Here is a 112208-nt window from a genome sequence, read left to right on the forward strand (position 1 = left end):
TGATTCGCTCTCCTCGTTCTCGCGCTACGCAACCCGCGCCGCGGCTTCCACCGCCGCGCAGATCCTCGCCACGTCCTCGTCGGCCGTGACGAACGGCGGCATGGTGTAGATCAGGTTCCGGAACGGCCGCAGCCACACCCCGGAACCGACCACCGCACGGGTGGCCGCCGCCATGTCCACTTCGTGGTCGAGCTCGACGACGCCGATGGCGCCGAGCACCCGTACGTCCCGTACGCCCGGCAGGTCCGCGACGCCGGCCAGGCCGTCCCGCAGCCCCGCCTCGATCCGCTTGACCGCCGTCCGCCAGTCCCCGGAGAGCAGCAGCTCGATCGAGGCGTTGGCGATCGCGCAGGCCAGCGGGTTGCCCATGAACGTCGGGCCGTGCGCGAGCACCGGGACCTCGCCGGAGCTGATGCCCCGCGCCACCCGGGAGGTGCACAGCGCCGCCGCGAGGGTGACATAGCCGCCGGTCAGCGCCTTGCCGACGCACATCGCGTCCGGGGTGACCCCCGCGTGGTCCGCCGCGAAGAGCGCGCCCGTGCGGCCGAAGCCGGTGGCGATCTCGTCGAACACCAGCAGCACGTCGTGCTCGTCGCACAGCTCCCGCAACGCCCGCAGATACACGGGTGAGTGGAAGCGCATCCCGCCGGCGCCCTGCACCACCGGCTCCACGATCACGGCGGCCAGCTCATGGGCGTGCCGCGCCACCGCCTCGCGCAGGTGCGCGAGGTAGGCGGGGTCGGCTTCGTCCGTGAAGCCGCCGGGCGGGGCGTCCGCGAAGACGTGCTTCGGCAGCGCCCCGGACCACAGCTCGTGCATCCCGCCGTCGGGATCGCAGACGGCCATCGGCTGCCAGGTGTCCCCGTGGTAGCCGCCGCGCCAGGTCATCAGGCGCCGCTTCTCCGGCCGTCCCAGCGAACGCCAGTACTGGAGGCACATCTTGATCGCGACCTCGACCGACACCGAGCCGGAGTCGGCGAGGAAGACGTGCTCCAGTCCTTCGGGGGTGATGTCCACCAGGGTGGCGGCCAGCCGGACGGCGGGCTCGTGGGTGAGCCCGCCGAACATCACATGGCTCATCCGCCCCAGCTGCGCCTGGGCGGCCGCGTTGAGGACGGGGTGGTTGTAGCCGTGGACGGCCGACCACCACGACGACATCCCGTCGATCAACTCGACTGAACCGTGGGCCGGTTCGGCCAGCCGCAGCCGCACCCCGGCGGCGGACTCGACGACCAGCGGCTCCTGGCGGCCCGGCATCGGGCCGTAGGGGTGCCAGACGTGCTGCCGGTCGAGGTCGAGCAGCCGGCCGGGGTCGAGCGGCTCAGGCATTGGGGGGCAGGTCCGTCCCCGTGCCCCGGCGGCGCACGGCCACCAGGTCGCTGCGGACCTCGCCGGGCGCGGCCTGCCCCGCCGCACCGGTCTCCGCGGAACCGACACCCGCCGGCACCGGCGCCTCGGTCGCGGCCGTACCGCAGACGCCCGCCGAGCCACAGCCGCCCGCCGCCGGAGCAGCGGCCTCCGCACCGCCGTCCCCGCACGGGCCGCAACCGCCGCCGCCCGCGTGCCCGCCACAACCACCGGTCGAGGCGGTCGAGGCGGCGGCCACGTCGGCCCGGTGCGCGGGCAGCGTCGACTCGCCCGCGCCCTCGACCTCGAAGCCCGCGTCCGCGATCATCGCCAGGTCGGCCTTGCCCTCCTGGCCCTCACTGGTCAGATAGTCGCCCAGGAAGATCGAGTTGGCGATCTCCAGGGCCAGCGGCTGCAGCGTCCGCAGGTGCACCTCGCGGCCGCCCGCCAGCCGGACCTCGACGTCCGGGCAGACGAACCGCGTCATCGCCAGGATCCGCAGGCAGCGCTGCGGGGTGAGGTGCCACTCCTTGGCCAGCGGCGTCCCCTCGAAGGGGATCAGGAAGTTGACCGGCACCGAGTCCGGGTCCAGCTCCCGCAGCGAGAAGACCACGTCCACCAGGTCGGCGTCGTTCTCGCCCATGCCCGCGATCAGGCCGGAGCAGGCGGACATGCCCGCCGCGTGGGCCTGCCGCACCGTCTCGACGCGGTCGGCGTAGGTGTGGGTGGTGGTGATGGCGCCGTAGGTGGCCTCGGAGGTGTTGAGGTTGTGGTTGTAGGCGTCGGCGCCCGCCTCGCGCAGTCGCTCGGCCTGGCCGTCGGAGAGCAGACCGAGGCAGGCGCACACCTCGATGCCCTCGTTCTGCTCCTTGATCGCCTCGATGGTCTTCGACACCCGGTCGACGTCCCGGTCCGTCGGACCGCGTCCGCTGGCGACCAGGCAGACCCGCTTCGCGCCCCCGGCGACACCCGCCGCGGCGGCCTTCGAGGCCTCGTCCGGCTTCAGCCAGGTGTACTTGAGGATCTCGGCCTTGGAGCCGAGCCGCTGCGAGCAGTACGAGCAGTCCTCCGGGCAGAGGCCCGACTTGAGGTTGACGAGGTAGTTGAGCTTCACCCGTCGCCCGAACCACTTACGGCGTACCTTTCCGGCCGCCGCCACCACGTCGAGCAGTTCGTCGTCGGAGGTCGCCAGCACGGCGAGCGCCTCTTCGCGGGTCGGCAGCTCCCGCCGCAACCCCTTCTCCACCAGCGTGTTCAGCAGGTCCATGGCGCAGATCCTCGCGTACTCCACCGCTCCCGGCCAAGGAGAGATCGCACAACAGGCGGCATTCGAGGTGTGTGTATCGCCACATCCTGCCCCGGCCCCCGGACGGCTAGGTTTTATGCAAACCCACCAAACGCGAGGGACGGCCATGCACCGCGACCCGTTCGACTGGATCGACGAGCGGCAGGCGCGGCTGCGCACCGCCGGCCTCGTCCGCACCCTGCGGCCGCGCGCGGCCGACAGCGATCTCGTGGACCTGGCGGGAAACGACTACCTGGGGCTGACCCGCCATCCCGAGGTCACCGAGGCCGCCGCGGAAGCGGCCCGGCGCTGGGGCGCGGGGGCCACCGGATCCCGGCTGGTCACCGGCACCACCGAGCTGCACGCCCGGCTGGAGGAGGAACTGGCCGCGTTCTGCGGTTTCGAGGCCGCGCTGGTGTTCTCCTCCGGCTACACCGCGAACCTCGCCGCCGTCACCGCCCTGTCCGGCCCCGTCGGCGACGACACCCTCCTGGTCTGCGACGAGGGCAACCACGCCTCGCTGATCGACGGCTGCCGGCTCGCCCGCGCGGAGAAGGCCGTCGTCCGGCACGCCGAGCCCGAGGCCTTCGGCAAGGCCCTCGCCACGCACGACGGCCGGGCGATCGCCGTCACCGACTCCGTCTTCTCCGTCGACGGCGACGCCGCCCCGCTGGCCGCCCTCGCCGGGGTCTGCCGGGAGAACGGCGCGGCGCTGCTCGTGGACGACGCCCACGGCCTCGGCGTCCTCGGCGACGGCGGCCGGGGCGCCCTCCACGCGGACGGGCTCGCGGGCGACGCGGACGTCGTCGCCACCGTCACCCTCTCCAAGTCGCTGGGCGCCCAGGGCGGCGCGGTCCTCGGCCCGGCCCGGGTGATCGAGCACCTCGTCAGCACGGCCCGCACCTTCATCTTCGACACCGGTCTCGCCCCGGCGGCGGCCGGCGCCGCCCTGGCGAGCCTCGCGCTGCTGCGCCGCGAACCGGGCCGAGCCGCGCGGGTCCGGGCCGTGGCCGGCGAGCTCCACCGCAGGGTCACCGGGGCGGGGCTCGTGGCCGTGCGCCCCGACGCGGCGGTGGTCTCCGTGCGGGCCCCCTCGCCCGAGGCCGCCGTGCGCTGGGCGGCGGACTGCCGGGCGGCCGGGCTCGCCGTCGGCTGCTTCCGGCCCCCGTCCGTGCCGGACGGCGTCTCGCGGTTGCGGCTGACCGCCCGGGCGGATCTGACAGACCTGGAGGTCGCGGCGGCGGCCGACACGATCGTACGGACCGCGCCGGCCGCCGCCTGACGGTTCCGGCTCGCGCCGTGTCAGGCCCCGTCGGCGCCCCGGCCCGGGGCACGGCCGAGGGCATGGCCCGGGCCGACGCCGTCCAGGTCCGTGACGAACGCGGACCAGGTGGTGCGGGGGAAGAGCAGGACCGGGCCGGCGCCGCGCCGTGAGTCACGCACGGCGAGCAGCCCCGTACCCAGGAGCGCCGTCTCGACGCAGTTGTTCATCCCCGTGCTGTAGCTGCTGCGGTGCCATACCGCGTCGCACCGAGCGGGCTGGGCCGATGGAGAGGGTACGTACCGAGGCATTGCGGACATGTCGCCTCCCTACGCGCCGTCACTGATCCCGGCGATGTATTCCAACGTTTTCTCGTGCGACAGGGCGTGCGCCCGGAGCGTCGTGAATGCGGAGGCGTACGCCCGGAGGTCTTCTTTCCGCTCCAGATAGAGGCTACTCGTCAAGTGGTCGAGAACAACCACGTCCAGATCGGCGATGCGCGGAAATGAGAAGATAACGAAAGGGCCGGTGATGCCGATATGGTTGCCGCTGGTGAACGGCAGTACGTGCAGCCGCACATGCGGAAGCGAGCCCCTTTCCAACAAATGCCGCAGCTGTCCCGCCATTACCTCGGGGCTGCCCACCTCGTGCCGCAGCACCGCCTCGTCCAGCACCGCGCACAGCTGCAGCGGACGGCTTCCCCCGAGCACCGCCTGCCGGGCCATCCGCACCCGCACCAGCTCCTCGACCTGCCGGGCCGGCGGGTCGCCGAGCGCCGCGCGGGTCACCGCCCGGGCGTAGTCGGGCGTCTGCAGCAGCCCGGGCACCACCGTGGTCTCCAGCGTGCGGGCGTGGGAGGCCTCCGACTCCAGGCTGATGAAGTCGAGATACGCCGAAGGCAGCAGGTCGCGGTAGGCGTACCACCAGCCGCGCCGTGATCCCTCCGCGTCCTTCGACCCCGCCCCGCACAGGGCCCCCAGCAGGGCCCGCAGCTCCGGGTCCGACACCCGGTAGACATCCAGCAGCCGCGTCACATCGGCGGGTTTCACCCCGCTGCTGCCCGTCTCGATCCGGCTCACCTTCGACTGGTGCCAGCCGACCGCGCAGGCCGCCTCCCGGCTGGTCATCCCGGTCAGCTCGCGCTGGCGGCGCAGTTCCGCGCCGAGTTTGCGGCGGCGCACCGCGGGTCCGTACCGCATCAGCTCTCCCTCCCCGCCGCTCACATGGAAGCGTCGTGACAACCCGCGACGCGTTGTTCACACGCCCCGCGTCAGAGTCAATAAACCAGGGTCACGGCCAAATCCGGTCGCTCGTCGTAGAGTTCACCGCTTTGAGCGACAGATATATCCACAATCCGGTGGATCACACCCATCGTGGCCGTTATCAGTGGGACGCTGGCGCGAAGAGCCGGGCCGAGCCTCGGTGGGAAAGGGACAGCGCCATGGCAGATCACCAGGAAGCAACCGTCACCCTGCCGAGCGTTCCCGCCTCGGTCTGTGCCGCCCGTCGCCATGTCATGGACGTGCTGGTCACCTGGGGCCTGCCGGCCGGGACGGACCTGGCCGATGCGGTCCGGCTGATCCTCTCCGAGCTGGCCACCAACGCCGTGCAGCACACCCGGGGCCAGTCGCCCACCTTCACCGTGGAACTCCGGCTGGACCGCGAGGAGCTCCTGCGCGTCGGGGTCACCGACAGCCATCCCCGCCACCCCAGGCGGCTGCCCGCCGACGGTCGGCAGGACAACGGCCGCGGCATGGTGATCGTCCGCGCGCTGACCGTCGAGTACGGCGGCAGGCTCGTCGTCACCCCGACCGCCGACGGCGGCAAGACGGTGTGGATCACGCTGCCCTGGACGGTGTCCGTCCGCTGACGGCAGCGCGGAGGGGCCGGGCGGAAGATCCGCCCGGCCCGGCGCTCTTGTGGAGCCGCACACAGGAACCGGTGGGTTCCGGATGTCGCTGGTGCCGGTGGGGCACCGCACGGCAGTCGGGTCCGCTGCCACGGGAAGCGCGGCCGGCGCGCGGGGAGTCCGGCGCGACGGGTACGCCGAATGGGATTCTGCGGGACGACGGGGGCGGGAAGCGGTAGCCGCGCCGGTCGTCACCCGCTCCGGTGGTTCAGTCGTTCACTCGGCCGTACGAGACGCTTCTGGTCCAGATGCGCTCGAGGCGGACGACCGAACCGGTCTTCGGGGCGTGCCAGATCAGATTGTTCCCGGCGTATATCCCCACGTGGTAGACGCCACCCCGGCCGTGGAAGAACACCAGGTCACCCTGTTCCCGGGAGAGGGTGGGGATGTGTTCGGTGCGGTTGTACTGCTCCTGAGCGGTGCGGGGCAGCTGCTTGCCGGCCCGTTTGAAGGAGTACTGCGTCAGCCCCGAGCAGTCGAAGCTGTACGGGCCCGTGCCACCCCACACATAGGGGGAGCCCGCCTTCGAGGCCGCGATCCAGAGGGCTTTGGTGGAGATGGTTGCGGCTTCGGCGTCGTTGACGGCGCCGGGGCCCAGTACCGTTGCGCTGACGGCCGCCAGAGTCAGGGCGGATTTCACGGACAGGGGTACCACCCCGGCCCTGGACAGCCGTGAGGGACGTTTGTGCGCGCCCATGCCAAACCCTTCGTCAGCCGCCTGTGAAGGATGACCTGTCGGGTTCGGGCAGGCGAAGAATGCCCGGCCGCCGAGGCGGCTTCACCCCAAGGGCCGGTCCGGCCCCTCCCTCGTCGCGAGGGCTGGTCCGGCCGTCCCGTCGTGCCTGGGTCCTCCATCCCCGCCGATGCATTCGTGTCGACCAGCGCCCGGGCGGCGGCGGGGTTCGGCGTCCGCCCGGACCGCCCCGCCGTGGTGGCGGGGTCTTGTCGTCGGAGGGATCTTGGCGCAGCCGCGGCGGACACGCCGAGGGGATCCAGGCATATGTGAGCCTCGTCACCGTTGGGCAATTCCGGTGGACGCGGGGGGATTTGACTCTCGCGGATCACCCCTGGTGAGCCGGTCACCTGCGGCGCCGACGATCACCGCGAGCGCAAACCGCGCGTACGGCCCGACATGATCACCACGGCTCGTCTACGGTCGCATCCGCCGTCTGAAGGAGATCGAGGGAAGAATGTTTCCGCTCCTCAGTTCGCAGCCGGAGGCGGCAAGGTCACCCGCAGCGCCCGGCGTTCGCCGTCCAGGACCCGCATCGCCCGCGCCAGCGTTCCCGCGAACACCTGTCGTTCGCCGCGTTCGTGCATCGTCGCCAGCGCGTCGCGCAGCCCCGCGGCCGCGACCACGAGCCTCTGCGCGGCTCGTAGCCCGCCGTACGTGTCCTGCGCACGCGCCGGGTTGATCCGGCCGAGTTGATCCAGTACTTCCAGATAGCGGTCGACCAGCTCGCCCTCGGCCCGGGTCAGCGCGGGCAGCGGCGGCAGCTCCGGAGGGAACCGGTGGGACGGCTGCGGCACCCCGCTCACCTCCCCGTGGCCGGCGCGAGCCGCGCCCGGCGGTCGGTGACCACCGCGTCGGCCAGGCCGTGGGCCACGGCCCCCGCCGCGTCGAGGACGGTGTCGCGCTCGATGTCCCGCCGGACGCGCTCCGGGCTCCGCCCGGTGTGCAGCGCCAGCATCCCCACCAGGGTCTCGCGGGCGCGCAGCAGCTCCGCGGCCTGGATCTCCAGGTCCGAGGGCTGCCCCCGGACGGGCTCGGGCAGGGCCGGCTCATGGACGAGGACCCGGGAGTGCGGCAGCACCATCCGCTTGCCGGGGGTGCCGGCCGCCAGCAGCACGGCGGCGGCCGAGGCGGCCTGGCCCAGGCAGTAGGTCTGGATCTCGCAGTCGACGTAGCGCATGGAGTCGTAGATGGCGCACATCGCGGAGAAGGAGCCGCCGGGAGAGTTGATGTAGAGCGCGATGTCCTGTCCGGGCGCCGCGTGTTCGAGGTGCATCAGCTGGGCGATCACATCGCTCGCCGCCGCGTCGTCGAGGGCCGTGCCGAGGAAGATCACGCGCTCGGAGAACAGCTTCGAGTAGGGGTCCAGGGTGCGGGTCCCGCTGCTGGTGCGCTCGGTGAACTCCGGCAGGACGTGCCGGGCGAGGGGTCGGTGCATGGCTGTGCGCCTTTCGATCGGGCCGATCGGTGTCTGTAAAAAATGTACAGGACGTACAGGAGACTAGAATGGGGGTATGGCCTACGAGATTCCTGTGACGCAAGCCCGAGCCGAGCTGGCGGACCTCATCAACCGTGTCGTCTACGGCGGCGAGCGGGTCGTCGTCACCCGTCACGGGAAGCCGCTGGTGGCCCTGGTCTCCGCGGACGACCTGCGGCGACTCGAGGAGGACGCGGCGGCCGCGGCGGCCGCGCCCGAGGAGCCGGTGATCAGCACGGTCGCCACGGTGCGCCCGGTGTCGTCGTCCGCTCCGGGCGAACGCGGCCGCTTCGGCATCGCGGCCGAGCACCGGGGTCCCGGGAGCCTGGCCGCCGAGCACCGCGACCCCGGAGGCGGCGCCCACCGCTGACGCCCCGTCGCGCGCCCGGCGCGCACGGCGTCCGCGCGGGCGGGCGGTGGTCATGGACGCACCAAAAGACGGTCATCCCGGTTAACGCGTTGGAAAAGCTTGCGCCCTAATCTGCGGTCAGGGGCCGCGGGGAGAAGAACCCCAGGTCAACACTGTGTTGAGGTGGGATACATGCAACTTTCCCCGCACGAGCAGGAACGACTGCTCATCCATGTGGCCGCCGACGTCGCGGAGCGGCGCAGGGCCCGCGGGCTGCGCCTCAACCACCCCGAAGCGGTGGCCCTGATCACCTCGCACATCCTCGAGGGCGCCCGCGACGGCCGTACCGTCGCCGAGCTGATGTCCTCGGGGCGCAAGGTGCTCACCCGCGACGAGGTCATGGACGGCATCCCCGAGATGATCCACGACGTCCAGGTCGAGGCCACCTTCCCGGACGGGACGAAGCTCGTCACCGTCCACGAACCCATCGCGTGACGGGGGGCACCGTGATTCCCGGAGAGATCCTCCACGCCGACGCGCCCGTGCGGCTCAACGAAGGGCCGCGACGCACCCGGCTGACCGTTCTCAACGCCGCCGACCGGCCCGTCCAGGTCGGCTCCCACTACCACTTCGCCGAGGCCAACCCGGGCCTGGCCTTCGACCGCGCGGCCGCCCACGGCATGCGCCTCGACATCGCCGCCGGCACCGCCGTGCGCTTCGAGCCGGGCATCCCGGTCGAGATCGCTCTCGTGCCCATCGGCGGCAAGCGCGTCGTCGAGGGGCTGCGCGGGGAGTGCGGGGGCCCGCTCGATGCCTGAGCTGACCCGCGCCGAGTACGCCGCGCTCTACGGGCCGACGGCCGGCGACCGGATCCGGCTCGCCGACACGAGCCTGCTCATCGAGATCGAGGAGGACCGCTGCGGCGGCCCCGGCCACGCCGGGGACGAGGCGGTCTTCGGCGGCGGCAAGGTCATCCGCGAGTCGATGGGCCAGTCGCGCGTCACCCGCGCCGAGGGCGCCCCTGACACCGTGATCACCGGCGCCGTCGTCCTCGACCACTGGGGGATCGTCAAGGCCGACGTCGGCATCCGCGACGGACGGATCACCGGCATCGGCAAGGCCGGAAACCCCGACACCATGGACGGCGTCCACCCCGATCTCGTCATCGGACCCGAGACGGAGATCATCTCCGGCAACGGCAGGATCCTCACCGCCGGCGCCGTCGACGCCCACGTCCACTTCATCTGCCCCCAGCTCGCCGACGAGGCGCTGGCCTCCGGCGTCACCACGCTCGTGGGCGGCGGCACCGGCCCCGCCGAGGGCAGCAAGGCCACCACCATCACCCCCGGCTCCTGGCACCTCGCCCGGATGTTCGAGGCGATGGAGGGCCACCCCGTCAACATCGGCTTCCTCGGCAAGGGCAACACCGTCTCCTACGACGCGATGCGCGCCCAACTGCGCGCCGGGGCCGTCGGATTCAAGATCCATGAGGACTGGGGCGCCACCCCCGCCGCCATCGACGCCTGCCTGAGCGTGTGCGAGGAGAGCGGCGCCCAGCTCGCCATCCACACGGACACCCTCAACGAGGCGGGCTTCGTCGGCGACACCCTCGCCGCCATCGCCGGACGCTCCATCCACGCGTACCACACCGAGGGCGCGGGCGGCGGGCACGCGCCCGACATCATCACGGTGGTCTCCGAGGCCAACGTCCTGCCCAGCTCCACCAACCCCACCCGGCCCCACACCGTCAACACCGTCGAGGAACACCTCGACATGCTGATGGTCTGTCACCACCTCAACCCCGCCGTCCCCGAGGACCTCGCCTTCGCCGAGTCCCGGATCCGGCCCGGCACGATCGCCGCCGAGGACGTCCTCCACGACCTCGGCGCCATATCGATCATCTCCTCCGACTCCCAGGCCATGGGCCGGATCGGCGAGGTGGTCCTGCGCACCTGGCAGACCGCGCACGTGATGAAGGAACGGCGCGGCGCCCTGCCCGGCGACGGCCGGGCCGACAACCGGCGGGCCCGCCGCTACGTCGCCAAGTACACGATCAACCCCGCCGTCGCCCAGGGCCTCGACCACGAGATCGGCTCCGTCGAGACCGGCAAGCTCGCCGACCTGGTGCTGTGGGAGCCCGCGTTCTTCGGCGTCCGGCCACTGCTCGTCCTCAAGGGCGGACAGATCGCCTACGCGCAGATGGGCGACGCCAACGCCTCCATCCCCACCCCCCAGCCCGTCCTGCCGCGCCCCATGTTCGGCGCCCGGGGCAGGGCGCCCGCCGCCAACTCGCTGAACTTCGTCACCCAGTGGGCGCTGGACGACGGGCTGCCCGAACGGCTGGGCCTGGGCAAGCGCTTCGTCCCCATCCTCGACACCCGACGCCTCACCAAGGCGGACATGCGCGAGAACGACGCCCGCCCCCGGGTGGAGGTGGACCCGGACACCTTCACCGTGACGATCGAGGGCGAGCCGGTCGAGCCGCGCCCGGCGGTGGAGCTGCCCATGGCCCAGCGGTACTTCCTCTTCTGACGGGCGTCACCGATGAGCACCATGTCCGAGCGGGCGCCGATGAGCACCATGTCCGCCGCGCTCCTCGTCCTGGCCGACGGCCGCTTCCCCGCCGGGGGCCACGCCCACTCCGGCGGTGCCGAGGCGGCCGTCAAGGCCGGCCGGGTCACGGACGGCGCGTCCCTGGAGGCGTTCTGCCGGGGGCGGCTGCACACCGCCGGGCTGACGGCGGCGGGGCTCGCCGCCGCCACGGCCGCCGGTATCGACCCGCTCGCCGTCGACGCGGCCGCCGACGCCCGCACCCCCTCGCCGGCCCTGCGGGCCGCCGCGCGCCGGCTCGGGCGCCAGCTGATGCGCGCCGCGCGCGCCGCCTGGCCGTCGCCCGAACTCGACGCCCTCGCCGCGGCCCTGCCGCGCGGCGCCCACCAGCCCGTCGTCCTCGGGCTGGTCGCCCGCGCCGCCGGGCTCGGCCCGCTCGCCGTCGCCCACGCCGCCGCGTACGAGGCGGTGAGCGGACCGGCGACGGCGGTGGTGCGGCTGCTGAGCCTCGATCCGTTCGAGGCTACGGCGGTGCTGGCGCGGCTGGCGCCGGAGCTGGACGCGGTGGCATCGGCGGCCGCCGACGCGGCGGGGGCGGCGCTGGTCGAGGGACTGGACGCCCTGCCCGCGCCCGCCGCCCCGCTTCTCGACATCACGGCGGAGCAGCACGCCGCTTGGCCGGTGCGGCTGTTCGCCACGTAGTCGCTGTCTCCCGGGGGCTCCGCCCCCGGACCCCCGCTCCTCAAACGCCGGAGGGGCTGTTTTCACACCCCGGAGGAACCACATGCACCTCGACCACCCCGACACCTACCCCCACCGCCACACCTACACCGCTGCCACCCCCACCCGCCCCGACGGCACCCGCCGGGCCCTGCGCATCGGACTCGGCGGTCCCGTCGGCTCCGGGAAGACGGCGACGGTCGCCGCCCTGTGCCGCGCGCTGCGCGACCAGTTGTCCATCGCCGTCGTCACCAACGACATCTACACCCGCGAGGACGCCGAGTTCCTGCTGCGCAACGCCGTGCTGGCGCCCGAGCGCATCACCGCCGTGGAGACGGGCGCCTGCCCGCACACCGCCATCCGCGACGACATCTCCGCGAACCTCGAAGCCGTCGAGGACCTGGAGGACTCGGTCGGCCCGCTCGACCTCGTCCTCGTGGAGTCCGGCGGCGACAACCTCACCGCCACCTTCTCCAAGGGCCTCGTCGACGCGCAGATCTTCGTCATCGACGTGGCCGGCGGCGACGACATCCCCCGCAAGGGCGGCCCCGGCCTGACCACCGCCGATCTGCTGGTCGTCAACAAGACCGATCTCGCCCCGTACGTCGGCGTCGATCTGGAGGGCATGGCGCGCGACGCCAAGGCCCAGCGGGGGGAGCTCCCGGTGGCCTTCACCTCGCTCGCCACGGAGGGCGGCGTCGCGCCCGTACGGGACTGGGTGCTCGAGCGGCTCGCTGCCTGGGCGGCGGCGTGACGCCACCGGTCGCCCTGGTCACGGCGCTCGCCCCCGACCCCGCCGGCGTGGTCGCGGCGGCCCGGATCGTCGCCGCCCCCGACGGCAGGGGCGGCACCGCCCTGCCCGTCCTGGAAGGCGGGGGGCCGTTCGCCCTACGCCGGGTCGGCGGGCGCGGGGCCGAGGCCCGGGTGGCGCTCGTGGGCGCCATGAGCGCCCCGCTCGGCGGCGACCGGCTGACGCTCGACGCCCGCGTCGAAGCCGGCGCCGCGCTGGCCTTCTCCACCACGGCCGCCACGATCGCCCTGCCGGGCCGCACGGGCGCGCCCGCCACCTACGACACCCGTATCGACGTGGCCGACGGCGCCGCCCTGCGCTGGCTGCCCGAGCCGCTGATCTCCGCGCACGGCAGCGACGTCCGGACGACGACCCGCGTGGCGCTCGGCGCCGGGGCCCGGCTGCTGCTCCGCGAGGAGCAGGTCCTGGGCCGGGCGGGCGAGCCCCCGGGGCGGCTGCGCTCGCGGCTGACGATCCATCACGCCGGACGCCCGCTGTTCGACCAGGAGCTGAACTACGGGCCGGGGGCGCCCGGCTGGGACGGTGGCGCGGTGCTCGGTGGGCATCGCGCGGTCGGCCAGCTCGTCGTCGTCCACCCGGCCTTCGAGGAACGGCCGATGGCGGCCCGGCCGCTCGGCGCGACCGCCGCCGTCACCCCGCTCGCCGGCCCGGCCGTCGTGGTGAGCGCGGTCGCGCGGGACGCACTTGAGCTGCGCAAGGTACTGGATTCCTGGGCAAGCGAGCTGAACGACGTAATCCGGGCGTTTTAGCGTCAGTTGGGGTGAAGGCCACCAGTCGTGCCGCGCCTCGTTACGTCATCTTTACGGATTAGTAAAGAACGCCCTCACACCCTGTCCTTTGTGGCAGGGGAGGCGAAAGGATTCCCACCTGCAGACCGCGTGATCATCGCTGCCTTCCGGGCGGCGCACGAAGCAGGGGGAATTACTGTCTTGAGACCCAACGCGATAGCCGGCGCGGCCGGCACCGTGCTGGCCGGCACGCTCGTCGCCGGCTTCCTGGCCGCACCGACGGCGGGCGCGGCGCAGGCCGTGCCGGGAGGCGCCGCCGAGGCCAAGGGCGTGAAGATCGCCGCCGAGCGGGCCGCGAAGTCGGGCGTGACGTGGCAGGACTGTCCTGCCGACTGGGGGCAGCTGCCGAAGCCCATCCAGTGCGGCTTCGTCACGGTCCCCGTCGACTACGCCAAGCCCAACGGCCGCACCATCAAGATCGCCGTGGACCGGGCCAAGTCCACCGGCACCGCCGACGAGCGCCAGGGCGCGCTCGTCTACAACCCGGGCGGCCCGGGCGGTTCCGGCCTGCGCTTCCCCACGCGGGTCACGACCAAGAACCCGCTCTACGCCAACATCGCCAAGGCGTACGACTTCGTGGGCTTCGACCCGCGCGGCGTCGGCCGCTCGGCCCCGATCTCCTGCGTCGACCCCCAGGAGTTCGCCAAGGCCCCCAAGGCCGACCCGGTCCCCTCCGGCGAGGCCGACAAGCGCGCCCAGCGCAAGCTGGCCAAGGAGTACGCGGACGGCTGCTTCGAGCGCAGCGGCGACCTCCTGCCGTACCTGACGACGATGAACACCGCCCGTGACGTGGACGTCGTCCGCGCCGCCCTCGGCGAGAAGAAGCTGAACTACCTCGGCGTCTCCTACGGCACCTACCTCGGCGCCGTCTACGGCACGCTCTTCCCGACGCACGTCCGTCGCATGATCGTCGACAGCGTCGTCAACCCGGCCCAGGACAACATCTGGTACAAGGCCAACCTCGAGCAGGACATCGCCTTCGAGGGCCGGTTCAAGGACTGGGAGAAGTGGGTCGCCCAGCACGACGACGCCTTCCACCTCGGCACCACCCAGGCCGCGGTCCACCAGAACTGGCTGAAGCTCCGCGCCTCCGCCAAGGCCAAGCCCATCGGCGGGGTCGTCGGCCCGGCCGAGCTGATCGGCTGGTTCCAGAAGGCCGCGTACTACGACTCCTCGTGGGTGCCGGTCGCCCAGACCTGGAGCAAGTACGTCGCCGGTGACGAGAAGCCGCTGATCGAGGCGGCCGGCCCGAACATGGCCGACAAGGCCGGCAACATCGCCGCGGAGAACGGCAACGCCGTCTACACCGCCGTCGAGTGCGCCGACGCCAAGTGGCCCACCAGCTGGAACAAGTGGGACCGGGACAACACCCGCGTGGACCGTCAGGCCCCGTTCATGACGTGGTCCAACGCCTGGATGAACCTGCCCTGCGCCACCTGGAAGGGCCCGCAGTACAACCCGATCGAGGTCACCACGCACAAGGGCCTGCCGCAGACCCTCATCGTGCAGTCCGACCGTGACGCCGCCACCCCCTACGAGGGCGCGGTCGAGCTGCACAAGCGCTTCCGCGGCTCGCAGCTGATCACGGAGAAGGGCGCCGGTTCCCACGGTGTCACCGGCCTCGTCAACCCCTGCATCAACACCAAGGTTGACGCGTACCTCCTGACCGGCAAGCTCACCGGCGGCTCCGACGTGACGTGCACCCCGCACGCCACCCCCCAGCCCCCGAAGGCCACCGCCGCCAAGTAATCGCTGGTAGCGGTACCTGTCACGTCCGTGCCCCGGCCCGATATGGGCCGGGGCACGGTCTTTTTGGGGTGGTGCGGCTGGCGGGAACGCCATAAGCGGCGGTTCTGGGTCGCATCAGAACTGACAACAGCCGCATCAAGCAGTGGGCCGCCACCACGCCGCCACCCGACCACGCGAAGATCCTCAGCCGCTGGGAACTCTTCAACGACGCCCGTACCTGCACCGCCATAGCCGCCTTCGCCATCCTGATCCTTGTCGCTCTTCGGCCCGGTCACGCCCGGGACAGCAGGTCCGGGAAACGGCAAGAGGGGCGTTCGCGTCAATCCGTGGAAGCTTGTTGCGCCGGTGATCGACCCTCGCTGGAATAGGGCCGGAACCGGCGCCCACGGCTGCCGGGACCGAAGAATCGGGTCTGGAATCGGAAGGGGCAATCATGCGCGCTCGCGCCGTGGCCGGAATCGGCCTCGCCGCTGTTCTGGCCACCACCGGTGTCGTCGCCACCGCCGGCACCGCTCTCGCCGGCACCAACGGCCAGCAGGTGTCCGTGCGGGACACCAAGGCCAACCTGAACTCCGTTCGCCTCACCGGAAAGAATCAGCACGGCGAGCCCGTCACCACATGCGTGGACTTCAACGGCCCGATAGCCAAGAAAGCGGGCTGGTGGTGGAAGGGCGGCATCAGCCTGAAGGGCTACAGCGGATTCGGCTGCAGCGGGCGTGTCCTTCGGAGCGCCAACAAGTCGGTTCCCGAGACCTGGGACAGCGACTGGTTCGAGATCAGGCTGTAGGGCTCACCGGGCCCGCGGAGCGGCTCGCGCACGGCCGACGTCGAGGGCCCGGTGACCGGCCTCAGGCCGGCTTGCGCCACACGGAGACGTGCTTCGTGGAGTCCTGGGTGAACGGGGATCCGTCCCAGTCCGCGACGCGACGCTCCAGCTCGAGCCCGGCGATCCGCGCCATCAGGTCGAGCTCCGCCGGCCAGGCGTACCGGTGCCGGGAGTTTTCGCGGCGGTATTGGCCGTCCTCGCCGTCGCGGGTGAAGTGGTGCGAGACGAGCATCTGCTCGCCCAGGTCGAAGGTGTCGAAGCCGAGATGTCGCTGGGAGACGTCGAACGGCACCGCGACCTGGCCGGGCGGCAGGAGCCGCAGCGGCGGCACACCCAGCTCGATGACGAACCGACCGCCGGGCTCCAGATGCCGTGCGGCGTTGCGGAAGCACTCCACCTGCTCGTCCTGCGTGAGCAGGTTCGTGATGGTGTTGTAGACGAGGTAGACCAGGGTGAACCCGCCGGGAACGACGGTGGTGGCCATGTCCCCGATGACTACCGGGAGGGTGTCCTCGTCGATCTTGCGCCGCAGCACCGCTGCCATGTGCTCGGACAGTTCGATGCCGAGCACCGGCACGCCGCGTTCCCGGAGGGGGACTCCCACCCGTCCGGTTCCGATGGCGAACTCCAGCGCCCGGCCGTCTCCGGCGAGCTCGGCGAGGAAGGCGAGGGTCGGTCCGAGAACGGCGGCCGAGGACGCCTCGGCCTCCTCGGAGTCGTAGCGGTCGGCGGTCGCGCGGGTCCACAGTTCACTGCTCGTCACGGGTGGCCACTGTGCCGGGTGCCGAGGGGCGCTGTCGACGCATTTAAGTCCCCCGCGGCTCAGCGCGCGCAGCCCGCAACTCGTCGTCGCCTTGCCAGGGCTTCGGCCCGACCGCCCCGCACCTCGTATCACTAAGAGGTTGTCTCACGTGGGCAGATTCCTGAGTTCCTTGCAGCAGGTCGGGGCGATGGCCATAGCTGACCACAGCTCCGCCAGTCGTTGCGGACCGCGTACGGGATCTTGAGACCATGAGCAGCCCATGGCAGGCTCGTGCCGCATGATCGATGAGTTCGCGAAAGACAACCTGCACAAGAGACTGCGGCGGGACCGTGAGGCGCTGCTCTGGAAGCTCGATGGCTTGTCCGAATACGACGCGCGCCGGCCTCTGACAGTGACCGGGACCAACCTCCTCGGCCTGGTCAAACACGTGGCCACGGTCGAGGCCAGGTACTTCGGTGAGGTCTTCGACCGCCCTTCTCCGGAACCGCTGTGCCGGTGGCAGGACTCCGACGGCAGCGATCAATGGGCGGCCGAGAACGAGACGCGCGATCAGATCATCGGGTTCTACCGGCGCACGTGGGAACACTCGGACGCGACGATCAACGAGCTTGCCCTCAATGCCCGCGGCCACGTGCCCTGGTGGTCGGAGCCTTATCCGAACACGAACCTGTTCGCCATCATGGTTCATGTCCTCGGCGAGACCATCCGGCATGCCGGGCACGCAGATATCTTGCGCGAGGGCGTCGACGGCCGGACCGGGGTGCGCGCCGAAAACGAGCAGCCGATCGACGAGGAAGCCCGTGCAGCCTACTTCGCGAAGATCGAGCGGGCCGCCAGGACGGCCGCACCAACCAAATCTTAGAAGGCTGTCCCACGATGTGACGTGATGTTCGAGCGGCATGATGCCGGTCATGAGTGCTGATCCGCCGAAGTGTCTGGTTCCTGATGCCCGATGGGAGCTGGTCGCCCCGTTATTGCCGTCGTTCGCGGCTCGACCGCAAGGCGGTGGGACCGCTCCGTGTGACGAGCAGGCCGTGTTCACGGCAGTGGTGTACGTCCTGATCAGCGGCCGTGCCTGGCGGCATCTGCCGCCGACGTTCGGCACGTCGCCCGCCACCGCGCATCGCCGCTTCACGGTATGGACCGAGGCCGGCCTGTGGCGTCGGTTCCACCGCACGTGGCGACTTCGGTTCATGAGCTGAACCGCCGCCGGGTACCCGTCTTGCGGTTCGATCCGGGGCGGGATCTCCCCGGAATGGCCGTGCTCGCCCGCGCCGAGTACAAGCCCGCTCAGCTCGCCACAGCCTTGCGGCTAGGGCTGCTGGTTCCCGAAGTGGCCGACGTGCGCGCGGTCGTCGTGGGCAACCAGACATTCTGTGCGCGCATCATGGCTCCGCCTGGCGTGCTCGACTGGCGGGTCGAGTACCGCAACTTGCGCTACGAGCCGGTCGACTGCCCGACCGACGTACGCAGCGCCGTGGCGGCGTTCGTCCAGGATTTCGGCCTGAAGTTCGGGGCGTTTGACTTCGCCGTAACCGCCGCTGGTGCCTGGTGGCTCCTGGAGTGCAACCCGAACGGTCAATGGGCGTGGCTGGAAGAAGCGGCCGGCCTGCCGATCACTGCCGCGATGTCCCCCGTGAGGCGTTCCTGTCGCGGGGCTGGTTCGAGCATGACGGGAGCGGCTGGTATCGCCCCGCGCGGCTCGACTCCGCAACCGCTCTGTCCCGGGCGTACGAGGACGACACCCTTGTGACCCAGGTGGCCGGTGCTGTCTTGCTCGCCCGGCCGCAGCTCCCGCCCCCGCTGGGACTGCTGCCGAACCTCGGCCTGGGCGGCGCGGAGCCGGCGGAGCTGGGGGCCGATGCGCTGGACGACTGGGCAGCACGGTTCATCGCGCAGTTCGCCGCACCGACAGCCCTGCGTCTCACCCTGGAACGCGACGGGCGCACAGAACACTTCGTGATCGACGTAGAGGCTGAAACATGGGCGTCCACGCATGAGGAAAACGGGCAACGACTCACCTGGACGTGAGGACAGAGCACAGCAGCGCGTCCGGCGTTCGAGGACAAGGAGGTGCCGGCCGTCCGCCCCGGGGAACAATCGCGGTAGCCGCCGTATCCCCGGGAAGGGGTGTGCCATGCCGCTCCGCAGTACCAGAAACCCGCACGACGCCGTGCACCATCCGGTCTTCGCCCAGGTCTGGGCGAAGGTGAGCCCCGTGCTGGACGAGCGGGCCGGGATGGGTGAATACCGGCGGGAGTTGCTGGCCGGGCTTTCGGGCCGGGTCATCGAGATCGGTGCGGGGAACGGGCTGAACTTCGCCCACTATCCCGGCACCGTGTCGGAGGTCGTGGCGATCGAGCCGGAGCGCCGGCTGCGCCGGATGGCGGTGGAGGCCGCCGTGCGGGCCGGGGTGCCCGTGGACGTGGTGCCGGGCGCGGCGGAGGCGCTGCCGGTCAAGAGCGAGGCGTTCGACGCGGCCGTGGTCTCCCTCGTGCTGTGCTCCGTGCGGGATGTGCGGCGCTCGCTGGGCGAGTTGCGGCGCGTGCTGAAGCCGGGTGGTGAGCTGCGGTTCTTCGAGCACGGCAGCGCTCCGGGCCGGGCGCTCGCGCAGGTGCAGCGGGGGCTGGACAAGACGGTGTGGCCGCTGCTCTTCGGCGGCTGCCACACGGCTCGCGATCCGCTCGCCGCCCTGGCCGGGGCGGGGTTCGAGCTCGGCGAGTACCGGCGGCTGCTGATGCCCCGCACCCGGGTGCCGATGCCCTCCGCGACCTGTGTGCTGGGAGTGGCGCGCCGGCCCGCCGAACCCACGCGTAGCTGAACGGAGGCACCCTCCGGTAAGTTGGTGGTCCACGACAACCGAGGGGGTTCCATGTCACGACCGTTCCGTTTCGCCGTCAACATGCTGAACGCGGGCACGTCCGCCGAGTGGCGGGAGAAGTGCCGCCGGGCGGAGGCGCTCGGCTATGACGTCATCCTCGTGCCGGACCACCTCGGCATGCCCGCGCCCTTCCCCTCCCTGGTGGCGGCCGCGGAGGTCACGGAGCGGCCCAGGGTCGGCACGTTCGTGCTCAACGCCGGGTTCTGGAACCCCACGCTGCTGGCCCGCGAGGTGGCCTCCACCGATCAGCTCACGGGCGGCCGTCTGGAGCTGGGGCTGGGCACCGGCTACGTACGCGCCGAGCACGAGCGGGCCGGGCTGCCGTTCGGCTCGCCGCGCGAGCGGGTGGACCACCTGGAGCGCACGATCACCGAGCTCACCCGGCTGCTCGCCGACCCGGAGCACTGCCCGGCGGCCGCCCAGTCGCCCCGGGTCCCGCTGCTGCTGGGTGGCAACGGGAACCGCGTGCTGCGGCTGGCCGCCCGGCACGCGGACATCGCGGCCTTCACCGGCGCGGCCGCGGACGCCAACGGGGAGAGCCGGCTGATCACCCCCGACGCGCTCGCCGAGCGCGTCGCCGCCTATCAGGGCTTCGCGGCCGGCCGGACCGGGCCCGCCGAGCTCAACTATCTGGTGCACCTCGTGATGCCGGGCGCCGACCGGCGCGCCAAGGTCCGCGAGCACCTCGCCAACGCCCCCGGTCTCACCGAGGACGACCTGCTGGCCCACCCCGCCCTCCTGACCGGCACGGTCAAGGACATGGCCGAGCAGCTGCGGGGCCACCGCGAACGGTACGGCTTCACGTACTTCACCGTCCTGGAGCCCGCGCTGGAGGCCTTCGCCCCGGTGATGGAGGAACTGCGAGGCTGATCACACCCGATCGGCTTTGCTGGTCCTTTACCATTGATGGTCACCGTCGTGATTGATGGTGACCATCCTGTTTCCCAGGAATCCGACCCCGTCATGGGCCCTGTCATGGACCCTGTCATGAGTGAAAGGTGTGAGCGTCCGCCCATGGGCGAGCCCCCCAGTAGTCCCCGGAGCCGACATCGCGCGGTCCTTCCGCCCCTGCCCGATCATGGGACGGAGGTGAACCGATGACCGAAGTCCTCCTCCTGGTGGTGGCACTGCTGCTGACGCTCGCGTGCGCCGTCTTCGTCGCCGCGGAGTTCTCCCTCACGACCGTCGAGCGCGCCGAGCTGGAGCGGGCGGCGGAGAGCGGGGAGCGCGGCGCCGAGGGCGCCCTCAAGGCCGTCCGGAGCCTCACCTTCCAGCTGTCCGGAGCACAGCTGGGCATCACCGTCACCGGCCTGATCATCGGCATGATCTCCAAGCCGTCCATCGCCGCCCTGCTCACCGGCCCGGTGGAGGCGCTCGGCCTGTCCGCCTCGGTGGCGTCCCAGACGGCCCTGATCCTCGGCACGGTGATCTCCACCGTCGTCCTGATGGTCGTCGGCGAGCTGGTGCCCAAGAACTGGGCGATCTCCCGGCCGCTGCCGATGGCCAAGCGGGTCGCGGGCCCGCAGCGCGCGTTCAGCGCCGCCTTCCGCCCACTGATCCGCCACCTCAACAACACCGCCAACCATGTGGTGCGCCGGATGGGCCTGGAGCCCGCCGAGGAGCTCGCCACCGCCCGGGGGCCGCAGGAGCTGATCGCGCTGGCCCGTCACTCCGCCAAGGAGGGCGCGCTGGAGGCGGACACCGCCGAGCTGTTCGTCCGCACCCTGAACCTCGCGGACCTGACGGCGGAGAACGTGATGACCCCGCGCGTGCAGGTCATCGCGCTCGACGTCCGGGCCACCGTCGAGGACGTCGCCAACGCGACGCTCGCCACCGGCCTGTCCCGCTTCCCCGTCTACCAGGGCGGCCTCGACACGGTCGTGGGCACCGCCCACATCAAGGACGTGCTGGCCATACCGGCCGACGAGCGCCCGCGCCGTCCCGTCTCCGCGATCCTGCGCGAGCCCGTGCTCGTCCCGGAGTCGCTGACCGTGGACCGGCTGCTGGACCGGCTCGCCGGCAAGCGCAGCATGGCCGTCGTCATCGACGAGTACGGCGGCACCGCCGGCGTCGTCACGCTGGAGGACATCATCGAGGAGGTCGTCGGCGAGGTGCGCGACGAGCACGACCCGCACGAGCTGCCCGACCTGGCCCCCGCCGGCCGGGACGCCGACGGCCGCAAGCTCTACGACGCCGACGGCGCGGCCCGCACCGACCAGCTGGAGCACATCGGGCTGCGCGTGCCGGAGGGACCGTACGAGACCGTGGCCGGACTGATCGCCACCGAGCTCGGCCGGATCCCGGACGAGGGCGACACGCTCGAGGTCGCGGGCTGGCGGATCCGGGTCACCGACGCCTCCGGGCGCCGGGCGGCCCGGGTGCTGCTGACGGCTCCCCTGCCGGAGGCGGACGGCGGCGCGGCCGCCGAGGGGGGTGCGGACCGATGACGCTCGTCCAGCTGCTGATCGGGCTGGCGACGCTGGTCGCCAACGCCTTCTTCGTGGGCGCGGAGTTCGCCATGATCTCCGTGCGCCGCGGCCAGATCGAGCCCTACGCGGAGGACGGCGACCGCCGGGCCCGCGGCGTCCTGTGGGGCCTGAAGCACATCTCGGCGCTGATGGCCGCGGCCCAGCTCGGCATCACGCTGTGCACGCTGGTCCTCGGCGTGGTGGCCGAGCCCGCCATCGCGCATCTGACGACGCCGCTGTTCGAGGCGGTGGGGATGCCGGACGGGATGATCCACCCGCTGTCCTTCGTGATCGCGCTGGCCCTGGCCACCTACCTCCACATGCTCTTCGGCGAGATGGTGCCGAAGAACATCGCGCTCGCCGAGCCGGTGCGCACCGCGCTGGTGCTCGGCCCGCCGCTGGTGGCGCTGGCGCGGGCCCTGCGGCCGTTCGTCTTCGCCATCAACCGGCTGGCGAACGGGCTGCTGAAGCTGCTGCGCGTCGAGCCGAAGGACGAGGTGACGGCCGTCTTCTCGGACGAGCAGCTCGCCCGGATGGTCGCCGACTCCAGCGCGGCGGACCTGCTGGACCGGCGGGCCACCGCGCGGCTGCGGAGCGCCCTGGAGCTGGGCAAGCGCCCGGTCCAGGACGTGGTGATGCCCCTGGAGCGCGTGGTCAGCGCCCACTTCGGGGTGACCCCGGAGGAGCTGGAGCGGCTCTCCGCCAGCTCCGGCTACTCCCGCTTCCCCGTGGTCGACGACGGCAGCCGCATCCTGGGCTACCTCCACGTCAAGGACGCGCTGGACGCCAAGCCGCGGGACATGCCCTTCCCGTTGCGGCGGATGCGCCCGATCGCCCGCGTCCGGGCGGACACCCCGATGGACGACGTGATCACGGCCATGAGCGGCACCGGCGCCCACCTCGCCGCGGTCATCGGCGAGGACAACCGGCTGGCCGGGCTGGTCACCTTCGAGGACGTGCTGCGGGAGCTGGTCGGCTCCCGGCCGTGACGGGAGCCCGGCACCGGCGTTCCCCGGCGGCGGGGCGATAGGATCGCCCCGCCATGTCGATGAATGCCACGTACACGCACCCCGAGCCGTACTCGAGCTTCGTCGCCGTCGGCGACTCCTTCACCGAGGGCATGTCCGACGGTCTGCCGGACGGTTCCTACCGGGGCTGGGCGGATCTCCTCGCCGCCCGGCTCGCGGCCCGGACCACCGGCTTCCGCTACGCGAACCTGGCGGTGCGGGGCAAGCTGATCGCCCAGATCGCCGACGAGCAGGCCGGCCCGGCGGCCGCCATGGGCGCGGACCTGGTGACGCTGGTGGGCGGACTCAACGACGTCCTGCGCCCCAAGTGCGACGTGGACCTCGTCTGCGCCCGCCTCGCCGAGGCGGCGGACAGGCTGGCCCCGAGCTGCCGGCAGCTGGTGCTGATGCGCAGCCCGGGTCGCCGGGGGCCGGTGCTGGAGCGGTTCCGGCCGCGCATGGAGCACCTCTTCGGCTTCGTCGACGAGCTGGCCGAGCGGCACGGCGCGCTGGTCGTCGACCTCTTCGGCGCGGACGTCCTGGGCGATCCCCGGCTGTGGGCCGAGGACCGGCTGCACCTCGACGCCGAGGGGCACCGGCGGGTGGCCGAGGCGGTCTGGCAGGCGCTGGGCCACCCGGCGGAGTCCGACTGGCGGGCGCCCCTGCCCCCGGCCGCGCGCCCCGGCTGGACCGCCCGCCGCGCGGCCGACGCCCGCTTCGCCCGGGAACACCTGGGCCCGTGGATCGGCCGCCGGCTGACCGGCCGCTCCTCGGGCGACGGCCGCCCACCCAAACGCGCCGAGCTGCTGCCGTACGAGGCCCTGTCGTAGCCGGTCTCGCGACCGGCCCCCGTGGCAGGCCCAGCGGCAGCGCTCTCGTAGCAAGCCACAAACCGGGGCGGGGCGTCCGTCTGCGCGAACCGCCAGTAGACTTCGGTCACGTGACTGCAAAGCCCCGCATCCCCAACGTCCTCGCCGGCCGCTATGCCTCCCCCGAGCTCGCCGTGCTGTGGTCCCCCGAACAGAAGGTGAAGCTGGAGCGCCGGCTGTGGCTGGCCGTGCTCCGCGCGCAGAAGGACCTGGGGATCGAGGTGCCGGACGCCGCCCTCGCCGACTACGAGCGCGTCCTCGACCAGGTCGACCTGGTCTCGATCGCCGAGCGCGAGAAGGTCACGCGGCACGACGTGAAGGCCCGCATCGAGGAGTTCAACGCCCTCGCCGGCCACGAGCACGTCCACAAGGGCATGACCTCCCGCGACCTCACGGAGAACGTCGAGCAGCTGCAGATCCGGCTCTCCCTGGAGCTGGTCCGCGACCGCGTCGTGGCCGTCCTGGCCCGGCTCGGCAAGCTGGCCGCCGACCACGCGGAGCTGGTCGTCGCGGGCCGCTCGCACAACGTCGCCGCGCAGGCCACCACGCTGGGCAAGCGCTTCGCGACCACCGCCGACGAGCTGCTGGTGGCCTTCGCCCGCACCGAGGAGCTCCTCGCGCGCTACCCGCTGCGCGGCGTCAAGGGCCCGGTCGGCACCGCCCAGGACATGCTCGACCTGCTCGGCGGCGACACCGCCAAGCTCGCGGAGCTGGAGCGCCGGACCGCCGAGCACCTCGGCTTCGCCCACGCCTTCACCTCCGTCGGCCAGGTCTACCCGCGCTCCCTGGACTACGAGGTCGTCACCGCGCTGGTCCAGCTGGCCGCCGCGCCGTCCTCGCTCGCCAAGACGATCCGCCTGATGGCCGGCCACGAGCTGGTCACCGAGGGCTTCAAGCCCGGCCAGGTCGGCTCGTCCGCGATGCCGCACAAGATGAACACCCGCTCCTGCGAGCGCGTCAACGGCCTGATGGTGATCCTGCGCGGCTACGCGTCGATGACCGGCGAGCTGGCGGGCGACCAGTGGAACGAGGGCGACGTCTCCTGCTCCGTGGTGCGCCGCGTGGCGCTGCCGGACGCGTTCTTCGCGCTCGACGGCCTGCTGGAGACGTTCCTGACCGTCCTCGACGAGTTCGGCGCCTTCCCGGCCGTCGTCGCCCGTGAGCTGGACCGCTACCTGCCCTTCCTCGCCACCACCAAGGTGCTGATGGGCGCGGTGCGGGCCGGGGTCGGCCGCGAGGTCGCCCACGAGGTCATCAAGGAGCACGCGGTGGCCTCCGCGCTGGCGATGCGCGAGCAGGGCGCCGAGCGCAACGAGCTGCTGGACAAGCTGGCCGCCGACGAGCGCATCCCGCTGGACCGCGCCGGGCTCGACGCGCTGATGGCCGACAAGCTGTCCTTCACGGGCGCGGCGGGCGACCAGGTCGCCACCGTGGTCTCCCGGATCGAGGAGATCGGCAAGCGGTACCCGGAGGCCGCCGCCTACGCTCCGGGGTCCATCCTCTGAGGATGACGACTCGCGAAGAGCTGGAGGCCGCCCGCGACCGCCTCGTCCCCGACGTGGTCGCGGCCGGCCTCGACGTCCTGTTCTGCGGCATCAACCCCGGGCTGGTGAGCGCCGCCACGGGCCATCACTTCGCCCGGCCCGGCAATCGTTTCTGGCCGGTCCTCCACGCCTCCGGCTTCACGCCGCGCCGGCTGGCCCCGGGGGAGCAGGACGAGCTGCTCGCGTACGGGCTCGGGATCACCAATGTGGTGGCCCGGGCCTCGGCGCGGGCCGACGAGCTGACCGAGGCGGAATACCGCGAGGGCGGGCAGCTCCTCGAGGAGAAGGTCCTCCTGCTGCGGCCGAAGTGGCTGGCGATAGCCGGTGTGACCGCCTACCGCGTCGCCTTCGGCGACAAGCGGGCGAAGATCGGGCCGCAGGAGCGGACGATCGGTGACACGCGGATCTGGGCGCTGCCGAACCCCAGCGGGCTGAACGCGCACTGGACGCTGCCGCGGATGGCGGAGGAGTACGGAAGGCTGCGGTCCGCCGTGACCGGGGGCTGACGCTCGCCCCTCGCCCTCCCACCGGCTACGATCCGTCCGGCAAAGGGCGCGCAAAGCTAGGAGGCGGCACGTGGGGCGGCTCACCGGCGGGGATCCGTCGCTGCTGCGGCGGATCAATTCGGCCGTGGTGCTGCACGCGCTGCGCGCCGCCGAGGCCCCCACGCTCACGGACCTGGTCAAGGTGACGGGCCTGTCCCGGCCGACCGTCGAAGGCGTGGTCGAAGGGCTGATCGACACCGGTCTGGTGGTGGAGGCGGCCGTCGACGAGGGCGCGACGCGCCGTCAGGGCCGCCCCGCCCGGCGGTTCCGCTTCCGGGTGGAGGCCGGGCATCTGCTGGGCGTGGAGATCGGCCCGCACCGCGTCGCCGCGCTGATGGCGGACCTGGGCGGGCGGGTGATGGGCTCGGCCCATGTGGAGGTCTCCGCGACGGCGTCGGCTGACGAGCGCCTGGAGCGGGTGCGGGTGGCCGTCACCGATCTGCTCAAGCGCGCGGGCGTGCCCGGCGATTCGCTGCGGGCGGTGGGCGTGGCCACCCCCGGCATCGTGGAGGCGGACGGCACCGTACGGCTGGGCACGGCGCTGCCCGGGTGGACGGGGCTGCCGCTCGGGGAGCGGCTGCGCCGCTCGTTCCGCTGCCCGGTGCTGGTGGAGAACGACGCCAACGCGGCCGCCGTGGCCGAGCACTGGAAGGGCGCGGCCCGGCAGTCCGACGACGTCGTGTTCGTGCTGGCCGGGCTGAGCCCGGGGGCGGGCGCGCTGATCGGCGGGCGGCTGCACCGGGGCTTCGGGGGCGCGGCCGGGGAGATCGGCGCGCTGCATCTGCTGGGGCGCGAGGCCACCCCCGAGGAGGTCCTCTCCCCCACCGGGGAACCGCTGCACCCGCTGGACGAGGCCCAGGTGGCCGAGGTGTTCGCGCTCGCGGAGCGCGGGGACGAGCGGGCGCGGGCCGCCGTGGAGCGGTATCTGCGCCGGCTCGTCCACGACGTGGCGGCGCTGGTGCTGGCGCTGGACCCGGAGTTGGTCGTGGTCGGCGGCTGGGCCGCCGGCCTGGACGGGATCCTGGAGCCGCTGCGCACCCGGCTGGCCCGCTACTGCCTGCGGCCGCCGCTGGTGGCCCAGTCGCTGCTGGGCGAGGCGGCGGTGGCCACGGGGGCACTGCGCCTGGCCCTCGACCACGTCGAGAAGCAGCTCTTCGCGGTCGAGAGCACGGTCACCGCCCGGCGGTGACCGGCGGCCCGGCGAGCCGTGGTTGACGGTGCGTCAGCCCGCCAGGAGCTGGACGGCGGGGGACGTGGCGTCCCCGAAGGTCAGCCGGCAGGTGTCGGCGCGGTAGGTGGCCACGGCGACGGCGGCGGTGCGCCCGCCCGAGAAGTAGCGCGTGGTGACGACGAGGACGGGTGAACCGGGCAGCCTGTCGAGCTGCTTGGCGTCGTCGGCGCGGGCCGAGCCGAGCTCCACGGCCTGGTCCTGGCCCTCCAGCCGCAGCCGCTGGAGCTCGCGCAGCACGGCGTGGGCGCGGGCCGGCCCGGCAGGCGGCGCGTCGGCGGCGAGGCCGGGCACGCCGGCGGCGGGCACGTACAGCACCTCGGTGGCGACCGGCTGGCCGCGCGTCTTGCGGGTGCGGCGGACGGTGTGCAGCGCTGTGGCCGGATCCATGTCGAGGAGCCGTGCCACGGCGCTCGGCGGGGTCTGTTCGCCGGCGTCGACGGGCTGCCAGGCGTCGCCCGGGGCGCCGGGCCAGGAGTGCTCGGTGTCGGTGACCGCGACTCCCATCCGGGGCGGGGCGACGGTGGTGCCCACGCCGCGCCGGCGCTGCAGCCGGCCTTCGAGCTCCAGTTGCTCCAGCGCCTGCCGGAGCGTGGCCCGGGCGACGCCGAAACGGGCAGCGAGCTCACGCTCGTTGGGCAGGATCTCCCCCACCGCGAACTCCGAGTCCAGTGCGTCGCTGAGGACGGTTTTCAGGTGCCAGTACTTCGGCTCGGGCACCGGTTCCAGCTGCGTACTCCCCACCCTGACCCTCCGCAAAGGCTTTTCGCGCGCTTATTTATTAAAGGTTGTTGCAGTATGCCTGCGACCATAGGGCGGTGGGCGTACTTGGTCAAGACCAATGGCGTCGCGAACCGGCCACTGTCAGTGCCTTCCGATACCGTCGGATACGGTTGTTGATCACCAGTACGAGTCGGCCGAAATCGACGGAACGGCAAGCGACGGAACGGCAGGGGGCGGACGATGCGACAGGTCCCGGACCAGGTCACGGTGGTCACCGGAGCGAGCAGGGGCATCGGCGCCGCGGTCGCGCTGCGGCTGGCGCGCGCGGGGCACGCGGTGGCCATCGGCTACGAACGCTCGGCGGAGGCCGCGGAGAAGACGGCGGAGGCGGTGCGCGCGGAGGGCGTGGCGGCTCTCGCCCTCCAGGTGGACACCAGCGTCGAGAGCGAGGTCGACGCGTTCTTCGAGACGGTGAAGGAACGGCTCGGCGCGGTCACCGGCCTCGTCAACAACGCCGGGATCACCGGGCTGTTGGGCCGGTTCACGGAGACCCCCGTGGAGCAGATGCGCCGCGTGGTCGACGTCAACGTCACCGGCGCGCTGATCTGCGCGCGGCGGGCGGCGCTGGAGATGTCGACGAGCCGCGGCGGGCACGGCGGCGCCATCGTGAACATCTCCTCGGCCGCCGCCACCCTCGGCAGCCCCGGCGAGTACGTCCACTACGCGGCGAGCAAGGCCGCCGTGGACGCCATGACGGTGGGCCTGTCCAAGGAGCTGGCCGCCGAGGGCATACGGGTCAACTCCGTCCAGCCCGGCATGATCGTCACGGACATCCACGCCTCGATGGGCGACCCCGATCGCCCCTGGCGCAAGGCCGACGGGATACCGATGGGCCGCCCCGGCGAGCCGGAGGAGGTCGCCGGGGCCGTGGCGTGGCTGCTGTCGCCGGAGGCGTCGTACACCACGGGCGCGGTGCTGCGCGTGGCCGGCGGGCTCTAGCCGCTCCCCGGCCCGCCCCGGCGCCCCGGCCGGGGCGTCAGGGCAGCACCCCCGTCAGCTTGTCGGGGTTGCGCATGACGTGGATCTCCGTGATGAGCCCGTCGGTGGTCTCGACGCTGACGACGCTGTCCGGCAGTCCTCGGGACAGCACCAGCAGCGCCGGGCCGCCGTTGACCTCGACGACGCGGAGCTCCGGGTCGGGCAGCGGCTTGGCGGCGACGCCGAGCAGGAAGCGGGCGACCTTGTCGGCGCTCTCCAGCACGCGCAGCGGGGCCTTGGCCTTGCCGCCGCTGTCGCCCACGAGGCGGACGCCGGGCGCGAGGAGGGCGAGCATGTCCTCGACGCTGCCGCCGGTCGCGGCGGCGAGGAACCGTTCGGTGAGCTCGCGGCGGCGCGCGGCGTCGACGTCGAAGCGCGGTCTGCGCTCGGCCACATGACGGCGGGCCCGCCCGGCGAGCTGCCGCACGGCCGCCTCCGAGCGGTCGAGGACCTCGGCGATGTCCGCGTAGGGGAAGCCGAACGCCTCGCGGAGGACGAAGACGGCGCGCTCCAGCGGGGAGAGGGATTCGAGGACGACGAGCAGGGCGAGGGAGACGGTGTCGGCGAGCACGGCCCGCTCGGCGGTGTCGGGGACGGTCGTGCCGAAGTCGGTGGCGACGGGCTCGGGCAGCCACGGCCCCACGTACGTCTCGCGCCGCGTGTGCGCCAGGCGCAGCCGGTCGAGGGCCAGCCGGGTGGTGACGCGCACGAGGTAGCCGCGCGGGTCGTGGACGTCCTCGCGGTCCGCCGCCGACCAGCGCAGCCACGCCTCCTGGACGACGTCCTCCGCGTCGGCGAACCGGCCGAGCATCCGGTACGCCACCCCTCCCAGGGTGGCGCGGTGTTCCTCGAAGACGTCGAGCAGGGGATCCGTTGCGTTCACCTCCTCATCCCAGCCGAGGGGGGCGGTGATTGTCCACGTGAACCGGGTCTCACCGGCTGCTCTCATGGCTGCTCCCGGCCGGAGACGGCTGGAGGCGGCCGGAGATCGCGTCCACGCTCTACCCAGCGGTAACCGTTGCTGACATCCTGTCTCGGTATGTCGCCCCACGGATGACGAGGAGCCGCCCCATGGCCGAGAAGATCTCCTTTCCCGTCGACACGCCCTCCGGACCGCGCACGGCCACGGTGGTGTACGAACGCCTCGGCGGCGGGGAGCCCATGGTCCTGCTGCACGGGATCGGCCACCATCTCCAGGTCTGGGACCCGGTGGTGGGCCTGCTCGCCGCCGAGCACGACGTCATCGCCGTCGACCTGCCGGGCTTCGGGCTCTCCCCGGGGCTGCCCGGCGGGATCTCCTACGACCTCAAGGGCGTGGTCCCCGTCCTCGGCGCGCTCTTCGAGGCCCTCGGCCTGGACCGGCCGCACGTCGTGGGCAACTCCCTCGGCGGCCTGATCGCCCTGGAGCTGGGGCACCGGAAGCTCGTCCGGTCCGTCACCGCCCTCTCCCCCGCCGGATTCTGGACCCCCGGCGAGCGCCTCTGGGCCTACGCGGTGCTGCGGGCGCTGCGGACGGGCGCGGAGCGGCTGCCCGAGCCCACGGTGGCCCGCATGGCCCGGACGGCGGCGGGCCGCGCCGCGCTGGTCGGCGCCATCTACGCCCGGCCGGGCCGCCGTTCGCCCGACGCGCTGGTCGCCGAGACCCGGGCGCTGCGCGAGGCGACGGGATTCGAAGCCACCCTGGCCGCCGGGCGCTCGCTGCTGTACGCCCACGACGTGCCGGACGTGCCGGTCACCGTCGCCTGGGGCACCCGTGACCGGCTGCTCCTACGACGCCAGGGGGTGCGGGCGAAGAAGCTGATCCCCGGGGCCCGGCTGGTGCGCCTGCCCGGCTGCGGCCACGTGCCCATGAACGACGACCCGGCGCTCGTCGCCCGCGTCGCCCTGGACACCTCGCGCTGAACGCCGTTCACGGCGTGTTCGACTGCCGGGCACCTCGCCCCGGTAGGAACGGGACCACTGAGGGAACCGCTGATGAACGAGTCATCGGCCGGGCACAGGAGGTTTCGATCGATGACGAAGGCATACGGCGGCTCGGGGGTCGGGCGGCGGTCGGTGCTGCGGGGTTCCCTGGCGGCCGCCGGGGCGGCCGCCCTGCCGCCGCTCGCGGGGGCGACACCCGCACAAGCGCTGCCCGCACGGGCTTCGTCCGCGCCGGCGCAGCTCCTGTCGGGACGGCCGAGCGCCGACTGGGGCGTACAGGCCGGTGATGTGACGGCCTCGTCGGGGCTGGTGTGGGTGCGCTCGGACCGTCCGGCCCGGATGATCGTGGAGACCTCGGCGACCGAGTCGTTCCGGAACGTCCGTCGCTGGACCGGGCCGGTGGTCGGCCCCGGCACGGACTTCACCGGCCGGACGGCCCTGCGCGGCCTGCCCGCCGGGGAGCGCGTCCACTACCGGGTGGTCCTCGCCGACCCCGACGACCCCCGGCGCACGAGCCGTCCGGTGTACGGCTCGTTCCGCACGGCCTCCACGCGCCGCGAGGACGTCCGGTTCCTCTGGTCGGGCGACCTCGCGGGGCAGGGCTGGGGCATCAACCCCGACCGGGGCGGCTACCGGATCTTCGAGCACATGCGCCGCCTGGACCCCGACTTCTTCCTGTGCAGCGGCGACAACATCTACGCCGACAACCCCATCCCCGCGACCGTGGCCCTGCCCGGCGGCGGCACCTGGCGGAACATCACCACGGAGGAGAAGTCGAAGGTCGCCGAGACCCTGGCCGAGTTCCGGGGCGCGTTCCGCTACAACCTGCTCGATACGAACCTCCGGCGCTTCAACGCCCAGGTGCCCACCGTCGTGCAGTGGGACGACCACGAGGTGCACAACAACTGGTACCCCGGCCAGCTCCTGGACGACGCGCGGTACACGGAGAAGCGGGCGGACGTCCTCTCCGCGCGCTCGCTCAAGGCGTTCTCCGAGTACTTCCCCCTCTCCACCCTCACACCCGACGCCGACGGACGCGTCCACCGGGTGCTGCGCCACGGCCCGCTGCTGGACGTCTTCGTCCTGGACATGCGCACCTACCGGAACGCCAACTCGCCGAACCGGCGGCCCGACGACGCCCAGGGCATCCTGGGCGAGCGCCAGCTGCGCTGGCTCAAGCGGGAGCTGTCGCGCTCCCGCGCGGTGTGGAAGGTGATCGCCTCCGACATGCCGCTGGGGCTGGTGGTCACGGACGGGCCGGTGAACTTCGAGGCGGTCGCGCAGGGCGACCCGGGCGCGCCGCTGGGCCGTGAGCTCCAGATCGCCGAGCTGCTGCGGCACATCAAGCACCAGCGGATCACGGGCACGCTCTGGCTGACGGCGGACGTCCACTACACCTCGGCGCAGCACTACGCCCCGGAGCGGGCGGCGTTCAAGGACTTCGCGCCGTTCTGGGAGTTCGTCTCGGGCCCGCTGAACGCGGGCGGCTTCCCGGCGGTGAAGCTGGACGGCACCTTCGGGCCGGAGCAGCCCTTCGTCAAGGCACCCGCGACGGCGAACGTCCCGCCCGGGCAGGACAGCCAGTTCTTCGGCGAGGTGGCCATCGACGGGGACAGCGGCGAGCTGACCGTGCGGCTGCGGAGCGAGACCGGCGGCGTGCTGTTCACCAAGGTGCTCCAACCGGGGCGCGTCGGACAGTGACGCCCTCGCGGCGCGGTGGGATGGTGGCGGTCTCACCCCTCGCGAGGAAGGTGCGGTGCCATGGCCGAACAGGTGGATGTCGTCGTCATCGGGATGGGCCCCGGCGGCGAGCACGTCGCGGGCGGTCTGGCGGAGGCCGGACTGGCCGTGGTGGGCGTCGAGGCCGAGCTGGTCGGCGGAGAGTGCCCGTACTGGGCCTGTGTGCCCAGCAAGATGATGATCCGCGCCGGGAACCTGCTGGCCGAGGGCCGCCGGATCCCCGGCATGGCGGGCTCGGCGCGGGTCGACGCGGACTGGGCCCCGGTCGCCGCCCGGATCCGGGACGAGGCCACCGACGACTGGGACGACCGGGTCGCCGCCGACCGGTTCACCGGGAAGGGCGGGCGGCTGGTGCGCGGCCGGGGGCGGCTCGCCGGGCCGGGAAAGGTGGCGGTCGGCGACGAGGTCTTCGAGGCCCGGCGCGGGATCGTGATCGCCACGGGCAGCAAGCCGCAGATCCCGCCGGTGCCGGGCCTCGACTCCGTGCCGTACTGGACGAACCGGGACGCGATCGCCGCGAAGGAGCCGCCGCGCTCGCTGCTGGTGATGGGCGGCGGGGCGATCGGCGTGGAGCTCTCGCAGGTCTACGCCCGGTTCGGGTCGCGCGTCACCGTCGTCGAGGCGATGGACGACCTGATCCCCGCCGAGGAGCCGGAGGCGGGCGAGCTGCTGGCCGGGGTGCTGCGCGCCGAGGGGCTGACGCTCCGCACGGGCACCCGGGCGGAGCGGGTGCGGCACGACGGCGACGCGTTCGTGCTGGAGCTGGCGGACGGCACGGAGCTGACGGGCGATCAGCTGCTGGTGGCCACCGGCCGCCGCGCGGACTTCTCCGGGCTCGGGCTGGACACCGTCGGCCTCGACCCGTCGGTCAAGGCGCTGCCGACGGACGGCCGGATGCGGGTGGCGCCGGGGCTGTGGGCGCTGGGCGATGTGACCGGGCACGGGGCCTTCACCCATGTGGCGATGTACGAGGCGGACATCGTGCTCCGCGAGATCCTCGGCCAGGGCGGCCCGGACGCCGACTACCGCGCCCTGCCCCGGGTGACCTTCACCGACCCGGAGGTCGGCGCGGTGGGCCTGACCGAGAAGCAGGCCCGCGACAAGGGGCTGCGGGTGCGCACGGGGCTGTCCAAGGTGCCGGACTCGGCACGCGGCTGGATCCACAAGGCGGGCAACGAGGGCATGGTCAAACTGGTCGCGGACGCCGAGCGCGGGGTGCTGGTCGGCGCCACGGCGATGGGCCCCATGGGCGGCGAGGTGGTGTACGGCCTGGCGGTGGCGGTCCAGGCGGAGGTGCCCGTGACCACGCTCCGGCACATGATCTACGCCTACCCGACCTTCCACCGCGGGGTGGAGGACGCGCTGCGCGACCTTGGCGCGTAACGCGACCTTGGCGCGTAAACATCAGGAAAATTAACCCAGCGGGCACAGAAGCGAACAGAAAGGTCCTTTACTCATCGGACACAGGGTGTTCGTGATCAGGCAACACCGCTCCGCCAGGGTGGCGGCATGACCGACGAGACCATCGCGAAGAGCTCCCACCGGCACCACTGGCGCCGGGACCTGGTGGAAGTGGCCGCCCTGTTCGCCGCGGTCGCCATCGCCGACTCCGTCGCCGACACCGTCGTCCACGGCCCCGACGGCCCGGTCCTGCTGTGGGCCTCCGCCGGGGCGCTGCTGGCCACGGCGGGCTTCCACACCTGGTGGTCCCGGCGCCGGGGCCACGCGCCACCGGCCGCCACACCCCCGGCAGCGGCCCCCGACGCCGCCACGCCGGCCGCCCGCCCCGGCGGCGCCACGACGCTGTGGCGGATGCGGACGACCGTACGCGACGAACCCGGCAGCCTGGCCGCCCTCGGCCTGGCCCTCGCGGACCTCGGCGTCGACATACTGTCCCTCCAGACCCACCCGCTGGGCGACGGCACCGTGGACGAACTGCTGCTGCGCGCCCCCGCCGCGCTCAGCCCCACCGAGCTCACCCGGGCCGCCGCCGAGGGCGGCGGCCGGGACACCTGGCTGGAGCGGGCCGACGCCCACGACCTGGTGGACGTCCCCACCCGGGTCCTCCACCTCGCCACCCGCACCGCCCTGGACGCCGCCGAACTGCCGCTCGCCCTGCGCCGGCTGCTGGGCCGCTGCACCATCCGCTCGATACCGGCCGCCGGCTCCGGCGCCGCCGGCGGGTCCGTGCCCTCCGTGCCCGACGAGGGGCTGTGGGAGGGAACGGTGATGCGGCTGCGCGACCCCTCCGGCGGCGCCATCACCATCGACCGCCCGTATCTGCCCTTCACCCCGACCGAGTTCGCCCGCGCCCGCGCGCTGGTCGAGCTCGACGCCCGCCTGGGCCCGCGCGCGGTGCGCCCGGGTGATGTGCTGACGCTGCCCGAGGGCGGCGAGATCACCGTCCGGCGGGCCGGCACCGGCGACCTGGACGCCGCCCGGGAGATGCACGAACGCTGCTCCCCCGCGACGCTCTCCCAGCGCTACCACGGCCCCGTCGGCGACACCGACCGCTATCTCCACCACCTGCTGAGCCCCCGCTTCGGCCGCACCCTGGCCGCGTACACCACGAGCGGACGGCTGGTGGCGCTGGGACATCTGCTGTGGGACGGCGACGAGACCGAGGTGGCGCTGCTCGTCGAGGACGCCTGGCAGCGGCGCGGGGTCGGCGGCGAACTCCTGCGCCGGCTGGTGGCCATGGCCGCCGAGGCGGGCTGCGCGAGCGTCTACGCCGTCACGACCGCCTCCAACACCGGGGTCGTCGCCGCCATGCGCGCCCTCGAACTGCCCCTGGACTACCAGGTCGAGGAGGGCACCCTCGTCATCACCGCCCGCCTCGCCGCCCGGCCCCCGGCCGCCCCGGCGCGTTCGACGACCGTACGCCGCGCCACGGGCGGCTGACCGGCCGTCCGTCGCGGGAAAAACCGGTGACGCGGCGGTACCGCGCGTACGAGGATGGGCGCATGCCGAACACCACCAGCGCACCGCTGCCCCGTCAGGTCGCCGACGCCCATGTCAGCGCTCTCATCGAGCTCGATCCGATCACCGGCACCTATCTGGGCCTGGCGGAGAGCTCCCGGCGGCTGCCGGACTTCTCCCCGGAGGGTCAGGCGGCCGTCGCCGACCTGGCCCGCGCCACCCTGGCGGCGCTGACCGAGGCCGAGGCGCGGCCCGGCGGGGACAGCGACGGCGAGCGGCGCTGCGCCCGGCTGCTGCGCGAGCGGCTGACCGCCGAACTCGCCGTGCACGACGCGGGCGAGCACCTGCGCGCGGTCAGCAACATCCACTCGCCGCTGCACGCGGTGCGCGAGGTGTTCACCCTCATGCCGCTCGACGGCAAGGACGACTGGTCGGCCGTCGCCGAGCGGCTGCGCGCCGTGCCGGCGGCCCTGGAGGGCTACCGCGCCTCCCTCGCCGAGGGGCTGTCGCGGGGGCTGCTCGGCGGCCCCCGCCAGGTGACCACGGTGCTGGGGCAGTTGACGGAGTGGATAGGCACCGGCGCGGGCTGGTTCGGCGACTTCGTCGCCGCCGGGCCCGAGGACCTGCGCGCCGAGCTGGCGGAGTCGGCGCTCGCCGCCACGGGCGGCCTCGTCGAGCTGCGCGACTGGCTGCGGGACGTCTACGCCCCGGCCGTCGAGGGCGCGCCGGACGTCGTGGGCCGCGAGCGGTACGCCCGCTGGTCCCGCTACTGGAACGGCACCGACCTCGACCTCGACGAGGCGTACGCCTACGGCTGGTCCGAATTCCACCGGATACTCGGCGAGATGCGCGTGGAGGCGGAGAAGATCCTGCCGGGCGCCAAGACCCCGTGGGAGGCGCTGGCCCACCTCGACGCGCACGGCACCCACATCGAGGGCGTCGAGGAGGTGCGGGTCTGGCTCCAGGAGCTGATGGACGAGGCGATCGAGGCGCTGGACGGCACCCACTTCGAACTGGCCGAGCGCGTCAAGCGCGTCGAGTCCCGCATCGCCCCGCCGGGCGGCGCGGCGGCGCCGTACTACAGCCAGCCGTCCGAGGACTTCTCCCGCCCGGGCCGGACGTGGCTGCCGACCATGGGCGAGACCCGCTTCCCGGTGTACGACCTGGTGTCGACCTGGTACCACGAGGGCGTGCCCGGCCACCACCTCCAGCTGGCGCAGTGGACGCACGTCGCTGACCGCCTCTCCCGCTACCAGGCCACGGTCGGCATGGTCAGCGCCAACTGCGAGGGCTGGGCGCTCTACGCGGAGCGGCTCATGGACGAGCTGGGCTTCCTCACCGACCCCGAGCGCCGGCTGGGCTATCTGGACGCCCAGATGATGCGCTCCACGCGGGTGATCGTCGACATCGGCATGCACCTGGAGCTGGAGATCCCCGAGCACTCCCCCTTCCACCCCGGGGAGCGCTGGACGCCGGAGCTGGCACGGGAGTTCTTCGGCATGCACAGCGGCCGCCCGGCGGACTTCGTCGACAGCGAGCTGGTGCGCTACCAGGGGATGCCGGCGCAGGCGATCGGCTACAAGCTCGGCGAACGGGCCTGGCTGACGGGCCGTGAGGCGGCGCGGAAGCGGCACGGGGACGCGTTCGACGCGAAGGCCTGGCACATGGCGGCGCTGTCGCAGGGTTCGCTGGGGCTGGACGATCTGGTGGCCGAGCTGTCGGCGCTGTGACCATGCGCCGGTGGGCGGCGGCGACCGCGGTCGCCGCCGTCCACCGGCGCCGTCGCTCCCGGATTCGTGCCGGGAGTGACACATCTTGGCCAATGCTCTGTCATGCCAACTCCCCCTGAAATCCGGCATGTTCACTCCGGCGGGTGGATTGGGGCCACCAATGGCCCCATCGGCGTATTTCCGGCACGAACGCCAGCATCATGGGTGCCGACCAGCCCGCGCCCATCCGCCGAAGGGGATCCCCCATGCGCCTGGCCCCCGCGCTGTTCGCCCTCGCGAGCGCCCTCGCCCTGACCCTCTCGTCCGCCACGTCCGCGCACGCGCAGGAACAGCTCGGACTCAACTACAAGTACACGAGCACCACCACCGGGGACACGGTGAGCGCGAGCCTGCCGGAACAGCCGCCCTTGAACGATTGCCTCCTCATCCAGCAGGTCGCAGAGCTCGAACCTGGGGCCCCAAACGCGGATGCGTTCGCGCCCCAGAACACCAGCACCAGGGCCAACGCCCAGATCTTCGAGAGCGACGACTGCACAGGCACCGCCAAGGTCGTGCTCAAGCCTCGCAGCGGCCAGGAGCCGGACAGTGTCACCTTCCGGTCGGTGAAGTTCGTGTTGCCCCCGCAGACCACATAGGCAACGACAGCCGACTTCCCATCCCCCCACTTCGTCTCAGCGAGGACACTCCATGACCGGAAGCATCCGCACCCGTCTCGCCGCGGCCCTGGGCACCCTCGCCCTGGCCGTCGGAGGCGTCGTCATCGCGGCGCCCGCCGCCCACGCCGACGGCCCCAGCTGCGCCAACTACCTCGCGGGCGGCAACCCCGCCCGCAGCACCATCGGCGCGGAGATCGCCTGCGCACTCGGCGCGACCGGGGTCCCGACGGCCAGCAAGCTGCTGTGCGACACCGTGATGGGCAAGGTCGACCAGGTCGGCCCGGCCAGGACCGACACCGCCTGCAAGCAGGCCGGCGGCTGACACCGGCGCGACGGCGCTGTGAGCACCCCGCTGCTCACAGCGCGGACGCCGCTTCCACGGCAAAACCATTGATCCGCCGGGTGTTCCCCTGCTAGACAGCGCCCATGACCGCATATTCCCCGGACGCCACCGACTGGCGCATACTCGACGCCCTCCAGAGCAGCGGCCGCGTCGGATACGCCGAGCTGGCCCGCATCGTGAACATGTCGCCGAGCGCCGTGACCGAGCGTGTACGGCGGCTGGAGGAAGCCGGGGTGATCGGGGGGTACACGGCCGTCGTCAATCCCGAGCGGCTCGGGCTCCCGGTGCTCGCCTTCGTCCGGCTGCGGTACCCCAACGGGAACGACAAGCCCTTCCACGACCTCCTCGACACCACGCCCGAGGTGCTGGAGGCGCACCACGTCACCGGGGACGACTGCTTCGTGCTGAAGGTCGCGGCTCGGTCGATGCGGCACCTGGAGGAGGTCGCGGGGCGGATCGGGGCGCTGGGGTCGGTGACGACGAGCGTCGTGTACTCGTCGCCACTGCCCCGCCGGGCCATCAGTCGGGGTGGGGAGCCGTCCGCAGGCGGACGGACGAGCCCGACCGGTCCTTGACGACGCGCAGTTGCGCGGGGACGCGCTGTCTGAGGTCGGCGACGTGGCTGACGATGCCGACCGTGCGGTCGCGCTCGCGCAGCGAGTCCAGGACGTCGAGGACCTCGTCGAGGGTCTGCTCGTCGAGGCTGCCGAAGCCCTCGTCGATGAAGAGGGTGTCCAGGCGGACGCCGCCCGCCTCCTCCGTGACCACGTCGGCGAGGCCGAGGGCGAGGGCGAGGGAGGCGAAGAAGGTCTCCCCGCCGGAGAGCGTGGCGGTGTCGCGCTCGCTGCCGGTCCAGGCGTCGACGACGTGGAGGCCCAGGCCGGAACGGCCGCGCCCGGAGGTCCGGGCGTCGGAGTGGACGAGCGTGTAGCGCCCGCCCGACATCCGTCGCAGCCGGACCGTCGCGGCGGCGGCCACCTGCTCCAGCCGGGCGGCCAGGACGTACGACTCCAGGCGCATCTTGCGCTCGTTGCGGGCGGAGGTGCCGGCGGCGAGCGAGGCGAGCTCGGCCACCCGGTGGTACTCCGCGCGCAGCGGGGCCAGGCGGCGGGCGTCGGCGACGGCCTCGGCGGAGAGCCGGTCCAGTTCGTCGCAGCGGGTGCGGGCGGCGGCCTCCTCGGCGGAGGCGTGCCGCAGCAGCCGGGTCGCCGCGTCGGCGGCGGCGCGGGCCGCCTCCGCGTCGGCGGGCGGCAGCGCGGCGGCCTCGGCCGGGCCGGGGTCGGCCAGTTCGGCGGTGACGGCCGCCTCCTCGCGCCGCCACGCCTCTTCCCGCTCCTCGAGCTCCCGCCGGGCGGCGGCGCCCAGCAGTGCCGCGGCGGCCTGGGCGGGGGTGTCGAAGCCGGCGCGGTAGGCGGCGTCGGCGAGCCGGTCGTCGGCCTCCTTGAGCCGGTCCGCCGTACGGGCCGTCTCGCGCGCGGCCTCGGCGGCGTCGGCGACGAGGCGCAGCCGGTGTTCCAGCAGCGCGGCGCGGTGGGCGACGCTCTCGGCGCCCCCGCGCGCCCGGTCCAGTTCCTCGGTCAGCGCGCGCAGTTCCGCGTCGAGGCCGTCCCGGCGCGTGGCGTGGGCGGCGAGGCGCAGCCGGGCCTCCTCCTGTGCGGCGCGGCGCCGCTCGTGCTCGCGCTCGGCGCTCTCCAGGGCCTGGCGGGCGCGGTGGAGGTCCTCGGCGGCGGCGCGGGCGCCGGCGTGGTCGCGGGCCAGGTCGTCGACGAGGGCGGTGAGGTCGGTGACGGTGGCCTCGCCCGCGTCGGCGACGGCCACGGCCAGTTCCTCGCGCAGGGGGCGCAGGGCCAGGTCCGCCGCGTCCCTCACGTCGTTGGCGCGTCGGCTCGCGGCCAGCGCTGCCTCCTCGGTCGCGCGGTCCACCTGTCCGGCGGCGGCGCGGGCCGGGTCGGGGTGCTCGGTGGCACCGCACACGGCGCAGGGCGCGCCGGGCTCGAGCCCGGCGGCGAGCTCGGCGGCGATGCCGCGCAGTCGGCGTTCCTTGAGGTCGAGCCAGTGCTCGTGGGCGGCGACGGCCTCTTCGCGGGCGCGCAGCAGCCGGGCCTCGGCGGCGGATACGTCGTGGGCGAGCCCGTCGCGGCGGCGGGCGGCGGCGAGCCGCTGCCGTTCGGTCTCCAGGCGCGTGGCGAGCCGTTCGGCCAGCGCGGCGGCCTCCTGTGCCGCGTCGACGCGCCGCTGGTGGTCCCGGCGGGTGGCGTCCCAGCCGGCCAGCCAGTCGGCGGCCTCGGCGAGGAGGGCCTCGTCGGCGTCGGCGGCGCGCTCCAGGCCCGCGGTCTCGGCGGCGATGGCCGCGGCGCGCTCCTCGGCGCGGCGGGCGGCGGCGAGCGAGCCGAGTTCCTCGCGGAGGGCGTGTTCGAGGGCGCCGAGTTCCTCGGCGCCGGCTTCGCGCCGCTCGGCGGGGAGCGGTGTCCTGGCCCGGCGCTCGGCCTCGGCGGCGGCCCGGTGCTCGGATTCGGCCCGGTCGCGCGCTTCCAGCGCGGGCGCGACGACCTCGGCCGCCCGGCCCCGCGCCAGCCGCTCGCGCACCGCGTCCCGCTCCGCCCGGCCCTCGGCCAGGGCGGCGGCGCGGCGCAGGGCGTCCGCGTGCCGCCGCTGGAGCCGTTCCAGGTCGCGCGCCTCGTCGGCGCGCTGCCGCGCGAGCTGGTGGCCGCGCTCGGCGGCGCGAGCCGCCGCGTCGGCGATGTCCCGCCGCTCCCGCGCGTGGGTACGGGCGAGCGCCGCCCACTCCAGCACGGCCTCGGCGAGCCCGGCGTCGCCGGGTGCGAGCGGCACGGGCGCCGACGCCCCACCCCGGCCGCCCCGAGGCGCGGGCACCCGCCCGGCACGACGGGACGCCGCACCGCTCGCCGCGGGCCGGGGCGACGGGCGGGCGCCCGCCGGGCCCGAAGTCGTCGCCGCCGACAGGCCACCGGACTCCCCCGGCAGCCTTGCCCCATCGGAGACGGTCCCGGGCTCGCCCGCGAGCGGCGCCCCGGCGGAGGCGGGCACGCGGCCCCCAGCCGGGCCCTGGGGCGTCGCGGCCGGGAGGCCCGTCGGCGCTCCTGTCCGTGGGGCGGGAGGCTCGGCCCCCGGCGTCATCGCCGGGCGCGACGCTCCGGTCGCGGCCGACCGGACCGTGAGCTCACCGGAAGCGGACGCGCGCGGGCCCGGGGCATCCGCCACCGTAGCCGGTTGCGGCGTGCCCACCTCCGGTAGGGACGGGTCGGCCGCCGCCTGCCGCATTCGGTGGCCGAGGGCGAGGAGACGTTCGTCGCCCGCGCGCACCCGGGCCTCCGCCGCGCGGCGGAGTTCCGCGAGGTGTTCCTCGGCCGCGGCGAAGCGGCCCGTGTCGAAGAGGCGGCCCAGCAGCCGGGCGCGGGCGCCGTCCTCGGCGCGCAGGAAGCGGGCGAAGTCGCCCTGCGGCAACAGGACGACCTGGCAGAACTGTTCGCGGCTCATGCCGAGCAGCCGCGTGATCTCCTCGCCGATCTCGTCGTGGGAGCGGCTGAGCGCCTTCCACTCCGTGGCCCCGGCGGGCAGTTCGCGCAGCGCGCTGTACGCCTTCTCCCGGGTGAAGCCGGTGCCGCGCTTCTTGGGGCGGGGCTGCTCGGGGCGCCGGGTGATCTCCAGGCGTCGTTCGCCGGCGGTGAGTTCGAGGACGACCTCGGTGGGGGTGGCGGGGTCGGCGTGGTCGCTGCGCAGGGTGAGGCCGGCGCCCTGCCGGGCGCCGGGCACGCCGCCGTAGAGCGCGTAGCAGACCGCGTCGAGGACGGACGTCTTGCCCGCGCCGGTGGGCCCGTGGAGGAGGAACAGCCCCGCGCCGGCGAGCTCGTCGAAGTCGATGTGCTCGGTGCCGCCGAAGGGCCCGAAGGCCGTCAGGGTGAGCCGGTGGAGCCTCACGGGGTCACCTCGCGGGCGGCCTCGTCCAGGCGTACGGAGTCGAGCGCGGCGGTGAGGACGGCGCGCTCGGCCGCGTCGGGTCCGGCGCCGCCGCGTACGTGTGCCACGAAGTCCTCGGCGATCTGCTGGTCGGTGCGGCCGCGCAGCCGCGAGGCGTAGGAGGCGAGGGGGTCCTCGGGGGCCCGGTCGGGTTCGAAGACGAGGCTGAGGGTGTGGGGGAAGCGGCGGGTGAGCCGGGCCATGGGCTCGTGGGGGCGGTCGGGGTCGGTGAGGGTGGCCTCGATCCAGGCGTCCTCGTGCCGGTCGAGCCCCGGGTCGGCGAGGAGCTCCTCCAGCCGGCCGCGGATCCGGGCGAGGGGGCGCGGCACGGGGCAGTCGAGACGCTCGGCGGTGACGGCGCCGTCCGCGTCGAGGTCGACCAGCCACATGGTCTTGCGGTGGTCGGCCTCGGAGAAGGAGTAGGCGAGCGGGGAGCCGGAGTAGCGGACGCGGTCGGTGATGGCCTGGCTGCCGTGGAGGTGGCCGAGGGCGGTGTAGTGGACGCCGTCGAAGACGTCGGCGGGGACGGCGGCGACGCCGCCGACGGTGATGTCGCGCTCGCTGTCGCTGGTGGCGCCGCCGGCGACGAAGGCGTGGGCGAGGACGACGGCGCGGGTGCCGTCGGGCCGCCCGGCGAGGTCGGCCCGTACCCGGTCCATGGCGGCCCGGAGCACGGCCGTGTGCCCGGCCTTGGCGGCGCCGAGGCGTTCGCGGACGAGGGCGGGCTCCAGGTAGGGCAGGCCGTAGAAGGCGACGTCGCCGTGGTCGTCGGCGAGGAGGACGGGGGTGCCGCAGGCGTCGGGGTCGGTGCGCAGGTGTATGCCGGCGCGCTCGATGAGTCCGGCGCCGACGCCGAGGCGGCGGGGCGAGTCGTGGTTGCCGGAGATCATCACGGTGGGGACGGCGAGCTCGGCGAGCCGGTGGAGGGTTTCGTCGAAGAGCTCGACGGCGGCGAGCGGGGGCACGGCCCGGTCGTAGACGTCGCCGGCGACGAGCACGGCGTCGACGCGGTGCTCGCGGACGGTCCGGACGAGGTGGTCGACGAAGGCGCGCTGGGCCTCCAGGAGGTTCACGCGGTGGAAGGACCGTCCGAGGTGCCAGTCCGAGGTGTGCAGCAGTCTCACAGGACGGCTCCGGCCCGCATCGTCTCGTCCCCTCCGCTGTCGTCTCCGGTCCCGGTGTGCGCACGCGTCGCACCTGTTCCGGACGGCACTCTGTCCAGTTCCGTCCCCCAGTTTCGCATCCGGGCGGCGGCCGGGCGGCACGATCGGCCGAATGCGGGCGGTCGGAGACGGGCGGTCGAATGCGGGCGGTCGGCAGACGGGTGGCGGCCCGCCGGGCGTCAGACGTCGCCGTAGGCCTCCCCGCCCAGTTCCAGGCGGGCCGTGCCCGCCGTGCTGTCGGCCAGCCAGGCGCGGAAGGTCTCGACGTCCGCCTCGGGCAGCCCGATCTCGATGCTCACACCCGTGCCGTAGGTCACGTTCCGCACCTCGCGGCCGGTGGCGCGCAGTTCGTTCTCCAGCTTTCCGGCGCGCTGGTGGTCGACGGTGACGGTCGCCAGCCGGAAGCGGCGCCGCGTGATGGTGCCCAGGGTGTCGAGGGCCTCGCCGACCACGCCGCCGTAGGCGCGGATGAGCCCGCCGGCGCCGAGCTTGATGCCGCCGAAGTAGCGGGTGACGACCGCGACGACGTAGCGGGTCTCGCGCCGGACGAGCATCTGGAGCATGGGCACGCCCGCGGTGCCGCCGGGCTCGCCGTCGTCGCTGGCCTTCTGGACGGAGCCATCGGCGCCGATGACGTAGGCCCAGCAGTTGTGGCGCGCGGTGGGGTGCTCCTTGCGGATCCGGGCGACGAAGGCCTGCGCCTCCTCCTCGGTCGCGGCGGGCGCGAGCGCGCAGATGAAGCGCGACTTGTTGATCTCGATCTCGTGCACGCCCTCGCGCGCGACCGTCCGGTATTCGTCGTGCATCCCGTAAGCCTAGTTCGTCCCCGGAACTCGTCCGGATCTTGGCCGGATCTGGTGGGTGATCCCGGGAATGGTGGGGACGGGGACGCTCGTTGAGCGGGCATGTACGCAGAACCGGGGATCATCCGGAAGATCATCGAGGGGACCGGCCCCACCTGGGCGGTGGTCGGTCTGTCAGCCAACGAGCGGCGCGCAGCGTTCGGCGTGGCCGAGTTCCTGCAGCGCCACGGCAAGCGCGTCGTGCCCGTGCACCCCAAGGCCGAGACGGTCCACGGCGAGCGGGGGTACGCCTCGCTCTCGGACATCCCCTTCGACGTCGACGTCGTGGACGTCTTCGTCCGCTCGGAGCTCGCGGGCGCGGTCGCGGACGAGGCGGTCGCGGTGGGCGCGAAGGCGGTCTGGTTCCAGCTCGGCGTGATCGACGAGGACGCGTACGAGCGGACGCGGGCGGCGGGGCTGTCGATGGTCATGGACCGCTGCCCGGCGATCGAGATCCCCCGGCTGCGCTGAGGCCCCGCCCGTTCCTGGATCCCTTCCTGAATCCCTTGGGAAATCCTGAAGTCCCCCGGCGGGCGTGCGCTAGCGTCACTCCATGATCGTTCCGCGTATGGCCCGCCCCGAGGACGCCGCCGAGATCGTCCGCTTGCGTCGTCTGATGTTCGCCGAGATGAGCGGCGAGGACTCCCCCGGCCCCTGGGAGGCCGCGGCCGAGGAAACGGCGCGGCGGCAGCTCGCGGAGACCGGGCGGCCGGGGCTCGTCGGCTTCGTCGTGGACGGATTCGCCATGGACGGCGAACCGGCGGAGGGGGTGCCGAGGCTGGCGGCGTGCTGCGTCGGCCGGATCGAGGAGCGACTGCCCGCCCCGGGCCATCCGACGGGCCTGTTCGGCTTCGTCTTCAACGTGTGCACCGACGTCCCGTACCGGGGGCGGGGTCTCGCCCGTGCGACGACGGAGGCGCTGCTCGACTGGTTCGCCGTGCAGGGCGTCACGCGCGTCGATCTCCACGCCTCGGAGGACGCCGAGCGGCTGTACCGCGGGCTCGGTTTCGCCGAGCACTCGCTGGCCCTGTCGCTCGACGTGTCGTCGCGGCGGCCGGCCGGCGCCGGGACGGCTCAGCGGGCGGGCGGCACGGCCACCGCCATGGTCATCTCCACCGGTTCGGAGCCGTCGTTGCGGTAGACGTGCGGCACGTTCGCCTCGAAGGTGGCCGAGCTGCCGGCCGGCACCCGGTGCTCCGTCCCGTCGACGACGAGGGTGAGCTCGCCGGCGGTGACCGTCAGCAGCTCGACCGTGCCGGGCGGGTGGGCGTCCGAGGCGCTGCTGTCGCCGGGCACGATGCGCCACTCCCACAGCTCCAGCGGGCCGCGCGCCTCGGTGCCGACGAGGAGCGAGGTGTGGCTGCCCGCCTCGGTGGACCACATCCGTACCGTCTGCTCCCGGGGGACGACCCGGACGCGGGCGCCCTGCTCGTAGTCCAGGAGCGTGGTGATGCTGACGCCCAGCGCGTCGGCGAGCTTGACCGTGGTCCCGACGCTGGGGTTGGTCCTGGCCTGCTCGATCTGGATGATCATGCCGCGACTGACTCCGGAGCGGGCCGCCAGGGCGTCGAGGGTGAAGTTGCGCTCGCCACGCCAGCGCTTGAGGTTACGGGCGAGTGACTGTGTGAGCTGGTCGAGGTCCGTCACGTTCGATCCCGTCCAATATATTTTTTCGCCAAGTTCAATCGAATGAACTACGGTGTCCCGGACTCCACTGTTCACCACACTGTACTGCGAGGTCCTTCCCATGACACCGGTCTTCGCCCTGGCCACCAGCCTCATGTGGGGGCTGGCCGACTTCGGCGGTGGGCTGCTCACCCGGCGCATGCCCGCCCTGACCGTGGTCCTGGTCTCCCAGCTGCTCGCCGTGGGCGCGCTGGGCTCGATCGTCGTCGCCACCGGCGGCTGGTCCGAGGCCGGCCCCCAGCTCTGGTACGCGGTCGCGGCCGGCGTCGTCGGCCCGGCGGCGATGCTCGCCTTCTACCGCGCCCTGGCCCTCGGCCCGATGGGCGTCGTCTCCCCACTGGGCGCGCTCGGCGGCGTCGCGGTGCCGCTCGGCGTCGGGCTCGTCCTGGGCGAGCGCCCGGGCCTGCTCCAGGTCGCGGGCATCGCGGTCGCCGTCGCCGGCGTCGTCCTGGCCAGCGGCCCGGGCATGGGCGGCGCGCCCGTGCAGCGCCAGACCCTGGTGCTCACGCTCGTCGCCGCCTTCGGTTTCGGCTCCGTGATGGCGCTGATAGCCGAGGCCTCGCACAACCTCACCGGGCTCTTCCTCGCCCTGTTCGTCCAGCGCCTGTGCAACGTGGCGGTGGGCGCGGGCGCCCTCTACGCCTCCGTCCGCCGGGGCGCCCCGGCGCTGCCGGAGGACGGCTGGCAGGGCATCCGCTCGGCGCTGCCCGCGCTCGCCTTCGTCGGCCTGTCCGACGTGGCCGCCAACGGTACGTACAGCATCGCGGCCAACAGCGGCCCGGTGACCGTCGCCGCCGTCCTCGCCTCCCTCTACCCGGTGGTCACCGCGCTGGCGGCCCGGGGCTTCCTGAGCGAACGGCTGCGCGGGGTGCAGGCCGCGGGCGCGGGCCTGGCGCTCGTGGGAACGGTCCTGCTGGCGACGGGCTGACGGAACCGTGGACGGGTCCTCGAGTCCCCGCGCCCTTCGGTCACGAAGGGCCGGGGGCTTTGTCGTGTGCCGTCCCTGACGCGCGCCAGCGGCTGGGAGGCAGGCCGGTCTGGCGCTGGAAGAACGTGGTGAAGTTGGCGGAGTCCCCGAAACCGAGGTGCCCGGCGACGCGCGCGACGGGCAGGTCGGTGTGCGCGAGCAGCCGCTTGGCCTCCAGCAGGATCCGCTGGTCGAGGAAGTGTTTCGCCCCCAGGCCGGTGGCGGCGCGGACCGCCCGGGTCAGGGTGCGTGGGTCGTAGCCGAGTTGGCGGGCGTAGTCGGTGACGTGGTGCTGGTGGGCGAAGCGTTCCTCCACCGCGGCCCGGTAGCGGCGGAAGACCGTGTGGTTCCCGGCGTCGGCGGCGGGTGGCGAGGCCGACGCCGGGGGCAGGACCCGCAGGACGAGTGCGGAGAGCAGGTGCACCAGTACGGGTGGCGACGCCAGCTCCGGGTGCGCCACGGCCGTCGCGTGCTCGTGGCTCAGGTGATCGGCCGCGCGTACGCTCAACCGCCAGCCGAGGTCGTCCTCCAGCCGCCGGCTGGCAGGGGCGAAGACATCCGCCGCCGCCTGCCCCGCGGGACCTGAGACGGGCAGGAAGCCCGGCTCGAACAGGACCAGCGGCCCCTGCACCTCTTCGACGTCGGTCCAGCGGTGCACGACGCCCGGCCGGATCCATACGACGGTCCGTTCCCGCAGCGGATGGTCCACGAAGTCGGCCGTGTGCCGGCCGGCGCCCGAGGTCACCAGCGCCAGGACGTGGAAGTCCGGCCGTTGGGGCAGGGCGCGCCGACGGGCGGGGTCCATGGTCCGCAGCTGATCGAAGCTGAGCACCTCGACACCGCGCCCCGCGTCCGAGGCCGGGGTGTAGCGCAACTGCCGGACCGAGGGAAGCTGTCCGTTTTCCACAAGGATCATGCGCCTTTCGGCCGGGTCTCTTCGGCGTGGGAACCATAGCGTGAGGTCATGACGACTACGGAAACAACAACTCACCCCGTCCCCGTGAGCGGTGGGGCGATCGGCGTCCGCAGGCAGGGGCGACGAGGGCCGACGCTGGTGTTCGTGCACTACTGGGGCGGATCGGCCGGTACCTGGGACGCGGTCGTGGGGAAGCTGCCGGCCGACTCCGCGACGGTCCGCTTCGACCAGCGCGGGTGGGGTTCGTCGCGGACGCTGCCCGGCCCGTATCACCTCGACCGGCTCGCCGACGACGTCATCGACGTGGTCGAGGGCCTCGCTCTCGACAGGTTCGTCCTCGTCGGGCATTCGATGGGCGGAAAGGTGGCCCAACTCGCCGCCGCGCGCCACCCGGAGGGCTTGGCGGGACTGGCGCTGGTGGCTCCCGCGCCGCCGCGGCCGCCGGCTTCCGTGACCGCGGAGTACCAGCGGTTCCTCGCGCACGCCTACGACTCGGCGCGGACGGTCGAGGAGGCGCTCGACCACGCCCTGACCGCCACCCGCCTTGAGGGCGCCGTCCGGAACGCCGCCGTGCGGGACAGCCTGGCCAGTGACGACGCCGCGCGCGAGGAGTGGCCGCTGCGAGGCATCGCCGCCGACATCACGGACGCGGCCGGGGCGATCAGCGTCCCCGTCCTCGTCCTGGCCGGGGAGGACGACCGGGTCGAGCCTCCCCACGTCCTCCGCGCATGCCTGCTGCCCCACGTGCCGCACGCCCGGTTCGACACCGTCCCCGGCAGCGGCCACCTGCTGCCCCTGGAGGCCCCCGAAGCCGTCGCGGCGGCCTTGGCGGACTTCGCCGCCGGCCTCAGCCGCTGACCGGCGCGCGCCTGGGCCCTGTCCGGCGGATCACGCGGTGCCCCGTAGGGGCGCGGGGCCGTGACACCGTGCGGCTCCGCCGGGCACGGCCTGGAACATCGCCGTGTTCGGCTACACCTCGCGGTGGGCCTTCGCCAGCTCCAGGTACATCGTGGCGTTGAGCCGGATGTGCTCGCGCTCCTCCTCGGTCAGCTCCCGGCGCACCTTCGCCGGGACGCCCGCGACCAGCGAGCCGGGCGGTACCCGCATGCCCTGGGGGACGAGCGCCTGCGCGGCGACCAGCGAGCCGGCGCCGATCACGGCGCCGTTGAGGACGGTCGCGCCCATGCCGATCAGGACGTCGTCCTCGACGGTGCAGCCGTGCAGCACGGCGTTGTGCCCGACCGTCACCCGCTCGCCGACGCGCACCGGGAAGCCGGGGTCGACGTGCACGGTGCAGTTGTCCTGGATGTTGCTGTCGGCGCCCAGTTCGATGGGACCGCAGTCGGCGCGGAGCACGGCGTGGTACCAGACGCTCGATCCGGCCGCGAGGGTGACGTCGCCGAGCACGACGGAGGTCGGGGCCGTGAAGGCCTCCGGGTCGACCGCGGGTTCCCTGCCCGCCACCGCCTTGACCAGCGCCCGTTCCGTCATCGCCTGACCCCTCCCTCGCTTCGCCGGCGCCTTCCGCGCCCCGGTAACGGTAACCCCCGTGACCCGTAAGCGATCAAGACCCGCCGGGGCGCAGCGGAAGGGCCCGGGTACGCCGAAGGCCCCCGGTGATCACCGGGGGCCTTCGGTACGACGCTCTCGCCCTCGTCACTCCGCGGCGGCGACGGCCTCGGCCTCGGTGGACCGGCCGGCGGTCGCCTCGTCCTTGCTCGCGGCCTTCTTGGCCTTGATCCGCATCACCACGAAGGAGCCCAGGCCGAAGAGGAGCGCGGCCACCAGGCCGAGCCAGGAGAACTTCCCGATCCACTCCTCGGCGACCTTGCCGACGGTGTAGATCAGCGCGACCGTGCCGCCGGCCCAGACGATGCCGCCGAGGACGTTCGCGATGAGGAACTTCCAGTACGGCATCTTCAGCACACCGGCCAGCGGACCGGCGAAGATCCGCAGCAGGGCGATGAATCGGCCGACGAAGACGGCCCACATGCCCCACTTCGTGAACGCCTTCTCGGCCGTGGCCACGTGGTGCGGGCCGAAGTGCTTGGGGAACTTGCGGCCCAGCCAGTCCAGCAGCGGCTTGCCGCCCTTGCGGCCGATCAGATAGCCGATGGAGTCACCGATGATCGCACCCGCGATGGCGCACCCGCCGAGCACGTACGGGTTGATGTGGTCCTGCGAGGCGGCGAGCAGCGTGGCACTGACGAGCACGATCTCACCGGGCAGCGGGATGCCCAGGCTCTCCAGCCCGATCACTCCGCCCACCAGGAGGTAGACGGCGATGGCCGGAACTGTCTCGAGCCACTCCTGGATGTGCAACGCCGGATCCTCCCCGGTTGACGACCCGCTCGCGCGCGGCCTGATGTGTACGACCTGCCTCCGGCGCGCCATGTCGCGCGTCCCGGAAGCCTACCTGGAGGTGAAGACTCGGATCCGGGCCCGCTGGTTGAGGCGGGACGGTCACATCTTCGCCACACTGTCTCCCCCTGCGGACGGGCTCAGGCGGCTTCCCGGGCCGTGTCGGCGTCCAGGGCGGCGCTGAGCCACGCGTGGGCGGAGCCGGCGGTGGGCTCGGGCGGGCCGGAGGGCGGGCTGATCAGCTCGGCGACGAGCCCCCAGTAATGGTCGATCCGCGGATCCGCGGCGAGCTGGCCGCCGAGCAGCCGGCGGAAGGCCGGGCTGTCGGGCGTGCCACGGGCGTGGGCGTAGGCGGAGACGAAGCAGTCGAGCGCCTCGCCGGGCCGCGCCGGGCGCCCCGCCCGCAGCTCGGCCGAGGCCAGCGCGTACGCCTCGATCAGCCCGTCGTAGAGCACGGCGGGGCGGTAGCCCTCCTCGGGCCGGTGGACGGCGGGCCGGTTGTCCGTGCCGTCGCAGTCGCCGGAGACGAAGGCGTGCAGCCGGGCGAAGGCCAGCACCTGGGCCGGGGTCGGGTCCTCGGGGGGCTGGGGCACGGCCTGGTCGATGATCGCGGAGGTGAGCCGGGCCGGGAGCCTCGGCGGGATCCAGGCCCGCCAGAAGCGCACGAGCGAGGACGTGCTGGGCGGCGCGGAGACGGAGCCGATCAGCAGCAGCCGGTCGGCGCGCTCCTCGGCCGGGCAGTCCCGGAGCAGTTGGAGGGCGGCCTCGCGCCAGCGCAGGGCGGCCATCCGCGAGCCGATCTCCCGCAGCCGCTCGGCGATGACGTCCTCCAGGGCGCCGTCGAGGGGGTTGTCGGCGTCGTCCTCCCGGCCGAGGACCCGGCCCACGTCCGGGACCGGCAGGTCCAGGGTGCGCAGCGAGCGGATCAGCCGGAGCCGGTCGAGGGCCTCGGGGCCGTACCGGCGGTGGCCGCCGGTGCTGCGCCCGGCCTCGGGCAGCAGGCCGCGGTCGGAGTAGAAGCGGACGGTCTTGACGGTGGTGCCCGCGCGTTCGGCGAGCTCTCCGATGCTCCATGTGTCGTCGGCGAACACGCCCTTGAACCTCCCCCAGGTGGAGTTCCTACCGTACCGGCGAGCGCGGGCGGCCTGATGATCGGCCGGCCTGTGGACGATCGTTGACGAGGAGACGCGCATGACGGCATTCGTCCTGGTATCCGAGGCCTTCACCGGCGGCTGGATCTGGCAGGAGGTGGCCGCGGGGCTGCGGTCGGCGGGGGCGGAGGCGCACCCAGTGACGCTCACGGGGCTGGGCGACGGGGCCCTTCCGGCGGGGCGGGGGATCGACCTGGAGACGCACGTCGAGGACGTGGTGCGGGCGGTCGACGGCGTGGACGCGCCGGAGGTGGTGCTGGTCGGGCACGGTTACGGCATCCATCCGGTGCTCGGCGCCGCCGGCCGCCGCGCGGGGCGCGTGGCCCGGATCGTCTATCTGGACTCCGGTCTGCCGCAGGACGGTGACGCGCCGCTCAAGGTGGTGCCGGACCCGGCCGTCCACGAGCTGCTGGCGGGGTGGGAGGGGGACGACGCTCTGGTTCCCGCACCGGTCCTCGACGAGTGGGAGCGCTGGGGGAGCCTCGACGGCGTCCCGCAGGAGGCGCTGGAGCGGCTGAACCGGCTCGCCGTGCCGCAGCCGGCGGGCACGTTCACCCAGCCGCTGCGGCTGACGGAGGAGGTCCGGGGTCTGCCGACGACCGGTGTGCTGTGCAACGCCAACGGTTCGAGCATCGAGATGGTCGAGGCGTTCGTGCGGCTCGGCGACCCCAAACTGCGGGCGCTCGCCGATCCCCGGGTGAGCTTCTTCGAGCTGCCCACCGGGCACTGGCCGATGCTCTCGTGCCCCGCCGAGCTGACCGAGGTGCTCACGCGGGCCGCCGCGGGCGAGGGGTACCGGCTGTCGGTGGACGAGGAGTCGCGGGAGGCGACGTTCCTGCTGGACGTGCCGGAGCGGCCCCGCGAGCGGGTGGGGCGGGTCGATCTCCACCTGCCGGACGCCGACGGGCCCCGTCCGGCGGTGGTGTTCGTCCACGGCGGCCCCTTCCCCGCCGGCCTTCGGCCGACGCCTCGGGACTCGGCCACCTTCACCGGGTACGGCCGGTACGCGGCGAGCCTGGGCGTGGTGGGCGTGACGGTGGATCACCGGCTGCACGACCTGGCCGATTTCGGGCGCGCGGCCGAGGACGTCGCGGCGGCGGTCGAGCTCGTCCGGGCCGATCCGCGCGTCGACGGGGAGCGTGTGGCGCTCTGGTTCTTCTCCGGCGGCGGGTTGCTGTCGGCGGACTGGCTGTCGGCTCCCCCGTCGTGGCTGCGCTGTGTGGCCGCGACGTACCCCGTCCTCGCGCCGATGCCGAACTGGCCGGGAACCGTGCCGGACCGCTTCCGCCCCGCCGAGGCGATACAGCGGGCGGGCCGGCTGCCGTTCGTGCTCAGCCGGGTGGAGCTGGAGCGGCCGGAGATCGCAGCGACGGTCGTCGAGTTCCTGGCCGCCGCCGAGAAGTGCGCGGCCCCCGTCGAGATCGTCGACGTACCGCTCGCCCACCACGGGTTCGAGACGCTCGACCACACCGAGGAGACGCGGGGAGCGGTGGAGCGGGCGATGGGGGCGGTGCTGGGGCACTTGGGGGGCTGACGCGCGTCGTACGGATACGGCCCGGCCTCGTCGTACGCGACGGGGCCGGGCTTCGTGGTGCCCCGACGCGCCACCGGTCCCGGACACGGGACCGGGCGTCCCGGGCACCTGAACATGCGGTGAACACGCGTTTCGGCCGCAGGAAACGCGCCTCGCACGTCGGCGAATCGCCGCCGGGGGATCGGATCGCACCGCCGACACCTGCGGAATTCCCACGCGGCACGCGATCGGAGTGATGCAGCGCACACGTTCAATTGCCCGCGCCAAAGTGTCCCGTCCGGCTCTGGAAGCCCGCCCGCGACGTCTCGATAAACGACCGGTACGCCTTCCTGCCGGGGTTCCGCTTGGGCGTCCGCGATCCGGACCGGTGCGCGCCCGCCGAAATCCCGTGGAAACGCGGGAACTTCCAGCGCATTTCCCGTACCGGCGCCGGTCACCCGGGGTGAACCACCGGGTCGAAATCCCGCCCGATTGCGACAGGCGCGCATAAACGACCAGTGGCACGCTCCTGACCAGGCGTTCCCCTTCCCGGCCCGACAAGCGAAATGACCCATACCGCTTGACGTCAATCCGTGTTGCACCATGACGCGATCATCACGGACTCTCCTGTCTTCGCAGCTCACCACGGGTATCGGCCCCTCGCGCGGGCCGGGCACAGGGCGCGGGACGGGACGCGGCGGAGGCCTGGCGCGTTGATCCGCCCTTGCCGATTCCCGTCTTTGACCCCCTCGTTCCGCGGCCCGTACGTTTCTCTCCGTGTTCGGCGAACGAGCCGAAGAAGCACTGCCCGAACGACGGGGCCGGAACCCTGCCGCCGTCCGGGATTCAACCGAACACGATCCGCCGAGTTTCTCCGTATCCACTTCCGTATCGCACGGCGAATACGGATCGAATTTCGACGACTTACCTGTCGTCCGGAACGAGGGGACAACTGTCATGACCGACGACGAAGCCACGGTCCAGCCCACCGCGCGGTTCTCGGTACTGCCGGGCGGACCGCCCGGTCTCGCCCTCGCCCCCGCCGGCGAGACCGGCTACCCGGGGGTGCGGCTTCAGCAGACGAGCGATTCCGGAACGTGGTCGCCGCAGGACGTCTACGTGGCCCTGCCCAAGGGCAAGGGACTCCAGTTCGTCGCCGAAGGCGGCTGCGACTACCTGCTGACCGTGCTGGACGCCCGGAAGAACACGAAGACCTATCGCGGGACCCTGTCGGCGGACGGACAGGCCGTCACCTTCGAGGGAGTCGGCCCGGCCCTGTCGGGAAAGGGCACGACATCCATGGCCTGGGTCGCGGTGAAGGCCTCGGACCACGCCCGGCTCGGTGAGACCCGGCTCGTCTTCTGCGTGGGTGACCGGACATCGGAATCCACGTGTGTCCGCGTCGTGGACCACATCCCGTTCTCGGTCTCGCCCGGCGGGCCGCCGGATGTGACGTTGAAGCCCGGCGGCGCGACCGGCTACCCCGGCGTCCACCTCTACGCCGACGACGACGGCACGGTTTCCCCGCAGGACGTCCACGTGGCCCTGCCCGAGGGGGACGGACTGCGGTTCGTCCCCGAGGGCGGCGACGGATATCTGCTGTCCGTGCAGGGTTCGCAGGGCGTGAAGACCTATCGCGGCAGCCTGTCGTCGGACGGGCGGGCCCTCACCTTTCAGGGCGTCGATCCGGCCCTGTCGGGAAAAGGCGCGACGTCCACGGCCTGGGTCGCGGTGAAGGCCCTGGCCCACGCGCCGAAGGTCCAGGTGTCGCTGGTCTTCTGTATGGGCGACCGCACTTCGAGTTCCACCCCCGTGGACGTGGACCCGCAGACCTGATGACCGCGGCCACCCACCCGTCGCAGGGCATGGTCGTCCCCGCCCCGAAGGAGTACGGACCAGTGGAAACGGTGCCGGCTCGCCCGCTCGGACTGGCCGCGACCACCGGGTCGCGGGGCATGTCCGTCATGGCCCGGGTGTACGGATATCCCCCCGCCCACAACGCGGGCTCGGAATGGATGCTCCATTCGATGCTCCGTCCCCTGGTCGAACGCGGCCACCGGGTCACGGTGTGGCTGTCGCACCCCGGGACCATCGAGAAGAGTTACGAGATCGACGGTGTACGGGTCGTTCCCTATCAGGAGGGCGGCGACTTCGCCGCCGAGGCCCAGAACGCGGACGTGCTCCTGTCCCACTTCGAGAACGTCCCCATCGTCTCGGGCGTTGCCAGGGCCCGCCGCATACCCGTCGTCGTGATCTGCCACGACAACTTCGCCACGAGCTTCCACAATGCGGCGGGGGCCGATCTCGTCGTCTACAACAGCGAATGGATCCGGCGTGACGGCGAGATCCACTACGCGCGGTACCCCCGCGAGTTCCTGCCCGGGCGCACGATCGTCGTCCGCCCTCCGGTGATCGCGGAGCACTACCGCACCGAACCCGGCGATCACGCGACTCTGGTGAACCTCAACCCCGACAAGGGTGGCGACATCTTCTGGCAGGTCGCCGCATGGACGCCGGAGTGGAATTTCCTCGGCGTCCGGGGCGCCTACGGGCAGCAGGTCGCGCCGCCGATGCGGCTGCCCAATTGCGAAGTGCTGGAGGGAGTGCCCGGGGACAGGATGCGCGAGCACGTCTACGCCCGGTCGAGGGTGATGCTCATGCCCAGCCTGTACGAGTCCTGGGGCCGGGTGGCGGTGGAGGCGATGGCATCCGGTATTCCGGTGATCGCCCATCCCACCCCGGGGCTGGTCGAATCCCTCGGCGACGCGGGGATCTTCGCCTACCGTGACGACCTCAACGCGTGGATGCACGCCCTGAAGGCGCTGCGGGATCCCGAGAACTGGGAAAAGGCCTCCCGCCGCGCGAAGGCCCGCTCCGCCGAACTGAGCGCGACCCCCGATCTCGGTCTCTGGTGCGACGCCGTCGAGTCGCTCCACGACACGAGACGACAGCGGTCCATCCGCGTGGCCGGCGCGCCCCGCGCGACGACTTCCGTGGTGGCGAAGTAGGCCACGGATCCGCGACGCGGCACGAGCGAACACGGCAAGAGCGGTCGCGGGAGAACCACCATCGCAATCCATCCGACCGAACAGGAAGGCCAGTGCCATGCCCATCGCGTTCAAGCAGGTTCCCTTCAGTGTGGAGCGGGTGCCCATGTCCGGCCCGTTCTACAAGGAGGTTCCGTTCACCATCCGTGGCGACATCCGCAGGGACACGAAGGGGCGCCCTGTCTTCGATGTGGCGCTCCAGTCGTACTCGCTCGAGGTGATGTACGACGGAAACCCCCACCACTGCTCGATGTCGCTCGACCAGATAGCGCTGGAGATCGGTGAGAGCAAGAACACGGATGACGACGGGGTGGTCAAGCTGACCATCTGGCGGCGCAACCACCCCAACGACGCGCGGAACAGCCCGCCCTGGGGCTTCAGGGGAACCGTCACCGCGCTCGTCATCGCGGACCTCAAGAGCTCCTGACCCGGCGGTCCGGTAGCCCTCCGCGTCGGCGCCGTCCTCCGCTCCCCCGCGGAGGACGGCGCCCCCGGTACTCCCCCGAGGGACATCCGGCGCGCCTTCCCACCGTCGCCCCATACGAATGGCGAGGAATCCACGATGAGCGAATTCGGCACCATCCAGAAGACCTCGGTCCGGGCAGGCGATCCGGCCATCTCCACCACGGCAGGCAACGGCATCGCCGATTACACCGGCGACGGCTCCGGCGCGGCCAAGGCCTGCCTCTACCACCCCAATGCCGTCGCGACGGACGCGTCCGGCAATCTCTACATCGCCGACACCGACAACCACGTGGTGCGAAAGGTCGACGCGAGGACCCGGGTCATCACCACGGTCGCCGGCAACAACGACGGCGACTACGCCGGCGACGGCCGACCGGCCGTCGCGGCGAGCCTGCGATACCCCCGAGGTGTCGCGACGGACGCGTCCGGCAACCTCTACATCGCCGACACCGGCAACAACCGCGTACGAAGGGTCGACGCGACGACCCGGATCATCACCACGGTCGCCGGCGACGGCGGCGTCGGGTTCCGCGGCGACGGAGGGGCCGCCACGACGGCCACTCTCTACACGCCGTTCGGCGTCGCGGTGGACTCCCTCGGCAACCTCTACATCGCCGACACCGACAACCACCGGATACGCAGGGTCGACGCGACGGACCGCACCATCACCACGCTCGCCGGCAACGGCAACGCCGGCTGCACCGGAGACGACAGGCCCGCCGTCGAGGCCACTCTCCAGTACCCCCGCGCCGTCACGGTCGACGCGATCGGCAACGTGTACATCGCCGACACCGACAACCATGTGGTGCGGAAGGTCGACGCGATGACGAGGACCATCAGCACGGTCGCGGGCGACGGCAACGCCGGGCGCACCGGCGACGACGAGCCGGCCGTCAAGGCGAGCCTGCGATCCCCCCGAGGCGTCGCGGTCGACCCGGCCGGCAACCTCTACATCGCCGACACCGGCAACAACCGCGTACGAAGGGTCGATGAAAGGACCCGGCTGATCACCACCGTCGCCGGTGACGGCGAAGCCGGCTTCAGCGGCGACGACGGACCGGCCGTCAAGGCGAACCTCTACGGTCCCCGGGGCATCGCGGTGGATTCCGCGGGCAATCTGTACATCGCCGACACCGACAACCATCGGGTCCGCGAGGTCAGTGGCGCTTCCCCCCTCGCCCGGTTCTCGGTCCTGCCGGTGGGCCCGCCGGATCCGGAGGTCACGCTGACGCACGCCGGTGAGACCGGCTACCCCGGCGTGCGGCTGTACGCCGACACCGACGGCACCGTCCCTCGCCAGAAGGTCGTGGTGACCCTTCCGGCGGGAAAGGAGCTGGGGTTCGTCGCTCAGGGCGATCCCGGACACCTGCTGACCGTGGCGAACGCCCGGACGGGCACGACCGTCCATCGCGGGACCCTGTCGCCGGACGGACGGACCCTCGTCTTCGAGGACGTCGACCTGGGCCTGACGGGCAAGGGCTCCGAGTCCCGGGCTTGGGTCGCGGTGCGAGCCTCCCGCGGTACCCCGCTGGGAGACACGGCCCTGCGCTTCGCCGTGGGTGACGTGCCGTCGGATTCCACGCGAGTCCACGTCGTGGTCGACTTCGCCGTGTCGCCGTCGGGCTCGGAACCGAAGCTGACACGCGCCGGCGACACCGGCTTCGCCGGTGTGGAAGTGATCGCCAGGGAAGAGGGAACTCTTGTCCCGCAGAATGTCCGGGTGGCCCTTCCCACGGGTGCGGGCCTGCGGTTCGTCCCGGAACACGAAGGGTTCTGCCAGCTGACCGTGATGGACACCGACGGGCACACGACGCCCTACGACGGAATCCTGTCCGCCGACGGGCAGACGCTCACCGTCGAGGCCGTCACCCTACCGCTCTCGGGCAAGGGCTCGAAGGCCGGACTCTGGGGCGCGGTGAAAGCCTCCGCCGACGCTCCCGTCGGGACGTCGCGCCTGGACGTCCAGGTCGGGAACAGGGCGTCACTCTCCGGGCGGATCCACGTCGTCGCGGCGTGAAGCCCCTCCGCACGAAATGAATGAACCCTGACAGCGGACGCGCCGTCCTCCCCTCGCCCGGCGGGGTCCCGGAGGACGGCGCGTCGTCGCTGCGACGGCGTTCGAGGACGACCGCGTGGCCGGACGGATCAGGTACGGGCGATCAAGGCGTACCGTTCGTCCGTCACCGGGCCGCCCCACAGGTCGGGGTCGTCGCCGAGGTCGTCCACGCGCACATCGGTGGCGAGGGGACGGACGGCGGCCGTGAGTTCCCCGGCGGTGATTCCTCGGTGCCAAGGGAGGGTTTCGGCCCCGGCCACGTACGGTATGCCGCTCTGGCCGGCCTCGCGCCAGCGTCCTTCGACCAGGAGGAGGGTGCCGCCTGGGCGAAGCCGCGCGGTCCACTGGCGCAGGGCGGCGTGCGGATCGGGCAAGGTCCACAGCAGGTGCCGGCAGACCACCACGTCGAAGAGGTCGTCACCGGTGGGCGGGGCCGCGGCGTCCCCGACCAGGAACCGGCCCTCAAGACCGGCGGCGGTGAGCTTGGCGCGCGCCTCCTCGACCATGCGGGGCGAGAGGTCCACGCCGGTGACGCGGTGGCCGGCCTGGGCCAGCAGATGGGAGAGGGAGCCGGTGCCGCAGCCCACATCCAGCACGCGGGCCGGGCCGGGCGGCGTCCATCGGCGCAGCAGGCGCGCCCACGCCTGCCGGGTGGTCTCGTCGCGCAGGCCGTGGTCGGGTTCGTCGTCGAAGGCGGGGGCGGCGGCGTCCCAGTAGGCGGTGATGGCATCGGTGTCGGCGTCCGTCATGGCGTGCATCCTGTCAGCCACCACTGACAACGCCCGAAACCGGCGGAGTCGTGAAGGACGATGTCCGGTACTCACCGTTGCCACCCCGGTTCCGGAGTGTCACGGTCGATTCGGGTCTTCACCGCGGCCAGTGCGGACCTCCGACGAGGACAAGGAGCACCAGATGCAAGAGGTACGTGAGCTCGAGATCGAGGTCGTGGGCGAGGAGGAACTCCCCGAGTTCGCTCTCATGGTCGACATTCCGGACGACGACTGACCCTCGATCGATTGCCGGTGGCCGGGCCCCGCTTCGCAGGACCGGCCATGGGTGAGGGCACACCGCCGGGACGACGCTTCAGGAGGGTACGTGCGGATCGAACCGGACGCCGGACCGGCCGCGCGTGACGAGGAGCGTTTGGGCGGCCTGGTGGCCGGGGTCCTCATATCGGCGGGCTGCGCTGCCGGAACGTGGCAGCACGACGATCTGCGCTACCCGGGGATGCACGCCCTGGCCCACCGGTTGCGGCCGGCACGACGGGAACGCCCGTCCCCCGTGGATCGGGAGCACACCACGCAGCAGGTGCGCACGGTGGTGCTCCAGGCCCGCGACAGCGCGGCCCGGGCCCGGTGCACGGCTGAGCGCACCGGATGGGCGGTGGACCTGGCGCCGCCCGGGGAGCGGCACTTGGAGGACAGCGTCCTGCGGGCACTGCGGGAGGCCCCCGAACCGGCCGGCGTGACGCACGCGGGCGACGGCTGCCCCACCGCGCGCTCGGCGGCCGTGGTCGACTGGGATGCCGGACAGCGGGAGGTCCTCGCGGAGGCGTGGCGGACGCTGCGCACGAGCTGGCCCCGGATGTCCGCCGAGCTGGAGGTGACGCTGCGACAGGTGGTGCTCCTCGGCGGCTGGGGTATCGACGGGTTCACCGACTTCACCGCGCACGGCGCCGTCTTCGTCAACAGCCGACGGCTGACCGGACGCGAGCCCGACGGGCCGGCCGGCCACGTCCGGCTCGCGGAGGCGCTGGTGCACGAGGGCACCCACAACCGATGCGATTCCGCCGCCGCCTCCGCCCCCTTCCTCCGGGCGTCCGGCGCCGGGGAACTGCTGAGTACTCCGCTGCGCCCCGACGCGCGCCCCCTGGCCGGCCTGTTCCAGCAGGTGGTGGTGCTGGCCCGTAGCGTGCTGCTGTACCGGCGACTGCCGGACGGAACGGCCGCACGGGCCCGCCACGCCCTCCTGCTGGACCGGGGCAGACGAGGCGCGGCGACGTTGCGCGGCAGGAGCGAGGCGCTGACGGATACCGGCAGGGAGCTGCTGGAACAGGCCGAAGCGGTCTTCGCGACGGGTCCCAGGGGCAGCGCGGGCAGCGCGGGGCTTCCCGACCGGCCGGTCCAGACACAGCGGCCGTTCCCTGACGCCCCCTGGTTCGTGCTCGGCAGAACAGCCGCGCGCAGTAGCGCCTTCACGGCGAACGACGCGGCCGGAGGACAACCGGTCATCATCGGTTCGGCCGCCGGCACGGACCCGGCGGATGTCGTGCGGCGGGCCCGGGGCGAGCTGATGGAGCGGGTGCACAGCGTTCTCGCCGGGCACCGGGCGCGGGAGAGCGCGGTCGTCGCGTCATACGCCTCGCTGCGGCGGCGCGGCCGGCTCGCCCTGGACCCGTGGGCCTGGCCGGAGCTGCGGCCACTGGCGGAGGTGCGGGAGGCGACGCTGCCGTGGGTGCCGGGGGATTCACTGACCGGCGGCGGCCGAGTGCTCGTACCGGCGTGCGCCGTCTACCTGGCGCACCGTCCACCCGCCGGCTGTCCGGCACCGTTGCGCCCCGGCTCCACCGGGCTCGCGGCGCACCTCACGGCCGCGCGGGCGCGTGAACACGCCATGCTGGAGATCCTCGAACGCGACCTGTTCTGGCACGCCTGGTACGACGACGCGCCCCGCCGGACGCCGACGGGGCCGACGCCGCTCGGCGAGGACCTGCGGCGGGTGCTGGCCGTGCTGGGCCTGCGGGAACGATTCCTCGTGCTGCCCGGCCCGGGGAGTGTCGCGTGCGTGGTGGCGTGTCTGCACACGGACGACGGCACACGACAGACCTTCGGTGCCCGCGCCACCGCCGGGAACCCGGCGTCGGCCGCGGTCTCCGCCGTCCGCGAGGCGCTGATGGTGCGCTGGAGCATGGGCACCGCGAGCGCCGCCGCCGTATGGGACCGGATGCGGGAGCACGGGCCGTCGCGGCCGCCGAACGGCCCGCTGGAACACGCCCTGCACGCCTTCCACCGCCAGGACAGCCTCACCGCCCTCCTACGCGGAGCGATCACGGAGCCGTGGCCGGTAGCGGACCAGGCAGCGGTTCCGGCCCCCGTGGCGGAGGAGTTGCCGCGTCTGCTGGCCGAGCGGACCGGTGAGGACGTCGTCGAGGTGGACTCCTCCGCTCCCGGAGCCGGGTTCGGCGAGCCGGTGGTGGTGCGTGTGGTGGCCCCCGGTGCCCGGCGTCTGCCCGCGAAGGAACCGGACCCGGCGACGTCGCCCGGCGGAACGGCCCGCCGGCGCCTCCCGCACCCGCTCGGCTGAGCGTAGCCGACCGTGCGCCCGGGCTCTTCCCCAATCCCTCCCTTCCCTCCCCTCCCTTGAGCCCTTGGAGAAGCCCGTGCCCGCATCCCCGGAGGCCCCCGAACCGCCGGAGCCCGCCACGGCCGTCCCGTACACGCGGCGGTTCGCCGACCGCTACGACAGCTGGTTCGGCAAGGAGGCGCTGACCGCCGACACCGTCGACTTCCTCGCCCGGCTCGCCGGCTCCGGGACCGCGCTCGAACTGGGTGTGGGCACCGGCCGGATAGCGCTGCCGCTGGCCCGGCGTGGCGTCCGGGTCGAGGGAGTCGACGCGTCGCCGGAGATGGCGGCGCGGCTGGCGGCCAAGCCCGGCGGTGACCGGATCCCGGTGACCATCGGCGACTTCACCCGGCTGCCGGCGGACGGGCGGACGGTCGACGTGGTCTTCGTCGCCGGTGGCACGTTCTTCGAACTCCCCACCCAGGAGGACCAGTCGCGCTGCTTCCGCCATGCGGCGGGGCTGATCGGGGCCGACGGCGCCTTCGTCCTGGACGCGATCGTCCCCGAGGTCCTGGCCGGTGCGGAGTGGTCGGGCGGCCGCGTGGTGCCCAATCGGGGCGACGATCTGGTCGTGCGCTACCGCCGCTTCGACCGCGCCGCTCAGCGGTACCACTCGCATTACGCGATCACACCGGGCGACGGCAGTGGCAGCCTCCACCTCCATGTCTCCTTCCGCTACGCGGGCGTCGGCGAGCTGGACCTGATGGCCCGGGCGGCCGGGCTGGAGCTGCGGGAGCGGTACGGGAGCTGGGGCGGGGCGCCGTTCCGGGACGGCTGCCCGTATCACGTGTCGGTCTACCGGCCCGCTCGCTGAACGGGGGCCGGGTCGTGCCTGCTTGGGCCTCCGTCACGCTGACCGTCGCGGCCGTGGTCGTGCTGGCGGCGTTCGTCGCGTGGGGAGCGACGATCTCACCGAACCGCCCGTTCTCGTGGGGCATGTACTCCGGGTCGTCCAAGGGCTATCTGTGGTCCGGTCCCGACGACCCCACCGTACTGCCGCCGCACCGGCTGCTGATCGCCCCCACCGGTCACTACCTCACGGTCCCGGAGCTGCGGAACCTGCTGGAGGGCGCGGGCTTCGACATGCCGCTGCACGGCCTGATCGTCGGATCCGACGGCGGCTGGCGGGTGGACTACGACCCCGGCCGGCACCGCCTGCGTGTGGCCCGGCTGCCCGCCGGGCACGAACGGCGCGTCCTGGCCGACGCTCTGGGTGGGGCGCAGTGAGCACGGCGGTGCCCGGCGCCGGGCTGCTGCTCGCCCTCGCCGTGGTGTGGCATGCCGGTGTCGTCATGGCCGACGCCCGTGCCGTCGCCCGGAACTACCCCGGCGGCCGGGTCTACCGCCTCGGCCACGGCTGGACGTCCTCCTCCGCGTTCGCCGCCTACCACCGTCTCGCTCGTGTCATGCTCGCGATGGGAGGGGCTCTGGCGGTCGCGTGCGCCAGCGCGCGGCTGGCCCCCGGGCGCGGTACGGCCACGGCCCTCGGGGGATGCGCCGCGGTCGTCCTGGCCCTGGTGTTCGTCAACCGGCGGTACGGCGGCGTCCGGTACGCCGGGGTGTGTCTGGCGATCCTCGCGGGCTGCCTCACCGTGGCGGGCCTGGGCCGCGCGGTGGGCGGCCCGGCGTGGACGGCGGCGGGCGGGGCGCTCGCGTCCTTCTTCGCCGCACAGTTGTACCTGGTCGCCGGCCTGCGCAAGGTACGGTCGCGGCACTTCATGAACGGCGGCGTCCTCATCGACAACCTGGTCTACAACGCCGCCCAGGCCGCCGCCGGCAACCGCGACTTCCTGCCCTGGCCACGGCAGGCCGCGCTGGGCGCACTGCTCCTGCGGCCCGCACCGCGTACCGTCTGCCGTGTCATCGCGGTCCTCACGGCCCTCGGCGAACTCCTCCTCGGACTCGCCGTGCTCGGCCTGCTCCCGGCGCCTGCCACCCTCGCCCTGGCCGTCCTGCTGCACGCGGGCTTCCTGCTGGTCAGCCCGCTGCGCATCGTGCCGTTCGCGGCGGCGGCGACGGGGCTGGTCCTCCTCGCCGCCTCCCATCCGATGCTGTCGGCACTGCTGTGACACGGCCGGGTGGATGGGGCACGGATCGGGGCACGGCTCGGCCCGTCGTCCAGCCGCATCTTGCCGCACAGGGGCCGGGGGACGCGGAGCTCATTGGCTTGATGAGTTCCGTCGGCAGTACCGGGTGCCCCACTCGTGCACCCCAGAGCCGCCGAAACGCCCGTTGGTGTCTGCACTCCTCTACGTCCCGCGCCGGTCTTCCCGGAGGTCACGGAGTGCTGCCGGGCGAACATTCTGACCGATTCCTTGCTGCCTTCTGAGACGGCAAGTTCCCCACTGACGCCCCGAAACGTCCACGGGTAGTTTGACGGGCCGGAGATCACTCAACCCGGAGATCACTCAACGACGAAAACCATATGCCGTGGACTACTCGGATCGAGCCGAGGAGAAGCCGATGGGCAATTCGTCCAGGTGGCGCTACGTCGTGATGGAAGGCGAGGCGAAAGCGCGCGGCGTGGCACACGGCGAGGCACTGGCCGACCGGATCGTGGAGTCGTTGGAGCGCGCCGATTTCATGTCCAGGCAGGACACCGGCCTGCCGTTCGAGTTCTTCGTCTCGAAGGTGCACGAGGCGTTCGGTCTCAAGGGTCTGCACGAAGAAGTCCAGCACGAGCTGGAGGGCATCGTCGAGGGCTGTCACAACCGCGGGAAGACCGAGGTCACGTTCGACCGGCTCGTCGCGCTCAACGGCGCGGAGGAGCTGATCGACTCCTGGTGGCCGTGGTACCAGGAGAAGCACCACGGACGTGGCGCCCGGAAGCGTCGGGAGGCCCGGCCGCGGTGCTCGGCGTTCATGGCGATCGGTTCGGCGACCACCGACGGCCGGATCGTGGCCGCGCACAACTCGTGGGACCGGTTCGCCAGCGGCGACGCCTACAACGTGGTCCTGGACATCAGGCCGCCGGCGGGCAAGGGGCACCGGGTGCTGATGCAGGCCGCGCCGGGCTGGGTGTCCTCGAACACCGACTGGATGCTCACCGATGCCGGGCTGATCGTGGTGGAGACCACGATCGGTTCGTTCGACGGCGCCTACATCCCCCACGGCAAGCCCGAGTTCGCGCGGTCCCGCGTGGCCACCCAGTTCGCCGACTCCATCACGCACTGGACATCCCTGTTCGCGGAGAACAACAACGCGGGCTACGTCAATACGTGGTTGCTCGGCGGCCCGTCCGGGCGACAAAGACCCGATGCAGCACTACGACATCCGGGGCAACGGAGCGCGGCGCATCACCCTCGACCGGCTCATCAACGAGGAGAAGGTGGACCTGGACCGCGCCAAAACCATCATCGCCGACCACTCCGACGCCTACACCCATGACAAGGGCATCGGCAGCTCCCGCTCGGTGTGCGGGCACCTCGACCGCGACGACGGCAGGTACGGCAACCACGGCCAGCCGCCGTTCTTCCCGTGGGGCGCCAACGACGGCAAGGTCTATCACGCCGGCGCCGGCCCCACGGACCTGACCTTCCAGGGAATCTGGGGCAACTCCTGCGGCCAGGAGTTCAACCCGGACAGCTTCTGCGACAAACACCCGCAGTACGAGGAATTCCGCGGTCACATGAACCACCGCCCGCCCGGAGCGACCTGGGAGACCTTCCCGCCCGACGCGTAGCCGGCACCACCGATCCACCGACCAGGGGAATCCCATCGACGACAGGAACCTGACGATGGCCGCCACATTCGCCTCGACCACGGTGATCGACGAACTCGAGGCAAAGCTGGAACAGGACAAGGTCTTACGCGACCTGCTGACGGAATCGCTCAAGCAGGCGTACACGAATGCACAGGGGAAGCTCAAGAGCGAGTTGTTCCAAGCACTGGACTGGCCGCAGGACGTCCCCGGCTACCTCGGCTATCTCGGCACATTCGCCAAGTGGGCGCCGCGGCAGGACCCCGGCGAGGCCTGGTCCGACGACGAGAACGGGCAGCGGGAAGTCTTCGACCGGTTGTGCCACTTCTACTTCCTCGTCGACCAGAACGTCGACGGCAAGATCGTGCAGAACGATCCGTGGTTCAAAGGCTGGATGGTCCGGTTCGCCAAGGCGTGGGGGAGCTTCCTCGACACGACGGCGTCGTTCAGCGAGGAACAACTCGACTCGTTCCACCTCTCGCCGCGCTACCGCGTCGAGGACTCGATGGTGGGCGGCAAGCCCAACGAGCCGAGCGGCTGGCTCACCTTCAACCAGTTCTTCGCCCGCGAGCTCAACCCCGGCCTGCGGCCGATCACCGACCCGGAGCACAACACCACGGTGACCATGCCCGCCGACTCCACCTTCAAGGCGACATACCCCATCGACAAGCACTCCGTCATCCACCCGACCGACGGTTCACTGCGGCTCAAGCTCACCCACGAGGTCACCTCGATCCCGAAACTCCTCAGCGACCGGAGCAAGTACGGCAAAAAGTTCGCGGGCGGCACGTTCGTGCACTACTTCCTCTCTCCGTACTCGTACCACCGCTTCCACACCCCCGTGGCCGGGCAAGTGAAGGAGTGCTTCCCCATCCACGAAAACGTGTACCTGGACGTCGCCATCGGCGAAAACGGGCAGTTCGACGCCCCGGACAGCAGCGTCGGCGGCTATGAATTCGCCCAGGCGCGCGGAGTCGTCGTGATCGACACCGCCAACTCCCCGTACGGCGACATCGGGCTGGTCGCGGTCATCCCGGTGGGCATGGCACAGGTCTCGTCGGTCCACATGACGATGACCATCTCGGACGCCCAGATACCGAAGGGTGAAGAGTTCGGCTACTTCCTCTTCGGTGGTTCCGACATCATCCTTCTGTTCCAGAAGGGCCGCGCGCCGGAGATCAACACGGACGGCGGGTATCGCCTCTACGGCACTTCGGTCTCCGAACCCGCGCCCCTGACGGAGAACTAGCCTCGATCATCCGGGGTGGCCGACCGGATCTCGACCAGCGGGTTGCCGATCTCCGACAGGAAGTCGGAGATCGGCGTCCTCCCAGGCCAGGGAGGCCCGGGGCTACTTGTTGGGGCGCAGCGTCCACCAGATGGTCATCTCGCCCGTCTCCGCGCCGTCCTCGCGGGTGATCGAGACGCGCACCGGGAACTCCGGGCGCTGTCCGGCGTCGAGTTCGGCGACGACGTCGGCGGCCGGTCGGCCGAGTTCGGCGGTCGCGGTGACGGGGCCCATGGCGAGTTTCTTGTAGCCGATCTCGGCCTTGACGGCCAGCGGCACGGCGCGGGAGAGCTGGTCGCCGAAGGCGGCGAGGACGATGGCGCCGCTGGCGGACTCGGCGAGGGTGAACATCGCACCGGCGTGCGGGCCGCCGACGTGGTTGTGGTAGTCGGGCTGGTCGGGCAGCCGGAGGACCGCGCGCTCGGCGGTGATCTCGTCGAAGACGAGGTTGAGGGTGCGGACCATGGGCACGGTGGCCGCGAGGGCGTCGCCGATCGAGGGCGTGGTCTGTGACATGCCGGTAAGTTACCAATCGGTAGCACGATCGGGAAGGGGTGACGACCACAACCGTTACCCACGGCCTCTATGGTTGTCGGCCATGTGGCCAGGACAGCAGCAGCCCGGGGGCGGACAGAACCCTCAGGACCCGAACGCGAACGTGAACCCGAACGGGAACCCGAGCGCGAACCCGTACGCACAGCCGGGTCCGGGTCAGCCCCAGGGCAACCCGTATCAGCAGCAGCCGGGCTACCAGCAGCCCAACCCCTACGCGCAGCCCGCCGGGGCGCCGCCCGTACCGCCCGGCGCGCCCCAGTGGTCCCCGCCGGGGGCACCCGGCGCGCCCCAGCCGCAGGGCGGGGGCGGCGGCCGGGACAAGCGCACCACGGTGATCGCGATCTCCGTCGCGGCGGCGGTGGTCGTCGCCGCGGGCGTCACCGGCTTCCTGGTCCTCAAGGACGACGGCGGCAAGGACGACCCGGCGCCCGCCGCCAAGGACGCCAAGCCCTCCGCGTCCGCCCAGGCCCCGTCGCCCGCCGCGAGCTCCCAGGCGCCGCTGGACAATCCGCGGGCGGGCGGCAGCAGCGTCAAGCCCGTCGTCGACGGCTGGAAGGTCGTCGTCAACTCCAAGCGGCACCTCGCCTTCGACGTCCCCGCCGACTGGGACGTGCCGCAGGACGGGGCGGCCGTGCGGATCGACGACGAGGCCGACACGTCGGGCATGAAGCTGGCCGAGGCCATGTCCTCGCCCGCCTACTTCCAGCGGGAACAGTGCTCGGTCAAGAACGACCGGGGCACCGACGACACCTACTCGTCCGGCGTCGCCGGCACCAAGGGCGGCCAGGGCGCCAAGAGCCTGGAGGAGGCCGCCCAGAACGAGGCGGCCGCCTGGGCGTGGGCGATGTTCGACCAGAAGAAGCAGGGCAAGTACGACATCGGCAAGGGCACGGCCTTCAAGAGCGACCACGGCATCACCGGAGCCACCGCGACCACCACGGTGACCAACGTGCCCAAGGCCAACAAGTGCTCCAGCGACGGCAAGGCCTTCACCGTGGCCTTCAAGGACACCAACGGCGACTTCGCCGTCTGGGTCTTCTCCGGGGTCAAGGGCGACAAGCGCGAGGTCGCCGACGACACCATCAAGAAGGTCATGAGCACCCTGCGGCCGCTCGCCTCCTCCTGACGGACGGTGGCCTCGCCGGAGCCGCTCAGCCGACCGTGAACGCCCCGCCCGGCGGCTCCGGCGAGGCCACCGCCTCCGCGTCCCGGACCGGTACCGCGCCCCGGGCGAACCGCTCCAGGGCCGCCCCGTACTCGACCCGCGCGGGGAACGCGTCGGCGGCGGACCGCCGGGCCAGGTCGGCGAGCGGCGGCTCCCGGTGCGCGGCGACCAGCACGGCGTTGCCGAACCGGCGGCCGCGCAGCATCGGGGCCTCCGCGATCACGCACACGTGCTCGAAGACGGCCGCGAACGTGGCCACCTGGGCGCGCAGGAAGCCGAAGGGGGCGCCGTCCGCGAGGTTCGCCACGTAGTGGCCGTCCGGCCGCAGCACCCGCGCGACGCTCCGCGCGTACTCCAGGGACGTGAGGTGGGCGGGCACCCGGGAGCCGCCGAAGACATCGCCGATGATCATGTCGGCGGAGCCGGCGGGAGCCTCCTCCAGCACGGCCCGGGCGTCCCCGGCGCACACCTCGATCCCCGACCCGTCGGGCAGCGGCAGGTGTTCGGCGACCAGCTCGATCAGACCGCGGTCCGCCTCGACGACCCGCTGGGCCGAGCCGGGGCGGGTCGCGGCGGCGTAGCGGGGCAGGGTGAGGGCTCCGCCGCCGAGGTGGAGCAGCGTCAGCGGCCGGCCCGGTTCGGCGACGGTGTCGAGGACGTGGGCGATCCGGCGCGCGTACTCGAATTCGAGGTGGGTGGGGTCGTCGAGGTCGACGTACGACTGGGGTGCGCCGTCCATGGTCAGCAGCCAGGCCCGCGCCCGGTCCACGTCGGGCATGAGCTTGGCGGTGCCCTGGTCGACCTCGCGGGTCACGGGTATCGGTTCGTCCACTCCCCCATTGTTCCCCCTCGTGGCGGGGCGGCGTGCCCCCTGGTACCGGGGTCGCCGCCCCGCCCCGCCCTCACCGGCCGCCCCGCGCTCACGCCGCGACGGCCGTCACCGTGCCGGTGCCGATGGTGCGTCCGCCCTCGCGGATCGCGAAGGGCAGCCCGGCCCGGACCGGGAGGGGACGGTCCAGGCCGACCGTCAGGGCCGCGCTCCCGCCCGGGCCGACGCTGCCGCGCGGCCCGAGGCCGATCTCGCCGGTGACCTCGGCGGTCCGCAGATGGAAGCGGGCCCGGAAGCCGGTGCGGACCGGGGTGCGCCGGCCGCCCTCGGCCGGCGTCAGCAACCGCGCCCGCGCGGTGAAGCGCCGGTGCACGGTGGCGCTGCCCGGCGCGGCGACCACGTCCCCGCGCCGTACCTCGTGCCCCTGCAGCCCGCGCAGCAGCAGCGCCACGCTGTCCCCCGCCTGGGCGACCTCCATGCCGCGGCCGAAGGTCTCCACGCCCAGGACGTGGGTGAGGCCGTACCCCTCGGGCAGTTCGACGAGGTCACGCGGGCGGACGGTGCCGCGCTCGACGGTGCCGGTGACGACGGTTCCGCGCCGGGGCACGATCAGGACGCGCTCGACCGGCAGCAGGAAGGGCGCGTCCGTGTAGCGGACCGGGGTGGGGAGGCAGGTGTCGACGGCGTCCAGGAGGGCCTCGATGGAGGCGGTCCAGCGCGGTTCTCCCCGCAGCGCGCCCAGCGCGGAGACCCGGACGACGGGGGTGTGGCCGCCGTCGCCGCCCCGCGCGGTGAGCAGCCGCCGGACGTCCGCCTCGACGGCGTCGGCGCGCTCCGGCCGGGCGGCCTCGGTCTTGGTGAGGGCGACGACGAAGTGCTCCACGCCGGCGCGGCGGGCGAGGAGCAGGTGCTCGGCGGTCTGCGGCCGGACGCCCTCCAGCGCCGAGACGACGAGGATCGCGCCGTCGAGCCCGGCGGTGCCCGACAGCATGTTCCCGACGAACCGGGGGTTCCCGGGCAGGTCGGCGTGGGCGTAGTGGCGGGTGTCCGTCTCGTACGCGACGTGCGTGGTGGCGACCGTGGGGCCGGACGGGACGCGGCGCGCGGCGGTGCGGCCGAGGCGTGCGGTGATGGCACGGGTGAGTGTGGTCTTGCCGTGGTCGAGGTGGCCCATGGTGCCGATGTTGAGATGCGGCTTGGTGCGGGCATAGGCCTGCTGGGTCATGGCTCCTTCTCTCCGGGATCTTCGGACTCTCTCCGGATCTCTCCGGATCTCTCCGGATCTCTCCGGACTCGGTGGACGGGGCGCCGCCGCGGCCCCGTCGCCCGTCACCCGGGCCGACCGCACCGGCCCCCGAGCGCGATGCTCGCGCACCGCCCTGGGCCCGTCGAATGCTTTTCGCCCGCTCTGCACCGCAGGCCGGCGGACCGGCCGGGCGAACGGAAAATGACCGTTCGTTTCTGCTTCTGTGCCGTCTCACGGAGATCACACCGTCCTTACGGCCACGTCGGTTACGCTCCTTCGATGCTCGATACCGCCGCGCCGCCCCCCGGCCCCGCCGAGCGCCGCGCCCGCGCGCTGCTGCCCCCGTGGGTCCGGCTGGGGCTGCTCGTCACGCTGGTCGGCGGGGCCGTCGCGGCCGTGCTGCTCCTCCATCCGGAGCGGCTGCTCACGGGCGGCTGGCCGGACCGGCTGTCGGGCGGGGCGGCGGCGCTGGTGCTCTTCGCCGGCGCGTACGGGCTGTGCACGGCGGCGTTCGTCCCGCGCCCGGTGCTGAGCCTGGCGGCGGGTGCCCTCTTCGGGGCACCGCTCGGCACGACGGCCGCCGTGGTGGGGACGGTGCTGGGCTCGGCGCTCTCCTTCGGGCTGGGCCGGCTGCTGGGACAGGACGCCCTGCGGCCACTGGTACGGGGGCGGTGGCTGACGGCCGCCGACCGGCAGCTGAGCCTCCACGGATTCCGTTCGATGATGGCGCTGCGGCTCTTCCCGGGGCTGCCCTTCGCCGGCGTGAACTACTGCGCCGCGGTCTCCCGGATGGGCTGGTCGCCCTTTCTGCTGGCCACGGCCCTGGGGAGCGCGCCCAACACCGCCGCCTACGTCATAGCGGGCAGCCGCGCGGCGTCCCCCACGTCCCCCGTCTTCCTCGGCGCGGCGGGCTTCCTGGCCGTCACGGGACTGGCGGCCGTCATCGTGGCCTGGCGGCGGCGCGGGCGCCGGGGCGAACGTCCGGACGGATGCCCGGGCACGCCGGCACCCGGTGACGCCCAGCCGTCCGGTGAGTGAGCAGTCGGTACGCGCACGCAAGGGCTGACGGAGCTCGACATCGAGGACGGCCTGGTCTTCGGCTTCTGCCAGGCAATGGCCCTCGCCCCGCACGCCGGGGAACTCTCCTCCTGACCGGCACCGACGGTACGAAACCGCTGATGTCGGATCATCCCCCGCATGACCCGACATCAGCGGACACACCGGAGCCCGTCCGCCGGGAGGGACAACCGGCCGCCCCCTGAGTATATTGGCTCGGAGCCAGTCAACGCAGGAGTTAAAGCAATGTCTCCGCGCAGCCCAGCGGTCAACGAGGAGTTGCGACGCCGCTCCATCGAGCGCCTGCTGCTGGCGACCGTCGAACTCGTCGACGAGCGGGGCTACGAGGCGACGACCCTCGCGGACATCGCGGACCGGGCGGGCACCGCGCGCGGGCTGGTCTCCTACTACTTCCCGGGCAAGCGGCAGCTTCTCCAGTCCGCCGTGCACCGGCTGATGCACCTGGAGCTCGCCGCATGCCTGGAGCACGAGCCGCGCACGCGCGAGGGACACGCCCTGCTGGCCCGCGCCATCGACGCGATCCTCGGGCTCGCCCGGGACCGGCCCCGGCTGATGCGCACCCATATGGCGGGCATCCTGACCGCCGAGGGCTTCATCCAGTGCCCCGAGCAGCAGCGCCTCGCCGCCCTGCTGCGCGACACCATGGCCCACTACGGCTCCGCCGACCCGGAGACCGACTACCGCCTGCTGCGCGCCCTGCTGATGGGCGCGGTCGTGGCCATCCTGCTGCCGGGGGCGCCGATGCCCGCGGAGCGGCTGCGCGCGGAGCTGTTCCAGCGGTACGCGCTCGCCTGGGAGCTCGGCTTCCCGCCCGGCGAACCGCCACCGGCCCCGGGGGCCTGACGGCCCCCGAGCGGGGAACCGACGGGCCTCCGCCTGGGGATCTGACGGGCGCCCGAGCGGGGAACCGGCGAGCCCCGCCTTCAGGGGCCCGCACCCGTGTGGCCCTTCTGCCCCTGCCGCGACCCGGCCGTCGATGGGATCCTGGACGCACCCGCGGGAAGGAGCCCTCGTGCTTCGCGTCGCAGTCGTCGGATCGGGACCGAGCGGTGTCTACACGGCCCAGTCCCTCGTGGAGCAGCGCACGGTGCCGGGAGTCAGGGTCGACGTGCTCGACCGGCTGCCCTGCCCGTACGGGCTGGTGCGCTACGGCGTCGCCCCGGACCACGAGAAGATCAAATCCCTTCAGAACAACCTCCGCACCGCCCTGGAGCTGCCCGGCGTGACGTTCCTCGGCAACGTCACCGTGGGCGACGGCCCGGGCGAGGTGACGCCGCGTCGGCTGCTGGAGCTGTACCACGCGGTGGTCTACTGCGTGGGCGCGGCCACCGACCGGCGGCTGGGCATCCCGGGCGAGGACCTGCCGGGCAGCTTCTCGGCGACCGAGTTCGTCTCCTGGTACAGCGCCCACCCCGACGCCGCGCCCGAAGGGTTCGCCCTCGAGGCGCGCTCCGCCGTCGTCATCGGCGTCGGCAACGTGGCCGTCGACGTGGCGCGGGTGCTGGCGCGCCGCGCGGACGACCTGCGGCCCACCGACGTCCCGGACGCGGCCCTGGCCACGCTCGCCGCCAGCCGGGTGCGGGAGATCCACATGGTGGGCCGGCGGGGACCGGCCCAGGCCCGGTTCACCACCAAGGAGCTGCGCGAACTGGGCACCCTGCCGGGCGCCTGGGCGCACGTACGGGCCGACGAGGCCGCGCTGGACCCGGCGTGGGCCGACCCCTCCGCGCTGTCCGCGGCCGCCCGCCGCAACGTGGAGGTGCTGCGGGAGTGGGCCGGGCGGCCGGACACCGACGGGCTCCGGCGGATCCGGCTGCGGTTCTTCCTGCGGCCCGTCGCCCTGCTGGGCGACGAGGCCGTACGGGCGGTGCGCTTCGAGCGGACGGCGCCGGACGGGAACGGCGGCGTCGTGGGCACCGGGCGGTTCGAGGAGATCGAGGCGCGGCTGGTCCTGCGCTCGGTGGGCTACCGCGGAGTCCCCATCCCCGGGCTGCCGTTCGACCCCGAGCGCGGCACCGTCCCCCACGACCAGGGGCGCGTGCTGCGGGACGGCGCGCCCTCGCCCGGCGAGTACGTCGCGGGCTGGATCAAGCGCGGGCCGACCGGCGTCATCGGCACCAACCGCCCCTGCGCCAAGGAGACCGTGGGCTCGCTGCTCGCCGACGCCCGGGCCCTCCTGGCCCGCCGCCCCGCCGAGGACCCGCTCACCGCCCTGCGCGCGGCCGGCGGGGACCCGGTGGAGTGGCCGGGCTGGCTGGGCATCGAGGCGGCCGAGGCCACGCTGGGGCGCCGGCTGGGCCGGGGCACCGTCAAGATCCCGGACTGGGAGGGCCTGCTCGGCGCCGCGCGCTCGGTGGAGGGGACGGCAGTGAACTGACGTTCCGGCCGGCCGTCCCGACCGGGTGGCGGGCGATGGCGACGAGGGCGACGTCGTCGTCCAGGGAGCCGCCCGCGTGGACGACCAGATCGCCGTGGAGGCGCTGGGCGAGCCGCTGGGGGTCGGTTTCCCGCCAGGCCCGGAGCCGGTCGGCGAGGGGGTAGAAGACGCCGTCGGCGTCGCGGGTCTCGATGACCCCGTCGGTGTAGAGCAGCAGGAGGTCGCCGTCCCGGTAGGGGAAGGTCTCGGCCTCGTAGTCGTCTTCGGTGACGCTGCCGCTCACCCCGAGGGGGAGGGCGGGATCCCGCACCGTCAGTTCCGTCGGCTCCCCGTCGCGCAGCAGGATCGGCGGCGGGTGGCCGCAATTGATGAGTCGGAGCACCTGCTCGTCGTCGGGGATGTCGAGGACCGCGGCCGTGACGAACCGTTCCCCGGCCGACGCGTCGCCGGTGGGCTGTCCGGACTCCTCGGACCCCTCAGCCCCCTCGGACCCCTCGGTCTCCGAGTAGAGGGCGTTCTGGAGGTGTGCCACCAGCCGGGGCAGCGGTGGATCGCGATGGGCGGCGGCGCGGTAGGCGCCGAGCAGCAGGGCCGCGTCGCCGACCGCCGTCAGTCCCTTGCCCCGTACGTCGCCGATCATCACGCGGGCGCCCCGGGGAGTGCGGACGGCCGCGTAGAGGTCGCCGCCGATCCGTGCCCCGGCCTCCGCGGCGACGTACACCGACGCGATGCGCAGCGGCCCCAGCCGCGTCGGCAGTGGCCTGAGCAGGACCTTCTGGGCGACGTCGGCCACCCAGCGGGCCTGGCTGAGCGCCTTTTGATGGCCCTCGTGCACCGAGCGGAAGGCCACGACGAACAGGGTGATCACCACGAGCGCGATGATCTGCGCCTGGTGGTTGGACGTCCACAGCCCGCCGTGGAAGAGGCCGATGACGATCTGGGCGACCACGGCGAGGACGCCGATGAGGGCGGTGAGCCGGGGACCGGCGAACACCGCGGTGATCGTCGGGGCCACGACCAGCAGGGGGCCGAGGTGGATGTTGGGCGCGGTCAGCAGGTCCACCGTCACGATCAGCCCGATCAGCCCCAGCGGCACCGCGATCAGCGCACGGCTGGGGCGCCACGACCCTTCGGGGTCCGGCAGACGGTGCTGAAGGCGCATGCTTCCTGCTTACATTCCCCGCGGTCCGGGCGCCTGTCCAACACGAGGTCCGACACGAGGTGGGCCTGTCGCCGTCCACGAGGTGGGCCCGTCGCCGTCAAGGCCCGTCCAGAAGTAAGTCATAAAGGATGACAAGCCGATGGGGGGTCCCCGGGCACCGCGACGGGTGAATCCGCAGGACGCGCGGGAGCGTCGCACCGGCCGGTCCGCGCTGCCGTCCGGGCATCCCGACGGGCGCCGCCCTCGCCTCGCGTACGATCTTTGCCTCAGAGCGACACCGTCCATACGTGAGGACAGGGAGGCACGGCAGCCGTGGCTGCGAGACCCTTGAACGAGATCGTCGAACCGGGCTGGGCCAAGGCGCTCGAGCCGGTGGCCGGGCGGATCGCCGCCATGGGTGACTTCCTGCGCGCCGAGATCGCGGCGGGCCGGACCTACCTGCCGTCCGGCGCCAACGTGCTGCGCGCCTTCCAGCAGCCGTTCGACGACGTCAGAGTACTGATCGTGGGTCAGGACCCCTACCCCACGCCCGGCCACGCCGTCGGCCTCAGCTTCTCCGTCGCCCCGGAGGTGCGCCCGCTCCCGGGCAGCCTGGAGAACATATTCCGGGAGCTGCACACGGACCTCGGGCTGCCCCGGCCGTCCAACGGCGACCTCACCCCGTGGACCCGGCAGGGGGTGCTGCTGCTCAACAGGGCGCTGACCACCGCCCCGCGCAAGCCCGCCGCCCACCGGGGCAAGGGGTGGGAAGAGGTCACCGAGCAGGCGATCCGCGCGCTGGTGTCCCGGGGCAAGCCGATGGTGGCGGTGCTCTGGGGGCGCGACGCCCGCAATCTGCGGCCGCTGCTGGGCGGGGTGCCGTGCGTGGAGTCGGCGCACCCCTCCCCCATGTCGGCGGACCGCGGCTTCTTCGGCTCGCGCCCGTTCAGCCGGACCAACGACCTGCTGGCCCAGCAGGGCATGGCGCCGGTCGACTGGCGACTGGCCTGACACGGGCCACGGCCCGGGCGATAGGGTGCGCGCCATGTCGCTTCGTACCGGCACGGCGGGCAGGGGCAGAGCGGGCGCGGTCCTGGGGGTCGACTCGGGCGGCTCGGGCCTGCGGGTGGCGCTCGCCCCGGCCGCCGGCGGCTCCCCGCTGACCTGGTCCTCCCCCGTACCGGTCGGCACGGGCGGGCGCGGCATCGACGCCCCGGAGCTGCTCGACCGGGTGCTGCCCGCCGCCCGGCGGCTGCTCCACGAGGCCGGTTCGCCGGGCTGCGACGCCGTGTGCGTGGGCGCCGCAGGCATGGCGACCCTGGGGAACGACCTCCACGCCGTGCTGCCCGGAGTACTGCGCGCCGAGCTCGGCGCCCGGCGGCTCGCGCTGGCCAGCGACGCCGTGACCGCCTACGCGGGCGCCCTGGGGCAGCGCCCGGGCGTGGTCGTCGCCGCCGGTACGGGCGTGATCGCGCTCGGCACCGCCCTCGGCCCGGAGGGCCGCTGGCGGCGCGCCGACGGCTGGGGTCATCTGCTGGGCGACTGCGGTGGCGGCGCCTGGATCGGACGGGCCGGGCTGGAGGCGGCGATGCGGGCGTTCGACGGGCGCGCCGGGGGATCACCGGCGCTGCTCGCCCGCCTGGAGGCGGTCCTCGGCCCGGCGTGCGGGCTGCCCGGAAAGCTCTACCCCCGGCCGGACCGGCCCGCCGTGCTGGCCTCCTTCGCCCCGGAGGTGGGGCGCTGCGCGCCGGACGACCCGGTCGCGGCGGGCATCCTGCGGGAAGCCGCGCGCCACATCGCCGCGTCCGCCGCGGCGGCCTGCCCACCAGCCACGAGCCCGGACGCGGGCCCGGCCGCGGGCCCGGCCGCGGCTCCCGAGGTGGCGCTGACGGGCGGGCTGTTCCGCATGGGCGAGCCCCTGCTCTCCCCCGTCCAGGAAGAGTTGCAAATGCAACTACCGCAGGCCCGGATGACGACCGCTCAGGGCGACCCCCTCGCGGGGGCATTGCGCGTGGCCACGGCGCTGACGGAGGACAGCCTCGCACTGCCCGTGGACGGCGCGCTCCTGCGCGTCGTTTGCTGATCACATCCGCACCCAACGCTTGAGGTGATGAATAAAACCGGACAGACCTTGATCATTTACCCCCACCTAAACGGACGAGTCCTATGAACGGCTAACATGCGGCGCCATGAGCTCCCCCACAGGGCCCACGCCGGGCCTGCCAGTACGAATGCCGCGTCCCCGCCAGCCCGGACGGCACCGGCGGCCGGAGCCCGCGGCCGCTCCGGCGGGTGCTCCCCCGCTGGTGCTCGCCGTGCCCGGGACGCCCGACATCACCACGCGCCGCCTCGCCGAGGAGCTGCTGAGCATCGCCCGCTCGGAGCTTCCGGGCCTCGACGCGCGCATCGGCTACGTGGACGCCACCGAGGGCGACGACGCCGGTGACGGCTTCCCCGCCCTGGACGCCGTCCTCGGCCACGCCTCCGCCCAGCGCGCCGCCCGCATGGCCGAGGCCGAGGCCGCCGAGGGCCCGGAGGGCGCCGCCGTCTGGGCGCAGGCGCCCGACGCCGTCGTCGTGCCGCTGCTGGCGGGCCCGGACAGCGCCGTCGTCCGCCGCATACGCCAGGCCGTGATGAGCAGCGGCTCCGCCAGCGAGCTCACCGACGCGCTCGGCCCGCACCCGCTGCTCGCGGAGGCCCTCCACGTCCGCCTCTCGGAGGCCGGGCTGGCCCGCGCCGACCGCGCCCGGCTGTTCACAGTCGCAACGGCCGCCGACGGTATCGTCCTGGCGACGGTCGGCGGTGAGGAGGCCGTGCAGTCCGCCGGCATCACCGGCATGCTGCTCTCCGCCCGTCTCGCGGTGCCGGTGCTGGCCGCCGCGCTGGACGAGGACGGCGCCGTCGCCCGCGCCGCCGACCAGCTGCGCGGCTCCGGCTCCCGGAACCTGGCGCTGGCCCCCTGCCTCATCGGCCCCGAGGTCGACGAGACCCTCACGGCCATGGCCGCCAAGGAGGCCGGCTGCGCCGCCGCCGAGCCGCTGGGCGAGTACCCGTCGCTCGGCAAGCTCGTCCTCGCCACGTACACGGCCGCGCTGGGCATCACGCTGCCCACGGCCCAGGGCGCCTCAGCCGCCCGGTAACCCGGCCGTCCGCACCGCCACGGGAGGGGTCTCCACCGCCGGAGGCCCCTCCCGGCGTTTGCGGCCGCCTCCGGCGAAGCCCCTGCCGAGTCGAGCGGGAACCGTCCCCCTCCGGTGGGGAACGCCGGTCCGCGCGGTAGGCGGCGGCCGTCGCAGGGTGGGCGAGGCACGGAGGAATCCCTCCACGGCCGGAGCGAGCAGCCCGCGTGAGCGCCTTCGCACCGCACGGAAGGGACCGCACGGAAGGGGCAGACGACGGTCGCAACGCGGACAAGGCGCGGACGAGCTCCTCGCGCGGCGCCAGCAACCCCACGACCGCGAGGACCGGCGCCCCGCCGGGGACGGGCCCGCGTGAGCGAAGACCGCTCCGCGGCAGCGCGTGGCGACGCGCGGCTCAGGCGAAGACCACGCAGGACGCCGCCGCGATCGCGGCCGAGCCCGTCCGCTCCGGTATGCCCGTGTCCGGGTCGACGGTGAACCAGGTGACATCCCCGGAGCGCTCGTTGGCCGCGTACAGCACCCGCCCGTCCGGGCCGGCCGTCAGGTCACGGGGCCAGTGCCCGCCGCAGCCGACGGTGCCGAGCAGCACCAGCTCGTCGCCGGAGGGGTCGAGGGAGAGCGTGGCGACGCTGTCGTGGCCCCGGTTGGCCGCCCACAGGAAGCGGCCGTCGGCGGAGACCACAGGGGCGGACGGGTACGTCGGCCCCTCCGCCCCGGCCGGTACGACGCGCGTCTCGCTCAAGGGCTCGAGCGTCCCCGTCGCCCCGTCCCAGCGGCAGACGGTGACGGTGGGCTCCAGCTCGTTGAGGACGTAGGCGCGGTCGCCGCGCGGGTGGAAGACCAGATGCCGGGGGCCGCTGCCGGGGCGCAGCCGAGTCTCCCCGTGGGGGCCGGGCGCGCCGGTGACGGGGTCGGTCCCGTAGATCCACACCGAGTCCGTGCCCAGGTCGGTCGCGAGGAGCCAGCGCCCGGTGGGGTCGGGCGCGACGGCGTGCGCGTGCGGCGCGGCCTGACGGTCCGCCACGGGGCCGCTTCCCTGGTGCGGGAACACCGCCGAGGGAGCGCCCGGGGCGCCGCCCACCCGGACCGGCAGGGCGCTGACGCTGCCGGAGCCGTAGTTGGCGGTGAGCAGCCACGGGCCGGCGGTGGCGAGGTGGGTGGGCCCGTCGCCCCGGACGGGCACGGGCGGGCCCAGGAGCGCGGGCCGGGCGGGATCCGCGAGGGAGAACGCCGCCACGGCCCCCTCGTCGGTCTCGCTGACCGCGTACAGGACGTCGCCCCCGGGCGAGAGCGCCAGGTACGACGGGTTCACGACCGCGTCGGTGGCGTGGACGGGCGTGAGCGCGCCGGTCACGGCGTCGACCTCGGCCACGGTGAGGCCGGGGCCGCCCGCCTCGGTGAACGAGCCGATGTAAGCCCACCGGCGCCGCTGTCCTTCGCTGCCGTTCGCCATGACGTCCTCCCCCTCGCGGCCTGGCGGGTCGGTGCGGCCCGCCGGGCGTCGGATCACTGTCAGTGGCTCCGACGCTACACGGCGGCACTGACAACGCCGCGACCGGCCGCTCCCCCGGCCCGCGCGCCGCCGCCTCGCCGGGGGTACGGGCGGCCGGGCGCCGGGAGGTCGGATGCGCTCAGGCGGCCCTGCGGGCGGCGCCCCGGGCAGGCCGGACACCGTGCCCGGCCACCGGGCGGCGGACCGGACAGCCGGGGCGGCAGCGCCCGTCGGCCCGCGACGCCCGACGTCCGAAGCCCACCGGCCCGACCCCTCACGCCGCAGGGGCGAAGACCCCGCGCGGCCCCTCGCGCAGCGGCGTGGCCAGCGAGGCGAGGGACGCCTCCAGGTCGCGCAGGTGGGCGAGGGCGGTCTCGGCGCCCGGGTGGTGGTGCGGGGCGGCGCCGGGGCCCGTCGCGGCTCCGGGCGTCTCGCCGGGCGCGGCCAGGGCAAGCAGCGCGGATTCGACGCGGTCGCAGGCGGCGGTCAGCCGGGCGTCGTGGGAGGCGGCGGGGTCGGCGGCGACCTCCGCCAGGCCGCGGGCCTGGCGGGCGCAGTCGTCGAGGTGGGCGAGGACCGCCAGGGCGCGCTCGCGGCGCGCCCGCAGCGGGCTCAGCGGGTGGAGCAGCGGGGCGAGGGAGACCCGCACCTTGGTCAGGAGGAGCTCCAGCTCGGCGACGTGCGGGGCGGGGTCGGCCGACTCGTCGCCGGCCAGCCTGCGCGTGGACTCGGCGGTGCAGTGCCGCACGGCCAGCAGGGCCCGCCTGATCCAGGCGTCGGTGGCGGCGTGGGTGGTGACGGGCAGGACGACGGCGACGGCGACGGCCGCGCCCGCCGCGCCCACGAGGGTCTGCTCGAAGCGCAGCGCCAGCAGGCCGGGGTGGAGGACGCCGAGGAGCCCGTACAGCAGGCCGGCCATGACGGTGACGAAGAACATCATCCAGCTGTAGGAGGGGGCGGCGGTGTAGAAGATCCCGAAGACGCAGAGGGCGACCAGGGCCGCGGTGGGCGCGGGCGCGCCGTGCAGGGGTACGGCCACGAGAAGGCCGGCGGCGATGCCCGCGACGGTGCCGACGACGCGACGGAAGCCGCGGACGAGGGTCTCCCCGCGCGAGGCGGTGTTGACGAAGATCCACCAGGCCGTGCCGACGGCCCAGTACCAGCGCTCCTGGGAGACCAGCTGGCCGACGGCGAGGGCCAGGCCGCAGGCGAAGGCGGTCTGGAAGGCCTGCCGGGTGGTGGCGCGCGCGAGGCCCCGGGCGCCGAGGGGTGCGGGGACGGCGGGCGGCGGGGTGCGCCGCTCGATGGGCCAGACCGCGAAGCGGACGCCGCCGGCGGCCGCCAGGCCCAGGAGCACCGCCGCGTACAGGTGCGGCAGCTGGGCGGGGACGGCGTGCAGGAACTGCGTCGCGAAGAACATCATGAAGCCGAAGATCCCGAGGGCGTTGCCCCGGGGGCCCCAGCGGCGGGCGTACACGCCGCAGAAGACGACGGCGAGGAAGGCGGCGTCCCGGGCGAGCGGCAGCCCGTGCAGGGCCGACGCCAGCGCGAGGACGGGCAGGCCGACGGCGGGCAGCAGCGCGGTGGTGACCGCCTGGCGGCGGACGGTCGGGTCGGCGACCGTGAACAGCGCGAGCAGCGCGGCGAGCCCGCCGGTGATGGAGGCCGTCAGCGGCAGCCCGGACAGTGCCACGACGGTGACCGCGAGGCCCACGCCCAGCACGGCGCGGGTGGCGGTCCGCAGCCTGGCCCGGCCCGGATCGGGTGCCACGAACGCCCTCTTCAGCACTGCTTTGCGCCCCTTTCGACGTCTTGTTTCGACATCCCGATGCGAAACCCGCCCGGATCCCGGCGCGGAGCCATGGGAATCCCGGCATGGAACCCGGCATGAAAAAGGCGCCGCGGGGATCCGCAGCGCCATCGACCCGACCATCAGACCATCACTGCGGCGGGTGGCTCAAGAGTGCCCCGAAAAACTGAGCCATTGGCCCAGCAGAACAACGAGTAACTGCGCCAGGAGCGGGCCAATGGCCGCGTTCCGCCGTACCGTGCGGCTTCACCCCGAACGACTGGGCCATTGGTACAGTGCGGGCCGGACCGAACGACCCCGAGGGAGCCGGTGGCCCATGGCCGTGGACGCGCTGGACGCCAGGATCCTGCGACTGCTGCTGGAGCGGCCGCGGACGAGCGCTCGGGAGTACGCGCGGCTGCTGGGGATCGCGCGCGGCACGCTGCAGGCACGGCTCGACCGGCTGGAGCGCGACGGCGTGATCACCGGGACCGGCCCCCGCCTCTCCCCCGCCGCGCTCGGCCACCCCGTGCTGGCGTTCGTCCACATCGAGGTCACCCAGGGCCACCTCGACAGCGTGGCGAACGAGCTCGGTGACGTACCGGAGATCATCGAGGCGTTCTCGATAACGGGCAGCGGCGATCTGATGGCGCGCGTCGTCGCACGCGACCCGGCACACCTGGAGGACGTGATCCAGCGGCTGGTGCAGCTGCCCGGCGTGGTGCGCACACGGACCGAGATGGTGCTGCGCGAGCGGGTGCCGTACCGGATGGTGCCGCTGGTGGAGTCGGTGGGGCGGGCGGCGCAGCGCACGACCTGACCGCCGGGCACGCAGTGCCGTTGGGCCAGGAGGGCCCTGCCATGCTGGGCGCGTGATCACTTCAAGCCGGTCCGCGAACGCGTCCGCGCCTCTCGCGGTCATCTTCGATCTCGACGGAACGCTGGTGGACAGCGAGCCGAACTATTTCGAGGCGAGCCGGGCCGTGCTCGCCCACCACGGTGTACGCGCCTTCGGCTGGGACGATCACCTGCGGTTCGTCGGGATCGGCACGCTCGAGACGCTGGAGACCCTGCGCCGGGAGAACCGCCTCGACGTGCCCGTGGACGAGCTGCTCGCCGAGTTGAACCGCGCGTATCTGGAGCTGGCGGGGACGCGCACGGAAACGTTCCCCCGGATGCGGACGTACGTGGAGCGGCTGTACGGGGCCGGGGTGCCGCTGGCCGTGGCGTCCGGATCCTCGCGGCGGATCATCCGAACGGTGCTGGAGTGCGTCGGCCTGACGGACCGTTTCGCCGCGGTGGTCTCGGCCGAGGAGGTGCCCCGGGGCAAGCCCGAACCGGACGTCTTCCTGGAGGCGGCACGGCGGTTGGGCGCGGAACCCAGGGGCTGCGTGGTGGTGGAGGACGCGCCTCCGGGCGCCGAGGCGGCCCACCGGGCGGGGATGCGGTGCGTGGGGGTGCCGTACGCGCCCACCGTGGCGGCCGATCCGGCGTTCAGGACGGCGGGGCTGCTGTTCCCGGGCGGCCAGGGGGAGTTCGACGCCGAACGGGCCTACACGTGGGTCTTCGACGGCCGTGGGGAATGAACCGTACATTCCGTTTTTTCCTCGTGAGTCACTGGTGCGATCATCGGCACGCCACACCCGATTCACGAGGAAAAGGTCCCTTCATGGAGCTCAGAAGCAGACCCGTCCGCCGTCGGTACGCGGCTGCGATCGCCTCGGCGCTCGCGCTGGCCATCGCGCTGCCCGCGGCGACCGCCCAGGCCGAGGGCGGCCCGTCCGACATCGCCGCGCAGGGCGCGTTCCTGCTCGACAGCGGGACGAACCACGAGCTGTGGGGCAAGGACGCCGACACCAAGCGGCAGATGGCCAGCACCACCAAGATCATGACCGCCGTCACGGTGCTGAACAAGCGCGGCCTCGACCTCGACAAGCAGGTCACCATCAAGCAGTCGTACCGCGACTACGTGGAACGCAATGGCGCCAGCACCGCCGACCTGCGGACGGGCGACACCCTGACCGTACGTCAGCTGCTGTACGGGCTGATGCTCCCCTCCGGGTGCGACGCCGCGTACGCGCTCGCCGACACCTTCGGCCTGGGCAACACGGAGGCCGCCCGGACCCGGCAGTTCATAGCCAAGATGAACAAGACGGCCGAGGACCTGGGCATGACCAACACCCGGTACGACTCGTTCGACGGCATATCGGCCAACGGGGACAACTACACCACCCCGCGCGACTCGGCGACGCTGGCCCGGTACGCGCTGGCGAACGACACGCTCGCCACGGTGGTCAAGACGACGACCACCAGCCAGAAGGCCGTGAACGTCAACCGCACCTACCGCTGGGACAACACCAACAAGCTGCTCGGGTCCTACGAGGGCGCGATCGGCATCAAGACCGGCACCGGCACGGCCGCCGGACCGTGCCTGGTCTTCGCCGCCCGGCGCGGCGACCGCACGGTCGTGGGCGTCATCCTCAACGACCCCACGAACCGCTACCCCGACGCCGTGCGGATGCTCGACTGGGCCTTCGGCACGAAGACCGAGCTGAAGCTGCGCCAGCTTCCGCGGTCGGCGCAGAAGGACTGATCCTCAGCGCCCCTCAGCCCAGGAAGCTCAGCCGCACCTGGCGGTCCGGGTTGTCCACGTTGGTGTCGACCAGGCACACGGACTGCCAGGTTCCGAGCTCCAGCCGCCCACCGATGACCGGAAGGGTCGCGTGCGGCGGCACCAGGGCCGGCAGCACGTGGTCACGGCCGTGGCCGCGGCTGCCGTGCCGGTGCCGCCAGCGGTCGTCCGCGGGCAGCAGGTCCCGCAGCGCGGCCAGCAGGTCGTCGTCGCTGCCCGCGCCCGTCTCCAGCACCGCCACGCCGGCGGTCGCGTGGGGCACGAACACGTTGAGCAGGCCGTCACGGCCTCCGGCCGCCTCGCGCAGGAACGCCTCGCAGTGGTCGGTGAGGTCGTACACGCGCTCGGAGCGGCCGGTGGTGATCTCCAGGACACGGGTGCGGAAGGTATCGCTCATGCGCCCATCTTCGTACGGATCCCGCACCTCGTCGTACCGGCGCCCGCCCGCCCCCGCCCGCCGGGAAGAGATCACCCGTCCCGACAGTTAGTAGAAACATGAACGAAACCGGGGTGCGGGACGTCGAGGCCGTGGTCGTGGGCGCGGGGCAAGCGGGCCTGTCCGCCGCGTACCACCTGCGGCGCGCGGGGTACGAGCCCGAGCGGGACTTCGTCGTCCTCGACCGCTCGCCGCGCCCGGGCGGCGCCTGGCAGTTTCGCTGGCCGACGCTGACCTACGGCAAGGTGCACGGCATGCACGCCCTGCCGGGCATGGAGCTGACGGACGCGGACGACGACCGGCCCTCCTCGGAGGTGATCGCCGGGTACTTCGCGGACTACGAGCGCGCCTTCGGCCTGCGCGTGCGCCGGCCGGTCGACGTGCGCGCGGTACGCGAGGGCGGTGGCGGGCGGCTGCGCGTGGAGACGTCCGAGGGCGTCTGGTCGGCCCGTACGCTGATCAACGCGACCGGCACCTGGGAGCGCCCCTTCTGGCCCCGCTACCCCGGCGGGGAGGGCTTCCGGGGCCGTCAGCTGCACACCGCGGACTACCCCGGGCCGGACGCCTTCGCCGGGCTGCGCGTCGTGGTCGTCGGCGGCGGCACCTCGGCGGTGCAGCACCTGCTGGAGATCGCCGAGGTGGCGGACGCCACGACGTGGGTGACGCGCCGGCCGCCCGTCTTCCGGGAAGGCCCCTTCGACGAGGCACGCGGCCGCGACGCCGTCGCCCTGGTGGAGCGACGGGTGCGGGAGGGCCTTCCGCCGCAGAGCGTCGTGTCGGTCACGGGGCTCCCGATGACGTCCGCGATGGAACGGGCCCGCGCGGCCGGGGTCCTGGACCGGCTGCCGATGTTCGACCGCGTCACGCCGACCGGTGTCGCCTGGGCCGACGGCACGGCCGTCGACGCCGACGTCATCCTGTGGGCCACCGGCTTCCGCGCGGCCCTCGGCCACCTCGCCCCGCTGGGGCTGCGCGAGGCGGGCGGCGGCATCCGGCTCGAGGGCACGCGCGCGGTCCGCGACCCCCGCGTCCACCTGGTCGGCTACGGACCGTCGGCGAGCACCATCGGCGCCAACCGCGCCGGGCGCGCCGCCGTGCGCGAGATCAGGACACTCCTGGCGGAGGGCCCACCGGACGCGGCGGGTTCTTCCCAGCGGGCGCTCGCTGCGGCAGTATGAGGCGGCGGAGACGATCACTGGCCGGAGCGTCACCGACAGCGTCACGGACCGCGTCACCGACCGCGAGGAGATGGCCGAGGTGTCATGCGCGTAGGGCTGTTCGTCACCTGCGTCAACGACACGCTGCGGCCGAGCACCGGCCGGGCCGTGGTCACGCTGCTGGAACGGCTCGGTGTGCGCGTCGACTTCCCGACGGCGCAGAGCTGCTGCGGCCAGCCCCTGTACAACACGGGCTACCGCCACGGCGCCGAGCCGCTGCTCCTGCGCACCGCCGCCGCGTTCGCCGATCACGAGTACGTCGTCACCCCCTCCGCCTCGTGCGCCGCGATGGTCCGGGACGCCTACCCCCGGATCGCCGCCCGCGCGGCCGCCGAGGGACGCCCCGGGGAGGCGGCGCGGCTGCGTGCCGCCGCGGAGCGGCTGGTGCCCAGGACGTACGAACTCACCGAGTTCCTCGTGGACGTGCTGGGCGTCGTCGACGTCGGCGCCCGCTTCCCCCACACCGTCACCTACCACCCCACCTGCCACGGCCTGCGCGCCCTGGGCCTGCGTGACCGCCCGCGCCGACTGCTGGAGCACGTCGAGGGGCTCGAACTGCGCGAGCTCGAAGGCGCCGACGAGTGCTGCGGCTTCGGCGGCACGTTCGCCGTCAAGAACGCCGCCGTCTCCGCCGCCATGGGCGCCGACAAGGCCCGGGCGATCACCCGGACCGGCGCCGCGGCGGTCTGCGCGGCCGACAACTCCTGCCTGCTGCACATCGGCGGCACCCTCGCCCGGGAGGACTCCCCCGTGCGCACCCTCCACCTGGCGGAGATCCTGGCCTGCACGGACGGAGTCGTGCCGTGAGCCGTACGTACCTGGGCATGCCCGCCTTCCCCCGCGCCGCCGCCGAGTCGACCCGGGACGGCACGCTGCGCGCCAACCTCCGGCACGCCACCCACACCATCCGCGCCAAACGGGCCGCCGCCGTGGCCGAACTGGAGGACTGGGAGCGGCTGCGGGCGGCCGGAGCGGCCGTCAAGGACCGCACGCTGCACCACCTGGACCACTATCTGCCGCTGCTGGAGGAGAACGTCACCCGCGCCGGGGGCACGGTCCACTGGGCGGCCGACGCCGACGAGGCGAACCGCATCGTCACCGACCTCGTGCGGGCCACCGGCGAGCGCGAGGTCGTCAAGGTCAAGTCCATGGTCACCCAGGAGACCGGCCTCAACGCCGCCCTGGAGGAGGCGGGCATCCGCGCCTACGAGACGGACCTCGCCGAGCTCATCGTCCAGCTCGGCGACGACCTGCCCTCCCACATCCTCGTCCCGGCGATCCACCGCGGCCGCCGGGAGATCCGCGACGTCTTCCGCGACCGGATGGCCGACTGGGGCCGCCCGGCACCCGAAGGACTCACCGACCGGCCCGCCGACCTCGCCGAGGCCGCGCGGCTGCACCTGCGCGAGAAGTTCCTGCGCTGCAAGGTCGGCATCTCCGGCGCCAACTTCATGGTGGCCGAGACCGGCACCCTGGTCGTCGTCGAGTCCGAGGGCAACGGCCGTATGTGCCTCACACTCCCCGAAACCCTGATTTCCGTGGTCGGAATCGAGAAGACCGTACCGACCTGGCGGGACCTGGAGATCTACCTCCAGCTGCTGCCGCGCTCCTCCACCGCCGAGCGCATGAACCCCTACACCTCGATGTGGACGGGCACCACGGACGAGGACGGCCCCCGCGACTTCCACCTCGTGCTGCTCGACAACGGCCGCACCGACACCCTCGCCGACGAGGTCGGGCGCCAGGCGCTGCGCTGCATCCGCTGCTCGGCCTGCCTCAACGTCTGCCCGGTCTACGAGCGCGCCGGCGGCCACGCCTACGGCTCGCCCTACCCCGGGCCCATCGGCGCGATCCTCACTCCGCAACTGCGCGGCCTCGCCTCGCCGCTGGAGGAGTCGCTCCCCTTCGCCTCGTCCCTGTGCGGCGCCTGCTACGAGGTGTGCCCGGTGGCCATCGACATCCCGGAGGTCCTGGTCCATCTGCGGGAACGCGTCGTGGAGGGCGGGCCCGTCACCGTCGGCGGCAACCGGACCGTGATCAGGCCCGCGAAGCGCCACGCCCTGGAGCGCGCCGCGATGCGCGCCGCCGGCTGGGCCTTCGACCACCCGGCCGCGCTGCGCCGGGCCCAGCGCCTCGCCGCCCGGACCCGCCGCGTCCACCCCCGGCGACTGCCGGGCCCGGGCCGCGCCTGGTCGGACACCCGTGAACTGCCGGAAGTGCCCGAGGAGTCCTTCCGGGACTGGTGGGCCCGCACCCGGGGGGAGCGGCCATGACCGACGGCCCGGCGCACTCCGCCGGCAGGGCGCGCATCCTGGGGCGCGTGCGGCGCGCGCTGGCCGATGTGCCGCGCTACGAGCGCCCCGAGGATCACCCGGTTCCCCGGGATTATCTGCGGGCGCACGGCGAACGGACGCCGGCCGAGTCCGTCGATCTGCTCGCCGCTCGGCTGACGGACTACCGGGCCGTCGTCCACCGCACGGACCCGCCCGGGCTGCCCGCGCTGCTCGCGGAGCTGCTCCGCCGGCGCGGCGCCCACCGGGTCGTCGTACCGGTCGGCCTGCCGGACGGCTGGCTGGCGGAGGCGGCGGTCGAACAGGTCGTGGACACCGCCGAGCTGACGGCCCGTGCCCTGGACGCCGTGGACAGCGTGGTCACCGGGTGCGCGCTGGCGATCGCCGAGACCGGCACCCTGGTCCTCGACGCGGGCCCGGACCAGGGCCGCCGCCGCATCACGCTCGTGCCCGACCACCACCTGTGCGTGGTGCGGGCCCCCGGGCAGGTGGTGGATTCGGTGCCGCGGGCCCTGGAGCGACTCTCCCCCGTCCGGCCCCTGACCTGGATCTCGGGCCCGTCGGCGACGAGCGACATCGAACTGGACCGCGTCGAGGGGGTCCACGGCCCGCGCACTCTGGAGGTGGTCCTCGTCGAGAGCCCGGAGCCGCCCTCCTGACAGCGCCCGCCCCTGTCAACCGTGCTCGTTCCCAAGGAGGAAGCGTGCCGGAACCACCCCTGCGCGGCATCACGGTCGTCGCCCTCGAACAGGCCGTAGCGGTCCCCTTCGCCACCCGTCAGCTCGCCGACCTGGGGGCCCGGGTCATCAAGGTCGAACGCCCCGGGCGCGGCGACTTCGCCCGGGACTACGACCGCAGGGTGAAGGGCCTCTCCGCCTATTTCGTCTGGGTCAACCGGGGCAAGGAGAGCGTGGTCCTGGACCTCAAGGACGCCACGGACCGGGCGCTGCTCGACCGGCTCCTCGCCCACGCCGACGTCTTCGTGCAGAACCTCGGCCCCGGCGCCGCCGAGCGGCTGGGCCTGGCCCCCGGCCCCCTGCGGGCCCGCCACCCCCGCCTGATCACCTGTGACGTCTCCGGCTACGGCACGAGCGGCCCCTACCGGGACAGAAAGGCCTACGACCTGCTGGTGCAGTGCGAAGCCGGGCTGGTCTCGCTCACCGGAACCCCGGACTCCGTCGCCCGGCCGGGGATATCCGTCGCCGACATCGCCGGAGGAATGTACACCTTCACGGGCATCCTCACCGCCCTGTACGAGCGCGAGCGCACCGGCGAGGGCTCTGCCCTGTCCCTCTCCCTCTTCGACGCCCTGGCCGAGTGGATGGGACAGCCGTACTACGCGGAGGCGTACGGTGGGACACCCCTGACCCGCACCGGGGCCCGGCACCCGTCCATCTCCCCCTACGGGCACTACGGGTGCGGCGACGGTGGCCAGGTCTTCCTCAGCGTGCAGAACGACCGCGAGTGGCGGGCGCTGTGCGAACGCGTGTTACGCCGCCCGGAGTTGGCGGACGATCCGCGCTTCGCGGACAATCCGCTGCGCCACACCCATGACGGGCAACTGACGGCCGTCATCGAGGAGTGCTTCGCCGGGCACACGGCTGAGGGCGTCCTCGCCCTGCTGGACGCCGCGGGCATCGCGGCCGCCCGGCTGCGTACGGTCGCCGAGTTCGCCGCCCACCCCCAGCTGGCGGCGCGGGACAGATGGCGGGAGTTCGGCTCGCCCGCCGGTCCGCTGCGCGGGCTGCTGCCGCCGGTGACGGTGGCGGGCCGGGAGGCGGTGATGGGCGCGGTGCCCGCGCTCGGGGAGCACACGGCCGCGATCCGCGCGGAGTTCGGGGAGCCGGAGGGTCCGGGCACCCCCCGAGGGTGACCCTGCCGGTGGTAGGCACGCTGTGCGTACGCGAAGCCGGGGGCTGGGTGGGCCGGGCCGCGGTCGGCAGGATCTGTCCCGAAGCGGAAGACCGCCGGGGAACCGGCGGACCCATCCAGAAGGGGGACGGACCATGGCTGTACGGACAGCGGGCCTCGACACGGCGGCACGGACCGGGGCGACGGGCGGAGCGGACACGGGGACCCGGTGGCGGGCGGGCTGGTCGGCCCCGGTGCAGCGGCCGAGCAACGGCTTCGAGGAGAACTGGGCGGAGACCGGCTTCGACCGCCAGTCGGTACGCCAGGTCGTCCGAGTGACGGGCGGCGGCTCCGGGGCGCGGATCCGGCTGTCGAACCGCTACGGCGCGACACCGCTGACCGTGGACGCCGCGTCGCTCGCCCTCGCCGGTGCGGGCGCCGGGGCCCGGCCCGGCACACTGCGGCCGCTGACCTTCGACGGAGCGTCGTCGGTGGTCGTACCGGCGGGCGGCGAGGTCGTGAGCGACCTCGTGGAGCTGCCGGTCGAGCCGCTGTCCTCGGTGATGGTGACCCTGTACTTCGCGGGCCCGACGGGACCGGCGACCTTCCACGCGCAGGCCTATGCCACGAGCTTCAGGGCGCCCGGCGACCGGACCGCCGACGCCGGGGCCGAGGGCTTCACCGAACGGACCCACTCCTGGTACTTCCTCTCCGACGTGGAGGTGACGGGTGGTGCCGGCGCGGCCTCCGGGACGGTGGTGGCCTTCGGCGACTCGCTCACCGACGGCTTCGGCTCGACGGTCGACACCGATCGGCGCTACCCCGACGCGCTCGCCGAGCGGCTGCGGGCCGCCGGCCGCTCCTGGGCCGTGCTCAACGCGGGCATCGGCGGCAATCTGCTGCTCAACGACTCGCCGTGGTTCGGCGAGCGGGCGCCGGCCCGGTTCGACCGGGACGTCCTCGACAAGCCCGGCGTCCGCTCGGCGATCGTCCTCGTCGGCCTCAACGACATCGGGTTCAGCGAGGTGGACCTGCCCACCTACCGGCCCAACCCCCAGGTGTCGGTGGCCGAGCTGACGGCCGGATACACGGAGCTCGTCGAGCGGGCGCACCGGCGTGGGATCAGGGTGATCGGAGGAACGATTCTGCCGTTCAAGGGCGCCGAGTACCACACGCCGCGGGCCGAGGCGAAGCGCGTCGCGCTCAACGAGTGGATCCGCACGTCCGGGGTCTTCGACGCGGTGGCCGACTTCGCCGCCGCCCTGGCCGCCCCGGACGACGCCGAGACGCTCGACCCGGCGTACGACAGCGGGGATCACAAGCACCCCAATGACGCGGGGTACCGGGTGATGGCCGAGGCCGTGCCGCTCGAGTCGCTCTGAGGCCCGGCGGCGGGATGGCGCGCGGCCGGGCGGGCCGGCAGGCCGGGCCGGGCCCGGCCGTCCGCCTCGGGCACGGGTCGGGACTGACGCCGGGTCAGACCTTGGCCACGAGGGGGATGTCGCGCCGGACCAGCGCGGCGTAGCGGCCGTCGCCGGCGAGGAGCTCCTGGTGGGTGCCGCGCTCGGCGATCCGGCCGCCGTCGAGGACGACGATCTGGTCGGCATGGCGGACGGTGGAGAGCCGGTGCGCGATGGTGATCGTCGTACGGCCCGCGGAGAGGGTGTCCAGGGCCTGCTGGACGGCGTGTTCGGTGTGGGTGTCCAGGGCGCTGGTCGCCTCGTCGAGGATGAGCACGGGCGGGTCGCGGAGGATCGTGCGGGCGATGGCGAGGCGCTGTTTCTCGCCTCCGGAGAAGCGGTAGCCGCGCTCGCCGACGAGGGTGTCGTAGCCGTCGGGCAGTGAGGCGACGTAGTCGTGGATCTGGGCGGCCTCGGCGGCGGCTCTGATCTCCTCGTCCGTGGCGTCGGGTTTGGCGAAGCGGAGGTTGTCGGCGACGGAGGCGTGGAAGAGGTAGGTCTCCTGGGAGACGACGCCGACGGCCCGGGCGAGGGTGTCGAAGTCGAGGTCGCGCACGTCCTCCCCGTCGATGAGGACCCGGCCGCCGGTGACGTCGTAGAGGCGGGGCACGAGATAGCTCAGGGTGCTCTTGCCCGAGCCGGTGGGGCCGACGACGGCGAGGCTGCCGCCGGCCGGGATGGCCAGGTCGATGCCGCTGAGGGCCGCGCTGCCGGGGCCGTAGGTGAAGGAGACGTTCTCGAAGACGACCTCGCCGCGGATCTTCTCCAGGCGGACGGGGTGCGCGGGCTCGGCGATCTCCACGGGCAGGTCGAGGTACTCGAAGATCCGCTGGAAGAGGGCGGCGGAGGTCTGCACCTGTACACCGGTGGACAGCAGCGCGACGGTGGGCCGGAAGAGGCCCTGCTGGAGGGAGACGAAGGCCACGAGCGTGCCGAGGGAGATGCCCGGGCCGCCGGTCCGCAGGGCGATGCCGGCCGCCCAGTAGATGAGGGCGGGCATGGCGGCCATGACGACGCCGATGGTGGACATGCGCCAGCGCCCCGCCATGTTGGTGCGCACTTCCAGCTCGACGAGCCGCTCGGACTCCTCGGTGAAGGCCTTGGTGAGGGAGTCGGCCCGGCCCATGGTGCGGCCGAGCAGGATGCCGCTGACGGAGAGCGATTCGGTGACCATGGAGGCCATGGCGGCCATCTGGGTCTGCCGTTCGGCGGTGATCCTCTTGCGTTCGTCGCCCACGCGCCGTCCTATCCAGACGAAGAGCGGCAGCAGCAGGAGGGAGACGACGGTCAGCCGCCAGTCCAGGGCGACCATCGCGACGATGGTGGCGATGACGCTGGTCAGGTTGGAGACGAGCGAGGTGGCGGTGGAGGTGACGGTGGCCTGCATCCCGCCGATGTCGTTGGCGATGCGGGACTGCACCTCGCCGGTGCGGGTCCGGGTGAAGAACGCCAGCGGCATGCTCTGGAGGCGCCCGTAGACGGCGGTGCGCAGATCGTGCATCACGCGCTGGCCGACGGTGGTGGAGATCAGGGTCTGGAGCACGCCGAAGACGCTGTTGACGACGGCCGCGGCGATCATGCCGAGCACCAGCAGGCTCAGCAGGCCCATACGGCCCCGGGGGATGGCGACGTCGAGGACCTCGCGCAGCATGAACGGCGAGGCGACGGTCACGAGCGACGAGGCGGCGACGAGCAGCGCGACGAGCGCGAGCCGGCCGCGGTACGGGTGGAAGAGGCGGAGGATGCGCCGCACCTGAGCGGGCCGCTCCGGGTCTGCGGGAGGTGGTGTCCAGTCCAGTGCGTCGTGAGGCATGGGCTCCTTCAGCGAGGTCGGGTCCGGGAGTCGGACGGCACGGTGACGCCGGGGCGATGCCGGGCGGCTCATGCGGCATGACACGTCCGGCACCGAACAGAGCATAGCTCACTGTTACCTATGCTCACAATGAAGGCTGTCCTGATAAGATTGCGATCATGACGGCCCCCGACACGTCCGGCCAGCTCGCCGAGCAACTGCTGAGGCTGACCCGCAGGCTCCATCGCGCGCAGAAGCGCTATCTGGACCCGGTCGGCATCACGCCCGCCCAGTCGCGGCTGCTCCGCACCGTGGCGCACTACGAGGCGCCGCCGCGCATGGCGGATCTGGCCGAGCACCTGGAGGTCGTGCCCCGGGCGGTGACGACGCTGGTCGACGCCCTGGAGACCAATGGGGCGGTGCGCCGGGTGCCGGATCCGTCCAACCGCCGGGTGATCCGCATAGAGCTCACCGACCACGGCCGCTCGACGCTGCGCGCCCTGCGGGACGCCCGCCGCGCGGCGGTGGAGGACGTCCTGGCCCCGTTGGACGACGACCAGCGCGAGGTGCTGGGCGATCTGCTCGCCGAACTACTGACGGGCCCGGCCCGCACCCTCCCCTGAACCGCCCGACGCCCTTCCCACCCGGCACGGCGAGGCCATCCGACGCACCGACGCGGGGGTGGCACGCGCGTGAACGCGCGCCCCACCCCCGCGTCGCTTCGGGTGACGGTCAGCAGCGCCGGCTGTCCTCCGTCAGCTCGCCCTGGGCCGTGGCCAGGGTGCGGTCGTAGCACGCGCCCGGGCCCAGGAGGCGGTAGCGCTCACGGGAGACCCCCACCGCGTGACGCCGCTCCCGGGGGACGTTCTGGATGTAGGACGCGTTACCGGTGTAGGTGTCGTCCAGTCGGCTCCAGGTGAGCTGCTTCCCCGCCCGCGTGGTGCGCAGATCGGCTTGGTCGCCCATGGTCAGCACGGTGTCCAGCCGGTCGTCGGGGGCGATGGTGGTGACGCCCTCCATGCTGTAGACGCGGTGGGCCGTGTTCACGGTGGCCGGTCCCCGGCCGGCGACCGTGACGGTCTCGTCGTCCGTCCAGCGGGCGCGCAGCCCGTCGGTGGTCTCGCGGTCCTTCCAGCGGTGCAGCGAGGTGGCGGCCAGCCGACGGCTGACCGTGGTGGTGACCCGCCCGTGCGAGGTGTTCAGATAGCCGGAGACGGTGAGCGCGTGGCCGGCGTCGGCCGATACCCGGTGCCGGGTTCCGGGCTGGTAGTCGAGACCGTTGCGCGCCGCGCCGTCCTGGTGCCGGGTGAGCGCGCCGGTGACCACGGACGCCTTGGCGTCCTGCCAGACCAGGACGTTGACGGGGGTGTCCCAGCCGCTCTGTCCCTCGGGCACTCCGGCCACCGCGACCGATATCCGGTGCGGTTTGCCGTCGTTCAACTGCCCGGCGAAGGGCGTGAGGTCGTACTCCACCGGCCGGACGTCGAAGGCGCGCGGGCCGGGGATCACGTACCACAGGAAGGGGTTGGACCAGCCGCCGGTCCACACCGTCGGGTAGGGGGCGGCGATCCCGGCGAGCTTCCCGTCCACCGAGACCCGGACCTCCCGGGTGGGCCCGTCCTTGGCCTTGCAGGAGTAGGGCGCGGGCTCCGGCACGGCGAGGTACCAGAACTCCTCGCAGCCGCCGCCCGATCCGGTCGCGTAGACCTCGGCCACGACGCGCTCGCTGTTGCGCGGCACGGTCAGCGCGCCCTCGTACGCCGTGTCCGCCGCCCGCGCGCCGTCGAGTGTCAGGACCCGGTCCGGGGTGGCGGCCGGCTTCACCCGTCCCTCGGCCTTGTAGAAGGTCAGGGTCGCCTTGACCTTGATGACGCCGGTGTAGGTCTCGTTGACGAGGTTGCCGATGAGCATCTCGACGGGCTGCCGGGTGCGCAGGGCGGGGGCGTAGCGGGTGACGTCCTTCTCGACGTGCCAGGTGATGCCCTTGGGCGACGGTTCGGGTGTCGAGGTGCGCAATACCTCGACACCGCCTATGCGGAGGTAGCCGAGGCGGTCGAACTGCCGCCCGGCGACGGCGCCGTCGAGTCTGAGGACGACCTTGTTCCAGCGGTCACCGCAGCGCTCGGGGGGCGCGTAGGTGCTCTTGTAGGGCGTGTAGTCGCGGAATTCGGTGTCGGCGACGGTCACGGTGCAGGAGGTGGTGCGAGGGGTGGCCACGGGTGGGCCGGCGGTGATCGGATCGTGCCAGGTGGTGCCGAACTCGGTGGGTGCGGCGGCCGTGGCCGGTGCCGCGCTCAGCGCGAGTCCGGTGGCCGCGGCGCACAGCGCCAGGAGCAGTCGTCTCATGGGGCAGGAGTGAAGCGCGTCGCCGGGTGGCGCACCAGTACGAACCCGGCCTGATGGGCGGTGCCCGGACACCCGGCGCGGGAAAACCAGTTGAACCGGACATCTCCCTGCCGAGAGCCTGGCACGGACCCCAACCACCCACTCCGAACCGGGATGTCATGCACATTCGCGATCTGCCGTTCGCCGACCCCGGCCGCCCGGACGTCCGGTCGGGCCCCCGCTTCCTGCTGTGGCTGGGGCGGACCCAGGTGGGCGGCCAGGCCAAGGCGATGTTCTGGGGCACGGTCAACATGGCGTCCGTGGCCCTGTTCCCGCTGGCGGCGGGTCTCGCCGTACAGGCGGTGGTCGACCGTTCCGGCGCCCGGCTGGCGCTGGCGGCCGGTCTGATGCTGCTGCTCGGGACGGTCATGGCGCTGGCCGACATGATGCTGCACAGGGTCTCGGTCACCAACTGGATCACGGCGGCGGCCCGGGTGCAGCAGCTTCTGGCGCGCAAGGCCGCCGAGTTGGGGGCGACGCTGACGCGCCGGGTCGCGGCCGGTGAAGTGGTGGCGGTGTCCACGGGCGACGTCGAGAAAATCGGCTGGTTCGTGGAGTCCGTCTCCCGTTTCATGGCGGCACTGCTCACGACCCTGGTGCTCTGCGTGTCCCTGACGGTCTACCAGCCCCTCCTGGGGCTGGTGGTCGCGGCCGGTGTGCCCGTACTGGCGCTGGCGGTACTGCCGTTGCTGCCGCACGCCACGCGGCGGGCCGACGAGCAGCGGGAGAAGGCCGGCCGGGCCACCGAGCTGGCGTCGGACACCGTGGCCGGGCTGCGGGTGCTGCGGGGCATCGGCGGCGAGGAACTGTTCCTCTCCCGCTACCGCAGTGCTTCCCAGGAGGTGCGCACGGCGGCCGTGCGCAGTGCCCGGATGTGGGCACTGATAGCGGCGGTCCAGGTGGTGCTGCCGGGGCTGCTGCTGATCGCGGTGGTCTGGTACGGCGTACGGCTGGTCCGAGAGGGCCGGATCGAGGTGGGCGAGCTGGTCACGGTCTACGGCATGGTCAGCTTCCTGCTGCTGCCGTTGCGCCACTTCGAGGAGATCGCCCAGGCCTACTCCTTCTCCCGGCCCTCGGCGGCGCGTGCCGCGAGGGTGCTGGGGCTGGAGCGCGTCGGACCGCCGGACGGCGACCGGGAGGCGGCCGGGCCACGGCCGCGCGGCGATCTGTACGACCCCGTCACCGGGCTCCTCGCACCGGCCGGGCGGCTGACGGCGGTGGTGTGCGGGGACCCCGACGCCGCGGGCCGGCTCGCCGACCGGCTCGGCGGTCACGCCGACGGCGGCGACGACGAGGGGACACCCTCCGTGCTGCTGGGCGGTGTGGCGCTGGACGACCTGCCACTCGGCGCGGCCCGCGAGGCCGTGCTCGTCCAGGACAAGGACCCGGTACTGCTGTCGGGCACCCTCGCCGAGCTCCTGGACGTGCCCTCCTCGGGAGCCGTGACGGCCGAGGCCGCTCTGGCGGCGGCGCAGTGCGACGACGTACTGGCCTCGCTGACCCGGTCCTCGGCGGACGGGAGCGACGACCCGATGCGGGCCCGGATCACCGAACGCGGCCGCTCGCTGTCCGGCGGGCAGCGCCAGCGCCTGGCACTCGCCCGCTCCCTGATCACCGACCCGGAGGCGCTGGTGCTGGACGAGCCGACCGCCGCGGTGGACTCGCACACCGAGGCGCGGATCGCGGACGGGCTGCGCCGGCTGCGCGCGGGCCGTACGACGGTGGTGTTCACCTCCAGCCCCCTGCTGCTCGACCGGGCCGACCGGGTGGTGTTCCTCCGGGAGGGCCGGGTGGCGACAGTGGGGACGCACGCCGAGCTGCTGCGCACCGACCCCGCCTACCGCGCGGTCGTCACCCGCCGGACGGACGAGGAACCGGACACGGCGGAAGAAGAGATCGGCGAGCAGATCGGGGAAACGGCATGATCGGCCTGGCACCACCGGCCTACGACCCGGCCGCACCGGAGTCGGCGACGACCCTCCCGGTGGCCGGAAGCACCACGGTCCGGAGCTATGCGAAGGGGATACTGCGCCGGCACCGGGGCGCCTTCGCCCTGCTCGTGGGAGCGAACGCGGTCGCCGTGCTCGCCTCCATGGCGGGCCCGTATCTGCTGGGCGGACTGGTCGAGGACCTCGCCTCGGGCGCGCGCGAGTTCCACCTGGGCCGTACGGTCTCCCTCTTCGCCGTCGCCCTGGCCGTCCAGGCGCTGTTCACGCGCATGGTGCGGCTGCGCGGGGCGGTGCTCGGCGAAGAGATGCTGGCCGACCTGCGCGAGGACTTCCTCGTGCGGTCGGTGGGCCTGCCGCCGGGTGTGCTGGAGCGGGCGGGCACCGGTGATCTGCTCTCGCGGATCACCACGGACATCGACCGGCTGGCCAATGCCATGCGGGAGGCCGTGCCCGAGCTGGCGATCGGCGTCGTCTGGGCGGGGCTGCTGCTGGGGGCGCTGACCGTCACGGCGCCGCCGCTGGCGCTGTCGCTGCTGGTCACGATCCCGTTGCTGTTCGTCGGCTGCCGCTGGTACTTCCGGCGGGCGCCGGGCGCCTATCGCTCCGAGGCCGCCGGTTACGCGGCCGTCGCCGCGTCCCTGGCGGAGACCGTGGACGCCGGGCGGACCGTCGAGGCGCACCGGCTGGGCCGGGAGCGCGTCGCGCTGTCCGACCGTCGCGTCTTCGAGTGGGTGCAGTGGGAGCGCTATACGTTGTGGCTGCGCTCGGTGCTGTACCCCGTCGTCAACGTGTCGCACGTGCTGCTGCTGTGCGTCGTGCTGCTCCTCGGCGGGTTCTGTGTGCTCCGGGGCTGGCTGTCGGTCGGTGAGCTGACGACGGGCGCGCTGCTCGCGCAGATGCTCGTCGAGCCGCTCGGTCTGATCCTGCGCTGGTACGACGAGCTGCAGGTCGCGCAGGTCTCGCTGGCCCGGCTCGTGGGCGTGCGGGAGATCGGCGCCGACGATGCCGACGAGCGGGTGCGCCCGGCGGGCCGGGACGTGCGGGCGGACCGGGTGCGCTTCGGCTACGCGCCCGGCGGCGACGTGCTGCACGGGGTCTCGCTCGACGTCCGGCCGGGCACCCGGGTGGCGCTGGTCGGGCCGTCCGGGGCGGGCAAGTCGACGCTGGGCCGGCTGCTGGCCGGGATCTACGCGCCGCGGACGGGGTCGGTGACGCTGGGCGGCGCGGAGCTCTCCCGGATGCCGACGGAGCGGGTGCGCCGCCATGTGGCGCTGGTCAACCAGGAGCACCACGTCTTCGTCGGCGCCCTGCGGGACAATCTGCTGCTCGCCCGGCCGGACGCCGGGGACGAGGAGCTGTGGTCGGCCCTGGCCGCGGTGGACGCCGAGGGCTGGGCCCGGGCCCTGGAGCAGGGCCTGGACACCGAGGTCGGCTCGGGCGGGCTCGCGCTGACCCCGGCCCAGGCCCAGCAGATCGCCCTGGCCCGGCTGGTGCTCGCGGATCCGCACACCCTGGTCCTGGACGAGGCGACCTCCCTGCTGGACCCGCGCGCCGCCCGTCATCTGGAGCGTTCCCTGGCGAAGGTGCTGGAGGGGCGCACGGTCGTGGCGATCGCCCACCGGCTGCACACCGCCCATGACGCGGACGTGATCGTGGTGGCGGAGGACGGCCGGGTCAGCGAGTTGGGCAGCCACGACGAACTGGTCGCGGCGGACGGCGCGTACGCGGCGCTGTGGCGCTCCTGGCACCGCTAGCCCGCCGGGCGGGGCGGGGGCCCGGGAGGTCAGAGGAGCTCCAGGGCCCCCAGCCCGCCCACACCGCCGAGGATCATGAAGGCCGGCATCAGGATCTTGACCTCGACGCGGCTGCCGGCCCGGAAGCGCATCGACTTCGGGGGGCCGAGGGGGTACCAGCGCTTGCGCGCTATGGGCAGGGGCCACAGGATCGGGCAGCCGGAGACCGTGAGGGCGTCCCCGATGTCGTGGACGAGCGCGCCGAGGACGATCGGCAGGCCCAGCCACAGGTACTCCTGGCCGGGGCCGGTGAACAGCCAGTGGGAGCCGTTGCCCGGTCGGTCCAGGATCCCGGCGAGGATCCAGGCGCTGGTGGCCCCGAGCAGCCAGACCAGTACGTCGCTGGAGGTCCGGGCCGCCCGCCAGAGCAGCCCCTCGACGGCGAGCACCATATGCACGAAGAGGATGCCGAGCACGGCCCAGCGGTCCCCGGTCATCGCCAGCGCCGAGGCGCCGGCCCCTATCAGCACCGCCCAGAGGGCGGTGTGGGTCAGGGTGCGGTGGCCGCCGCTGCGGCGCGGGTCGGCCTTGGACTTCGTGGCCTTGTAGACGGCGTGGGACAGCTGGTCGATGATCCCGCACAGGATCCGGGATATCGGGCCGAAGGAGCGCGATATCGTCGCGGACTTGTGGTCGAGGTCCGGGGCCAGGGCGGCCCCGGCGCAGATCAGGGCGCCGACGACGAGCACGGGCCAGGGCATGGGGTGGTCCAGCGCGGCGGCCGCCGCTCCCACACCCAGCCAGGCCGCCGCCCCGGAGAGCGAATGAGCCGGTCCCATCATCGTCGTGCCACCCCTTCGCCGGCCCGTGCCGGACCTCGCTGACGCCCTGTCGGCCACTCAGCGTAATGCCCGGATGATCATCGTTCGACCGGCCGGTTCCCTGATCCGGCCGGGGGCCAGGCAGTATGGGGGTGTGACCCTTATCGATCAGATGCCGAGCCATGCCGACCCCGATGCCCTTTTCGAAGCTTTCTCGACCTGGGCCGAGGAGCGGGGCATCACGCTGTACCCCGCCCAGGAGGAGGCGCTGATCGAGGTGGTCTCCGGGGCGAACGTGATCCTCTCGACGCCCACCGGCTCGGGGAAGAGCCTGGTCGCGGCGGGCGCGCACTTCACCGCGCTCGCCAATGACCAGGTGACCTTCTACACCGCTCCCATCAAGGCGCTGGTCTCGGAGAAGTTCTTCGACCTGTGCAAGATCTTCGGCACCGAGAACGTCGGCATGCTCACCGGCGACGCCTCGGTCAACGCCGACGCCCCGGTGATCTGCTGCACGGCCGAGGTGCTCGCCTCCATCGCGCTGCGCGACGGCAAGGACGCCGACATCGGCCAGGTCGTGATGGACGAGTTCCACTTCTACGCCGAGCAGGACCGTGGCTGGGCGTGGCAGATCCCGCTGCTGGAGCTGCCCCAGGCGCAGTTCATCCTGATGTCCGCGACGCTCGGTGACGTCTCCCGCTTCGAGGAGGACCTGACCCGGCGCACCGGCCGGCCGACCTCGGTGGTCCGCTCGGCGACCCGTCCCGTTCCGCTGTCGTACGAGTACCGCGCGACGCCGCTGACGGAGACGCTGACCGAGCTGCTCCAGACGCGGCAGGCCCCGGTGTACATCGTCCACTTCACCCAGGCGGCCGCCGTCGAGCGGGCGCAGGCGCTGATGAGCATCAACATGTGCTCGCGCGAGGAGAAGGACGAGATCGCCAAGCTGATCGGCAATTTCCGCTTCACCACCAAGTTCGGCCGGAACCTCTCCCGCTACGTCCGGCACGGTATCGGCGTCCACCACGCCGGGATGCTGCCGAAGTACCGGCGGCTGGTGGAGCGGCTGGCGCAGGCCGGGCTGCTGAAGGTGATCTGCGGTACCGACACCCTGGGCGTCGGGGTGAACGTGCCCATCCGCACGGTGCTCTTCACCGCGCTGACCAAGTACGACGGCCAGCGGGTGCGGACGCTGCGGGCCCGGGAGTTCCACCAGATCGCGGGCCGGGCCGGGCGGGCCGGTTTCGACACGGCCGGATTCGTCGTCGCACAGGCGCCCGACCACGTCGTCGAGAACGAGAAGGCGCTGGCCAAGGCGGGGGACGACCCGAAGAAGCGCCGCAAGGTGGTCCGCAAGAAGGCTCCCGAGGGCTTCGTCAACTGGACGGAGAGCACCTTCGAGAAGCTGATCGCCTCCGAGCCGGAGCAGCTGACTTCCCGTTTCCGGGTCACCCACGCGATGCTGCTGGCGGTCATCGCCCGGCCGGGCAACGCCTTCGAGGCGATGCGCCGGCTGCTGGAGGACAACCACGAGCCGCGCAAGAACCAGCTGCGGCACATCCGCCGGGCCATCGCCATCTACCGTTCGCTGCTGGACGGCGGCGTGGTGGAGCGGCTGGACGAGCCGGACGCCGAGGGCCGGATCGTCCGGCTGACGGTCGACCTCCAGTCGGACTTCGCGCTCAACCAGCCGCTGTCGACGTTCGCGCTGGCCTCCTTCGAGCTCCTGGACCCGGAGTCCCCCTCGTACGCGCTGGACATGGTCTCGGTCGTGGAGTCGACGCTGGACGACCCCCGGCAGATCCTGGCCGCGCAGCAGAACAAGGCGCGCGGCGAGGCCGTGGCGGCGATGAAGGCGGAGGGCGTCGAGTACGAGGAGCGCATGGAGCGCCTCATGGACGTCAGCTACCCCAAGCCGCTGGAGGAGCTGCTGTCCCACGCCTACGACGTCTACCGCAAGAGCCACCCGTGGGTCGGCGACCACCCGCTGTCGCCCAAGTCGGTCATCCGTGACATGTACGAGCGGGCGATGACGTTCACGGAGTTCACGGCCCACTACGACCTGGCCCGGACCGAAGGCATCGTGCTGCGCTACCTGGCGAGCGCGTACAAGGCGCTGGACCACACCGTGCCGGACGACCTGAAGTCCGACGACTTCGAGGACCTGATCGCCTGGCTCGGCGAGATGGTCCGCCAGGTCGACTCGAGCCTGCTGGACGAGTGGGAGCAGCTGGCCAACCCCTCGGAGGAGAGCGCGGAGGAGGCCCAGGAGCGCGCCGACCAGGTCAAGCCCGTCACGGCCAACGCCCGGGCCTTTCGGGTGCTGGTGCGCAACGCGATGTTCCGCCGGGTGGAGCTCGCCGCCTTGGACAAGGTCGCCGAGCTCGGCGAGATGGACGCGGAGTCCGGCTGGGACGAGGACCGCTGGGGCGAGGCCATGGACGCCTACTGGGACGAGTACGACGACCTGGGCACGGGCCCCGACGCGCGTGGGCCGAAGCTGCTGCGGATCGAGGAACGGCCGGAGGACGGTCTGTGGCGGGTCCGCCAGTCCTTCGCCGACCCCAACGGCGATCACGACTGGGGCATCTCCGCAGAGGTGGACCTCGCGGCCTCCGACGAGGAGGGCCGGGCGGTCGTCCGGGTCATGGACGTCGGCCAGCTCTGATCCTTTCGAGGTCACGGTCCGGCGGCGTGCGCGGCACTCCGCCGGGCCGTGGCCTACGCGCGCCCGCGCAGCCATGACCAGATCCTTCCGGGCCGCACGGACCGGGCCGCCGCCGGCGGTTCGGCGCCACCCTGCCGGGGCTCCGGCTCGGCCGCCGGTGCCTGCGTCGTCTCCCCGTTCCCCTCGGTGCCGGGTGCGGGCCGGGTGGCTCTGGCCTGGGTCAGTGCGGTCGTGAGGCAGTGGCGGTACCAGTCGATCTCGTCCGGGTCCTCGGCCAGCACCAGCGACTCGATCACCTCACGGGCCGCCGGGACCTCCGAGCGGATCCGGGTCAGCTCCGGGCGCAGCGCGTTCAGATACGCCCGTTCACCCGGGTCGGGCACAGCCTGTGCCAGTTCCGGGGCGTCGAGCACGGCGGCGGTGGCGGCCGCCCGCTGCCAGGCGTCCGATGCCTGGGCGGTCAGCTGGTCGACCCGGCGGGCACGCCAGCCCCGGGCACGCCGGTCGGAGTGTTCGTCCAGCGCGGTCCGCAGCAGGGCGGGGATGCGGCCGGTGAGCAGCCCTGGTTCGCGGTCCGCGAACTCCGCGAGGTCGGCGGCCAGATAGTGCCAGACGACGGCGCGGTACCGGTTGACGTAGAAGCGGACCGGGGTGAAGCACCCGGCCCGGGCCAGGCGGGTGAAGCGGGCGGCGCCGACGCCCATGAGCTCGGCTCCTTCCGCCGTGCCCACGGCCCAGAGCCGGGAGCGCAGCGCTTCGGGGAAGCCCTCGCTCGATCCGTGCCGGTCGATCTCCTCCGGTGGGACCCGTCGCCGCCCGTCCGGGCCGGCCGCGACGGTCCGCACCTCCCCCAGCTGGACGGCCAGTTCGAACTCGCGCGGCTTGAGCCCGAGCTCCCGTGCGGCCCGGGCCAAGGGGACCCCCGGCCCCGCCGGGCCGTGCGCCCCGGCCCGCCCCCGCGCCCCCTCCGGCTCCCGCCGCCGCGTTTCCTGCCGCGTCCGCCGTGCCTGTCGTACCTCCACGACGCCCTCCCGCCATCGTCCGATTACTGACAGTGACGACGATAGCGGTGGGATGCGACACCCCGTCGAGCCTGTGGATAACCTTGGCGGACACGCGGACACCCCGCGTGATCAGCGGTGCGCCGCCAGCCGGAGTCAGCGGCTCCGGCCCCCGATGCGGTTGGCCAGCAAGGTCATCTCGTAGGCGATCCGGCCGATGTCGGCCTCGGCCTCACCGAGTACGCACAGGCAGCTCTCCTCGTCGGCGGCCGTCACGAACAACACGCCCCGATCGAATTCGACCATGGTCTGGCGCACGCCGCCCGCCCGGAATTGCCGGCCCGTTCCTCTGGCGAGACTGTGGAGTCCGGAGGCGACCGCCGCCAGGTGTTCGGCCTCCTCTCTCGTCAGACTCGCGCTCGCTCCCGTCACAAGCCCATCGTTGGACAGCACCAATGCGTGGCGTATCCCACCGCCCTCCTCGGCCAACTCGTCCAGCATCGAGTCGAGTTCCTTACCGATTCCCATGCCCCGCCTCCCCGTTCGGCAATTCCCCGTAACCGCCGTGCAAGCCTTGCCCACCTCCGCGCTCCGGGCAACCCACCCTCCCCTCCGATGCGCATCCGTTCGCCAGTTGACACAGGATGCGGACATGACGCGGAAAATGAGCAAACGAGCCTTCACCCCACGGACACCGTCGCATTATCCGGAGGTTCAAATCCGTGCCCACGGGGCACACTTGAACGACCGCAGGAATTTGCCGCTCACGGGGGCAGGTGATCCGCGTGTTCAACAAACTCCGCAAGCACTCGGAAGAGGCTCGGCGGGCACCGGCGCCACGGCCGCTGGTGAGCCGGCAGCACAATCTCTTCGAGGCCGCAGCGGCATATGTCACCGCCTGCGCCGAGAACGACTACGACAAAAGCATGGAGGCGGCGCGCTGGGTCTCGCCGGAAGCCCTCAGCTTCGGCGTGAACGAGCTCGCGTGCCGCGCCGTCATAGCCCTCGCGCGCGAGCGCGACGAATCCCCCCAGACGGTGGCCCGCACCCTCCTGGGACTCCCTGCCGCCTGACGCCGGGCACCCTCCGAGGTGGCGCCTGTCGCGCTCCGCTCGGCAGGCGTTCCCGGATTCGTCATGTTGAAGTCGTGTACATGCCACCCCGCGCCGCCCTACGCTGCCAGCGCACTCGGCTCACACCCCCACCGACACCGCTTCGCCCGGAGGAGCTCGTGCCCGCCGCAGCCAGTCCTGCCCGTCGTCCCCACCGCCGCCGTCTCCGACTCCACCGCCGCCACTCCCTCGCCCTCGCCACGGCCTTCGGCCTCGCCGCCACCTCCCTCGGCCTGTGGGCCTCGGACTCCACCGCCGCGCCGGCCGTTCCCACACCCGACCACGTGGTGGTCGTCGTCTTCGAGAACCACGCCTACGACCAGGTCATGGGCAGCTCCAGCGCCCCGTACATCAACTCCCTGGCCGCCGGCGGCGCGAACCTGACCGCCTCGTACGCCGAGACCCACCCCAGCCAGCCCAACTACTACGCGCTGTTCTCCGGCGACACCCAGGGCGTCACCGACGACAGCTGCGTCGACCCCGGCTTCAGCGAGGAGCCCAACCTCGGCTCGGAGCTGCTCGCCGCGGGCAAGACCTGGGCCAGCTACAACGAGTCCCTGCCCGCCGAGGGCTCCACGACCTGCGAGAGCGGCAAGTACCGCCAGAAGCACAACCCATGGTTCGGCTTCGGCAACGTCCCCACCAGCACCGCGCACACCTTCGGCGCCTTCCCGAAGGACTACACCACTCTTCCCACCGTCTCCTTCATCGTGCCGAACATGTGCAGCGACATGCACGACTGTTCCGTCGGCACCGGCGACACTTGGCTGAAGAACAACCTCAAGTCCTACGCAGACTGGGCCAAGACCCACAACAGCCTGCTGCTGATCACCTTCGACGAGGACAACCGCCTCAGCGGCAACCGGATCCCCACCGTCCTCTACGGCCAGCAGGTCAAGCCCGGCTCCACCTCCGACACCACGTACAACCACTACGACGTACTGCGCACCCTGGAGACCATGTACGGTCTCCCGCACGCCGGGAACGCCGCGAACGGCAAGGACATCACCGGCGTCTGGAACAGTTGACCGTGTATCTCGCGGACCGTCGCACCACCACCGGCGCCGTCGGCCGGAACCCCGCTCCCGGCCGGCGGGCCGCCGTTCCCGCCACGGTGTTCGCGCTCGGCACCGTCAGCCTGGTCACCGACGTCTCCTCGGAGATGGTCAGCGCCGTCCTGCCGCTCTACCTGGTCGCCGGGCTGGGGCTGTCCCCGCTCGGCTTCGGGCTGCTGGACGGCCTCTACAACGGCGTCAGCGCGCTCGTGCGCCTCGTCGGCGGCCGGCTCGCCGACCGCCGCGACGGCGGGCACAAGACCGTGGCCGTCCTCGGTTACGGTCTCTCCGCCCTGTGCAAACCGCTGCTGCTCGTCGTGCACGGCGTTCCGCTGATCGGCGCCGTCCTGGCGGCCGACCGCACCGGCAAGGGGCTCCGCACCGCGCCACGCGACGCCATGATCTCGCTGGCCTGCGAACCCGCCGACCGGGGCCGGGCGTTCGGCGTGCACCGGGCCATGGACACCGCCGGGGCGCTGCTCGGCCCCCTCCTGGCCTTCCTCGTCCTGCGGACCGCCGCCGAGGGGTACGACGCGGTCTTCACGGTCAGCGGCTGCGTGGCGGCCCTCGGCGTGCTCGTCCTCTGGCTGTTCGTTCCCGCCCGACCCGACGAACCCACGGGCCTCGGCAAACCTACGCACCCCGGCGGTCCAGGGCTCCGCCTCGGCGAGCGGACTCCGCTCCGGGACCTCCTGCGCCGCCCCGGGGTCCGCAGGCTCACCGCCTGCGCGGTGCTCCTCGGGCTGACCACCGTCAGCGACTCCTTCCTCTACCTCACCCTCCAGCGCCGCCTCGCCGTCACCGAGGCGTGGTTCCCGCTGCTGCCCCTGGGCACCGCCACGGCCTTCCTCCTGCTGGCGGTGCCGCTCGGCGCGGTCGCCGACCGCTTCGGCAGGCGCAGGCTGTTCCTCTGCGGCCACCTCGCGCTCCTCGGCGCGTACGGGCTGCTGCTCGCGCCCCTGGGGAGCTCGCCCGCCCTGGCCTGCGCCGTTCTCACCCTGCACGGCACGTTCTACGCCGCCACCGACGGGGTACTGGCCGCCGCTACCGCCGACGCCGTGCCCCGGGAGATCCGGGGCAGCGGACTCGCGGTCGTCCAGACCGGTCAGGCCGCGGCGCGCTTCGTCTGCTCGATCGCCTTCGGCGCGGCCTGGACGGCGTGGGGCGACCGCACGGCGCTGGGCGCGGCGGCCACCGGCCTCCTCGTCTCCGCCGCCGCCAGTGCCGCCCTGCTGCGCCCGCCCGCCGACGTCCCACCGGAGCCCGCCCGTTGAACCGGATGAACCGCACCCACCGACTCCTGATCCTGCTCGCCGCCGTCCTCCTCCTGTCGGGCGTCGCGGTCGGCGCCACCCTGCGCGCCGCCGACCGGGCTGCGGAGAAGGACCGGCCCCGGGCGGGCGGCCCGCCCGTACGGCCCGGCGCGGTCACCCTCGACGCCCCGGGCCGCGACGTCTTCCGGAACATGGCCTGGGGACCGCACCGCGACGAGATCGTCTCCGTCTCCGACGCCGACCCGGCCGGTGCCCGCACGTCCTCCGGAGTCCGCTGTCTGCGCTTCCACACGGCGGCGGGCACGGGCATCTGCCTCCAGTCGGCGCGCAGCGGCCTGCGGGACGTCTACCGGGCGGTGGTGCTCGACGCGCGCCTGCGCCCGCTGCGCCGCTACGACCTGGCGGGCATCCCCACCCGCGCGCGGGTCTCCCCCGACGGGCGCGCCGCGGCCTGGACGGTCTTCGTCAGCGGCGACTCCTACGCGGGCACCGCGTTCTCCACCCGCACCTCGGTCCTGGACGTCCGCACCGGGGAACTGGACCGGGATCTGGAGACCTACCGGTTCGTCCTGGACGGCCGGCCCCACCGGGCGGCGGACCTCAACGTCTGGGGCGTCACCTTCGCCGACGCCGGGCACTTCTACGCCACCGTCGCCACGGGTGGCAAGACCTATCTGGTGCGCGGGAACCGCTCGGAGCGGACGCTGCGCGCCCTCCACGAGAACGTCGAATGTCCCTCCCTCTCCCCCGACGGGACGCGCGTCGCCTACAAGAAGCGTGTCGAGGGCGTGTCGCCCGACGCGCCCTGGCGGCTGTACGTCCTGGACCTGCGCACCCTGCGCGAGACCGCCACGGCGGAGCGGCGGAGCGTCGACGACCAGGCGGTCTGGCGGGACGGGCACACGCTCGTGTACTCCCTGCCCGGCGACTACGGCTCCGACCTGTGGACCGTCCCGGCCGACGGCTCCGGCCGCGCGCGGCTGCTGACGGAGGCGGCGCTCGCCCCCGCGTTCACCGCTCACCCCTGACGGTCGCCGCGCCCCTCAACGGTCACCGTGTCCCTAACGGTCACCGTGCTCCTAGCGGTCCAGCTGTTTGCGGGAGACCCTGCGCAGCCGCGTGCGCTGTGAGGGGTCGAGCAGCAGATAGGCGCCGAGGGGGATGCCGACGATCACCAGCAGCGCCGCCCAGAAGGGCAGCAGCCACAGCAGGACCACCCCCACCGCCACACCGCCCACGGCGACCTTCGCCCTGTTGGTCATGTCCGTGCCTCCTTCATGACGGCTGCCGAACGGTTTCAGCGTACGTCGGCCCGCGTGGAGGGGAGTGACGCGGCTCACCCGTGGAATCCTCTCGCCTGTCGTGCGTCTCCTGTACCCTCGGCCGCTCCGAAGCCCGCACTAGTCAAATTTGAGGAATGCGCAGCGCTGTGACTCCGCTCTCTGCCGCGACACCCTCCGACGTCTCCCTGCTCGCCCGCTGTCAGGCGGTCTTCCTCCCCGGGGACCCCGCCCGCACCGGGCGGGTCGCCTTCTGGCTCCCGGACGGCACTCCGCCCCTGGCGGGCGGCGCCGTCGAGGAGCTGACCGTCGCCGTCCCCGACGGCGACGACGTGACCACGACGACCGTCCGGGCGAACGTGCTGCCCGTGCGCGACGCCGTCCCCGTCCTCACCCGCGCCCGGGCCGCCCGGGCCGACGAGACGGCCGCCTTCTGGGGCGCCGTCGCCGTCCTCGCCCTCCAGTTCGCCGCGCGCGGCAAGCTGCTGCCCGGGCTGACCGGCACCGACCACGACACCTGGCGGACCGGGCCGCTCACCCCGGACGACACCCGCCGTGTCCAGGAGCTCGCCGCGGCCATGCCGCCCACGGCGCACGCCGTGCCGCTGCCGGGCGGCGGGACGCCCCTGCTGCCCGAACCCGAGGGGCTCGTCCGGTCCTTCCTCGACGCCGTCGCCGACGGCCTGCCCCGCTCCCCCGCCGCCGCCCTCGCCGCGGGCGGCCGGCCCTTCGCCGCCCCCGAGCCCCAGCGCGTGCCCGCCGCACGCGCCTGGGCCACCGGGTACGACACGGCCGTACGACTGTCCCTGCGCGTCGAGGTCCTCGCGCCTACGGGGGCCGGCGGGACGGGCGACGAGCTCCGCCCGCGCTTCCGGGCCGTGCCGCAACTGCACAGCCTCTCCGACCCCGCGCTGGTCGCCGACGCCGCCGACGTGTGGTCCGGCGCGTCCCCGGCGGGCCGCGCGCTCGGCGGCGCCCGCATGAACGCGCTGCGCGCCCTGCGGCGCGCCGCCCACGCCTGGCCCGCGCTCTCCCCCCTGGTGTCGGCCGCGGTGCCCACCGCCGTCGACCTCGCCGACGAGGAGACCGGGGAGCTCCTCGGCGCGGCCGCCCGGGCGCTGGACGCCGCGGGCGTCGAGGTCCACTGGCCCAAGGACCTGGTCCGCGAGCTCACCGCCCGCGCCGTCGTCGGCCCACCGGACGAGGACAACGCGCCCGGGCACCGCTCGGGCATGCCGTCCCTGCTGTCCGCCGACAAACTGCTCGCCTTCGGCTGGCGTTTCGCCATCGGCGACCAGGAGCTGACGAGAGCGGAACTGGACCGGCTCGCCGAGGCGAGCCGCCCCGTCGTACGGCTGCGCGACCAGTGGGTGCTCGTCGATCCCGAGGCGCTGCGCCGCGCCCACGCCAGGCGCGACCGGCGGATCACCCCCGCCGAGGCGCTGGGCGTCGCGCTCACCGGCAGCGCCCCCGCCGAAAACGACGACGAGACGGTCGAGGTGCGCGCGACGGGCTGGCTGGCGGCGCTGCGCGACCGCATCGCCGACCCCGAGGCCCGTCAGGAGCCGGTCGCCCAGCCCGCCGCGCTGGCGGCCACCCTGCGCGACTACCAGCTGCGCGGCCTCGATTGGCTGAACCGGATGACGTCGCTCGGCCTCGGCGGCTGCCTGGCCGACGACATGGGTTTGGGCAAGACCATCACCCTGATCGCCCTTCACCTGCACCGCCAGACCCTGCCGGAGGCCGCCGGCCCCACCCTGGTGGTCTGCCCGGCCTCCCTGATGGGCAACTGGCAGCGCGAGATCGAACGTTTCGCTCCCGGCACCCCGGTCCGCCGCTTCCACGGCACGTCCCGCGATCTGGACGCGCTCGGCGAGGGCGAGTTCGTCCTCACCACCTACGGCACGATGCGGCTGGACGCGGCGAGGCTGGCGGGCACCGGCTGGGGCCTGGTCGTCGCCGACGAGGCCCAGCACGTCAAGAACCCGTCCTCCGCGACCGCCAAGGCCCTGCGCACCATCGGGGCGAAGGCACGCGTGGCGCTGTCCGGCACGCCTGTCGAGAACAACCTGTCCGAGCTGTGGGCGATCCTCGACTGGACCACGCCCGGGCTCCTCGGCACGCTCGGCGGCTTCCGCAGCCGCCACGCCCGTGCCGTGGAGAGCGGCACCGACCCGGCGGCCGCCGAGCGCCTCGCGGCGCTCGTCCGCCCGTTCCTGCTGCGCCGCCGCAAGTCCGACCCGGGCATCGCGCCCGAGCTGCCGCCCAAGACCGAGACCGACCACCCGGTCGCGCTCACCAAGGAACAGGCGGGGCTGTACGAGGCCGTGGTGCGGGAGATCCTCGCGGAGATCGCGGAGGCGGACGGGCTCGAACGGCGCGGGCTGATCGTCAAGCTGCTCACCGGGCTCAAGCAGATCTGCAACCATCCCGCCCAGTTCCTCAAGGAGCCCATCCCGGCGAAGCCCGGCGGGAGCGGCGACGGCCCCCGGATCGAGGGGCGTTCCGGCAAGGTCGAGCTCCTCGACGAGCTGCTGGACACCATCCTCGCCGAGGACGGAAGCGTGCTGGTGTTCACCCAGTACGTCCAGATGGCGCGCCTTCTGGAGCGTCATCTGGCCGCGCGGGGCGTGAGCACCGCGCTGCTGCACGGCGGTACGCCCGTGGCGCGACGGGAGGAGCTGGTCCGGCGCTTCCAGGAGGGCGGGATCCCGGTCTTCCTGCTGTCGTTGAAGGCGGCCGGCACGGGCCTGAACCTCACGCGCGCCGGTCATGTCGTGCACTTCGACCGTTGGTGGAATCCCGCGGTCGAAACCCAGGCCACCGACCGGGCCTACCGCATCGGCCAGACCCAGCCCGTACAGGTGCACCGGCTCGTCGCCGAGGGCACCGTCGAGGACCGCATCGCGGAGATGCTGGCGCGCAAGCAGGCCCTCGCGGACGCGGTGCTGGGCGGCGCCGGGGAGGCCGCGCTGACCGAACTGAGCGACGCCGAACTGGCGGAGCTCGTGGCACTGAGGGGGACCGGACGATGACGACAGCGGCACACGACCGGCGGGAGCGCGTCTTCGCGTCCCCGCCCCCGGGGGCCGGGCGGGACTTCGCCACCGGCCGGTTGGGCCGGGCCTGGCTCAAGGCGCTGGAGGACTCCGCCCTGGACGGCAAGCAGGTGAAGGCCGGCCGCCGGTACGCCCGCGCGGGAGCGGTCGGGGCGGTGTCCGTGCGGCCGGGGCGGATCACCGCGCTCGTCCGCGACCGGGACGGCGTCCCGTACCGCGCGGACGTGGTGGTCCAGCGGTTCTCGGACGCCGACTGGGACCGGCTCCTGGACGTGGTGACCGACCGTCCCGAGCACCTCGCGGCGCTGCTGGACGGGGAACTGCCGCCGCACCTGGCCGAGGACGCGGCCGCGGCGGGCGTCGACCTGCTGCCCGGCATCGGTGATCTGGAGGCCGAGTGCGCCTGCGGGGCGTGGGACCACTGCCCGCATTCGACGGCCCTGTGCCATCAGGTGGCCGGGCTGCTCGACCGCGACCCGCTCGTCCTGTTGCTGCTACGGGGGCGCGGGGAGGGCGAGTTGCTGGAGGAGCTGCGGGCGCGCAGTGCTCCGCGCGCCGCCGATCACGCCCTGGAGCCACCGGCGGGGATACCGGCGTGTGAGGCGTTCGCGGGGCGCGGCCTCGTGCCGCCGCTTCCGGATCCCCCACCGCCGGTGGACGCGGCGGGGCGGCCGCCCGTCCTGACCGGTGAGGGCGACGGGGCCGAGGAGGCGCACGGGCTCGA

At 73.2% G+C, this 112208-nt stretch carries 106 protein-coding genes and 1 pseudogene (2 of these 107 only partly in view); 74 read left to right on the forward strand and 33 right to left on the reverse strand.

Annotated features, from left to right (window positions below; translation table 11 throughout):
• The 3 genes in view from bioD to bioB are tightly spaced (at most 23 nt apart) and all read right to left on the reverse strand, a layout consistent with a single transcriptional unit that may run on beyond the window.
• On the reverse strand, position 1 holds a 1-nt sliver of the coding sequence (bioD, locus tag IE096_RS01960; protein ID WP_189447705.1) for a dethiobiotin synthase. Its footprint begins 716 nt before the window's first position; a 1-nt sliver of its 717-nt coding sequence is all that appears in the window; only part of the start codon is in view: it crosses the left edge, with 1 base visible at position 1; the stop codon falls past the left edge of the window.
• A 23-nt stretch (positions 2-24) separates the two neighbouring features.
• Entirely contained in the window at positions 25-1329 is a 1305-nt protein-coding gene (locus IE096_RS01965; RefSeq protein ID WP_189447706.1) for an adenosylmethionine--8-amino-7-oxononanoate transaminase, read from the reverse strand.
• Positions 1322-2614 carry a biotin synthase BioB gene (bioB, locus tag IE096_RS01970; protein WP_189447707.1) on the reverse strand — a complete coding sequence of 431 codons (1293 nt, stop codon included), beginning with the start codon at positions 2612-2614 and terminating at the stop codon, positions 1322-1324. Before bioB ends, IE096_RS01965 begins: the two co-directional genes overlap by 8 nt.
• Before the next feature lie 145 nt (positions 2615-2759).
• Here bioB and IE096_RS01975 point away from each other — a divergent pair, with 145 nt between their 5' ends.
• On the forward strand, positions 2760-3914 hold the full coding sequence (locus tag IE096_RS01975) for an 8-amino-7-oxononanoate synthase (protein WP_189447708.1): 1155 nt from the start codon (positions 2760-2762) through the stop codon (positions 3912-3914).
• A 20-nt stretch (positions 3915-3934) separates the two neighbouring features.
• On the opposite strand, the gene IE096_RS01980 is transcribed toward IE096_RS01975, so the two are convergent.
• Together IE096_RS01980 and IE096_RS01985 are read right to left on the reverse strand one after the other, a co-directional pair.
• Positions 3935-4213, reverse strand: coding sequence for a DUF397 domain-containing protein (locus IE096_RS01980; RefSeq protein ID WP_189447710.1), 279 nt, complete (start codon positions 4211-4213; stop codon positions 3935-3937).
• A 9-nt stretch (positions 4214-4222) separates the two neighbouring features.
• The gene (locus IE096_RS01985) at positions 4223-5092 is read right to left on the reverse strand and encodes a helix-turn-helix domain-containing protein (RefSeq protein WP_189447712.1); all 870 of its coding nucleotides are present in this window, start codon (positions 5090-5092) and stop codon (positions 4223-4225) included.
• Positions 5093-5334: 242 nt separating this feature from the next.
• Here IE096_RS01985 and IE096_RS01990 point away from each other — a divergent pair, with 242 nt between their 5' ends.
• Positions 5335-5763, forward strand: a complete 429-nt coding sequence (locus tag IE096_RS01990; RefSeq protein WP_189447714.1) for an ATP-binding protein — start codon at positions 5335-5337, stop codon at positions 5761-5763.
• Between the two features lie 247 nt (positions 5764-6010).
• Here the strand turns inward: IE096_RS01990 and IE096_RS01995 are convergent, their stop codons facing one another.
• The 3 genes from IE096_RS01995 to IE096_RS02005 form a co-directional block, all read right to left on the reverse strand.
• Entirely contained in the window at positions 6011-6499 is a 489-nt protein-coding gene (locus IE096_RS01995) for a C40 family peptidase (protein ID WP_189447716.1), read from the reverse strand.
• Between the two features lie 506 nt (positions 6500-7005).
• A complete protein-coding gene (locus tag IE096_RS02000) occupies positions 7006-7332 on the reverse strand; it encodes a hypothetical protein (protein WP_189447719.1) in 327 nt (108 codons plus the stop codon).
• Between the two features lie 5 nt (positions 7333-7337).
• Positions 7338-7973: an ATP-dependent Clp protease proteolytic subunit gene (locus tag IE096_RS02005; protein WP_189447721.1), complete on the reverse strand. Its 636-nt coding sequence runs from the start codon at positions 7971-7973 to the stop codon at positions 7338-7340.
• A gap of 76 nt (positions 7974-8049) precedes the next feature.
• Here IE096_RS02005 and IE096_RS02010 point away from each other — a divergent pair, with 76 nt between their 5' ends.
• From IE096_RS02010 to IE096_RS02050, 9 genes are all read left to right on the forward strand, one after another.
• The gene (locus tag IE096_RS02010) at positions 8050-8382 is read left to right on the forward strand and encodes a type II toxin-antitoxin system Phd/YefM family antitoxin (protein ID WP_189447723.1); all 333 of its coding nucleotides are present in this window, start codon (positions 8050-8052) and stop codon (positions 8380-8382) included.
• A 171-nt stretch (positions 8383-8553) separates the two neighbouring features.
• Positions 8554-8856, forward strand: coding sequence for an urease subunit gamma (locus tag IE096_RS02015; RefSeq protein WP_126917166.1), 303 nt, complete (start codon positions 8554-8556; stop codon positions 8854-8856).
• Between the two features lie 11 nt (positions 8857-8867).
• Complete coding sequence (locus tag IE096_RS02020) at positions 8868-9179, forward strand: urease subunit beta (protein ID WP_189449490.1); 312 nt, start codon at positions 8868-8870, stop codon at positions 9177-9179.
• Positions 9172-10893, forward strand: a complete 1722-nt coding sequence (locus tag IE096_RS02025) for an urease subunit alpha (RefSeq protein WP_189447725.1) — start codon at positions 9172-9174, stop codon at positions 10891-10893. The genes IE096_RS02020 and IE096_RS02025 overlap by 8 nt, the downstream gene beginning before the upstream one ends.
• A 21-nt stretch (positions 10894-10914) precedes the next feature.
• Positions 10915-11613: an urease accessory protein UreF gene (locus IE096_RS02030; RefSeq protein ID WP_373298034.1), complete on the forward strand. Its 699-nt coding sequence runs from the start codon at positions 10915-10917 to the stop codon at positions 11611-11613.
• A gap of 82 nt (positions 11614-11695) precedes the next feature.
• Positions 11696-12385 (forward strand): urease accessory protein UreG, encoded by a 690-nt coding sequence (ureG, locus tag IE096_RS02035; RefSeq protein ID WP_189447728.1) that lies wholly within the window; start codon positions 11696-11698, stop codon positions 12383-12385.
• The gene (locus IE096_RS02040; RefSeq protein ID WP_229819860.1) at positions 12382-13191 is read left to right on the forward strand and encodes an urease accessory protein UreD; all 810 of its coding nucleotides are present in this window, start codon (positions 12382-12384) and stop codon (positions 13189-13191) included. The genes ureG and IE096_RS02040 overlap by 4 nt, the downstream gene beginning before the upstream one ends.
• Before the next feature lie 180 nt (positions 13192-13371).
• A complete protein-coding gene (locus IE096_RS02045) occupies positions 13372-14979 on the forward strand; it encodes an alpha/beta hydrolase (protein WP_229819861.1) in 1608 nt (535 codons plus the stop codon).
• A gap of 433 nt (positions 14980-15412) precedes the next feature.
• The gene (locus IE096_RS02050; RefSeq protein WP_189447730.1) at positions 15413-15766 is read left to right on the forward strand and encodes a hypothetical protein; all 354 of its coding nucleotides are present in this window, start codon (positions 15413-15415) and stop codon (positions 15764-15766) included.
• A 61-nt stretch (positions 15767-15827) separates the two neighbouring features.
• Here the strand turns inward: IE096_RS02050 and IE096_RS02055 are convergent, their stop codons facing one another.
• Positions 15828-16568, reverse strand: a complete 741-nt coding sequence (locus IE096_RS02055; protein WP_189447732.1) for a class I SAM-dependent DNA methyltransferase — start codon at positions 16566-16568, stop codon at positions 15828-15830.
• A gap of 277 nt (positions 16569-16845) precedes the next feature.
• Between IE096_RS02055 and IE096_RS02060 the strand changes: the two genes are divergently transcribed.
• From IE096_RS02060 to IE096_RS02115, 12 genes are all read left to right on the forward strand, one after another.
• Positions 16846-17430 carry a DinB family protein gene (locus tag IE096_RS02060; RefSeq protein WP_189447734.1) on the forward strand — a complete coding sequence of 195 codons (585 nt, stop codon included), beginning with the start codon at positions 16846-16848 and terminating at the stop codon, positions 17428-17430.
• Positions 17431-17479: 49 nt separating this feature from the next.
• A complete protein-coding gene (locus tag IE096_RS02065; protein ID WP_229819862.1) occupies positions 17480-17770 on the forward strand; it encodes a transposase in 291 nt (96 codons plus the stop codon).
• A gap of 53 nt (positions 17771-17823) precedes the next feature.
• Positions 17824-18321, forward strand: a complete 498-nt coding sequence (locus IE096_RS02070; protein WP_229819863.1) for an MvdC/MvdD family ATP grasp protein — start codon at positions 17824-17826, stop codon at positions 18319-18321.
• Positions 18318-18599 carry a hypothetical protein gene (locus tag IE096_RS02075; RefSeq protein ID WP_189447736.1) on the forward strand — a complete coding sequence of 94 codons (282 nt, stop codon included), beginning with the start codon at positions 18318-18320 and terminating at the stop codon, positions 18597-18599. Before IE096_RS02070 ends, IE096_RS02075 begins: the two co-directional genes overlap by 4 nt.
• A gap of 106 nt (positions 18600-18705) precedes the next feature.
• On the forward strand, positions 18706-19389 hold the full coding sequence (locus IE096_RS02080; RefSeq protein ID WP_189447738.1) for a class I SAM-dependent methyltransferase: 684 nt from the start codon (positions 18706-18708) through the stop codon (positions 19387-19389).
• Between the two features lie 51 nt (positions 19390-19440).
• Positions 19441-20319 carry an LLM class F420-dependent oxidoreductase gene (locus IE096_RS02085; protein ID WP_189447740.1) on the forward strand — a complete coding sequence of 293 codons (879 nt, stop codon included), beginning with the start codon at positions 19441-19443 and terminating at the stop codon, positions 20317-20319.
• A 227-nt stretch (positions 20320-20546) separates the two neighbouring features.
• Positions 20547-21896 carry a hemolysin family protein gene (locus tag IE096_RS02090; RefSeq protein ID WP_189447742.1) on the forward strand — a complete coding sequence of 450 codons (1350 nt, stop codon included), beginning with the start codon at positions 20547-20549 and terminating at the stop codon, positions 21894-21896.
• On the forward strand, positions 21893-22906 hold the full coding sequence (locus tag IE096_RS02095; RefSeq protein ID WP_189447744.1) for a hemolysin family protein: 1014 nt from the start codon (positions 21893-21895) through the stop codon (positions 22904-22906). Before IE096_RS02090 ends, IE096_RS02095 begins: the two co-directional genes overlap by 4 nt.
• 53 nt (positions 22907-22959) lie before the next feature.
• A complete protein-coding gene (locus IE096_RS02100; protein WP_189447746.1) occupies positions 22960-23754 on the forward strand; it encodes an SGNH/GDSL hydrolase family protein in 795 nt (264 codons plus the stop codon).
• 110 nt (positions 23755-23864) lie between these two features.
• Entirely contained in the window at positions 23865-25298 is a 1434-nt protein-coding gene (purB, locus tag IE096_RS02105) for an adenylosuccinate lyase (protein ID WP_189447748.1), read from the forward strand.
• Between the two features lie 2 nt (positions 25299-25300).
• Positions 25301-25843, forward strand: a complete 543-nt coding sequence (gene mug / locus IE096_RS02110) for a G/U mismatch-specific DNA glycosylase (RefSeq protein WP_189447750.1) — start codon at positions 25301-25303, stop codon at positions 25841-25843.
• Positions 25844-25913: 70 nt separating this feature from the next.
• Positions 25914-27071 (forward strand): ROK family transcriptional regulator, encoded by a 1158-nt coding sequence (locus IE096_RS02115; protein WP_189447751.1) that lies wholly within the window; start codon positions 25914-25916, stop codon positions 27069-27071.
• A gap of 33 nt (positions 27072-27104) precedes the next feature.
• On the opposite strand, the gene IE096_RS02120 is transcribed toward IE096_RS02115, so the two are convergent.
• Positions 27105-27854, reverse strand: coding sequence for a GntR family transcriptional regulator (locus tag IE096_RS02120; protein ID WP_189447753.1), 750 nt, complete (start codon positions 27852-27854; stop codon positions 27105-27107).
• Between the two features lie 219 nt (positions 27855-28073).
• On the opposite strand from IE096_RS02120, the gene IE096_RS02125 reads away from it, so the two are divergent.
• On the forward strand, positions 28074-28832 hold the full coding sequence (locus IE096_RS02125) for an SDR family oxidoreductase (RefSeq protein ID WP_189447755.1): 759 nt from the start codon (positions 28074-28076) through the stop codon (positions 28830-28832).
• Between the two features lie 37 nt (positions 28833-28869).
• Here the strand turns inward: IE096_RS02125 and sigJ are convergent, their stop codons facing one another.
• The gene (gene sigJ / locus IE096_RS02130) at positions 28870-29754 is read right to left on the reverse strand and encodes an RNA polymerase sigma-70 factor (RefSeq protein WP_268248272.1); all 885 of its coding nucleotides are present in this window, start codon (positions 29752-29754) and stop codon (positions 28870-28872) included.
• A 188-nt stretch (positions 29755-29942) separates the two neighbouring features.
• On the opposite strand from sigJ, the gene IE096_RS02135 reads away from it, so the two are divergent.
• The 8 genes from IE096_RS02135 (at position 29943) to IE096_RS02170 (ending at position 38757) form a co-directional block, all read left to right on the forward strand.
• Positions 29943-30773 carry an alpha/beta fold hydrolase gene (locus IE096_RS02135; RefSeq protein ID WP_189447759.1) on the forward strand — a complete coding sequence of 277 codons (831 nt, stop codon included), beginning with the start codon at positions 29943-29945 and terminating at the stop codon, positions 30771-30773.
• Between the two features lie 111 nt (positions 30774-30884).
• Positions 30885-32495: an alkaline phosphatase D family protein gene (locus IE096_RS02140; RefSeq protein ID WP_189447761.1), complete on the forward strand. Its 1611-nt coding sequence runs from the start codon at positions 30885-30887 to the stop codon at positions 32493-32495.
• 60 nt (positions 32496-32555) lie between these two features.
• A complete protein-coding gene (locus tag IE096_RS02145) occupies positions 32556-33917 on the forward strand; it encodes a dihydrolipoyl dehydrogenase family protein (RefSeq protein WP_189447762.1) in 1362 nt (453 codons plus the stop codon).
• Between the two features lie 126 nt (positions 33918-34043).
• Complete coding sequence (locus IE096_RS02150) at positions 34044-35435, forward strand: GNAT family N-acetyltransferase (protein WP_189447764.1); 1392 nt, start codon at positions 34044-34046, stop codon at positions 35433-35435.
• A 62-nt stretch (positions 35436-35497) separates the two neighbouring features.
• Entirely contained in the window at positions 35498-37183 is a 1686-nt protein-coding gene (locus IE096_RS02155) for a DUF885 domain-containing protein (protein ID WP_189447766.1), read from the forward strand.
• A gap of 245 nt (positions 37184-37428) precedes the next feature.
• A complete protein-coding gene (locus tag IE096_RS02160) occupies positions 37429-37818 on the forward strand; it encodes a hypothetical protein (RefSeq protein WP_189447768.1) in 390 nt (129 codons plus the stop codon).
• 52 nt (positions 37819-37870) lie between these two features.
• The gene (locus tag IE096_RS02165; protein WP_189447770.1) at positions 37871-38161 is read left to right on the forward strand and encodes a hypothetical protein; all 291 of its coding nucleotides are present in this window, start codon (positions 37871-37873) and stop codon (positions 38159-38161) included.
• Between the two features lie 104 nt (positions 38162-38265).
• The gene (locus tag IE096_RS02170) at positions 38266-38757 is read left to right on the forward strand and encodes an Lrp/AsnC family transcriptional regulator (RefSeq protein ID WP_189447772.1); all 492 of its coding nucleotides are present in this window, start codon (positions 38266-38268) and stop codon (positions 38755-38757) included.
• Here IE096_RS02170 and IE096_RS02175 read toward each other — a convergent pair.
• From IE096_RS02175 to IE096_RS02185, 3 genes are all read right to left on the reverse strand, one after another.
• Positions 38702-42121 (reverse strand): AAA family ATPase, encoded by a 3420-nt coding sequence (locus tag IE096_RS02175; protein ID WP_189447773.1) that lies wholly within the window; start codon positions 42119-42121, stop codon positions 38702-38704. The two genes, IE096_RS02170 and IE096_RS02175, sit on opposite strands and share 56 nt — an antisense overlap.
• Positions 42118-43284, reverse strand: coding sequence for an exonuclease SbcCD subunit D (locus tag IE096_RS02180; RefSeq protein WP_189447775.1), 1167 nt, complete (start codon positions 43282-43284; stop codon positions 42118-42120). Before IE096_RS02180 ends, IE096_RS02175 begins: the two co-directional genes overlap by 4 nt.
• Positions 43285-43502: 218 nt before the next feature.
• Positions 43503-44129 (reverse strand): YigZ family protein, encoded by a 627-nt coding sequence (locus IE096_RS02185; RefSeq protein ID WP_189447777.1) that lies wholly within the window; start codon positions 44127-44129, stop codon positions 43503-43505.
• Positions 44130-44228: 99 nt separating this feature from the next.
• Between IE096_RS02185 and IE096_RS02190 the strand changes: the two genes are divergently transcribed.
• Positions 44229-44636 (forward strand): CoA-binding protein, encoded by a 408-nt coding sequence (locus tag IE096_RS02190; protein WP_189447779.1) that lies wholly within the window; start codon positions 44229-44231, stop codon positions 44634-44636.
• A gap of 82 nt (positions 44637-44718) precedes the next feature.
• Positions 44719-45306: a GNAT family N-acetyltransferase gene (locus IE096_RS02195; RefSeq protein WP_189447781.1), complete on the forward strand. Its 588-nt coding sequence runs from the start codon at positions 44719-44721 to the stop codon at positions 45304-45306.
• On the opposite strand, the gene IE096_RS02200 is transcribed toward IE096_RS02195, so the two are convergent.
• Positions 45240-45812, reverse strand: a complete 573-nt coding sequence (locus IE096_RS02200; RefSeq protein ID WP_189447783.1) for a helix-turn-helix domain-containing protein — start codon at positions 45810-45812, stop codon at positions 45240-45242. The genes IE096_RS02195 and IE096_RS02200 overlap by 67 nt on opposite strands.
• 100 nt (positions 45813-45912) lie before the next feature.
• Between IE096_RS02200 and IE096_RS02205 the strand changes: the two genes are divergently transcribed.
• The gene (locus IE096_RS02205) at positions 45913-46779 is read left to right on the forward strand and encodes an EamA family transporter (protein WP_189447785.1); all 867 of its coding nucleotides are present in this window, start codon (positions 45913-45915) and stop codon (positions 46777-46779) included.
• A 40-nt stretch (positions 46780-46819) separates the two neighbouring features.
• Here IE096_RS02205 and IE096_RS02210 read toward each other — a convergent pair whose 3' ends face one another.
• Positions 46820-47734, reverse strand: a complete 915-nt coding sequence (locus IE096_RS02210; protein WP_229819864.1) for a helix-turn-helix domain-containing protein — start codon at positions 47732-47734, stop codon at positions 46820-46822.
• A gap of 48 nt (positions 47735-47782) precedes the next feature.
• Here IE096_RS02210 and IE096_RS02215 point away from each other — a divergent pair, with 48 nt between their 5' ends.
• A complete protein-coding gene (locus IE096_RS02215; protein WP_189447787.1) occupies positions 47783-48592 on the forward strand; it encodes an alpha/beta fold hydrolase in 810 nt (269 codons plus the stop codon).
• Positions 48593-48703: 111 nt separating this feature from the next.
• Here the strand turns inward: IE096_RS02215 and IE096_RS02220 are convergent, their stop codons facing one another.
• The 3 genes from IE096_RS02220 to IE096_RS02230 form a co-directional block, all read right to left on the reverse strand.
• Complete coding sequence (locus tag IE096_RS02220) at positions 48704-49225, reverse strand: gamma carbonic anhydrase family protein (protein ID WP_189447789.1); 522 nt, start codon at positions 49223-49225, stop codon at positions 48704-48706.
• 165 nt (positions 49226-49390) lie between these two features.
• Complete coding sequence (locus IE096_RS02225) at positions 49391-50056, reverse strand: DedA family protein (RefSeq protein ID WP_189447791.1); 666 nt, start codon at positions 50054-50056, stop codon at positions 49391-49393.
• Between the two features lie 179 nt (positions 50057-50235).
• A complete protein-coding gene (locus tag IE096_RS02230; protein WP_229819865.1) occupies positions 50236-51186 on the reverse strand; it encodes a MerR family transcriptional regulator in 951 nt (316 codons plus the stop codon).
• A gap of 100 nt (positions 51187-51286) precedes the next feature.
• On the opposite strand from IE096_RS02230, the gene IE096_RS02235 reads away from it, so the two are divergent.
• The 5 genes from IE096_RS02235 to IE096_RS02255 all read left to right on the forward strand — a co-directional run bounded on the left by IE096_RS02235 (position 51287) and on the right by IE096_RS02255 (position 58288).
• Entirely contained in the window at positions 51287-52780 is a 1494-nt protein-coding gene (locus IE096_RS02235; RefSeq protein ID WP_189447794.1) for an alpha/beta hydrolase, read from the forward strand.
• Between the two features lie 936 nt (positions 52781-53716).
• Positions 53717-54595 (forward strand): hypothetical protein, encoded by an 879-nt coding sequence (locus tag IE096_RS02240; RefSeq protein ID WP_189447796.1) that lies wholly within the window; start codon positions 53717-53719, stop codon positions 54593-54595.
• Positions 54595-55767, forward strand: a complete 1173-nt coding sequence (locus IE096_RS02245) for a glycosyltransferase family 4 protein (RefSeq protein ID WP_373297991.1) — start codon at positions 54595-54597, stop codon at positions 55765-55767. The genes IE096_RS02240 and IE096_RS02245 overlap by 1 nt, the downstream gene beginning before the upstream one ends.
• A 97-nt stretch (positions 55768-55864) precedes the next feature.
• Positions 55865-56233, forward strand: coding sequence for a hypothetical protein (locus IE096_RS02250; protein WP_189447798.1), 369 nt, complete (start codon positions 55865-55867; stop codon positions 56231-56233).
• A gap of 135 nt (positions 56234-56368) precedes the next feature.
• Positions 56369-58288: an NHL domain-containing protein gene (locus tag IE096_RS02255; RefSeq protein WP_189447800.1), complete on the forward strand. Its 1920-nt coding sequence runs from the start codon at positions 56369-56371 to the stop codon at positions 58286-58288.
• A gap of 128 nt (positions 58289-58416) precedes the next feature.
• Here the strand turns inward: IE096_RS02255 and IE096_RS02260 are convergent, their stop codons facing one another.
• Positions 58417-59076, reverse strand: coding sequence for a class I SAM-dependent methyltransferase (locus IE096_RS02260; RefSeq protein ID WP_189447802.1), 660 nt, complete (start codon positions 59074-59076; stop codon positions 58417-58419).
• A gap of 346 nt (positions 59077-59422) precedes the next feature.
• On the opposite strand from IE096_RS02260, the gene IE096_RS02265 reads away from it, so the two are divergent.
• The 7 genes from IE096_RS02265 (at position 59423) to IE096_RS02295 (ending at position 66618) form a co-directional block, all read left to right on the forward strand.
• Entirely contained in the window at positions 59423-61630 is a 2208-nt protein-coding gene (locus IE096_RS02265; RefSeq protein ID WP_189447804.1) for a YcaO-like family protein, read from the forward strand.
• A 76-nt stretch (positions 61631-61706) separates the two neighbouring features.
• Complete coding sequence (locus tag IE096_RS02270; RefSeq protein WP_189447806.1) at positions 61707-62483, forward strand: class I SAM-dependent DNA methyltransferase; 777 nt, start codon at positions 61707-61709, stop codon at positions 62481-62483.
• Between the two features lie 14 nt (positions 62484-62497).
• On the forward strand, positions 62498-62896 hold the full coding sequence (locus tag IE096_RS02275) for a hypothetical protein (protein WP_189447808.1): 399 nt from the start codon (positions 62498-62500) through the stop codon (positions 62894-62896).
• Positions 62893-63738, forward strand: coding sequence for a hypothetical protein (locus IE096_RS02280; RefSeq protein WP_189447810.1), 846 nt, complete (start codon positions 62893-62895; stop codon positions 63736-63738). The genes IE096_RS02275 and IE096_RS02280 overlap by 4 nt, the downstream gene beginning before the upstream one ends.
• A gap of 394 nt (positions 63739-64132) precedes the next feature.
• Positions 64133-65056: a phospholipase B family protein gene (locus IE096_RS02285; protein ID WP_189447812.1), complete on the forward strand. Its 924-nt coding sequence runs from the start codon at positions 64133-64135 to the stop codon at positions 65054-65056.
• The gene (locus IE096_RS02290) at positions 64998-65351 is read left to right on the forward strand and encodes a hypothetical protein (protein ID WP_189447814.1); all 354 of its coding nucleotides are present in this window, start codon (positions 64998-65000) and stop codon (positions 65349-65351) included. Before IE096_RS02285 ends, IE096_RS02290 begins: the two co-directional genes overlap by 59 nt.
• 55 nt (positions 65352-65406) lie before the next feature.
• Positions 65407-66618, forward strand: coding sequence for a phosphatidylserine decarboxylase (locus tag IE096_RS02295; RefSeq protein WP_189447816.1), 1212 nt, complete (start codon positions 65407-65409; stop codon positions 66616-66618).
• A gap of 102 nt (positions 66619-66720) precedes the next feature.
• On the opposite strand, the gene IE096_RS02300 is transcribed toward IE096_RS02295, so the two are convergent.
• A complete protein-coding gene (locus tag IE096_RS02300) occupies positions 66721-67173 on the reverse strand; it encodes a DUF4442 domain-containing protein (protein WP_189447818.1) in 453 nt (150 codons plus the stop codon).
• 142 nt (positions 67174-67315) lie between these two features.
• Here IE096_RS02300 and IE096_RS02305 point away from each other — a divergent pair, with 142 nt between their 5' ends.
• Complete coding sequence (locus IE096_RS02305) at positions 67316-68338, forward strand: DUF8017 domain-containing protein (RefSeq protein WP_229819866.1); 1023 nt, start codon at positions 67316-67318, stop codon at positions 68336-68338.
• Positions 68339-68363: 25 nt separating this feature from the next.
• Here IE096_RS02305 and IE096_RS02310 read toward each other — a convergent pair whose 3' ends face one another.
• Positions 68364-69209, reverse strand: a complete 846-nt coding sequence (locus IE096_RS02310; protein WP_189447821.1) for a spermidine synthase — start codon at positions 69207-69209, stop codon at positions 68364-68366.
• Between the two features lie 88 nt (positions 69210-69297).
• Complete coding sequence (locus tag IE096_RS02315; RefSeq protein ID WP_189447823.1) at positions 69298-70431, reverse strand: GTP-binding protein; 1134 nt, start codon at positions 70429-70431, stop codon at positions 69298-69300.
• Between the two features lie 300 nt (positions 70432-70731).
• Here IE096_RS02315 and IE096_RS02320 point away from each other — a divergent pair, with 300 nt between their 5' ends.
• The 3 genes from IE096_RS02320 (at position 70732) to IE096_RS02330 (ending at position 73906) form a co-directional block, all read left to right on the forward strand.
• Positions 70732-71490, forward strand: coding sequence for a TVP38/TMEM64 family protein (locus IE096_RS02320; protein WP_189447825.1), 759 nt, complete (start codon positions 70732-70734; stop codon positions 71488-71490).
• Between the two features lie 264 nt (positions 71491-71754).
• Positions 71755-72372 (forward strand): TetR/AcrR family transcriptional regulator, encoded by a 618-nt coding sequence (locus IE096_RS02325; RefSeq protein WP_189447827.1) that lies wholly within the window; start codon positions 71755-71757, stop codon positions 72370-72372.
• 169 nt (positions 72373-72541) lie between these two features.
• Positions 72542-73906 carry an FAD-dependent oxidoreductase gene (locus IE096_RS02330; protein WP_189447829.1) on the forward strand — a complete coding sequence of 455 codons (1365 nt, stop codon included), beginning with the start codon at positions 72542-72544 and terminating at the stop codon, positions 73904-73906.
• On the opposite strand, the gene IE096_RS02335 is transcribed toward IE096_RS02330, so the two are convergent.
• Positions 73839-75068: a PP2C family protein-serine/threonine phosphatase gene (locus IE096_RS02335; RefSeq protein WP_189447831.1), complete on the reverse strand. Its 1230-nt coding sequence runs from the start codon at positions 75066-75068 to the stop codon at positions 73839-73841. The genes IE096_RS02330 and IE096_RS02335 overlap by 68 nt on opposite strands.
• A gap of 312 nt (positions 75069-75380) precedes the next feature.
• On the opposite strand from IE096_RS02335, the gene IE096_RS02340 reads away from it, so the two are divergent.
• The 3 genes from IE096_RS02340 to IE096_RS02350 all read left to right on the forward strand — a co-directional run bounded on the left by IE096_RS02340 (position 75381) and on the right by IE096_RS02350 (position 78187).
• Positions 75381-76058 (forward strand): uracil-DNA glycosylase, encoded by a 678-nt coding sequence (locus IE096_RS02340; protein ID WP_189447833.1) that lies wholly within the window; start codon positions 75381-75383, stop codon positions 76056-76058.
• A gap of 34 nt (positions 76059-76092) precedes the next feature.
• Positions 76093-77130 carry an N-acetylglucosamine kinase gene (locus IE096_RS02345; RefSeq protein WP_189447835.1) on the forward strand — a complete coding sequence of 346 codons (1038 nt, stop codon included), beginning with the start codon at positions 76093-76095 and terminating at the stop codon, positions 77128-77130.
• Positions 77131-77236: 106 nt separating this feature from the next.
• Positions 77237-78187, forward strand: a complete 951-nt coding sequence (locus IE096_RS02350; protein ID WP_189447837.1) for a sirohydrochlorin chelatase — start codon at positions 77237-77239, stop codon at positions 78185-78187.
• A gap of 394 nt (positions 78188-78581) precedes the next feature.
• On the opposite strand, the gene IE096_RS02355 is transcribed toward IE096_RS02350, so the two are convergent.
• Together IE096_RS02355 and IE096_RS02360 are read right to left on the reverse strand one after the other, a co-directional pair.
• Positions 78582-79640, reverse strand: a complete 1059-nt coding sequence (locus IE096_RS02355) for a lactonase family protein (protein ID WP_189447839.1) — start codon at positions 79638-79640, stop codon at positions 78582-78584.
• 313 nt (positions 79641-79953) lie between these two features.
• Complete coding sequence (locus IE096_RS02360) at positions 79954-81465, reverse strand: FUSC family protein (protein WP_229819980.1); 1512 nt, start codon at positions 81463-81465, stop codon at positions 79954-79956.
• A gap of 340 nt (positions 81466-81805) precedes the next feature.
• On the opposite strand from IE096_RS02360, the gene IE096_RS02365 reads away from it, so the two are divergent.
• From IE096_RS02365 to IE096_RS02375, 3 genes are all read left to right on the forward strand, one after another.
• Positions 81806-82288: an Lrp/AsnC family transcriptional regulator gene (locus IE096_RS02365; protein WP_126917102.1), complete on the forward strand. Its 483-nt coding sequence runs from the start codon at positions 81806-81808 to the stop codon at positions 82286-82288.
• A gap of 52 nt (positions 82289-82340) precedes the next feature.
• Positions 82341-83054 carry an HAD family hydrolase gene (locus IE096_RS02370; RefSeq protein WP_229819867.1) on the forward strand — a complete coding sequence of 238 codons (714 nt, stop codon included), beginning with the start codon at positions 82341-82343 and terminating at the stop codon, positions 83052-83054.
• A gap of 83 nt (positions 83055-83137) precedes the next feature.
• On the forward strand, positions 83138-84061 hold the full coding sequence (locus tag IE096_RS02375) for a D-alanyl-D-alanine carboxypeptidase family protein (protein WP_189447842.1): 924 nt from the start codon (positions 83138-83140) through the stop codon (positions 84059-84061).
• A 13-nt stretch (positions 84062-84074) separates the two neighbouring features.
• Here the strand turns inward: IE096_RS02375 and IE096_RS02380 are convergent, their stop codons facing one another.
• Positions 84075-84497, reverse strand: coding sequence for a secondary thiamine-phosphate synthase enzyme YjbQ (locus tag IE096_RS02380; protein ID WP_126917100.1), 423 nt, complete (start codon positions 84495-84497; stop codon positions 84075-84077).
• Between the two features lie 98 nt (positions 84498-84595).
• Between IE096_RS02380 and IE096_RS02385 the strand changes: the two genes are divergently transcribed.
• The 6 genes from IE096_RS02385 to IE096_RS02410 all read left to right on the forward strand — a co-directional run bounded on the left by IE096_RS02385 (position 84596) and on the right by IE096_RS02410 (position 91277).
• Positions 84596-85714 (forward strand): NAD(P)-binding domain-containing protein, encoded by a 1119-nt coding sequence (locus tag IE096_RS02385; RefSeq protein WP_189447844.1) that lies wholly within the window; start codon positions 84596-84598, stop codon positions 85712-85714.
• 84 nt (positions 85715-85798) lie between these two features.
• Complete coding sequence (locus IE096_RS02390) at positions 85799-86560, forward strand: (Fe-S)-binding protein (protein ID WP_189447846.1); 762 nt, start codon at positions 85799-85801, stop codon at positions 86558-86560.
• Complete coding sequence (locus IE096_RS02395; protein ID WP_189447849.1) at positions 86557-88026, forward strand: lactate utilization protein B; 1470 nt, start codon at positions 86557-86559, stop codon at positions 88024-88026. Before IE096_RS02390 ends, IE096_RS02395 begins: the two co-directional genes overlap by 4 nt.
• On the forward strand, positions 88023-88703 hold the full coding sequence (locus tag IE096_RS02400; protein ID WP_189447851.1) for a LutC/YkgG family protein: 681 nt from the start codon (positions 88023-88025) through the stop codon (positions 88701-88703). Before IE096_RS02395 ends, IE096_RS02400 begins: the two co-directional genes overlap by 4 nt.
• Positions 88704-88747: 44 nt before the next feature.
• Positions 88748-89917 (forward strand): CaiB/BaiF CoA transferase family protein, encoded by a 1170-nt coding sequence (locus tag IE096_RS02405; protein ID WP_189447852.1) that lies wholly within the window; start codon positions 88748-88750, stop codon positions 89915-89917.
• A 133-nt stretch (positions 89918-90050) separates the two neighbouring features.
• Positions 90051-91277, forward strand: coding sequence for an SGNH/GDSL hydrolase family protein (locus tag IE096_RS02410; protein ID WP_189447854.1), 1227 nt, complete (start codon positions 90051-90053; stop codon positions 91275-91277).
• 94 nt (positions 91278-91371) lie between these two features.
• Here the strand turns inward: IE096_RS02410 and IE096_RS02415 are convergent, their stop codons facing one another.
• On the reverse strand, positions 91372-93168 hold the full coding sequence (locus IE096_RS02415; RefSeq protein ID WP_189447856.1) for an ABC transporter ATP-binding protein: 1797 nt from the start codon (positions 93166-93168) through the stop codon (positions 91372-91374).
• A gap of 158 nt (positions 93169-93326) precedes the next feature.
• Here IE096_RS02415 and IE096_RS02420 point away from each other — a divergent pair, with 158 nt between their 5' ends.
• Positions 93327-93770 (forward strand): MarR family winged helix-turn-helix transcriptional regulator, encoded by a 444-nt coding sequence (locus IE096_RS02420; RefSeq protein ID WP_189447858.1) that lies wholly within the window; start codon positions 93327-93329, stop codon positions 93768-93770.
• A gap of 109 nt (positions 93771-93879) precedes the next feature.
• Here the strand turns inward: IE096_RS02420 and IE096_RS02425 are convergent, their stop codons facing one another.
• Positions 93880-95493, reverse strand: a complete 1614-nt coding sequence (locus IE096_RS02425) for a peptide-N4-asparagine amidase (RefSeq protein WP_189447860.1) — start codon at positions 95491-95493, stop codon at positions 93880-93882.
• Positions 95494-95651: 158 nt separating this feature from the next.
• Between IE096_RS02425 and IE096_RS02430 the strand changes: the two genes are divergently transcribed.
• Entirely contained in the window at positions 95652-97457 is a 1806-nt protein-coding gene (locus tag IE096_RS02430; protein WP_189447862.1) for an ABC transporter transmembrane domain-containing protein, read from the forward strand.
• The gene (locus tag IE096_RS02435; RefSeq protein WP_189447863.1) at positions 97454-99235 is read left to right on the forward strand and encodes an ABC transporter ATP-binding protein; all 1782 of its coding nucleotides are present in this window, start codon (positions 97454-97456) and stop codon (positions 99233-99235) included. The genes IE096_RS02430 and IE096_RS02435 overlap by 4 nt, the downstream gene beginning before the upstream one ends.
• Before the next feature lie 29 nt (positions 99236-99264).
• Here the strand turns inward: IE096_RS02435 and IE096_RS02440 are convergent, their stop codons facing one another.
• On the reverse strand, positions 99265-100056 hold the full coding sequence (locus tag IE096_RS02440) for a metal-dependent hydrolase (RefSeq protein ID WP_189447865.1): 792 nt from the start codon (positions 100054-100056) through the stop codon (positions 99265-99267).
• A 133-nt stretch (positions 100057-100189) separates the two neighbouring features.
• Here IE096_RS02440 and IE096_RS02445 point away from each other — a divergent pair, with 133 nt between their 5' ends.
• A complete protein-coding gene (locus IE096_RS02445; protein WP_189447867.1) occupies positions 100190-102703 on the forward strand; it encodes a DEAD/DEAH box helicase in 2514 nt (837 codons plus the stop codon).
• Positions 102704-102756: 53 nt separating this feature from the next.
• Here the strand turns inward: IE096_RS02445 and IE096_RS02450 are convergent, their stop codons facing one another.
• Together IE096_RS02450 and IE096_RS02455 are read right to left on the reverse strand one after the other, a co-directional pair.
• Positions 102757-103617, reverse strand: a complete 861-nt coding sequence (locus IE096_RS02450) for a DUF6397 family protein (RefSeq protein WP_189447869.1) — start codon at positions 103615-103617, stop codon at positions 102757-102759.
• 243 nt (positions 103618-103860) lie between these two features.
• Positions 103861-104232 (reverse strand): roadblock/LC7 domain-containing protein, encoded by a 372-nt coding sequence (locus IE096_RS02455; RefSeq protein WP_189447870.1) that lies wholly within the window; start codon positions 104230-104232, stop codon positions 103861-103863.
• A 317-nt stretch (positions 104233-104549) separates the two neighbouring features.
• Between IE096_RS02455 and IE096_RS02460 the strand changes: the two genes are divergently transcribed.
• The 4 genes from IE096_RS02460 (at position 104550) to IE096_RS02475 (ending at position 108173) form a co-directional block, all read left to right on the forward strand.
• Positions 104550-104777, forward strand: a complete 228-nt coding sequence (locus IE096_RS02460) for a hypothetical protein (RefSeq protein WP_229819981.1) — start codon at positions 104550-104552, stop codon at positions 104775-104777.
• Positions 104778-104935: 158 nt separating this feature from the next.
• Positions 104936-105844, forward strand: a complete 909-nt coding sequence (locus tag IE096_RS02465; protein WP_268248273.1) for an alkaline phosphatase family protein — start codon at positions 104936-104938, stop codon at positions 105842-105844.
• 2 nt (positions 105845-105846) lie between these two features.
• On the forward strand, positions 105847-107145 hold the full coding sequence (locus IE096_RS02470) for an MFS transporter (RefSeq protein ID WP_189447872.1): 1299 nt from the start codon (positions 105847-105849) through the stop codon (positions 107143-107145).
• Between the two features lie 5 nt (positions 107146-107150).
• Positions 107151-108173 carry a TolB family protein gene (locus IE096_RS02475; protein WP_189447874.1) on the forward strand — a complete coding sequence of 341 codons (1023 nt, stop codon included), beginning with the start codon at positions 107151-107153 and terminating at the stop codon, positions 108171-108173.
• 51 nt (positions 108174-108224) lie between these two features.
• Here the strand turns inward: IE096_RS02475 and IE096_RS02480 are convergent, their stop codons facing one another.
• Entirely contained in the window at positions 108225-108407 is a 183-nt protein-coding gene (locus IE096_RS02480) for a tail-anchor membrane protein (protein WP_189447876.1), read from the reverse strand.
• Positions 108408-108562: 155 nt separating this feature from the next.
• Here IE096_RS02480 and IE096_RS02485 point away from each other — a divergent pair, with 155 nt between their 5' ends.
• Both IE096_RS02485 and IE096_RS02490 read left to right on the forward strand, forming a co-directional pair.
• Positions 108563-111460, forward strand: coding sequence for an SCO1167/SCO6262 family helicase (locus IE096_RS02485; RefSeq protein WP_189447878.1), 2898 nt, complete (start codon positions 108563-108565; stop codon positions 111458-111460).
• Positions 111457-112208: pseudogene (locus tag IE096_RS02490) on the forward strand (SWIM zinc finger family protein); its annotated part runs 190 nt beyond the window's last position; the annotation flags it as partial. The gene IE096_RS02485 and the pseudogene IE096_RS02490, both read left to right, overlap by 4 nt.

This window comes from Streptomyces abikoensis (assembly GCF_014648775.1).
In the GTDB taxonomy this organism is placed as follows: Bacteria; Actinomycetota; Actinomycetes; order Streptomycetales; family Streptomycetaceae; genus Streptomyces; species Streptomyces abikoensis.

What these genes read in the sequence shown, in the direction of transcription:
- IE096_RS01965 (WP_189447706.1), bottom strand. Translation starts at nt 1,329, where the DNA reads ATGCCTGAGCCGCTCGACCCCGGCCGGCTGCTCGACCTCGACCGGCAG.
- bioB (WP_189447707.1), bottom strand. Translation starts at nt 2,614, where the DNA reads ATGGACCTGCTGAACACGCTGGTGGAGAAGGGGTTGCGGCGGGAGCTG.
- IE096_RS01975 (WP_189447708.1), top strand. Translation starts at nt 2,760, where the DNA reads ATGCACCGCGACCCGTTCGACTGGATCGACGAGCGGCAGGCGCGGCTG.
- IE096_RS01980 (WP_189447710.1), bottom strand. Translation starts at nt 4,213, where the DNA reads ATGTCCGCAATGCCTCGGTACGTACCCTCTCCATCGGCCCAGCCCGCT.
- IE096_RS01985 (WP_189447712.1), bottom strand. Translation starts at nt 5,092, where the DNA reads ATGCGGTACGGACCCGCGGTGCGCCGCCGCAAACTCGGCGCGGAACTG.
- IE096_RS01990 (WP_189447714.1), top strand. Translation starts at nt 5,335, where the DNA reads ATGGCAGATCACCAGGAAGCAACCGTCACCCTGCCGAGCGTTCCCGCC.
- IE096_RS01995 (WP_189447716.1), bottom strand. Translation starts at nt 6,499, where the DNA reads ATGGGCGCGCACAAACGTCCCTCACGGCTGTCCAGGGCCGGGGTGGTA.
- IE096_RS02005 (WP_189447721.1), bottom strand. Translation starts at nt 7,973, where the DNA reads ATGCACCGACCCCTCGCCCGGCACGTCCTGCCGGAGTTCACCGAGCGC.
- IE096_RS02010 (WP_189447723.1), top strand. Translation starts at nt 8,050, where the DNA reads ATGGCCTACGAGATTCCTGTGACGCAAGCCCGAGCCGAGCTGGCGGAC.
- IE096_RS02015 (WP_126917166.1), top strand. Translation starts at nt 8,554, where the DNA reads ATGCAACTTTCCCCGCACGAGCAGGAACGACTGCTCATCCATGTGGCC.
- IE096_RS02025 (WP_189447725.1), top strand. Translation starts at nt 9,172, where the DNA reads ATGCCTGAGCTGACCCGCGCCGAGTACGCCGCGCTCTACGGGCCGACG.
- IE096_RS02030 (WP_373298034.1), top strand. Translation starts at nt 10,915, where the DNA reads ATGTCCGAGCGGGCGCCGATGAGCACCATGTCCGCCGCGCTCCTCGTC.
- ureG (WP_189447728.1), top strand. Translation starts at nt 11,696, where the DNA reads ATGCACCTCGACCACCCCGACACCTACCCCCACCGCCACACCTACACC.
- IE096_RS02050 (WP_189447730.1), top strand. Translation starts at nt 15,413, where the DNA reads ATGCGCGCTCGCGCCGTGGCCGGAATCGGCCTCGCCGCTGTTCTGGCC.
- IE096_RS02060 (WP_189447734.1), top strand. Translation starts at nt 16,846, where the DNA reads ATGATCGATGAGTTCGCGAAAGACAACCTGCACAAGAGACTGCGGCGG.
- IE096_RS02065 (WP_229819862.1), top strand. Translation starts at nt 17,480, where the DNA reads ATGAGTGCTGATCCGCCGAAGTGTCTGGTTCCTGATGCCCGATGGGAG.
- IE096_RS02070 (WP_229819863.1), top strand. Translation starts at nt 17,824, where the DNA reads ATGGCCGTGCTCGCCCGCGCCGAGTACAAGCCCGCTCAGCTCGCCACA.
- IE096_RS02080 (WP_189447738.1), top strand. Translation starts at nt 18,706, where the DNA reads ATGCCGCTCCGCAGTACCAGAAACCCGCACGACGCCGTGCACCATCCG.
- IE096_RS02085 (WP_189447740.1), top strand. Translation starts at nt 19,441, where the DNA reads ATGTCACGACCGTTCCGTTTCGCCGTCAACATGCTGAACGCGGGCACG.
- IE096_RS02090 (WP_189447742.1), top strand. Translation starts at nt 20,547, where the DNA reads ATGACCGAAGTCCTCCTCCTGGTGGTGGCACTGCTGCTGACGCTCGCG.
- IE096_RS02095 (WP_189447744.1), top strand. Translation starts at nt 21,893, where the DNA reads ATGACGCTCGTCCAGCTGCTGATCGGGCTGGCGACGCTGGTCGCCAAC.
- IE096_RS02100 (WP_189447746.1), top strand. Translation starts at nt 22,960, where the DNA reads ATGTCGATGAATGCCACGTACACGCACCCCGAGCCGTACTCGAGCTTC.
- mug (WP_189447750.1), top strand. Translation starts at nt 25,301, where the DNA reads ATGACGACTCGCGAAGAGCTGGAGGCCGCCCGCGACCGCCTCGTCCCC.
- IE096_RS02125 (WP_189447755.1), top strand. Translation starts at nt 28,074, where the DNA reads ATGCGACAGGTCCCGGACCAGGTCACGGTGGTCACCGGAGCGAGCAGG.
- IE096_RS02135 (WP_189447759.1), top strand. Translation starts at nt 29,943, where the DNA reads ATGGCCGAGAAGATCTCCTTTCCCGTCGACACGCCCTCCGGACCGCGC.
- IE096_RS02140 (WP_189447761.1), top strand. Translation starts at nt 30,885, where the DNA reads ATGACGAAGGCATACGGCGGCTCGGGGGTCGGGCGGCGGTCGGTGCTG.
- IE096_RS02145 (WP_189447762.1), top strand. Translation starts at nt 32,556, where the DNA reads ATGGCCGAACAGGTGGATGTCGTCGTCATCGGGATGGGCCCCGGCGGC.
- IE096_RS02150 (WP_189447764.1), top strand. Translation starts at nt 34,044, where the DNA reads ATGACCGACGAGACCATCGCGAAGAGCTCCCACCGGCACCACTGGCGC.
- IE096_RS02155 (WP_189447766.1), top strand. Translation starts at nt 35,498, where the DNA reads ATGCCGAACACCACCAGCGCACCGCTGCCCCGTCAGGTCGCCGACGCC.
- IE096_RS02160 (WP_189447768.1), top strand. Translation starts at nt 37,429, where the DNA reads ATGCGCCTGGCCCCCGCGCTGTTCGCCCTCGCGAGCGCCCTCGCCCTG.
- IE096_RS02165 (WP_189447770.1), top strand. Translation starts at nt 37,871, where the DNA reads ATGACCGGAAGCATCCGCACCCGTCTCGCCGCGGCCCTGGGCACCCTC.
- IE096_RS02170 (WP_189447772.1), top strand. Translation starts at nt 38,266, where the DNA reads ATGACCGCATATTCCCCGGACGCCACCGACTGGCGCATACTCGACGCC.
- IE096_RS02185 (WP_189447777.1), bottom strand. Translation starts at nt 44,129, where the DNA reads ATGCACGACGAATACCGGACGGTCGCGCGCGAGGGCGTGCACGAGATC.
- IE096_RS02190 (WP_189447779.1), top strand. Translation starts at nt 44,229, where the DNA reads ATGTACGCAGAACCGGGGATCATCCGGAAGATCATCGAGGGGACCGGC.
- IE096_RS02195 (WP_189447781.1), top strand. Translation starts at nt 44,719, where the DNA reads ATGATCGTTCCGCGTATGGCCCGCCCCGAGGACGCCGCCGAGATCGTC.
- IE096_RS02205 (WP_189447785.1), top strand. Translation starts at nt 45,913, where the DNA reads ATGACACCGGTCTTCGCCCTGGCCACCAGCCTCATGTGGGGGCTGGCC.
- IE096_RS02210 (WP_229819864.1), bottom strand. Translation starts at nt 47,734, where the DNA reads ATGATCCTTGTGGAAAACGGACAGCTTCCCTCGGTCCGGCAGTTGCGC.
- IE096_RS02215 (WP_189447787.1), top strand. Translation starts at nt 47,783, where the DNA reads ATGACGACTACGGAAACAACAACTCACCCCGTCCCCGTGAGCGGTGGG.
- IE096_RS02220 (WP_189447789.1), bottom strand. Translation starts at nt 49,225, where the DNA reads ATGACGGAACGGGCGCTGGTCAAGGCGGTGGCGGGCAGGGAACCCGCG.
- IE096_RS02235 (WP_189447794.1), top strand. Translation starts at nt 51,287, where the DNA reads ATGACGGCATTCGTCCTGGTATCCGAGGCCTTCACCGGCGGCTGGATC.
- IE096_RS02240 (WP_189447796.1), top strand. Translation starts at nt 53,717, where the DNA reads ATGACCGACGACGAAGCCACGGTCCAGCCCACCGCGCGGTTCTCGGTA.
- IE096_RS02245 (WP_373297991.1), top strand. Translation starts at nt 54,595, where the DNA reads ATGACCGCGGCCACCCACCCGTCGCAGGGCATGGTCGTCCCCGCCCCG.
- IE096_RS02250 (WP_189447798.1), top strand. Translation starts at nt 55,865, where the DNA reads ATGCCCATCGCGTTCAAGCAGGTTCCCTTCAGTGTGGAGCGGGTGCCC.
- IE096_RS02255 (WP_189447800.1), top strand. Translation starts at nt 56,369, where the DNA reads ATGAGCGAATTCGGCACCATCCAGAAGACCTCGGTCCGGGCAGGCGAT.
- IE096_RS02260 (WP_189447802.1), bottom strand. Translation starts at nt 59,076, where the DNA reads ATGACGGACGCCGACACCGATGCCATCACCGCCTACTGGGACGCCGCC.
- IE096_RS02285 (WP_189447812.1), top strand. Translation starts at nt 64,133, where the DNA reads ATGGGCAATTCGTCCAGGTGGCGCTACGTCGTGATGGAAGGCGAGGCG.
- IE096_RS02295 (WP_189447816.1), top strand. Translation starts at nt 65,407, where the DNA reads ATGGCCGCCACATTCGCCTCGACCACGGTGATCGACGAACTCGAGGCA.
- IE096_RS02300 (WP_189447818.1), bottom strand. Translation starts at nt 67,173, where the DNA reads ATGTCACAGACCACGCCCTCGATCGGCGACGCCCTCGCGGCCACCGTG.
- IE096_RS02315 (WP_189447823.1), bottom strand. Translation starts at nt 70,431, where the DNA reads ATGACCCAGCAGGCCTATGCCCGCACCAAGCCGCATCTCAACATCGGC.
- IE096_RS02320 (WP_189447825.1), top strand. Translation starts at nt 70,732, where the DNA reads ATGCTCGATACCGCCGCGCCGCCCCCCGGCCCCGCCGAGCGCCGCGCC.
- IE096_RS02325 (WP_189447827.1), top strand. Translation starts at nt 71,755, where the DNA reads ATGTCTCCGCGCAGCCCAGCGGTCAACGAGGAGTTGCGACGCCGCTCC.
- IE096_RS02335 (WP_189447831.1), bottom strand. Translation starts at nt 75,068, where the DNA reads ATGCGCCTTCAGCACCGTCTGCCGGACCCCGAAGGGTCGTGGCGCCCC.
- IE096_RS02345 (WP_189447835.1), top strand. Translation starts at nt 76,093, where the DNA reads ATGTCGCTTCGTACCGGCACGGCGGGCAGGGGCAGAGCGGGCGCGGTC.
- IE096_RS02350 (WP_189447837.1), top strand. Translation starts at nt 77,237, where the DNA reads ATGAGCTCCCCCACAGGGCCCACGCCGGGCCTGCCAGTACGAATGCCG.
- IE096_RS02355 (WP_189447839.1), bottom strand. Translation starts at nt 79,640, where the DNA reads ATGGCGAACGGCAGCGAAGGACAGCGGCGCCGGTGGGCTTACATCGGC.
- IE096_RS02365 (WP_126917102.1), top strand. Translation starts at nt 81,806, where the DNA reads ATGGCCGTGGACGCGCTGGACGCCAGGATCCTGCGACTGCTGCTGGAG.
- IE096_RS02375 (WP_189447842.1), top strand. Translation starts at nt 83,138, where the DNA reads ATGGAGCTCAGAAGCAGACCCGTCCGCCGTCGGTACGCGGCTGCGATC.
- IE096_RS02380 (WP_126917100.1), bottom strand. Translation starts at nt 84,497, where the DNA reads ATGAGCGATACCTTCCGCACCCGTGTCCTGGAGATCACCACCGGCCGC.
- IE096_RS02385 (WP_189447844.1), top strand. Translation starts at nt 84,596, where the DNA reads ATGAACGAAACCGGGGTGCGGGACGTCGAGGCCGTGGTCGTGGGCGCG.
- IE096_RS02390 (WP_189447846.1), top strand. Translation starts at nt 85,799, where the DNA reads ATGCGCGTAGGGCTGTTCGTCACCTGCGTCAACGACACGCTGCGGCCG.
- IE096_RS02400 (WP_189447851.1), top strand. Translation starts at nt 88,023, where the DNA reads ATGACCGACGGCCCGGCGCACTCCGCCGGCAGGGCGCGCATCCTGGGG.
- IE096_RS02410 (WP_189447854.1), top strand. Translation starts at nt 90,051, where the DNA reads ATGGCTGTACGGACAGCGGGCCTCGACACGGCGGCACGGACCGGGGCG.
- IE096_RS02415 (WP_189447856.1), bottom strand. Translation starts at nt 93,168, where the DNA reads ATGCCTCACGACGCACTGGACTGGACACCACCTCCCGCAGACCCGGAG.
- IE096_RS02420 (WP_189447858.1), top strand. Translation starts at nt 93,327, where the DNA reads ATGACGGCCCCCGACACGTCCGGCCAGCTCGCCGAGCAACTGCTGAGG.
- IE096_RS02425 (WP_189447860.1), bottom strand. Translation starts at nt 95,493, where the DNA reads ATGAGACGACTGCTCCTGGCGCTGTGCGCCGCGGCCACCGGACTCGCG.
- IE096_RS02430 (WP_189447862.1), top strand. Translation starts at nt 95,652, where the DNA reads ATGCACATTCGCGATCTGCCGTTCGCCGACCCCGGCCGCCCGGACGTC.
- IE096_RS02435 (WP_189447863.1), top strand. Translation starts at nt 97,454, where the DNA reads ATGATCGGCCTGGCACCACCGGCCTACGACCCGGCCGCACCGGAGTCG.
- IE096_RS02440 (WP_189447865.1), bottom strand. Translation starts at nt 100,056, where the DNA reads ATGATGGGACCGGCTCATTCGCTCTCCGGGGCGGCGGCCTGGCTGGGT.
- IE096_RS02455 (WP_189447870.1), bottom strand. Translation starts at nt 104,232, where the DNA reads ATGGGAATCGGTAAGGAACTCGACTCGATGCTGGACGAGTTGGCCGAG.
- IE096_RS02475 (WP_189447874.1), top strand. Translation starts at nt 107,151, where the DNA reads ATGAACCGCACCCACCGACTCCTGATCCTGCTCGCCGCCGTCCTCCTC.
- IE096_RS02480 (WP_189447876.1), bottom strand. Translation starts at nt 108,407, where the DNA reads ATGACCAACAGGGCGAAGGTCGCCGTGGGCGGTGTGGCGGTGGGGGTG.
- IE096_RS02485 (WP_189447878.1), top strand. Translation starts at nt 108,563, where the DNA reads ATGCGCAGCGCTGTGACTCCGCTCTCTGCCGCGACACCCTCCGACGTC.